Source organism: Trichormus variabilis 0441 (assembly GCF_009856605.1).
Classification (GTDB): Bacteria; Cyanobacteriota; Cyanobacteriia; order Cyanobacteriales; family Nostocaceae; genus Trichormus; species Trichormus variabilis.
The window spans coordinates 2,819,043-2,934,385 of the sequence record NZ_CP047242.1; the positions used below are offsets into that span (position 1 = coordinate 2,819,043).

Annotated in this window: 94 protein-coding genes (2 of these 94 cut by a window edge); 47 read left to right on the forward strand and 47 right to left on the reverse strand. The window is 41.8% G+C overall.

Features of this window, described 5'->3' with window-relative positions; translation table 11 throughout:
- On the reverse strand, positions 1 to 143 hold the 5' portion of the coding sequence (locus GSQ19_RS11465) for a photosystem I assembly protein Ycf4 (RefSeq protein ID WP_011318084.1). Its footprint begins 454 nt before the window's first position; 143 of the gene's 597 nt are visible here — the first part of the coding sequence; it begins with the start codon at positions 141 to 143; its stop codon lies beyond the left edge, outside the window.
- 496 nt (positions 144 to 639) lie between these two features.
- Here GSQ19_RS11465 and psbD point away from each other — a divergent pair, with 496 nt between their 5' ends.
- Both psbD and psbC read left to right on the forward strand, forming a co-directional pair.
- Entirely contained in the window at positions 640 to 1,695 is a 1,056-nt protein-coding gene (gene psbD, locus GSQ19_RS11470) for a photosystem II D2 protein (photosystem q(a) protein) (RefSeq protein ID WP_011318085.1), read from the forward strand.
- Positions 1,679 to 3,058, forward strand: coding sequence for a photosystem II reaction center protein CP43 (psbC, locus tag GSQ19_RS11475; RefSeq protein WP_011318086.1), 1,380 nt, complete (start codon positions 1,679 to 1,681; stop codon positions 3,056 to 3,058). The genes psbD and psbC overlap by 17 nt, the downstream gene beginning before the upstream one ends.
- Before the next feature lie 478 nt (positions 3,059 to 3,536).
- Here the strand turns inward: psbC and GSQ19_RS11480 are convergent, their stop codons facing one another.
- Complete coding sequence (locus GSQ19_RS11480; protein WP_011318087.1) at positions 3,537 to 4,106, reverse strand: DUF2808 domain-containing protein; 570 nt, start codon at positions 4,104 to 4,106, stop codon at positions 3,537 to 3,539.
- Between the two features lie 209 nt (positions 4,107 to 4,315).
- Between GSQ19_RS11480 and GSQ19_RS11485 the strand changes: the two genes are divergently transcribed.
- Entirely contained in the window at positions 4,316 to 4,807 is a 492-nt protein-coding gene (locus GSQ19_RS11485) for a hypothetical protein (RefSeq protein ID WP_011318088.1), read from the forward strand.
- A gap of 290 nt (positions 4,808 to 5,097) precedes the next feature.
- Here the strand turns inward: GSQ19_RS11485 and GSQ19_RS11490 are convergent, their stop codons facing one another.
- The 7 genes from GSQ19_RS11490 to GSQ19_RS11520 form a co-directional block, all read right to left on the reverse strand.
- Positions 5,098 to 6,624: a peptidoglycan-binding domain-containing protein gene (locus tag GSQ19_RS11490; protein WP_011318089.1), complete on the reverse strand. Its 1,527-nt coding sequence runs from the start codon at positions 6,622 to 6,624 to the stop codon at positions 5,098 to 5,100.
- A 628-nt stretch (positions 6,625 to 7,252) separates the two neighbouring features.
- Complete coding sequence (locus tag GSQ19_RS11495) at positions 7,253 to 7,732, reverse strand: SH3 domain-containing protein (RefSeq protein WP_011318090.1); 480 nt, start codon at positions 7,730 to 7,732, stop codon at positions 7,253 to 7,255.
- A 125-nt stretch (positions 7,733 to 7,857) separates the two neighbouring features.
- A complete protein-coding gene (locus GSQ19_RS11500) occupies positions 7,858 to 9,369 on the reverse strand; it encodes an AAA family ATPase (RefSeq protein ID WP_011318091.1) in 1,512 nt (503 codons plus the stop codon).
- 183 nt (positions 9,370 to 9,552) lie between these two features.
- Positions 9,553 to 10,209, reverse strand: coding sequence for a Nif11-like leader peptide family natural product precursor (locus GSQ19_RS11505; protein ID WP_011318092.1), 657 nt, complete (start codon positions 10,207 to 10,209; stop codon positions 9,553 to 9,555).
- A gap of 407 nt (positions 10,210 to 10,616) precedes the next feature.
- The gene (locus GSQ19_RS11510; RefSeq protein WP_011318093.1) at positions 10,617 to 12,080 is read right to left on the reverse strand and encodes a DUF1802 family protein; all 1,464 of its coding nucleotides are present in this window, start codon (positions 12,078 to 12,080) and stop codon (positions 10,617 to 10,619) included.
- Between the two features lie 2 nt (positions 12,081 to 12,082).
- On the reverse strand, positions 12,083 to 14,056 hold the full coding sequence (locus tag GSQ19_RS11515; RefSeq protein WP_011318094.1) for an HAD family hydrolase: 1,974 nt from the start codon (positions 14,054 to 14,056) through the stop codon (positions 12,083 to 12,085).
- Positions 14,057 to 14,105: 49 nt separating this feature from the next.
- The gene (locus GSQ19_RS11520) at positions 14,106 to 14,771 is read right to left on the reverse strand and encodes a hypothetical protein (RefSeq protein ID WP_011318095.1); all 666 of its coding nucleotides are present in this window, start codon (positions 14,769 to 14,771) and stop codon (positions 14,106 to 14,108) included.
- 422 nt (positions 14,772 to 15,193) lie between these two features.
- Between GSQ19_RS11520 and GSQ19_RS11525 the strand changes: the two genes are divergently transcribed.
- Positions 15,194 to 15,451, forward strand: a complete 258-nt coding sequence (locus tag GSQ19_RS11525) for a hypothetical protein (RefSeq protein ID WP_011318096.1) — start codon at positions 15,194 to 15,196, stop codon at positions 15,449 to 15,451.
- A 42-nt stretch (positions 15,452 to 15,493) separates the two neighbouring features.
- Here GSQ19_RS11525 and GSQ19_RS11530 read toward each other — a convergent pair whose 3' ends face one another.
- On the reverse strand, positions 15,494 to 16,135 hold the full coding sequence (locus tag GSQ19_RS11530) for a pentapeptide repeat-containing protein (protein WP_011318097.1): 642 nt from the start codon (positions 16,133 to 16,135) through the stop codon (positions 15,494 to 15,496).
- Positions 16,132 to 17,526 (reverse strand): DICT sensory domain-containing protein, encoded by a 1,395-nt coding sequence (locus GSQ19_RS11535; RefSeq protein ID WP_011318098.1) that lies wholly within the window; start codon positions 17,524 to 17,526, stop codon positions 16,132 to 16,134. Before GSQ19_RS11535 ends, GSQ19_RS11530 begins: the two co-directional genes overlap by 4 nt.
- Positions 17,527 to 17,706: 180 nt before the next feature.
- Here GSQ19_RS11535 and GSQ19_RS11540 point away from each other — a divergent pair, with 180 nt between their 5' ends.
- The gene (locus GSQ19_RS11540) at positions 17,707 to 18,930 is read left to right on the forward strand and encodes a PrsW family intramembrane metalloprotease (RefSeq protein ID WP_011318099.1); all 1,224 of its coding nucleotides are present in this window, start codon (positions 17,707 to 17,709) and stop codon (positions 18,928 to 18,930) included.
- Positions 18,931 to 19,069: 139 nt separating this feature from the next.
- On the opposite strand, the gene GSQ19_RS11545 is transcribed toward GSQ19_RS11540, so the two are convergent.
- Complete coding sequence (locus GSQ19_RS11545) at positions 19,070 to 19,471, reverse strand: ribosomal maturation YjgA family protein (protein ID WP_011318100.1); 402 nt, start codon at positions 19,469 to 19,471, stop codon at positions 19,070 to 19,072.
- Positions 19,472 to 19,771: 300 nt separating this feature from the next.
- Positions 19,772 to 21,361 carry a photosystem II high light acclimation radical SAM protein gene (locus GSQ19_RS11550; RefSeq protein WP_011318101.1) on the reverse strand — a complete coding sequence of 530 codons (1,590 nt, stop codon included), beginning with the start codon at positions 21,359 to 21,361 and terminating at the stop codon, positions 19,772 to 19,774.
- A 519-nt stretch (positions 21,362 to 21,880) separates the two neighbouring features.
- Between GSQ19_RS11550 and GSQ19_RS11555 the strand changes: the two genes are divergently transcribed.
- The 4 genes from GSQ19_RS11555 to GSQ19_RS11570 all read left to right on the forward strand — a co-directional run bounded on the left by GSQ19_RS11555 (position 21,881) and on the right by GSQ19_RS11570 (position 24,407).
- On the forward strand, positions 21,881 to 22,255 hold the full coding sequence (locus GSQ19_RS11555) for a DUF1830 domain-containing protein (RefSeq protein WP_041456039.1): 375 nt from the start codon (positions 21,881 to 21,883) through the stop codon (positions 22,253 to 22,255).
- A 219-nt stretch (positions 22,256 to 22,474) separates the two neighbouring features.
- Complete coding sequence (locus GSQ19_RS11560; protein WP_011318103.1) at positions 22,475 to 22,936, forward strand: DUF4079 domain-containing protein; 462 nt, start codon at positions 22,475 to 22,477, stop codon at positions 22,934 to 22,936.
- A gap of 83 nt (positions 22,937 to 23,019) precedes the next feature.
- Positions 23,020 to 23,574, forward strand: a complete 555-nt coding sequence (locus tag GSQ19_RS11565) for a hypothetical protein (protein WP_011318104.1) — start codon at positions 23,020 to 23,022, stop codon at positions 23,572 to 23,574.
- 77 nt (positions 23,575 to 23,651) lie between these two features.
- Positions 23,652 to 24,407 carry an ABC transporter ATP-binding protein gene (locus GSQ19_RS11570; RefSeq protein WP_011318105.1) on the forward strand — a complete coding sequence of 252 codons (756 nt, stop codon included), beginning with the start codon at positions 23,652 to 23,654 and terminating at the stop codon, positions 24,405 to 24,407.
- 80 nt (positions 24,408 to 24,487) lie between these two features.
- Here the strand turns inward: GSQ19_RS11570 and GSQ19_RS11575 are convergent, their stop codons facing one another.
- On the reverse strand, positions 24,488 to 25,258 hold the full coding sequence (locus GSQ19_RS11575) for a response regulator transcription factor (protein WP_010998450.1): 771 nt from the start codon (positions 25,256 to 25,258) through the stop codon (positions 24,488 to 24,490).
- Positions 25,259 to 25,794: 536 nt separating this feature from the next.
- Here GSQ19_RS11575 and GSQ19_RS11580 point away from each other — a divergent pair.
- Positions 25,795 to 26,037: a DUF6761 family protein gene (locus GSQ19_RS11580; protein ID WP_010998451.1), complete on the forward strand. Its 243-nt coding sequence runs from the start codon at positions 25,795 to 25,797 to the stop codon at positions 26,035 to 26,037.
- A gap of 563 nt (positions 26,038 to 26,600) precedes the next feature.
- Here the strand turns inward: GSQ19_RS11580 and GSQ19_RS11585 are convergent.
- Positions 26,601 to 27,038 carry a COG3650 family protein gene (locus GSQ19_RS11585; protein ID WP_011318106.1) on the reverse strand — a complete coding sequence of 146 codons (438 nt, stop codon included), beginning with the start codon at positions 27,036 to 27,038 and terminating at the stop codon, positions 26,601 to 26,603.
- Positions 27,039 to 27,291: 253 nt separating this feature from the next.
- Here GSQ19_RS11585 and GSQ19_RS11590 point away from each other — a divergent pair, with 253 nt between their 5' ends.
- Complete coding sequence (locus tag GSQ19_RS11590; protein ID WP_011318107.1) at positions 27,292 to 28,665, forward strand: LLM class flavin-dependent oxidoreductase; 1,374 nt, start codon at positions 27,292 to 27,294, stop codon at positions 28,663 to 28,665.
- A 101-nt stretch (positions 28,666 to 28,766) separates the two neighbouring features.
- Here the strand turns inward: GSQ19_RS11590 and mraY are convergent, their stop codons facing one another.
- Positions 28,767 to 29,870, reverse strand: a complete 1,104-nt coding sequence (gene mraY, locus GSQ19_RS11595) for a phospho-N-acetylmuramoyl-pentapeptide-transferase (RefSeq protein ID WP_011318108.1) — start codon at positions 29,868 to 29,870, stop codon at positions 28,767 to 28,769.
- A 78-nt stretch (positions 29,871 to 29,948) separates the two neighbouring features.
- Entirely contained in the window at positions 29,949 to 30,185 is a 237-nt protein-coding gene (locus GSQ19_RS11600; RefSeq protein ID WP_010998455.1) for a DUF3134 domain-containing protein, read from the reverse strand.
- Positions 30,186 to 30,428: 243 nt separating this feature from the next.
- Between GSQ19_RS11600 and GSQ19_RS11605 the strand changes: the two genes are divergently transcribed.
- The 5 genes from GSQ19_RS11605 (at position 30,429) to mdh (ending at position 34,082) form a co-directional block, all read left to right on the forward strand.
- Positions 30,429 to 31,013 (forward strand): PAP/fibrillin family protein, encoded by a 585-nt coding sequence (locus tag GSQ19_RS11605; protein ID WP_011318109.1) that lies wholly within the window; start codon positions 30,429 to 30,431, stop codon positions 31,011 to 31,013.
- A gap of 308 nt (positions 31,014 to 31,321) precedes the next feature.
- Positions 31,322 to 31,537, forward strand: coding sequence for a photosystem I reaction center subunit IV (locus GSQ19_RS11610; RefSeq protein WP_011318110.1), 216 nt, complete (start codon positions 31,322 to 31,324; stop codon positions 31,535 to 31,537).
- Positions 31,538 to 31,774: 237 nt separating this feature from the next.
- On the forward strand, positions 31,775 to 32,608 hold the full coding sequence (locus GSQ19_RS11615) for a DNA-formamidopyrimidine glycosylase (protein WP_011318111.1): 834 nt from the start codon (positions 31,775 to 31,777) through the stop codon (positions 32,606 to 32,608).
- Positions 32,609 to 32,737: 129 nt separating this feature from the next.
- Positions 32,738 to 32,950 (forward strand): NAD(P)H-quinone oxidoreductase subunit O, encoded by a 213-nt coding sequence (ndhO, locus tag GSQ19_RS11620; RefSeq protein WP_011318112.1) that lies wholly within the window; start codon positions 32,738 to 32,740, stop codon positions 32,948 to 32,950.
- Positions 32,951 to 33,107: 157 nt separating this feature from the next.
- Positions 33,108 to 34,082: a malate dehydrogenase gene (gene mdh / locus GSQ19_RS11625; protein ID WP_011318113.1), complete on the forward strand. Its 975-nt coding sequence runs from the start codon at positions 33,108 to 33,110 to the stop codon at positions 34,080 to 34,082.
- Positions 34,083 to 34,184: 102 nt separating this feature from the next.
- On the opposite strand, the gene GSQ19_RS11630 is transcribed toward mdh, so the two are convergent.
- Together GSQ19_RS11630 and clpS are read right to left on the reverse strand one after the other, a co-directional pair.
- Positions 34,185 to 35,015, reverse strand: coding sequence for a CPBP family intramembrane glutamic endopeptidase (locus GSQ19_RS11630; protein WP_011318114.1), 831 nt, complete (start codon positions 35,013 to 35,015; stop codon positions 34,185 to 34,187).
- 119 nt (positions 35,016 to 35,134) lie between these two features.
- On the reverse strand, positions 35,135 to 35,416 hold the full coding sequence (gene clpS, locus GSQ19_RS11635) for an ATP-dependent Clp protease adapter ClpS (protein ID WP_011318115.1): 282 nt from the start codon (positions 35,414 to 35,416) through the stop codon (positions 35,135 to 35,137).
- Between the two features lie 266 nt (positions 35,417 to 35,682).
- On the opposite strand from clpS, the gene GSQ19_RS11640 reads away from it, so the two are divergent.
- The gene (locus GSQ19_RS11640) at positions 35,683 to 36,045 is read left to right on the forward strand and encodes a hypothetical protein (RefSeq protein ID WP_185478737.1); all 363 of its coding nucleotides are present in this window, start codon (positions 35,683 to 35,685) and stop codon (positions 36,043 to 36,045) included.
- A gap of 29 nt (positions 36,046 to 36,074) precedes the next feature.
- Here the strand turns inward: GSQ19_RS11640 and GSQ19_RS11645 are convergent, their stop codons facing one another.
- Together GSQ19_RS11645 and GSQ19_RS11650 are read right to left on the reverse strand one after the other, a co-directional pair.
- Entirely contained in the window at positions 36,075 to 37,247 is a 1,173-nt protein-coding gene (locus GSQ19_RS11645; RefSeq protein ID WP_011318117.1) for a pyridoxal phosphate-dependent aminotransferase, read from the reverse strand.
- Positions 37,248 to 37,464: 217 nt separating this feature from the next.
- A complete protein-coding gene (locus tag GSQ19_RS11650; RefSeq protein ID WP_011318118.1) occupies positions 37,465 to 37,671 on the reverse strand; it encodes a hypothetical protein in 207 nt (68 codons plus the stop codon).
- A gap of 473 nt (positions 37,672 to 38,144) precedes the next feature.
- Here GSQ19_RS11650 and GSQ19_RS11655 point away from each other — a divergent pair, with 473 nt between their 5' ends.
- From GSQ19_RS11655 to GSQ19_RS11670, 4 genes are all read left to right on the forward strand, one after another.
- Positions 38,145 to 38,483 carry an STAS domain-containing protein gene (locus GSQ19_RS11655; RefSeq protein ID WP_011318119.1) on the forward strand — a complete coding sequence of 113 codons (339 nt, stop codon included), beginning with the start codon at positions 38,145 to 38,147 and terminating at the stop codon, positions 38,481 to 38,483.
- A 150-nt stretch (positions 38,484 to 38,633) separates the two neighbouring features.
- Complete coding sequence (locus GSQ19_RS11660; RefSeq protein WP_011318120.1) at positions 38,634 to 41,273, forward strand: TIGR03960 family B12-binding radical SAM protein; 2,640 nt, start codon at positions 38,634 to 38,636, stop codon at positions 41,271 to 41,273.
- 556 nt (positions 41,274 to 41,829) lie between these two features.
- Positions 41,830 to 43,893 (forward strand): ribonuclease E, encoded by a 2,064-nt coding sequence (gene rne / locus GSQ19_RS11665; RefSeq protein WP_011318121.1) that lies wholly within the window; start codon positions 41,830 to 41,832, stop codon positions 43,891 to 43,893.
- A 270-nt stretch (positions 43,894 to 44,163) separates the two neighbouring features.
- The gene (locus tag GSQ19_RS11670; RefSeq protein ID WP_011318122.1) at positions 44,164 to 44,841 is read left to right on the forward strand and encodes a ribonuclease HII; all 678 of its coding nucleotides are present in this window, start codon (positions 44,164 to 44,166) and stop codon (positions 44,839 to 44,841) included.
- Between the two features lie 78 nt (positions 44,842 to 44,919).
- On the opposite strand, the gene GSQ19_RS11675 is transcribed toward GSQ19_RS11670, so the two are convergent.
- Positions 44,920 to 45,507 carry a DUF1997 domain-containing protein gene (locus GSQ19_RS11675; RefSeq protein WP_011318123.1) on the reverse strand — a complete coding sequence of 196 codons (588 nt, stop codon included), beginning with the start codon at positions 45,505 to 45,507 and terminating at the stop codon, positions 44,920 to 44,922.
- Between the two features lie 438 nt (positions 45,508 to 45,945).
- Here GSQ19_RS11675 and pheA point away from each other — a divergent pair, with 438 nt between their 5' ends.
- Complete coding sequence (pheA, locus tag GSQ19_RS11680; RefSeq protein ID WP_041456041.1) at positions 45,946 to 46,818, forward strand: prephenate dehydratase; 873 nt, start codon at positions 45,946 to 45,948, stop codon at positions 46,816 to 46,818.
- Positions 46,819 to 46,858: 40 nt separating this feature from the next.
- Here the strand turns inward: pheA and GSQ19_RS11685 are convergent, their stop codons facing one another.
- The 9 genes from GSQ19_RS11685 to GSQ19_RS11725 all read right to left on the reverse strand — a co-directional run bounded on the left by GSQ19_RS11685 (position 46,859) and on the right by GSQ19_RS11725 (position 56,639).
- Positions 46,859 to 47,509 carry an LON peptidase substrate-binding domain-containing protein gene (locus tag GSQ19_RS11685; protein WP_010998473.1) on the reverse strand — a complete coding sequence of 217 codons (651 nt, stop codon included), beginning with the start codon at positions 47,507 to 47,509 and terminating at the stop codon, positions 46,859 to 46,861.
- Positions 47,510 to 47,710: 201 nt separating this feature from the next.
- A complete protein-coding gene (rpsJ, locus tag GSQ19_RS11690; protein WP_010998474.1) occupies positions 47,711 to 48,028 on the reverse strand; it encodes a 30S ribosomal protein S10 in 318 nt (105 codons plus the stop codon).
- A gap of 202 nt (positions 48,029 to 48,230) precedes the next feature.
- Complete coding sequence (tuf, locus tag GSQ19_RS11695; RefSeq protein WP_011318125.1) at positions 48,231 to 49,460, reverse strand: elongation factor Tu; 1,230 nt, start codon at positions 49,458 to 49,460, stop codon at positions 48,231 to 48,233.
- A 22-nt stretch (positions 49,461 to 49,482) separates the two neighbouring features.
- Positions 49,483 to 51,561: an elongation factor G gene (gene fusA / locus GSQ19_RS11700; RefSeq protein WP_011318126.1), complete on the reverse strand. Its 2,079-nt coding sequence runs from the start codon at positions 51,559 to 51,561 to the stop codon at positions 49,483 to 49,485.
- Positions 51,562 to 51,701: 140 nt separating this feature from the next.
- Entirely contained in the window at positions 51,702 to 52,172 is a 471-nt protein-coding gene (gene rpsG / locus GSQ19_RS11705) for a 30S ribosomal protein S7 (RefSeq protein ID WP_010998477.1), read from the reverse strand.
- Positions 52,173 to 52,659: 487 nt separating this feature from the next.
- Positions 52,660 to 53,043 (reverse strand): 30S ribosomal protein S12, encoded by a 384-nt coding sequence (rpsL, locus tag GSQ19_RS11710; RefSeq protein ID WP_006196398.1) that lies wholly within the window; start codon positions 53,041 to 53,043, stop codon positions 52,660 to 52,662.
- Between the two features lie 97 nt (positions 53,044 to 53,140).
- Positions 53,141 to 53,479, reverse strand: a complete 339-nt coding sequence (locus tag GSQ19_RS11715) for a HesB/IscA family protein (RefSeq protein WP_011318127.1) — start codon at positions 53,477 to 53,479, stop codon at positions 53,141 to 53,143.
- A 476-nt stretch (positions 53,480 to 53,955) separates the two neighbouring features.
- Positions 53,956 to 54,378: a phosphomannose isomerase type II C-terminal cupin domain gene (locus tag GSQ19_RS11720; protein WP_011318128.1), complete on the reverse strand. Its 423-nt coding sequence runs from the start codon at positions 54,376 to 54,378 to the stop codon at positions 53,956 to 53,958.
- Between the two features lie 278 nt (positions 54,379 to 54,656).
- The gene (locus GSQ19_RS11725) at positions 54,657 to 56,639 is read right to left on the reverse strand and encodes a phosphodiester glycosidase family protein (protein WP_011318129.1); all 1,983 of its coding nucleotides are present in this window, start codon (positions 56,637 to 56,639) and stop codon (positions 54,657 to 54,659) included.
- A gap of 755 nt (positions 56,640 to 57,394) precedes the next feature.
- On the opposite strand from GSQ19_RS11725, the gene GSQ19_RS11730 reads away from it, so the two are divergent.
- Positions 57,395 to 62,083: a glutamate synthase-related protein gene (locus GSQ19_RS11730; protein WP_011318130.1), complete on the forward strand. Its 4,689-nt coding sequence runs from the start codon at positions 57,395 to 57,397 to the stop codon at positions 62,081 to 62,083.
- 415 nt (positions 62,084 to 62,498) lie between these two features.
- Here GSQ19_RS11730 and GSQ19_RS11735 read toward each other — a convergent pair whose 3' ends face one another.
- On the reverse strand, positions 62,499 to 63,416 hold the full coding sequence (locus tag GSQ19_RS11735; RefSeq protein ID WP_011318131.1) for a polysaccharide deacetylase family protein: 918 nt from the start codon (positions 63,414 to 63,416) through the stop codon (positions 62,499 to 62,501).
- Between the two features lie 1,274 nt (positions 63,417 to 64,690).
- Between GSQ19_RS11735 and GSQ19_RS11740 the strand changes: the two genes are divergently transcribed.
- Both GSQ19_RS11740 and GSQ19_RS11745 read left to right on the forward strand, forming a co-directional pair.
- Positions 64,691 to 67,126, forward strand: a complete 2,436-nt coding sequence (locus GSQ19_RS11740) for a hypothetical protein (protein ID WP_011318132.1) — start codon at positions 64,691 to 64,693, stop codon at positions 67,124 to 67,126.
- A 22-nt stretch (positions 67,127 to 67,148) separates the two neighbouring features.
- Positions 67,149 to 68,696, forward strand: a complete 1,548-nt coding sequence (locus GSQ19_RS11745; protein ID WP_011318133.1) for an ArnT family glycosyltransferase — start codon at positions 67,149 to 67,151, stop codon at positions 68,694 to 68,696.
- 60 nt (positions 68,697 to 68,756) lie between these two features.
- Here the strand turns inward: GSQ19_RS11745 and GSQ19_RS11750 are convergent, their stop codons facing one another.
- A complete protein-coding gene (locus tag GSQ19_RS11750) occupies positions 68,757 to 69,944 on the reverse strand; it encodes a membrane protein (protein WP_041456044.1) in 1,188 nt (395 codons plus the stop codon).
- 209 nt (positions 69,945 to 70,153) lie between these two features.
- On the reverse strand, positions 70,154 to 71,458 hold the full coding sequence (locus GSQ19_RS11755; RefSeq protein ID WP_011318135.1) for a mannosyltransferase family protein: 1,305 nt from the start codon (positions 71,456 to 71,458) through the stop codon (positions 70,154 to 70,156).
- 532 nt (positions 71,459 to 71,990) lie between these two features.
- Between GSQ19_RS11755 and dxr the strand changes: the two genes are divergently transcribed.
- Both dxr and GSQ19_RS11765 read left to right on the forward strand, forming a co-directional pair.
- On the forward strand, positions 71,991 to 73,187 hold the full coding sequence (gene dxr, locus GSQ19_RS11760; RefSeq protein ID WP_011318136.1) for a 1-deoxy-D-xylulose-5-phosphate reductoisomerase: 1,197 nt from the start codon (positions 71,991 to 71,993) through the stop codon (positions 73,185 to 73,187).
- A gap of 478 nt (positions 73,188 to 73,665) precedes the next feature.
- Positions 73,666 to 73,863 (forward strand): hypothetical protein, encoded by a 198-nt coding sequence (locus GSQ19_RS11765; RefSeq protein WP_011318137.1) that lies wholly within the window; start codon positions 73,666 to 73,668, stop codon positions 73,861 to 73,863.
- A 49-nt stretch (positions 73,864 to 73,912) separates the two neighbouring features.
- Here the strand turns inward: GSQ19_RS11765 and GSQ19_RS11770 are convergent, their stop codons facing one another.
- The gene (locus tag GSQ19_RS11770) at positions 73,913 to 74,173 is read right to left on the reverse strand and encodes a MoaD/ThiS family protein (RefSeq protein ID WP_011318138.1); all 261 of its coding nucleotides are present in this window, start codon (positions 74,171 to 74,173) and stop codon (positions 73,913 to 73,915) included.
- A gap of 180 nt (positions 74,174 to 74,353) precedes the next feature.
- Here GSQ19_RS11770 and GSQ19_RS11775 point away from each other — a divergent pair, with 180 nt between their 5' ends.
- A complete protein-coding gene (locus tag GSQ19_RS11775) occupies positions 74,354 to 75,685 on the forward strand; it encodes an aromatic ring-hydroxylating dioxygenase subunit alpha (protein ID WP_011318139.1) in 1,332 nt (443 codons plus the stop codon).
- Between the two features lie 164 nt (positions 75,686 to 75,849).
- On the opposite strand, the gene GSQ19_RS11780 is transcribed toward GSQ19_RS11775, so the two are convergent.
- The 3 genes from GSQ19_RS11780 to GSQ19_RS11790 form a co-directional block, all read right to left on the reverse strand.
- On the reverse strand, positions 75,850 to 76,473 hold the full coding sequence (locus tag GSQ19_RS11780; protein WP_011318140.1) for a J domain-containing protein: 624 nt from the start codon (positions 76,471 to 76,473) through the stop codon (positions 75,850 to 75,852).
- A 229-nt stretch (positions 76,474 to 76,702) separates the two neighbouring features.
- Positions 76,703 to 77,296 carry an ATP-dependent Clp protease proteolytic subunit gene (locus tag GSQ19_RS11785; RefSeq protein WP_011318141.1) on the reverse strand — a complete coding sequence of 198 codons (594 nt, stop codon included), beginning with the start codon at positions 77,294 to 77,296 and terminating at the stop codon, positions 76,703 to 76,705.
- 78 nt (positions 77,297 to 77,374) lie between these two features.
- On the reverse strand, positions 77,375 to 78,037 hold the full coding sequence (locus tag GSQ19_RS11790) for an ATP-dependent Clp protease proteolytic subunit (protein WP_011318142.1): 663 nt from the start codon (positions 78,035 to 78,037) through the stop codon (positions 77,375 to 77,377).
- Positions 78,038 to 78,286: 249 nt separating this feature from the next.
- Between GSQ19_RS11790 and GSQ19_RS11795 the strand changes: the two genes are divergently transcribed.
- The 5 genes from GSQ19_RS11795 (at position 78,287) to GSQ19_RS11815 (ending at position 81,786) form a co-directional block, all read left to right on the forward strand.
- Complete coding sequence (locus GSQ19_RS11795) at positions 78,287 to 79,543, forward strand: vWA domain-containing protein (protein WP_011318143.1); 1,257 nt, start codon at positions 78,287 to 78,289, stop codon at positions 79,541 to 79,543.
- Positions 79,540 to 80,823, forward strand: coding sequence for a vWA domain-containing protein (locus GSQ19_RS11800; protein ID WP_011318144.1), 1,284 nt, complete (start codon positions 79,540 to 79,542; stop codon positions 80,821 to 80,823). Before GSQ19_RS11795 ends, GSQ19_RS11800 begins: the two co-directional genes overlap by 4 nt.
- A gap of 4 nt (positions 80,824 to 80,827) precedes the next feature.
- Positions 80,828 to 81,214 carry an SMU1112c/YaeR family gloxylase I-like metalloprotein gene (gene gloA2, locus GSQ19_RS11805; RefSeq protein ID WP_011318145.1) on the forward strand — a complete coding sequence of 129 codons (387 nt, stop codon included), beginning with the start codon at positions 80,828 to 80,830 and terminating at the stop codon, positions 81,212 to 81,214.
- Positions 81,215 to 81,293: 79 nt separating this feature from the next.
- A complete protein-coding gene (locus GSQ19_RS11810; protein ID WP_041456652.1) occupies positions 81,294 to 81,524 on the forward strand; it encodes a hypothetical protein in 231 nt (76 codons plus the stop codon).
- Positions 81,505 to 81,786 (forward strand): type II toxin-antitoxin system RelE/ParE family toxin, encoded by a 282-nt coding sequence (locus GSQ19_RS11815; RefSeq protein ID WP_011318147.1) that lies wholly within the window; start codon positions 81,505 to 81,507, stop codon positions 81,784 to 81,786. The genes GSQ19_RS11810 and GSQ19_RS11815 overlap by 20 nt, the downstream gene beginning before the upstream one ends.
- A 4-nt stretch (positions 81,787 to 81,790) precedes the next feature.
- Here the strand turns inward: GSQ19_RS11815 and GSQ19_RS11820 are convergent, their stop codons facing one another.
- The 7 genes from GSQ19_RS11820 to GSQ19_RS11850 form a co-directional block, all read right to left on the reverse strand.
- On the reverse strand, positions 81,791 to 82,375 hold the full coding sequence (locus tag GSQ19_RS11820) for a nucleotide exchange factor GrpE (RefSeq protein WP_011318148.1): 585 nt from the start codon (positions 82,373 to 82,375) through the stop codon (positions 81,791 to 81,793).
- Entirely contained in the window at positions 82,368 to 82,982 is a 615-nt protein-coding gene (locus GSQ19_RS11825) for a molecular chaperone DnaJ (RefSeq protein ID WP_011318149.1), read from the reverse strand. Before GSQ19_RS11825 ends, GSQ19_RS11820 begins: the two co-directional genes overlap by 8 nt.
- 13 nt (positions 82,983 to 82,995) lie before the next feature.
- On the reverse strand, positions 82,996 to 85,725 hold the full coding sequence (locus GSQ19_RS11830) for a tetratricopeptide repeat protein (RefSeq protein WP_011318150.1): 2,730 nt from the start codon (positions 85,723 to 85,725) through the stop codon (positions 82,996 to 82,998).
- Entirely contained in the window at positions 85,725 to 86,171 is a 447-nt protein-coding gene (locus GSQ19_RS11835) for a LysM peptidoglycan-binding domain-containing protein (RefSeq protein ID WP_011318151.1), read from the reverse strand. Before GSQ19_RS11835 ends, GSQ19_RS11830 begins: the two co-directional genes overlap by 1 nt.
- Positions 86,168 to 88,381, reverse strand: a complete 2,214-nt coding sequence (locus GSQ19_RS11840; RefSeq protein WP_011318152.1) for an Hsp70 family protein — start codon at positions 88,379 to 88,381, stop codon at positions 86,168 to 86,170. Before GSQ19_RS11840 ends, GSQ19_RS11835 begins: the two co-directional genes overlap by 4 nt.
- A gap of 196 nt (positions 88,382 to 88,577) precedes the next feature.
- Entirely contained in the window at positions 88,578 to 89,000 is a 423-nt protein-coding gene (locus tag GSQ19_RS11845) for a DoxX family protein (protein ID WP_011318153.1), read from the reverse strand.
- Positions 89,001 to 89,216: 216 nt separating this feature from the next.
- Entirely contained in the window at positions 89,217 to 89,708 is a 492-nt protein-coding gene (locus GSQ19_RS11850) for a DUF1499 domain-containing protein (protein ID WP_011318154.1), read from the reverse strand.
- A gap of 138 nt (positions 89,709 to 89,846) precedes the next feature.
- Between GSQ19_RS11850 and GSQ19_RS11855 the strand changes: the two genes are divergently transcribed.
- The 4 genes from GSQ19_RS11855 (at position 89,847) to GSQ19_RS11870 (ending at position 93,139) form a co-directional block, all read left to right on the forward strand.
- Positions 89,847 to 90,407, forward strand: coding sequence for an RDD family protein (locus GSQ19_RS11855; protein ID WP_011318155.1), 561 nt, complete (start codon positions 89,847 to 89,849; stop codon positions 90,405 to 90,407).
- Between the two features lie 44 nt (positions 90,408 to 90,451).
- Complete coding sequence (gene rpmG, locus GSQ19_RS11860; RefSeq protein ID WP_010998585.1) at positions 90,452 to 90,646, forward strand: 50S ribosomal protein L33; 195 nt, start codon at positions 90,452 to 90,454, stop codon at positions 90,644 to 90,646.
- Between the two features lie 2 nt (positions 90,647 to 90,648).
- Positions 90,649 to 90,864, forward strand: a complete 216-nt coding sequence (rpsR, locus tag GSQ19_RS11865) for a 30S ribosomal protein S18 (RefSeq protein ID WP_010998584.1) — start codon at positions 90,649 to 90,651, stop codon at positions 90,862 to 90,864.
- Positions 90,865 to 91,078: 214 nt separating this feature from the next.
- Entirely contained in the window at positions 91,079 to 93,139 is a 2,061-nt protein-coding gene (locus GSQ19_RS11870) for a ribonuclease catalytic domain-containing protein (protein WP_011318156.1), read from the forward strand.
- A gap of 1,605 nt (positions 93,140 to 94,744) precedes the next feature.
- Here the strand turns inward: GSQ19_RS11870 and cas12k are convergent.
- Positions 94,745 to 96,652, reverse strand: coding sequence for a type V CRISPR-associated protein Cas12k (cas12k, locus tag GSQ19_RS11875; protein WP_011318157.1), 1,908 nt, complete (start codon positions 96,650 to 96,652; stop codon positions 94,745 to 94,747).
- A gap of 162 nt (positions 96,653 to 96,814) precedes the next feature.
- Here cas12k and GSQ19_RS29710 point away from each other — a divergent pair, with 162 nt between their 5' ends.
- The 7 genes from GSQ19_RS29710 (at position 96,815) to drmC (ending at position 111,833) form a co-directional block, all read left to right on the forward strand.
- Positions 96,815 to 96,976 carry a hypothetical protein gene (locus GSQ19_RS29710; RefSeq protein ID WP_015115426.1) on the forward strand — a complete coding sequence of 54 codons (162 nt, stop codon included), beginning with the start codon at positions 96,815 to 96,817 and terminating at the stop codon, positions 96,974 to 96,976.
- Positions 96,977 to 97,546: 570 nt separating this feature from the next.
- Positions 97,547 to 100,795, forward strand: a complete 3,249-nt coding sequence (gene drmD / locus GSQ19_RS11880; protein ID WP_011318159.1) for a DISARM system SNF2-like helicase DrmD — start codon at positions 97,547 to 97,549, stop codon at positions 100,793 to 100,795.
- Between the two features lie 13 nt (positions 100,796 to 100,808).
- Positions 100,809 to 104,774, forward strand: coding sequence for an Eco57I restriction-modification methylase domain-containing protein (locus GSQ19_RS11885; protein WP_011318160.1), 3,966 nt, complete (start codon positions 100,809 to 100,811; stop codon positions 104,772 to 104,774).
- Positions 104,775 to 105,110: 336 nt separating this feature from the next.
- Entirely contained in the window at positions 105,111 to 105,515 is a 405-nt protein-coding gene (tnpA, locus tag GSQ19_RS11890) for an IS200/IS605 family transposase (RefSeq protein ID WP_011318161.1), read from the forward strand.
- 175 nt (positions 105,516 to 105,690) lie between these two features.
- Complete coding sequence (gene drmA, locus GSQ19_RS11895; RefSeq protein ID WP_011318162.1) at positions 105,691 to 109,170, forward strand: DISARM system helicase DrmA; 3,480 nt, start codon at positions 105,691 to 105,693, stop codon at positions 109,168 to 109,170.
- Positions 109,167 to 111,029, forward strand: coding sequence for a DUF1998 domain-containing protein (gene drmB, locus GSQ19_RS11900; protein WP_011318163.1), 1,863 nt, complete (start codon positions 109,167 to 109,169; stop codon positions 111,027 to 111,029). Before drmA ends, drmB begins: the two co-directional genes overlap by 4 nt.
- A 6-nt stretch (positions 111,030 to 111,035) precedes the next feature.
- Positions 111,036 to 111,833 carry a DISARM system phospholipase D-like protein DrmC gene (gene drmC, locus GSQ19_RS11905; protein WP_153228429.1) on the forward strand — a complete coding sequence of 266 codons (798 nt, stop codon included), beginning with the start codon at positions 111,036 to 111,038 and terminating at the stop codon, positions 111,831 to 111,833.
- A 43-nt stretch (positions 111,834 to 111,876) separates the two neighbouring features.
- Here the strand turns inward: drmC and GSQ19_RS11910 are convergent, their stop codons facing one another.
- A complete protein-coding gene (locus GSQ19_RS11910) occupies positions 111,877 to 112,137 on the reverse strand; it encodes a helix-turn-helix domain-containing protein (protein WP_011318165.1) in 261 nt (86 codons plus the stop codon).
- Between the two features lie 136 nt (positions 112,138 to 112,273).
- Between GSQ19_RS11910 and GSQ19_RS11915 the strand changes: the two genes are divergently transcribed.
- The 3 genes from GSQ19_RS11915 to GSQ19_RS11925 form a co-directional block, all read left to right on the forward strand.
- Complete coding sequence (locus tag GSQ19_RS11915; RefSeq protein ID WP_011318166.1) at positions 112,274 to 112,660, forward strand: hypothetical protein; 387 nt, start codon at positions 112,274 to 112,276, stop codon at positions 112,658 to 112,660.
- 416 nt (positions 112,661 to 113,076) lie between these two features.
- Positions 113,077 to 114,246: a P-loop NTPase family protein gene (locus GSQ19_RS11920; protein WP_011318167.1), complete on the forward strand. Its 1,170-nt coding sequence runs from the start codon at positions 113,077 to 113,079 to the stop codon at positions 114,244 to 114,246.
- A gap of 17 nt (positions 114,247 to 114,263) precedes the next feature.
- Positions 114,264 to 115,343: the 5' portion of a WD40 repeat domain-containing protein gene (locus tag GSQ19_RS11925; RefSeq protein ID WP_011318168.1), read on the forward strand. 435 nt of this gene lie beyond the right edge of the window; 1,080 of the gene's 1,515 nt are visible here — the first part of the coding sequence; the start codon lies at positions 114,264 to 114,266; its stop codon lies beyond the right edge, outside the window.

Consider the following 115,343-nt stretch of genomic DNA (forward strand, 5'->3'; position numbering starts at 1 on the left):
CCCGATGCTCCCAACGTCACAATACTTGCCCACCAGTAGTTACTGAACCGACGAGAACCGAGAACTTTTTGATGGAGGACGCTGGAAGCGGAACTGTCACCGTTAGGTGAATCACCTTTGTTAATTGTTGTTGATGCCGTCATGGAAATATCTTGGCCTGTGAGTTCTTCCCTTTTAAGAGTCTGCCACCTGAACAGGATGTCTTGCAAGCTCAAGAATTAGTTAGTTAAGGGTTAAAAGTTAAAGGTTAACTGTCAGCCGTCACTCATCCAATGTCAAGATTTCTGAGAAAAGTTGTGTCAGATTGTAAAATTTCTGATATTCATAGTATTTAATAGGTTCGTGTTTCATGGTTGATTCACATTAGATGGATTAAGCAAAAGCCGGACTAATATGGTAAGTTAAGAATCATTAAGTTACCACAAGCTAGGTGACTAGCTGATGGTGCGTGTAAAGACATATCTCTGAGAAAAGCCAATTTAACTAATTGGTCGGCTCTCAGGAACTCAGAAGTTTTAAGACAACTGAGAATGTCAAAAAAAACGTTATTTCCTCGCGGTAGTTGCCAGAAGTTGGGAAAACCAACGAAAGCACTGCTTAAAGACGTTGCAATTTTTAGTAAAAGAGGATTTTAGTTAAATGACCATCGCAGTAGGAAGGGCCCCCAGTAGAGGGTGGTTTGACGTACTAGACGACTGGTTAAAGCGCGATCGCTTCGTATTCGTAGGTTGGTCAGGGATATTATTATTTCCTTGCGCCTTCCTAGCACTAGGCGGTTGGCTAACCGGTACAACATTTGTCACATCGTGGTACACCCACGGACTAGCATCATCCTACCTGGAAGGAGCAAACTTCCTGACAGTAGCAGTATCAAGCCCAGCAGACAGCATGGGACACTCCCTGTTGTTGTTGTGGGGACCAGAAGCCCAAGGGGACTTTACCCGTTGGTGTCAGCTAGGGGGGTTATGGCCATTCGTAGCCCTACACGGAGCCTTCGGTTTGATCGGATTCATGCTACGTCAATTTGAAATTGCGCGCCTAGTAGGAATCAGACCCTACAACGCACTAGCATTTTCAGCACCCATAGCGGTATTCGTCAGCGTATTCCTGATGTACCCATTGGGACAATCATCTTGGTTCTTTGCACCAAGCTTTGGAGTAGCAGCAATCTTCAGATTCTTGTTATTCCTCCAAGGGTTCCACAACTGGACACTAAACCCCTTCCACATGATGGGAGTAGCAGGTGTACTAGGTGGAGCGCTACTGTGTGCCATCCACGGTGCAACAGTAGAAAACACCCTATTTGAAGACGGCGAAGGCGCAAACACCTTCCGCGCCTTCAACCCCACCCAATCAGAAGAAACCTATTCAATGGTGACAGCGAACCGATTCTGGTCACAGATATTCGGGATTGCTTTCTCCAACAAACGCTGGTTGCACTTCTTCATGTTGTTCGTACCCGTCACTGGGTTGTGGATGAGTGCGGTAGGCATCGTTGGTTTAGCATTGAACCTGCGGGCTTATGACTTCGTTTCCCAAGAATTACGGGCAGCAGAAGACCCAGAATTTGAAACCTTCTATACCAAGAACATTTTGCTGAACGAGGGTATCCGCGCTTGGATGGCTCCTCAAGATCAGCCTCACGAAAAATTTGTATTCCCCGAAGAGGTACTACCACGTGGTAACGCTCTCTAATACCTTAGGCGGCGGACGCGACCAAGAATCATCCGGTTTTGCTTGGTGGTCTGGTAATGCGCGCCTAATCAACTTATCCGGTAAACTGCTGGGCGCTCACGTTGCTCATGCTGGCTTGATTGTGTTCTGGGCCGGAGCGATGACCTTATTTGAAGTCGCTCACTTCATTCCAGAAAAACCGATGTACGAGCAGGGTTTAATCCTGTTACCTCACGTCGCTACCCTTGGTTGGGGCGTTGGCGTTGGTGGTGAAGTTATCGATACTTTCCCCTACTTTGTTGTTGGTGTACTCCACCTGATTTCTTCTGCCGTATTAGGCTTTGGTGGTATTTACCACGCCGTCCGTGGTCCAGAAACCTTAGAAGAGTACTCCTCTTTCTTTGGTTATGACTGGAAAGATAAGAACAAGATGACCAATATCATCGGCTTCCACCTGATCATCCTGGGATGTGGTGCGTTGCTGTTGGTATTGAAAGCAATGTTCTTTGGTGGTGTCTATGACACCTGGGCCCCTGGTGGTGGTGATGTACGTGTAATTACTAATCCCACACTGAACCCAGCTGTAATCTTCGGTTATTTGCTTAAATCTCCCTTCGGTGGCGAAGGTTGGATTGTTAGCGTTAATAACATGGAAGATGTCATTGGCGGACACATCTGGATCGCTTTAATTTGTATTTCTGGTGGTATTTGGCACATCTTCACCAAGCCTTTTGGTTGGGCGCGTCGTGCGTTTATCTGGTCTGGTGAAGCATATCTTTCCTACAGCTTGGGCGCTTTGTCCTTAATGGGCTTTATCGCTTCCTGTATGGTTTGGTACAACAACACTGTTTACCCCAGCGAATTCTTCGGCCCAACTGGCCCTGAAGCTTCTCAAGCTCAAGCTTTAACCTTCTTGGTTCGTGACCAACGCTTAGGTGCTAACGTTGGTTCTGCCCAAGGCCCTACAGGTTTGGGTAAATACTTGATGCGCTCTCCTTCTGGTGAAATCATCTTCGGTGGTGAAACCATGCGCTTCTGGGACTTCCAAGGCCCTTGGTTAGAGCCTCTACGTGGCCCTAACGGTCTTGACCTAGATAAAATCAAGAATGATATTCAGCCTTGGCAAGCACGTCGCGCTGCTGAATACATGACCCACGCTCCTCTAGGTTCCTTGAACTCTGTGGGTGGTGTGGCTACAGAAATTAACTCTTTCAACTACGTATCCCCTCGTGCGTGGTTGGCTACTTCTCACTTTGTGTTAGGCTTCTTCTTCTTAATTGGTCACTTGTGGCACGCTGGACGCGCTCGCGCTGCTGCTGGCGGTTTCGAGAAGGGTATTGACCGTGAGAATGAACCAGCAATGTCTATGGGCGACCTCGACTAAGTTGCAAATTTTATTTCATCACTGACAATCAAACGCTTTTTAAGCTCTTGTGTAATAACAAGAGCTTTTTTTTAATTCCTTACACCCTTATACCCCAATACGGTTCAGTTAACGTTGTCAGCTTATCGATTTCAGAAGAACCAAGACTTGGGGGATTCTCCCCCAAACCCCCGATTGGGGGACGGTTGCGTCCCCCAAGCCCCCTCCAAAAAATAGATCTGTTTTATGTGTAGCAGTTAATTTATTTTCTTAATTGAACCGTATTACCTTATACTCCTATACCCTTACACCCAGTCTCAACAAACAATCTACGGTAATAATACCAATTTGAAAAATGAATGCGACAGATATATAGCCCCAAAGGCTTTTCCTGTCTTGATTCTTAATTTTGAATTTTGCGGAAAGTTGCGGTGCGGGGGTTCCCCCAGTTGAGAAAACTTTCCAAGACGAATTTTGAATTTTGAATTGGTATAACTATTTACCAGAAAGGGAAATGTCCGCTAATGTCATTGTAAAAATGCAATCTACCAAAACCAAGGAATTGGCTGTGAGTTTTTTCTCCTGGTGGAAAAGCTGTAACGCCAAATAGATATACTCCTGAGACAGTTGGATTTTGCCAAGGTTTCAAGGCAATTGTGATCGTTTGACCTGGAGAGACTGGCGGGTCAAATATGATGGATACTGTTCTGGTGTGACGATTATCCGTCGCATCTTTTAATCCAATTCTTTTACCTTGACGGGAGTGTGTACCTTCAAAAGCAAAACTGTTTTTCAGGTCGAAATGAATGTCATCTACTCCCTGATGCTGGTTAATTGCGACTTGTTGTAAGGGTTCGCTAGCGTTTTCTGGTAAGTTGACGGTGAAATAATATGTTGCGCCCCAGAAATTGACCTGGCTGTATGTGGTTACAGCTTCTACAAGGCGTGGTGGTTGAACAAAATAGACTGTACCATCTTGCAACTGAATTGCTTGACTCGGTGGGATGGTAGATCCATTGAGTATTGCTAAACTGGCGATCGCTGTACCCAATAATACTTTAAAGCCCATAACTCAGCTTGTTTGACCAATTAGATAGTAATTATACTTGCTCAATCGCTAAATAATTAGCCCATAAACTTAATATTTATTATTGATAAATTACTAAGATAACTATTATTACTTAAAAATACAAATGATTTGTAAAAGATAATTGATATCTATTGTCAGAGTTACTATGAAAGTTAGAAACTAAACATACAAACCCAGCAATTATTCTTATGAATGCTATTTCTAAAGTTGAATTCAAGCATCCGAGTTGGCAAACTGCTACCTTGTTTGCTCTCGGCTTCTGGCTGAGTGCTAGTCTAGTTTTGGATTGGGTAATTATGCCTAGTCTTTACCTTTCAGGGATGATGTTGCAAGAGGGTTTTACTACAGCAGGGTATGCAATTTTTTGGATTTTTAATCGCTTAGAATTGTTATCTGCGGCTGTAGTATTGACTGGCATACTGGTTTGGAGTAAAACTCACACACAAGGGAAAGTGAATATGACAGTTATCGCCGTTATGCTGTTGGCGATCGCTCTCCTCAATACTTATTTTTTTACTCCGCAAATGTCGGCTATTGGAGTTAATCTCAATCTATTTGCCACAGAATCTGCTATTCCAGCAACGATGAATTTACTCCACGGTGGTTACTTTATACTAGAGGTGGTGAAATTATTAGTAGGTGGCGTACTTTTTAATTGGTGCTGGCAACAGCAAAGTTAGATAGTCGTCCCTAAAAAATAGATGAACTCCAGGCAACAAGTCCTGAAGCCGAATGAGATTAAACTCGTGAATGTTGATCAGCTATTACGCTTTTAAATTAGGGAAGACCAAAAAATAAATTATTCCAAATTGACGGTTAGTAGGGTGCGTCAGTATGAATAATTTCTTGGTACAGCTAGGTTTTTTCGCACTGACGCACCCTACATTTTGGACATTTTTTTATCTGGAAGTCCCCTTACATAGTCATATAATTTATTGAAGGCTGACGGTTAACTGTCAGCCTTCAATTGTTAAAAATACTGTACTCTTGCGTCTAAACCATTAGAACGCAACATCCTAGACATTTGTTCTGCGGAAGAGCGATCGCTATAGGTTCCAGCATTGACAAAAGTTCCTAAATTGGATTTAGATGTGTAAGCACTAGGTACGTAACGGCGCACTTGGTTGAGAGTCCCGCCATTACTAATCGGCACTATGACCACATAGCGATTATTACCAGAATTATAAGAAATCTCTGCGATGGGTGAACCATTGATGTTGAGGGCTTGCCAAGTTTGCGAATCTACGTTGCCAGTGGGGTTCAGTTGATAATATTGCTGGAATGAGGCTACAGATGCTCTGGTGTATTCATCAAAATAACCATCGAGACTGCCAGTAAAAAAACCTAGCTGTGTCAAACGCTGTTGGACTGCTCTCACATTGTTGCCGCGATCGCCTACAGTGAGTAAATTTCTATTAGGCTGGTTGGCATATCTGTCTTCCCAGACTCGGCTGACTGCTTGTAGGATCTGCACATCAGCAATACCATCGGCTGTGAGTCGATAATCGCGCTGAAATCGGACAATTGCATCCCTTGTCATTACACCAATAGAGCCAGTGGGATTGCCATTAAAATAACCCAAATCCCGTAGACGTTGCTGCAAATCTCTCACCTGTGGAGTAGATAAACCCGGTCTATTGGGAACTTGAGCAACACCACCTAAAGCATTCCACGTTTGTTGATTGACAACTCCGGTAATAGGTAAACCTGCATTGCGTTGAAAGGCCATGACCGCATCTCTAGTGATACTGCGAAAATTGCCTGTAGGATTAGGGCTGAAATAACCCAATTGACGTAAACGCTGTTGCAGTCTAGTGACAGCTTGACCAGTACTACCTTCCGAAAGTACTGGAGATTTAACACCTAAGCTACCAGTTGCTGCATTTCTGATAGCTTGTGCAGTTTGACTACCAACAATACCATCAGCACCTATGCGATTGGCACGTTGAAACCTGATAACTGCTTGCTGAGTTTCTGAGCCAAAATAGCCAGTGTTGGGGCCGTTAAAGTAACGCAACCGCCGCAAATTCTGTTGTAATTGGGAAACGGCTACTCCTCTGCTACCTAGCCGCAAGTCACTACTGTTTATAGCTCCAGGAGTTGCACTACGACACGCTCTTTGTAAAGCCCTTTGTGTCCCACCACCCACAACACCATCAGCCGCGAGTCTATTAGCGCGTTGAAAACCAATCACACCACTACGGGTGATGCTAGCAAATCTGCCATTCACGGGGCCATTGAAAAAGCCTAATTTTTTTAAACATCTTTGGATTTCGGCAACTTCTGAACCAGTACTGCCTACTTTTTGTAACGCTAAAGCTTCTCCAGCCAGACTCAAGATGCTTATACTCAGGGCTACAGATAACAGCCTAATTGCTGCACTACTAGAAAACTTTGGCCATTGCCAAAATTTTAGATTAACTTTTATGGGAATAAATTCTATATCTTCCGATGCCTCATAAATAGAGGCAAGATGGGAATAACTGATGGTGTCCATAGATGTCCTGCTTTTTCGTGGTAGAAGGATTCCCTGACAAAGGTTCTTGTCTAGATTAAAATCACAACAATCGGCTCATTTTCCGGTGGTTCAGCAAAGTTACTTAATAATGTGTGAACTTAAGGCACAATTATTGGTTTGAATCTATATAGATTTACTATGTTTGCACTTAATTTTATATAGAAAATATACCACGTTATCAGTGTTATTGGTACATTATGGTATTTCATCAGTGTCGCTATCGTGCTGAGAATGTAGCTTTAATAACTGTAGATGGGCTTGCGAGAGACGTTGCATGCAACGTCTCTACAGCACAGAATAAAGTGCATCTATGGCTACGCCAGGCAAGCTACATCAAGAAACTGTATAAGTCCTAAATTTATCTTTATTAAAGTGATAAATTATGTAAGTTTTGAAACGTAGAGTAACGCTAAGTTAAGCGCAGATTAGCTCTGATTTTGAATGAAAAAATTAAGTTTGCGTTAAAGTAGTTTTCTTATGCTCAATTATCAGGTTTTAAGATGCCTACATCCAAACTTAGCCCCAAGCCACAGCTGAAAACGGGGTTTAGATCATCCCCGTCTTGTGGTATGAGGTGCTGTAGGCACAATGTTTTAAATCTTGACTATTATTCATCCACTCGTTCAATATTCCCAACTTTTGTCCAACCCTCTATTTTGGTGCTTTCAACGCGAACCTTTTTCCAAAGTTTATCTGGGTTTTCTTCTAAGACAATAATTTTTTCGTCGAAACCAGCGCCTCCCACTCGTTCAGCCTCTTGAGTTGGTTCAGCCCTCAAGCTTACCCCTTGAGGCCATGTAATACGCCCTTTATAAGCACCTTTTGGCAATGGCTTTTCTGTTTCTGTGGGGGATGGACTGGGAGTAGGAGTCGTTTCGATTTTAGCTTGAGGTGTGGAGACAGGTTCTATCTTATTCTTTTTGCTATCCGGGTCTTTGAGTGCAGGAGTATCATTAGCATACATAGGCTTGGTTGGCGGTATGGCGGTTCTATTCATGAAATAGAGTCCAACCGCAACGCCGCTACCTAATAAAACTGCGATCGCTAATAATATTCCCAGTATGAACTTAAGCAAGGCGGAAAACATAATTTAAAACCTCATTACCAATAGTCAATAGTCAATGGTCATTAGTCATTAGTCAATAGTCAACAGTTTGAGACTTGAGACTATTGACTTTGCACAAATTAATTATGGCAACTTACACTGAAGTGTTAGCGTAGCTTGCCAAAGCTGTCACTCAAGGGGCTTTGTTTTGAAGCTAGACGCGCTCTCCCTGCTGCTGCCCATTCTTGTAGTTCCTGAATCTGCTCTACAGCCGTTCTAGCCAGGGGTATGATTTGACTAGCCGCCTCCAAAACATCGTCGGTAGTGAAATCTCGATTTTGACTAAAGCCGATGTGCATTGCTTCTATCAAAGTTTGCTCGATTTCTGCCCCTGAAAAATCTGGTGTTTCGTATGCTAAACGCTCAATGTCATAATTTTTCAAATTGTGGGGGCGCAGTCGGGATAAATGAACATTAAAAATGGCTTTTCTTTCTTCTTGACTGGGTAAACCAACAAAGAAAATTTCGTCAAATCGCCCTTTCCGCAACATTTCTGGTGGTAAAGCTTGGATGTTGTTGGCGGTAGCAACAACGAACACTGGGGAGGTTTTTTCAGCTAGCCAAGTAATAAATGTGCCGAAGACGCGGCTAGTGGTTCCCGCATCACCTTTACTACCCAATCCAGAAAAAGCTTTATCAATTTCATCAATCCACAGAACACAGGGTGCAAGGGCTTCTGCTACCTGAATCATTTGCCGGGTGCGGGATTCTGATTCACCCACCAAACCGCCAAATAATCGTCCGACATCTAGGCGTAGTAGGGGTAAGTGCCAATGATGAGCGATCGCTTTTGCCGTTAAGGATTTACCAGTACCTTGAATGCCTACTAATAATAAACCCCGTGGGTGGGGTAATCCATATTGGCGGGCGCGCTCGCTAAAGGAACCGCCACGACGTAATAACCAATCTTTGAGGTTATCTAGTCCCCCTATATCAGAAATCTGCTCAGTGGCGGGGTAAAAGTCGAGGATTTGGGTTTGGCGGATAGTTTGGCGCTTTTCCTCCAAAACTAAATCTACGTCTTCTGGTTGCAATTCGCCATGAGTAGCGATCGCTTTCGCCAAAACCCGCCGAATTCTTTCCATCGATAGCCCTTGGCAAGAACGCACTAAATCATCGGTAACTTTCCCAGAGAGGGAATTACCAGTAGCTTGCAGTAAACGTTCAATCTCTACTTTAATTTCTGGGGCGTTAGGTAAGGGGAACTCGACAACCGTTAAAATTTCAGTTAAATCGTCAGGAATAGCGATGCGTGGCGATAATAAGACAATATTTTTCGGTTGCGACTTCAGCAGTCTCGCCAGATTGCGGAGTTTGCGAGCGATCGCCACATCATCCAAAAATCGATGATAATCTCGCAAAATAATGACTGCTGGCGCTGATGCTGGTAATTTCTCTAAAAATTCTAAAGCTTGCAGGGGATTGCGCCGCCCAAATCCCACATCATTGGGGTTACCTTGATAACCATCGACAAAATCCCAAGTGTATACTGGGCGATTACCTTGATTGGCTGCTTCTTCACGGATAGCAGTTTCTACCCGTTCTTCTTCATAGGTAGGTATGTAAATTAACGGATAACGCGCTCTCAGTAGCAGCTTAAACTCTTCACGGAAGTTCATATCTAGGGTTTATGGTTAGTTGCTCTTGAAGGCAATGTACAACTTTCTTTAACCAAAATCCCATTTGATCATGCGATCTAGTGTTGAGTGGGGGATTGGGGACTGGGGATTGGGGAATAGGAAGAGTTAGGGGAATAGAGATCAGGCGGAAAAGAATAGTGACAACTGAATAATGACAACTGACTAATGACTAATGACTAATTGCTGCTTAAAGTAGCTCTTGGGTAAAAAACAGCGATCTGGTAAGAAAGGATTATCAATATATTGAGATAAGAAAGTTCCTGGTTGGACTCGATGACAGAATGGTGGCACAATTCCCCATTCTTCTGCTAACCAAATCCAGTATCCAATTTCGATTTTGCCGTAGCTGGATACAGTTAAAATTTCCCCAACGCTATTGTTGATAGATACTAACTCAGGGGATGACTTAACTTCGGTTAACAACCAAGCTAATTCATCTACAGAAAAGTAATAGCCATAATCAGCAGCCACTTTAGTAAACTGTTGTGGATTTTTCGCTGATAGTAATTGATCTTTGAGTAGCGGTGTTGTTTGCGCTAAATCAAATAAATTCCAAATCTGCTTCCTAGTAATGAGGAACCAAGCAATTTCTTCTGCTTTTAAGCAATATCCATTATCTACTACTAAGTTAATAAACCCTTCTAAGGTATCAACTTCTCCTAGTTGACTTTTTAAGAATAAGTTTTGCTCCACAAAAGCAAAAAAATCAATAACTTTCTGCCAGGTTAATTTATTCGGATTATTATAAAGATTTATTTCATTCTTCCAAAAATTATACCGTTCTTCTTTTAAGAAGAAATTCCATATCTGGTAGTACATAATTTGTAGCTCCTTTCCTTGAATATTTGTAAAAGTATTAATAAATATCAGTGTAGTAACTATAAACCTGTATGTTCGACAGTATTCATGAAACTTCTTTTGTGAATACCAGCACACAGGGTACAAGTATATTTTCCTGTAAAAACTATAGCTGACAGAAAAAAATTACTGAGACAAAGTTCTCAGCGATCGCTAATTTTATATTTTTAAAAATAGTGATAATTTCTAAATATATCGAAATGTTTATATAAATTATTTAATATTTGCTTAAATACAACTCGCTTGGTAAATTGTGGAGGTGATAGAGGCGATCGCTCATTTTTCACTATGATTTGTCTGTAAATGCGAAGCATCTCTGTAGTTAATTTTTAACCACAGAGATGCAAAAGTAAAATAAATATGCGGTGTTATTTTGAGTTTATTGGTAAATCGCGGAGGTAGTAAAAGCGATCGCTCCTCCAATCACTACCTTTAACTCGTCCTAAGTAGCCTGTTAAGGGCGATGAAAGCTCTATCAAAATTTCGTGCAGTTCTTTAGATTCTAATGCTTGAGGATAATCAGATGTCATGTAGGCAGCATGAAGTGCTTCGACTCCAGCACGTTCATATTTAGTACGTTCAAGGTAATTTCTTAGTACTTGGATAATGTGCGATCGCAATTTAATCTGTTGTTCAACTTTATCAATATATTCGCCAATCTTATAGTCAATCTGTCCAGGTTCTAGGTATTTTTTTATTTCAATTAAGTTGATAGCACCAGGATATTTTGCTGAAAATTCAACTAGCTTTTGTAAAGTCATAGCATTGATAATACTTACTTTCCATTCTTGTGCTGCTTTGAGAGTATCTGCTGATGGATTACCTGGGCCAATTACTAATTTAGTTGAAAGTAGGAATTTATCTGAGCCTAAGTGCATACCACCTAGCTTAATAAGCTCCTGTACGGTATGACTGGGAATCAGTCTACCCGCCTTACATTCACAAAGCAGAGGGTAAGGTTGTGAACAGAATAAATCTAAGCCTCCAGCACCGCCTTTATAAGCATCTTCAACCTTAAATCCTAAAAATTCTAGACTTTGACGTGTAATATTTTCAAAGTCTGTACCAGCTTGGTAATTGCTTTTTTTCTCGTCTAGCTCTATGCTGCGATCGCCTAATTTAGCAATGTCATTTATCCAAGCTAAATCTGTATTTATTGATTGAATCTGCTTAGTGTTTTTCCAACCTAAAAATATTTGAATATCATCATCTAATTTTTTAGCTACTGGGTTACTGATTGCAAGCAAGGCTAGAATACTCTGTAATTCTTCTAATTCTTCATGCTGTAAGGGTTCTAGTTTTTCTAGTTGTTGTCTGCGTTGTGCGAAGATGCGATCGCTTAACACTGGATTATCTTCAGTCACAGTCAGGGATCTTGGCAACGGTACAAAGTGATGGCTTTGATTTTGTATATCAATTTCCTGTGGCTCTGGTAGTAAGTATACGCGTAGGTAAGCCAAAAAAATATAAGGTCTTTGTGCAAGAGTTTGTTGTAATGCTTGTGTAGTCCAGATTGTTAATTTAGACAAATCCTCAATAGATTCACGAGCATTCAGCATTTGGCAAACTTCACATTTCGCCCAAGCTTTAATTAAAGCTGTTTCAGTACCTAAATTTGCACTAACCGTTTGAGCAATATTTAAGAAATTTGGACGGTAGTATTTTTCATTAGGTAATAAGTTAATCGAAATATTAGCTGGATAAATACCAAAAATCTGCCCCGGATTAATGAATTTCCGAGGCATAGCTGCAATAATTCGCCCTTGTATTAGTGCTTCAGTGTCAGGAGCAGGTAAACATAGAGCATTGTATATAAAAACTGATTTGCTCATCCTTAATTAAATAACTCAATCAATGCGTCTGAATCATCTGTATTATCATTAATTGACGGATTTAAAAAACTGTTTATTAGTTCTTCTCCCTCAATAGCTTCTTCATCAATTTGACAAGAAGGCTCACTCAAAATTTCTAGTAACAAAGGATGTATACGAGTTATTTTCTGGGAAAATTGGATAACTTGTTCTTCGGTAAGTTGATAGTTACTGCACTTTTGATAGACATAATAAAGCTCAATAAGTGGTTTTATTTCTTCTGGTTTCAAATCTAACCATTCGCCACCCAATTTTGACACAAGGTCTTCTAATAAATTATATGCTTTTGATGCCTTATTAATCTTATTGGATTTAGAACGCAGTAAACAACCACGATTAATATCAAATTTTTGATAATCAGTTAGCCGATTTAATGTAGATAGTATTGATTTACTAGGTTGGCTGATAGCTACTCCAATCTTGATATTTTTTTCATTTTCTGTAGCGACAATTTTGAAATTAATGTAGCCATTGTTGGCTGATTTTTGAGCTAATTCCTCAATTGCTTGTATGATAAATCCGTTCAATCTTTCACCCGTAGAAGTCTCACCTTCTAATATTTCACCTTTGAGGGTTTCAAAGCTAAAGCGCAAAGCATCAGCAATCAAGGAATTATTATCTAAATAATTTCCAATATCTGCCTCACTTTCTCTTTTTAAAGCCAATTCAAAACGTTCTAATGGGTCTATTGGTAAAATTTCACCCTTAACCTTAAAGTTTTCTGCACACCATCTTAATGCTTCTCTAATAGTTGGTCTTCCTTTACCAAATTCTTGCAGTTGATTAACTTCAAATGGGTAGAGTAAATCCGGTGGAGTTAAATTTCTTGCATTGTAAAAGTCTTTGAGCCAAATAGTTACTAATTCAATCAGAGAATTACTATCAATATATCGTAAATCTATTGGTTTTGTACCTGTATATTTTGAAACTCTATTTGGCGTACCACCCGGTATGCTGTTTATACTATTAGTCCAGGTTTCAGGAAGCATGACTGTGATAATAACAACACCTCGACCGAGTTCATAATTTTCGAGAGTATCATGCAGAATTTTAACTAAATTAGCAATTACGATTTCCGTGGTTAAGCCATCCTCGTTACAGTTTATTTTGACATCTATTTCGTCAAAACAAATAACTACTGGGTTGTAGTAACTGACTAAATTTAAAATTTGCTGAATATTTTTGAGAGCTTCAGCTTCTTTGTCTTGATTAGTTTTGCTAGGGTTTGGTAATCCCAGAGCATCCGCATCAGAGTTGGCTAACTCATCACCAGACAACCATTTGATTGCAAATGGTGATTTAGTTTCTGAAAGAGTCCACAAAATAGCTCTGAGAATATAAGGATCTGCATTTGGCTTTGTTGTCAGAACTGGTTTGATGAGCGCGTTCATCAAATTTTTGTTATTCGCTGAAAAACTTGCATCTACTTTGTCAAATCTGTTCACAAGTTCTTGAGAAGAAAGGTTTGCACCATTGGGATTAATAGCTTTGAAACCTTCATTTGCGATCGCTGCTGCTACTTCTTGCCACTGAGTTACTCCTTGACTTCCAGTTTTGCTGAGACTATCTGCCAAAGTTTGCTGAAATTGGTATTTAACTAAATTTAAATCTGTATAGTTATTGACACCTGAATATATGAACAACGCACCACCATCAAGTTCCAGCCTATGACGAATACGGCTGAGAAGGTGTGTTTTTCCAACTCCTTTTGCCGCAGTTATGGCAATTGATGTTACTTTATCTTGACTAGATTGACTGGTACGCACCAAATCAATTGCTTGAAAAATAGTATCAGAAGCATGGGCATTTAAGGTAGTTACGTCAAATCTCTTTTGCCAGACATCTGATTCTGTGTTGATGCCAGCATTGGTAAATGGGTTATGGCTTTGAATAGCGGCGTTGACGGCTTCTATTGGAGAAACAGAAATATTAGTCATGGTGATTTTGTAAAGTGTGAGGAACTACAAGACTTTTGCAACTATCTGATTAACTCAATCGTTTGGCGTAAGAGCGTAATTCTGCCCCAGGGATAGTGATTGAATCTTCACGTTTATCAGGAGTGAAGTCTGGTATTTCTCCAGCAATCAACTGAAAAATGTCATTAGCCTGTACTTCCAGCAGCCACTCATGAAAATTTTCACGACTTACGCGATCGCCAATTTCTCTCCTAATGCGATAAATTGGTACTAAATCATTCAAGTTATAGTTTTGGTTTAACTTGTCGTAGACTTCCAACACCACTGACTTAAACTCTTCATAAGAAGCGATCGCATTCTTTCCATTAACTGGTACAGATGTGTTAACTACCGCAACATCAATCTGACTAATCCACTTCACCAACGCATTCGCCGCCCAAGTACCAACAATAGTCCCCTCAAACTTAAACTCGCCACTCCGCAAACTCTCACCCAACACTTCTAAACCCTTTGGCGATGTTAGAGTGTATCCTTGCTTAGAGATGGCGATCGCTCCTTGTTCCTGTAATTCTTCAAATACACCCTGATAATCTGCCGCTTTCTTACCCTTCGATAAAATTCGTTTGTTGAGTTGTCCTTTCTTTACTTCCTGCTGCATTCCCCCCAAATCCCACAAAGCAAGCAGAAGACGAGTTTTAGTTTTGGCAAGCTGTAAACTATCTTTACCCGAACCCATGTGATGTAGCCTGTTTAACTGGTGATTATTACATCATTATAGTTTGCTTTTTCTTACACACTTGGCTTAAGTACCATTGAAAAATCTCTTGATTTTTTACGAAAAATAGCTGTTTTGTTCAATAAAACAAATATTTTTATTAACCCTATGTAATTTTTTATATATTTGATGACACAAATTTTCTGATATTTTACCTAAGCATAAAAGCCACAGGATATCTTATTAGAAATTAAGGTTTCAATGCGATAAGTTTTGCCGATCGCTCCTAATTTCTCCCTACATGATTTTCCGAGCGTACTAACCACAAGCCTATTTCTTTGGAGCGATCGCAATGTCTCTCAAAAGTAGGACGGAATACATGACAAATCAGATCACCATATACAACAGTTGTCCTCAGACAGAATTTCCCCAGGAGATAGATTATGGTGGGTGATTTTTTCCGTAAAGCCAAAGATTTTATGGGCGGTTCCAGAGACGAAGATCGTGGTTATCGGGAACGTTGGGAAGAGAGCGATCGCCCCTCCCGTAATGACCGTTATGAAGATGAAGAGGATGAAGAGGAGTATTCTGGCGATGTCCGCCGCTCCCGCGATGACCGTTATGAAGACGAAGAAGATGAAGGGGAGTATTCTAGCCGTTCTCGCAGAGACCGCTATGACGACGAAGACGAGGACGAATAATATCAAGTGTGAGAATGGGTAATACTAACAACCAATCACCAATTACCCATTACCAATTTCTAATATTGTCCCTACCAAACAAGCTTTATCTATATTCACACCTTGTAAATTCACCCCTGCCAACTCTGCACAGAGTAAGTTAGCCCCAGTCAAGTTCGCTCCCGCCAGATTCGCCCCCCGCAGGTCGGCTTCTTCGAGATTCGCTTCACTCAATAACGCCCCTTGTAAATCAGCACGGCTTAAGTCTGCGCCTTTCAGGTTCGCACCAGTTAGGTTAACCCCTCGCAAATCAGCACCCCGTAAATCAACGCCCTGTAAATTGACGTTCATTAAATTAGCGCCACTCAAAAAAGCCCCAGCCAAGGCTACACCACTGAGTCTAGCTCCCATCAGGTTCGCACCACGCAAATTACTACCCCGCAAGTCTGCCCCTGTTAAATCTGCCTGCATCAAATTGGCTCCCATCAAATTTGCCCGCAAGTCAGTTTCTTGAAGGGTTGCACCCATCAAATTTGCCCCCTCTAAATGCCCACCTTCGAGTTTAGAACGAGTAAAGTTAGTACCAACAAGGTGAGCGCCAGCTAAATTGATGCGGCTTAAGTCCAGTTGGGACAGTTCTTCATCTTCTAAATTAGCCCCTGGCAGTTGCTTGAGTTGTCCTAGTTTAATAGCGTCAATATTCATTGCGGGTAACTACTCATCTCCTCACTAGTCTTGTTTTGGCTATCCCATCGGGAATCAAGTAGCCACATACCTGTGCTGACTTTTGGTGTCATTAGGGGTAGGTCGAGTCCTTGTTGCAAACCCATGACTAATAAAAACAGGGCATCTATTAGTTTAGGGTCAAAGCGGTTTGCTTGCTGTCGGCATTCTTCCAGGGCTTGTACAAATATCTCTTGCCGATTTTCACTAGCTGTTCTTTTTTGGTTAACTTGCCACTGAAAGTCTGCAACTAAAGCCAAAATTCTCGACTCTAGAGGAATTTCGTCACCAGCTAAACCCGCAGGTTCCCCCGTCCCATCCCACCACTCAGTTTGATGAGTAATAATTTGAGCTACTGCCCGTAATCTTGACATTTTGCGTAATGCTTGCGCTCCTGGGACTAAAGAGCAAGTTAATGGACAACTGGGGGCTGATTCTTGGTGGTGTGTGGAAGTTCCAGGTGTAAAAATACTCTCTGCTTTTTGCAGTGGATCTATTCGGTGCAATAATCCTGCTAGTTTTAATCTTTTAATCTGCCATGCAGGTAAATCTAAAAGCTGTGCCAAAGTTTCTGCTAAGGTTGCCACTTCGGCGGCGGCTTGTGGATTGGTGATATCAGCCAAATCCATCAACTGTGCCATCCGCAAAAATGCCTGGATTTCGTTGGAAACCAAGTTGCTATCTAAGGCTTGCTGACGAACGGCAGCAGGAATAGATAATTGCTCTTGTCCTGTTTGCAGGTAATCTACAACACGGGAAACGACTATACTCAAGTCTTCTGAAGTGCTGACATAGTTCTCAATTCCTTGAGCATGAATGAGGAGTTTTGCTGCTAATTCTGGGTTGTATTTTTGAATATGGGCGATCGCTAACTCTGCCGTTTCTTTTACTAATTCTGGCTCAAAAGTCCACAAGCCATAAAATTTACGCTCTACATCAGAAGCCGGTCTGCCACCTACTCCATAATCAGCATCAGATAATTCTTGACAAAGTACCATTGCTGTGTACTTAGGCGACAAAATAATCAAATGCCATTCTTGAGCTACTGGGTCGGATGGATCTAAAGGGACTAAATTGACATTTGGCAGTTGGCTAGTGGGATGTTCAGCAAAGCCTGCATCTGGCGCTGCCATGATAGCAATTTGGCGACTGCACTGAGCGATGTCTGCATATCTTTCAGCTTCTTGCAAATACCACTTACCCCGTTGGAAGGCAGTAATTACTAAAGGTGAATTATCATCCGCCAATATATGGTCTTCTAAAGCATGACAAAGCGCAACCAGGGTATTTTTGTAATACACCCCGAATCGGACTGGTCTGGTGCTGTGGCGATGGGACGCTTCTAGCTGTTGTAGAATTGAACCTTCTAACATGGGGTTTGATTATATGAATCGCCGAGGCGCTAAGGAAAACAGGATTTAATCCAGAGGTGATAAATTTATGCTTCTGAATCTTTAGTTTACTGTGCTTTGTGTGTCAGTTGTCAGATCCCCGACCTCTGGAAAAAGCCGGGAATCTAGCAAACCCGTGAAAGGAGTAAAGGAGAATAACTTTTGACTAATGATTATTTGCAATTTGCCAAACAAGGCGATATGAATGCGATCGCCTCATTGATGAGCTTATATTTTCAACCGCAAGGCATCACTGTCAAAGCTAGTATCAAAAATAGTTGTTTACAGTTGATGTTGGAGTCTGAACAGGTTCCAGATAAACCATCATCTGTAGCTTTTATTCGTCAGGAATTATCTACGTGGCAACCTGCATTAATTACTAATGTGCGAATTTATGGTTTGAGGACTGATCAATCTTTTCCAGATTGGGAAGAAACTTTTTCACTGATCAGACAACAGTCTGAAACTGCAACATTTTTAGCAGCACTACGGACATTTAAATTTGCTTCTGTAGTTCCTTACCAAGATGTCTTTAGTGCCGAACTATATAGTAATAATACGGTCAAACTCCTATTATTTTTCGGACTATTCCCTCTAGGCATTGGTTTAATTGCTAACTCCAGTAATTTGGAACAGACTGCTTGGTTACTCGGTATTTATTACGCCAGTATTTGGGGAGTAGTTTTATACAATTTAATCAAGCCTGCTTGGTTTTCTTGGCGGGAAACACTGAAATGTATTGTGTTTACTGCCATTGTGGGCATACCTTTACTGCTGCTAATTCAACAATTTCCCCTATTTCAGTTACTTTACGCCGCTACAGAGTCGAACTTAGGACTAATCCCTCAATTGATTGGGTTTATTTTCGGTGTAGGAGTCTTAGAGGAAATTTGCAAAGCCTTGCCAGTATATCTATTCTTGCTGCGTCCTAGAAAACTCAATGAACCATTGACAGGGGCATTTTATGGGGCTATGTCAGGATTAGGATTTGCGATCGCTGAAGGTGGTTCCTACTCTTTACTCTACGCCTTTAACTTAGTCAGAGGACAATCAGGCTTTGGTACTTATATCTTGGTAAACACCATTCGCTTTGTCTCCTTACCCCTGTTCCATGCCATCTTAGCTGGAATAGTCGGTTATTTTTTGGGACTAGCAGCAATTAACCGTTCTCGACAGCTACCAATTATGTTTATTGGCGTAGCTTTGGCTGCTGTATTACACGGTTCATACAACACATTTAGCGATGGCATCCTTGGTCTTGTTATCATCAGCTTTACAATTTTATTGTTCGTCGCTTATTTGCGTCGCAGCCAACAAATGGTAACAGAAATGCAGCAGGCAGAATTGGAGAGATTGACATTACCGCAAGATAAATCTGAAAACTAATTCTGCGTTAGCATTACCGTTGCTACTAAATGCAATTTTGCAACAAATACTGAACTCTTTATATAGGAGAAATATACTGTTTTGTACCCCAACAAGATAGTCTAATTACAGTTTAAATCAAATAAATAAAACAAATATACTATTTTAGCTTCGCGTCTCGGACTATGAGCCGTAGCCACAGCCATCCTAAGCCACTACCAATAAAATAATAGGGAAAATCTGCCCAAGTGAAGGCAGTGCCAAGTAACATTCTTCCCCACCAAAATGAACGTACCCAATTTAGAAATGGTGGGTTCCACAATTGCATGACTTCCAACAGGCAAGTAATTACCAATACCCATAAAGGAATTTGCCAAACTGCCCGACGAGTGGGAATAAATAGAAAAGCAAACAAACACCAAAATATCTCATAAAAAATTCCTCCTACCTCTTGATTCAACCACCAAACAGAATTGCGATAGTGGCTGTATAAAAGTCCAGTAGGAAGAACAATAGCCAGGGAAACAATGGTTCGCCAGCGAATGTTCGTAAATAGCGGCATTATTTAAGGTTTTCTATCAATTATTTCGCTTCCAAGGAAGAGATTCATTGATTTTAACCGTGACACTACAAGCTGTCCACAACCATTAGTGGGGTTCAAAACCCCCGATTGTCTTTAATTTGAATTCCCCATACCCCTTCCCGCAGGGAAAGGGTTGATACCTGAATACTTCTATGGGAATCCGATTTGATTATGGAAATGCTCTAAGTATCTGTAGGGTGGGCAATGCCCACCATATGATGATTGTGGTGGGCATTGCCCACCCTACTTATATTTCAAAAATCAAATACTAGTCCTATATCAAACCCCCACTAATTGTTTATCCTTTGTCTCAATTGGTGCGGAAAGTGCTGCTTCCAAATCCGCACACCCTAATCTTTCCTCAAGGATGTTCATGACTTCTCGCCCGAAATCATTGGGGTTTTGTCGCCAAGCTTGCAAGCAGACTTCGCCAAAGAATGAACCAAGAGGTTCTGGGTTCCACAAGAGTTTTTTGGCTGTCCAAGGCATCAAACTCATGGGATTGTACCCTGGTTTGAGGACACCTTCTTTAAAAGCATATTCTTCTAAATGGGTATGGGGTTGCAAGCCAATAAAGAAAATAGCTGGTTCGACTTTATCAGCACCGAAGATTTTTTCCAATTCGCGGTGGTAGGCGATGGTTTGACGGATGGTTTCGGGACGTTCGTCAATCACATTAAAGGAATAATTGACAGAAACCATATCATTAAACCCAGCAGCTTTTAAGTCACGGCAGTTTTGCAAGACAGTCCGCAAGTTATAACCCATCCGCATTTTTCGCACGAGTTCTTGAGAACCACTGGTAATTCCAATTTCAAAATAGTTCATCCCAGTTTTTGCCATCAAATCACACAATTCTGGTGTGAGGTTGTCGGCTCTGATGTATGCTGCCCAGTGGATATCTGTCATGCCAGAATCAATAATTTTCTGTAACAGTTCCACAGCATCATCAATGAATTTTCGTGCAGGAATGAATTGGGCATCAGTAAACCAGAAGTTGCGAATGCCGCGATTATACAATTGCCGTATTTCTGCCACGACTTCATCAGCTGGGTTAATACGTACCTGTTTACCTTCCACTACGGTGTACACACAGTAACAACAGTTGTGAGGACAGCCACGTTTGGTTTGGACACCGATGTAAAAGTCTTGTTCTTGCAGGTAATAGTTAAACTCTGGCCATATAGCTTCGATATAGTCGTAGTTACAGGCGCTCTTTTCCAGTGGGGTGGGTTGTTCGTGAATTAGACGCTGGCGTGGTTTCGCTTCTCCCACCACATAACAGCGTTCATCCCGAAACTCTTTGCCACTTAAGAATTTTTCGAGTAAAGTTTCGCCTTCGCCCACAGAAATAATTGTGCCGTTGGGTAGGCTTTTACCTAGTTGTTCGTAAAATACGCTGACAGCACCACCACCCACAACCGCACGAGCATCAGCATGATATTTGGCGGCACGCTTTAAGCCACGTTTAATTAATCCCAGGTTACGCCACAACTCTACATAGTAGGCAATGAAGATGCGTAAGCCACCTAAAGCCCCACGTAATTTAATCAGGGGATTTTTAGCGTAGTAAAATTCAAAAGCGTTTTGCAAAGGGTTGCCACCACGTCCACCCACTGGGGCATAAATTTGAATATCTCGCCAAGAAAATACCAATAGGGTGGGTTGGAATTCGTCGATACAACGATCCAAGGCAGAGGCGTAATCTAAGGGTGGAACTGTTCCCAAATCAAAAATCCGTTGTTCGATGTTGGGAAACATTTTGTGGACATGATCGCTCAAGTAAACAACCCCAATAGGAAAGATGGGGTTACAAGGAAGGCGAACGTAGAGAATTCGATTTTCCATCATCGGTGTTTTAACTTCCATCTTGCCGTCTTTTGAGGAGAGTTGAAAAAATAGTCAATGTGCCAAGTGTGTTTTAGTCTGACGTGTATATTACAAGCCTGCTTGACATTTAAGCAGATTCTTGATAAGCAGATTTTCCTGGCATGGAAATAATATAGATTGGCTTTATGAAGAAAAATTTCATATATCTTTACCATAACACTGAGTTCATTCCTTAAGCGATGATCCCTATAGTTAAGCCATAAGAAGGTTGAAACCGAAAATTTTCTGTTAGAGGCTTCATTGCAGAACTGGAATAACGGTGAGTCAATGGCATTGATTATGAATTCAATCAGGCAGAAATTGAGAAAAAATATTTATTACTGTATAATTTCATGGGCAATAATTTCTTTTATATAAATTCCATAACTTGAACATATCTTTAGATATAAATAGCGTAGAAAATTTCAGTTGGTAGTCGGAGTTACAACATATTGGGATCAGCCAGTGTTAACTTTGCAGGTGTAATGTAAAATTGTGGCGACAAGCTCCTCAGCAGTTATGGCTCAAATATTAGATCCTCTACCACCTGAGCAATCAGGAAAAGTTCTCTGCTGCTACGTTAATGCCACGAGCAAAATCCAGGTCGCTCGCATCACCAATGTTCCCAACTGGTACTTTGAAAGGGTGGTTTTTCCTGGACAACGCCTCGTGTTTGAAGCTCCCATCGAAGGGCAAATGGAGATTCATACAGGTATGATGGCAAGTGCAATTTTGTCTGATACCATTCCGTGCGATCGCCTGATTATGAGCGAACCTAGCAGCAATGAATTTAATACAGATTCCGTAGGGACAGACCCTATTAGTACAAAATCCGTAGTGCAGACAAATAATACAAAACCTTTAACAGTTGCTGGTCTAGCATCCGTTGAATAAGAAAATAATTTTAGTCAAATATTAAAAGCTGCTGAATTCAGCAGCTTTTTTGTTTGGTTAATTGTTAATTGTCAGTTGTCAGTTGTCAGTTGTCAGTTGTCAATTGTCAGTTGTTTTACTCTACTCCCTTGCTTCCCCTGCTTCACCTGCTCCCCCTGCCCCCTACTCCCTTGCCCCCTGCCCCTTAAAAGTCCCACTCCCATCTACAATAAATATTTTATGCACCTACCTTCATTTATTTGGCTGTGGAAAATAGCCGCGTGGTCGATGGGATTATCGCTATTGGCTTATGTGCTGCTAGCAACCACAGGGTTTTGGATGTGGCGGATAAGAAATTCGCTCACAGTTCCCAGTTTTATGGTGTTTGCTGGGGGTCGTTCACAATGGGTAACGCTGCACTTGATTATGGGTGTCAGCATGGTCAGTTTAGTGTTGTTACTGCTGGCGATCGGAATTATCGGCACTTTGGGACACTTTGGCTTCTTGGGTCACTCATCGCACTTGTGGGCTGGATTAATTGTAGTGGGATTAGTTTTACTATCCGCCTTGAGTGCGACACAGATTAGGTTCGGGAAAGCTTGGGCTAGGCCGTTACACATAACTGTAAATACTATTTTGTTTGTAGGTTTCGCTTGGGTATCACTTACTGGTTGGAGTGTAGTACAGAAGTATTTACCTTGAACATATTCAGCGACCAGCTACCATCCCCTACTCTCACTATCCCGGTTAGACTAAATTTAAAAGCCTATAAGCCTAATTGAGCCGTGACAGCAAATTTAGTCGATAATTCAACTACTGTTTTCCGCCTATCTCCCCTAATTCGGATTACCTTACTCAGTCTATACATAGCCCTCACAGTCCCGTTACCTTTCTTAGCAGAGGCGACAAACGCACCTACACCACCGACTTTGTTATGGGTGGGAATTAGCATTGGTTTTGTTGGCTTGTATGCGGTGTTGACTGAACGAGTAGTTGTAGATGACCAAGGAATACAGGTAACATATCCAGTCTGGGTTCCCCAATTCTTCCGTAAAGGTTGGTCTTTACCTTGGAAAGAAGTAAAACAGATTAAACCCCGTTCCACAGGTCAAGGAGGGCTGGTTTATTATTTTCTCAGTCAAGATGGAAAAGCTTATTTACTACCCATGCGCGTAGCCGGATTTGCCCGTCTGGTGAACATTGTCCAAAGCAAAACAGGTATAGACACCACAGATGTTCGCCCTTTAGCACAACCGTGGATGTATTTAATTTTATTAGGATTTACACTATTACTACTTTTAATCGATGCTTGGGCGATCGCCACAGCTATAGCCATCTAAGATGAGGAACTGGGGATTAGGGACTAGGTAAAAAACTTCTCCCCTACACCCCCACACCCTACACCCTTAAATTCCCAATGACAGCCCAATTACGGCTAGAACAAGTTAATCTGTTTGCCAAGCTAAAAACCCAACTCCAGGGCTACCCAATATTGCAGGATATCTCTTTTGAGATTAACTCCGGCGATCGCCTAGCAATTATTGGTCCCTCCGGTGCTGGTAAAACTTCTCTACTACGTCTCATTAACCGACTTAGTGAACCCAATAGCGGCAAAATTTTTCTAGAAAATCAAGAATATCAGCAAATTCCTATTATCCAGTTACGCCAGATAGTGACCCTGGTATTACAAGAGCCAAAGTTACTGGGGATGACAGTCCAGCAAGCCTTAGCTTATCCTTTAGTTTTGCGCGGTTTGCCCAAAGAGACCATTCAACAGCGAGTCAGTCATTGGGCAGAACAGCTGCAAATCCCTAGTGATTGGTTAGGACGCACTGAGGTACAACTTTCGACTGGACAGAGACAGCTCGTAGCGATCGCTCGTGCTTTAGTCATTCAACCGAAAATCCTCCTCTTAGACGAGCCAACCTCTCATCTAGATATTGGCATAGCCTCCGATGTCATCCCAGTCTTAACCCAGCTAACTCAAACTCATCACACAACAATTGTGATGGTAAACAGCCAGCTAGACTTCACTCAGATGTTTTGTAATCGGCTTTTGTATTTACAGCAAGGACGTTTATTGGTAGATCAAACAGCTTCTAACATCGACTGGACTGACTTACAAAAGAGGTTGATGCACGCCGAAAACCAAGCCGATGAAGAATGGAACTAAGTTAATAATCAATAGTCATTAGTCAATGGTCATTAGTTATTCTTCTTTGCTTCCCCTGCTCCTCTAATTCCCTACCTCCTCTACACCCTCTGCCCACTTAGTGTTGAGCGTTGGTTGCTAAATCTTTCTTTTGTTAACTTTGCTTGTGTTTGTGGAGGATTAGCATTCAAAATTTCCATGTTAAATCTGTATCCAACATTGCGGATAGTCTGAATGAGGCTAGGTTGGCGGGGATCAAGTTCTACTTTTTTACGTAACGATAGAACATGAGTGTCAATGGTACGCGGATTGTCGATAGCGTCAGGCCACGCACGACGTAGCAACTCTGATCGGCTCAAAGGTACTCCACCAGCTTGCGCCAAAACGTACAACAAACTAAATTCCTGTGGAGTCAGGTCGATAAACTCCCCTTGGAATCGTACACGGCGCTGGACTAAATCGATTTGCAAAGTACCATAATCCAAATAAGCAGGAGCAGTAGGTGTACGCTTGCGGCGGATTAATGCCTCTACCCTAGCCAAAAACTCCTGCATCCCAAATGGTTTGCTCAAGTAATCATCAGCTCCCGCTTTCAACCCGGCAACAATATCAGCCTCATTAGTCCGAGCAGATAACATGAGAATTAGCGGCTGTTGCTGACGATGCAGCCAACGGCAAAATTCAATACCGTCACCATCTGGCAAATCAGCATCCAGAATGACCAGAGTTGGCTGATGGCTCAAAAAGGCTTCCCTTGCTTGATATATGCTGGCGGCTTGATGCACACGGTACTCCAACTGTTGCAAGTGCCAACCCAGCAACGACCTCAGATGGGGATTCCCCTCAACGATTTCAATACAAACCGAACCCACGGCGGCAAGACCCCTTAGCGTCGATGAATTTCAAAGTAACAAGCCCATGCCCAAGGTTTTGTAGTCTTTGTTACTCTAGCCACAATTACCTTTACGTTTTTTTATAGCCTATGTTGGCAAAATGTTGAGTTTATGCCTTGTCCAGAGCGCAGTTGATAATATTATTAAATTTTTGTTATAGTTATTAAAAGTTCTTTTAGCTAAATGACTTACATTTAGAACCTAACAATGTACCTCAAGATCATCAGCAAAAGAATACGCAGCGTTAATTTTTGGCTAAATTTGCTTGTAATTTAGTTAATTAGCACATTTTCCTTCTGCTCAAACTGTTCCCTGCACCTAAAAGTATAAAAATAGCCTAACGACTTAACGTGATTGTAAGTTTTCTGGAATAAAATCTAACTGTATTGTAGCTGCTGGAGTAACTATCAAAAGTGACAAAAAGGAATTGCATCTGAAATTGAAGCAGAAATTACCCTTCACATTTCAGCCTGAATCATTTACAATTCTCATTCCAAAGAGATAAATCAGCAGTTATGCTCCAAGACACACAAACCATCCGCTATTACCAACGAATTACCGACGCCTTCGTCGATTTGTGGAATCGCGGTTATCGCACGGATGAAATGCGGATGTATTTGGACGGTTATCTAGCCGCACTGCGACACAGTAACGTCATTGAGCCTTATCTGATTCATCGTTTAGAGGAGGAAGCTAGTCGCTACTTGTACGATGTGTCAAACTTTGTGAAAACACAGCCACAACCAGATTATTACTAACCCTTACCAAAGAGCCAATAATAGCGCCTGTAGCTCAACGCACGCAGACGATCTTAGCATATTATCTGTAATGGTCAAGAGCCACAATGACGGTAATTTGGGGAAATACTCTACTCATGGATATCCGCCTCTCAGTTATTGAGGGATTTCCTATCATCATAATTGGGACACAGGGAGTTGAAATTTTGGATTTTTAATTGAGTATTTAGAATTGCAAATCCAAAATTACAGGGGCATAGGGCGTAGGAAATGGGAAATTGGCTAACTTTCCAGAATGTCTGCTCCAATACCTTTGGTAAAATATCTTTGGGCTATTCCTATGCCCCGTACCCAACTTTATATGAAAGAGTATTATGCGTAAATCCTACTTTTTCTAATTTCTAGAAGATTGTCGAAATTCAGAATATAGAAACCAAATTTCAGAAGTCATGGGAATTTTAAAAACATTCAAGTTTACTATTTGATAAGTTACTTTTCACTAAGTAGCAGTAATGTTTACTCTTAAGTAAAACATAATTCTGATTTGGGATTCTAAAAACTAATCTAGTTTAAATTCACTTGATTTATTTAGCTCTAGCACAACCTTCCAAAACCGTATTACCTGCAATATATACTGCTGAGTAAGGGTACTTGATATCAGACATACCATCACTACAAAAACCTTTTCTGATTACCAGGGTACTTGTGCTGTTGCGCCCTCGCAAACGATAAACTCTGACTAAATCTGCTGGTCTTCCTGATGCTGTGGAAGGGGCAATATAAGGAAAATTTTGACTGGATTCAGGGGTAGAGTAGATTATTCCTTTTCTGCTAATTGTTACACCCCAAAATGGTTCTGTACCACTAGCAATTAATTCTTCACCACTAACTCGATTAGTTGCTTGAGAAACTAAGAAATTTTTATTAACGTATTCTTTTTTGCTGTTGGCACTACTAGGATTACTCAACATTAAGATAGTAGTCACTCCAGCTAAGAATGTAGACAAAATTTGTGTTTTCATGGCTTGCTAATTAAATTTAGTAGTTAGCTAGTTTCGTGTTTTTTCAACTACAACATTAATAATATGTTTTCCGTCTAAATATTGAGGATTTTGAGAGCGGCGGGATACGCCTATTACCGTAATAGTTTTGTAAATATACCTAAATCAATTTCATACATAAACTTGACTAAATCGGTCAACATACCGGAAAATAACACTATCTCAAATAGTTAGACATACTAACAGTTCGATTGGCGAGGAATAATACAAGAGAATGAGTAAGAAGAAACAACTAAGACTGGGTGCTTTCTTGCCAAGCTCTGGACATCATGTAGCATCATGGCGACACCCTGATGCACAGGCGGATGGGGGCTTGAACTTTCAGCATTATCGCCGGATTGCCCAGACGGCGGAACGTGGCAAATTTGACATGATATTCCTAGCTGATGGTGTAGCTGTACGCGACAGAGGTCAAGGAGCCGATGTTTTGAGCCGTAATGGCAAACTCGTACATTTTGAACCTCTTACCCTACTGTCGGCTTTATCTGTCGTCACCGAACGCATTGGTTTGACAGCAACAGTATCAACGACGTATAACGAACCTTTTCACCTAGCCCGTAAATTTGCGTCCCTCGACTATCTCAGTGGTGGGCGTGCAGGCTGGAACCTTGTGACATCTGCGACAGAAGCCGAAGCGCTGAACTTCAACCGCGAAAAGCACATGGAACATACCCAGCGCTATGAACGGGCGCGTGAGTTTGTTGATGTTGTCACCAAACTCTGGGATAGCTGGGAGGATGACGCATTCCTCAGAGATAAAGAATCAGGAATTTATTTTGATGCTGATAAGCTGCACATTCCTAACCACAAAGGGGAACATTTTTCAGTACGTGGGCCGTTGAATGTCGCTCGTCCCATCCAAGGGTATCCGGTGATTATTCAAGCTGGCTCATCAGAAGATGGTAAAAATCTGGCAGCCCAAACGGCAGAGGTAATTTTCACTGCCCAACAGACTCTAGAGGAAGCCCAGGCGTTCTATGCTGATGTGAAAGGGAGATTGGCACAATATGGACGCTCTCCTGAGCATCTGAAGATTATGCCAGGAATTTTCCCAGTGATTGGTAAGACTGAACAAGAAGCCAAAGATAAATTCGACCAAATTCAAGAGTTAATTGATCCTGTTGTTGGGTTAAATCTATTGGGAGGGATGATTGGTGGATTTGATTTATCTGGCTACCCTCTAGATGGGCCTCTGCCAGATTTACCAGAAACCAATGGTGGTAAGAGCCGTCAGAAACTACTAACTGACCTTGCCAGAAGAGAAAATTTAACCATCCGCCAACTGTATTTGTGGATTGCAGGGGCCCGTGGTCATCGTCAAATATTAGGTACACCCGCACAAATTGCTGACCAGTTGGAAGATTGGTTTGTAAATGACGGGGCTGATGGATTTAATATTATGCCCCCTTGGTTGCCAGAAGGATTGGATGATTTTGTAGAATATGTCATCCCAGAATTGCAACGCCGGGGTTTATTCCGCACTGAATATGAAGGTAATACTTTACGTGAAAATCTAGGATTACCTCGCCCAGTCAACCAGTTTAGTAAAATAGCTGTTTCTCCTGAACTGGCGGGGGTTGGGCTTTAAGGAGCAGAGGAAGGGATTGTTTCGCTCCCCACTCATAAAAAAACAACCCTCTTCATTTAGAGAAGGTTGTTTTTTTGTTTGCAATTAATTGGGCGGGAGATTCAGAATGGCGCGATCGCCAAACAGATAACAGCTAAGATGGTAGCTATCACGTAAAATGAGCTAACTACCTGTAATTCTGACCAGCCTGATAGTTCTAAATGGTGGTGCAGAGGAGCCATTTTCAAGAGGCGCTTGCCTTTGCCGTCAGGGCCTTTAGTGGCTTTGTAGTAGCTTACCTGTGCCATTACAGAAAGGGTTTCAACGAAGAAGATACCACTGAGGATAAACAAGGCTACCAAACTGTTAGTTAGTAAGGCTACAGCCGCTAAAGCACCCCCCAGTGCTAGGGAACCTGTATCACCCATAAATACCCTAGCTGGGTTGCGGTTGTGAGCTAAGAAACCTAAGCAACTACCACTTAAAGCTGCACAGAAAACCATTAATGCGGGGGATGTTGGGGCAACTATAGCACCTAATGCGAGTAAGGCGATCGCTACAGTTCCTCCAGCCAAGCCATCAATACCATCAGTTAAATTAGTTGCATTACTCTCTGCCACTAGGACAAAGCCAGCCAAAGGCCAGAATAAAAATCCCAAAGGTAGGGCAAAGCTTACCCAGGGTAAAGCAATACTCGTAATATTAGCGGGTTGATTAAACATTAACCATAAACAAAAGGCTGCTGCAAAACAGATTTGCAAAGCCAATTTCATCCGTGGGGATATACCCTTATTAGACTTGCGGCGCAGAATTTGCCAATCGTCAATCCAACCAATTAGCCCATAGCTAAGGGTGAGAGCCGAGACAGCAAGTACTTCTGTGGCAAAGTTAGACAGTACACAAGCACCTACCACGGCAACAGGAATGAAAAATATCCCCCCCATTGTGGGTGTGCCGGCTTTTTTCAAATGGGCTTGAGGACCATCTTCACGGATGATTTGCCCAGTTTTCAGTGCTTGCAGTAGAGGTACGACAAAGTAACCTGCAATAGCTGAAGCAATAGTACATAGCAACAAGGGCAAGGTAAGCGATGTACCTTGCCAGGGATTTCTGTTTGCTATCCAATCCAAAGTTAAAGCTGCTATGCCTAGCCCGGCGGCTAAGGAAGAAGCTAGACCAATACCAGAAATATTTAATCCTTGATTAGGCGATAATTTAGCGTCCACAAAAGTTTCCCTTCACTCCACACTTCAATAAAAATGAATTATAGGGACTATACATAACAGAGTCCCAGTCTCAAAAGACTAATCTTCGTCTATGGTGATATCGTCATCATCATCATCAAGGTAATCGATGCCGTCTTCTCCACCCAGGAACTCTGATATTTCTTCTTCTTCATCGGAAAAATCTGGTTCATGAACGTCGCGGGAAATCAGACGACCGTTGGCTTGCAACCAATCTAATAGGGAAGATTCTTGCTTTAGAGGGATGACAGCCGCACGCTGGTTACGAGGTTCTTCACGTAAAGGAGAATTCAACATATCGATATCTAATGAGCAAAAAGACTTATGTAACTAGACATTAAGCAGTCTATCACTTGAGACGGGATAATTTAGTTATTTCTTCAACTATTGGATTGATAAATCCGCAAGCTGACAGAAATAATTTATTTGATAAAGATAAACTAATTGGGAATAGATTTTTAGTTATTTTCCACCTCCATACATAGGACATTAATATCGATTTAATGTGAGTTTAATAGTGATGCTTGTTAAAGGAATGTGATGTTGAAAAAAACAGCTTTATTAGATGCGATCGCCGGGACTAATCGCGGTTTATTGGCTAGTGAACAGCAGAAACGGGCTATCTTAGCAGCGATCGCTACATTAGAAGACCTCAATCCTACACCGCGTCCAGTAGAAAATGCCAATCTGCTAGACGGCAATTGGCGACTACTATACACCACCAGTAAAGCTCTTTTAAACTTAGATCGCGTACCTGTATATAAACTTGGACAAATTTATCAGTGTATTCGGGTAGAAACTACCAGCGTTTACAACATAGCAGAGATTTATGGCTTACCTTATCTCGAAGGATTAGTTAGCGTAGCTGCCAAATTTGAGCCAGTTTCAGAACGGCGTGTTCAAGTGAAATTCCAACGTTCCATCGTTGGTTTACAACGATTAATCGGGTACACTTCCCCAGAAGACTTTATCCAACGAATTGAAGCTGGTAAAAAGTTCACTGCCCTAGACATACTTATAAAAAGTGATACACAGCAGGGATGGTTAGATATCACCTACATAGATCACAACTTACGCATTGGCAGGGGTAACGAGGGTAGCGTGTTTGTTTTAAGTAAAACATAAGTTTTTTCTTAAAAATGTGTTTGCGAACGAAGTTACGCGATCATTTAACCTTTGTCAAGGAGGGTCTGACCCCCGTCTTAAGGCTGAGATTGGCAAGGAAACAGTGACTAAAGGAGGAGATTGACACTAGAGGCAAAGAATCGAGAAAAACCTATGACTGTTGACTATGAGCAACTGATAACTGACAGCCGACAAATAACCAATCAGACAAATAACTTAACAAAGCCTCTAGTGATGGCATTCAAGATGTAGAGTGAAATCAAATAGCCCTATATATTGGCAATTGATAACTAAAAGGGAAGATACTCATGGTTCAACGTGGTTCTAAAGTACGTATTCTCCGCCCAGAATCCTACTGGTTCCAAGATGTCGGAACTGTAGCTTCTGTTGACCAAAGTGGCATCAAATACCCAGTAATTGTCCGCTTTGATAAGGTAAACTACTCTGGCATCAACACCAACAACTTTGCGGTAGATGAATTAATAGAGGTGGAAGCACCTAAAGCCAAGCCTGCTAAAAAATAAGCAGCCAAGCCTCAAAGGGATTATTTAATGGGATGATGGGAGAAGGGTAAAATTATAGATACGAAGTATGAAATTATAATTTTTCATTCTTCACATCAGCCTACTCTACCGTATACCAACCGCCATGCGGATATTTACGGATTCTCCTGAGTAGTGCAACAAAGATTTAGAGTGTCTATATTCTTTCTCGTTTTTGATTTCCAAAAAGTATTCCCATAGCTTGCTCAATCAGCTTAAATGCCTGAATTGCCTGAAGTTGAAACAGTACGGCGGGGTTTAAACCAACTAACCCTAAACCGAAAAATTACGGGTGGAGATGTGTTGCTTCATCGCACCATCGCTCACCCTTTTTCTGTTGGTGATTTTTTGAATGGAATTACCGGTGATTCCATTAGTGCTTGGCATCGTCGCGGTAAATATCTCCTCGCTTCCACTACTTCCGCCGCTTGGCTAGGTGTGCATCTGAGGATGACTGGTCAATTACTGTGGTTAAACCAAGATGAGCCTTTACATAAGCACACGCGGGTAAGAATATTTTTCGAGGATCAACAGGAATTACGCTTTGTTGACCAACGAACTTTCGGTCAAATGTGGTGGGTTTCATCGGGAATGGCTGTAGAAAGCGTGATTACTGGTTTAGCTAAACTTGCCGTAGATCCCTTTTCACCTGAATTTACTGTTGAGTACCTTGCTAATAAGCTGCATAATCGTCGCCGTCCCATAAAAACAGCACTATTAGACCAGTCGGTTGTTGCAGGATTAGGTAACATCTATGCTGACGAAGCATTGTTTAAAAGTGGTGTGTTACCAGAAACTCTATGTACAGAAGTGCAGTTAAAGCAAATTGAGCTTTTGAGGACGGCAATTATTCAAGTTTTGGAAACCAGTATTGAGGCTGGTGGTACAACTTTTAGTAATTTTCTCAACGTTAAAGGGGTCAACGGTAATTATGGTGGTGTCGCCTGGGTGTATAACCGTGCAGGGGAACCATGTAAAGTTTGTGGTGATGTAATTCAGCGCATCAAGCTAGGTGGAAGATCCAGCCATTTTTGTCGCCAGTGTCAAGTTTAGGGGTGTAGAGAAAAAATAATTGTTTCCATTGAAAGTATTGATACCTGTCGCACCCCAGGTAAATTGAACTTTTGTACTCGGCTGCAAGCTAAAATCCTCTATGAGCCGATAAAAAAATAGAGGGGATTTATGCCAGTTAAAAAAGGAGAAATGGTTCGCGCTATCCGCGAGAAACTAGAAAATAGTGTAGAAGCGACAGCCAGCGATACTCGCTTTCCAGCTTACTTGTTTGAAACTAAGGGTGAAGTCGTAGATATCAAAGGTGATTACGCACTGGTAATGTTTGGACAAGTACCAACGCCTAATATCTGGTTACGTTTAGATCAAATTGAATCGTTTTAACGCGGGGAGTAGGGGAAGAGACTTTAGCTAACTAATGTCGAGTTTCCTTGCTTCCAGCCAATTCACTCCATGACAAATTACAATTTGCGAATTACAAGTTACAAATTCATCTAAGTTGTTAAGGTGGGTGGTGTAAGGATGCAATTCTACTCGAACTATGTCTTCTTCTCCAGACTCCCCCCCAATTTTGCATCGTCTACCTCGTGTCGCCATTATTGGTGCTGGTAGGGTTGGTAGCACTTTAGCTCAACGTATTGCTGAAAAAAATCTAGCAGATGTGGTGCTATTAGATATTGTTGAGGGTATGCCTCAAGGATTGGCACTAGATTTATTAGAAGCTAGGGGTATTGAACTGCATAATCGTCAGATTATCGGCACAAATAATTATGCTGATACCTCTGGTTCACAAATTGTCGTTATAACAGCCGGATTTCCCCGCAAGCCAGGGATGAGTCGGGATGACTTGTTGAGAACTAACGCCAAAATTGTTGTGGAAGCAGCAAAGCAAGCGATCGCCTACTCTCCCTGTGCTATTTTTATCGTAGTCACTAATCCTCTGGATGTAATGACCTATTTAGCTTGGGAAGCTACAGGTTTACCCCGTAACCGCATCATGGGTATGGCTGGGGTGTTAGACTCGGCAAGATTTGAAACTTTTATAGCCTTGGAATTAGGAGTATTACCTGCGGATGTCAAAGCGATGGTATTGGGTAGTCATGGGGATTTGATGGTTCCCCTGTCTCGTCATGCCACAGTTAATGGTATCCCGATTACAGAATTGTTAGATGCAGCCACAATAGAAAGGTTGGTGGAGAGAACCCGTAATGGTGGTGCGGAAATTGTGGAACTTATGCAGACTGGTGGCGCATTTTTTGCACCTGCATCAGCTACAAGTTTGATGGTGGAATCGATTTTATTGAATCAGTCGCGCCTGTTACCTGTGTCTGTATATCTGCAAGGCGAATATGGTTTAAAAGATGTAGTGATTGGTGTTCCTTGTCGCCTGGGATTAAATGGAATTGAGAGTGTAATCGAATTAAATCTCAGTGATAGTGAAAGAGAAGCTTTACAAACTTCGGCTCAATCGGTGCAGAAAAATATTGAGCGATGGCATTCTACCCAGCATAGCTGATATCAATAAATTTTGAGTGTCACTTGATGAACTAAAAATATCTTACCTGAGATGTATATTTTAAAGATATTGGTATGTTATTGGTTTCAGGAAAAGTAACTATTAATGAAGTATTTTCTGGCTTTGCTTTCGCATCCACAATGCTAGTACACCCATAAACACAACTCCCATGATTCCTTGTAGGGGATTGTTATTCACTCCAGTTACCCAGTCAGGAACTTGACCTGAATATTGAATTAATCCTCCTACATTGATAATGTAGTATCCCCAGACTAAACCACCATGTAACCCAATTGGTAAACCCAAACGTCCCCTACGCCAGCGTTTACCCCATACCTGCGTTAGCCCCAACAAGACCAAAGCTGGAAATTGCGGTAGTGTATGAATAATGACTTCTAGTGGTTTAATAAAATGTAGTGATGCAAATGTAACTGCATCTATCCACAATGCCGAAGGTGGACTGTAATCTCGTTGCAACTCATCCAGCAACCATCCACGAAATAACAATTCTTCAGCAAATCCCACACCCAAACCGACGAAAAAGCCTTCTAAAACTATCTTGAGTAATAAAATTGTTGGTTGCTGCCATTTTAGCCAGCCCAAAAAACCTTCAATGGTGAATAAAATCAGAATGTTAATCAACCCCATTCCCAAGCCACAAAGCATTTCTACACCATTACGCCGCGTGAATTCTAAACCATAGTGCTGAAGTATTTGCGGTTGCTGATAGACATTAATACCCCACAATCTCAGCAAAAAAATGAACTCTGCATACAACAACACCATTGTCAAGATACTTGCTAAATTAGTATCACGCACTAATAAGTAAATTGGTGCGGCCAAAGGTAACCATAAGAATAATAAAGCGAGAATAAAATAGCCCAGCCTAATTGGGGCTGGACGCTGGGCTAAAAAAGCAAGTCTGTTTTTCATATAGGGTTCACCAGTCAGCACTCCAGATTATGACTGATGACATCATCATTGGTAATCCATACTTCGCAGTTGGCAATATTCGTTGTAAGAGCGAGACCTTGCTATTGAAGATTTACCGATTATTCATCGGGTTCGATGGTACTGCTAAGACCGTGATCTTTGAGGGTTTCGCAGTAAAATTCTGCGTGTTCTTGAGCGCAGGTAATAACTAAGGCAAGCCCATTAGTGTGGGCTTCCATCATAATACTCACAGCTTGAGGCTGGGTTAGGCTCGGCACGGTGGTGATTAGTACTTGCACCACATACTCCATAGAGTTGTAGTCATCGTTATGGAGCAAAACGCGATACCGAGGCGCGAGCTTGCGGGATGTGGAACGCTTCTCAATGGTTTCGACTGACACAGCTTTTGCTCTTGCCTTTTGGAGTTACTACAATACAGTTTCTGTACAGCGATCGCTTAACGGTCATTTACTCATTTTATAGCATTTTCACGAGAATTTTATGTCATGGAAGACTTTCTTGCCAATAGTTTGTCTCGGCAAAACAGTATTACTGGACATACTGCAATAGTTTTACAGCATATTTTCATCATAATATTCTACTTTCACTTTTAAAATAAAAGGAGAAGAAACCTGCAAATTTATCCTTGCCATTGCCCTAAATGATTATGGACATAAGTCTCAACTTTCAACCAGGACAAATTGTGTCTTTAGAGCATGGCGAGAGGAATCTGTATGCAGAAGTGATTCAAGTTGTAGTTGCCCGCCAGTTATGCTGGGTTCGTCCCCTACTGCTAGTAACTTATACTCCCGAACTACCAATAATAATTGATTTACGAGATGGATCTGACTTACTTTGGCCTATCAAACTATTTAGACACGCCCTAGATACAGAAGTTATTACCCTCCTGAGTCAAGTGTTACTCAAAGAGCCAAAATTAGAACCAGACTTAGTAGCCAAGCAGCAACTCCATCAATTCATTCAACAACTTTGGCAAGCGTATCAGGAGGAAGTAAGGAATGGAGAATAGAGAGCCGAGGGAAAACTAACGACCATTGACTAAGAATATCGAATTCCCGCATCCTGCATCCGTTGAATAGCTTCATGCAAACGTTCCTCACAGATGGTGAGGGCAATTCTAAAATAACCTTCACCTGACACGCCATAGCCAACCCCTGGGGGAACGACGATACCACATTTATCGAGCAGCAAAGTAGTAAATTCAGTAGAGGTGTATCCAGGCGGTACAGGAACCCAAACATAAAGAGTAGCTTTTGGTGGTTCGATAGGCCATCCTAAAGATTGCAATCCCTTAACAATAATGTCACGACGATTTTGGTAAACTGACATCACAGCTTGTAGTTCTACTTCATCGGTGTTGTAAGCTGCGATCGCAGCTTTTTGAATTGCTTTAAATACTCCAGAGTCAACATTCGTTTTTACCTGACTCAAGCCCTGAATAGCATAGGCATTACCAACCGCAAATCCAATCCTCCAGCCTGTCATATTGTATGACTTCGATAGACTGTGAAACTCAATGGCAATGTCCTTCGCACCTGGAATTTGCAGGACACTTGGTGGTTTGTAGCCATCATACGCCATTTCTGAATAAGCATGATCATGGCACAACAAAATACTGTGCTGCTGACAAAAAGCTACTAATTCCTCAAAAAACTCTAGTGTTGCTAAAGCCCCAGTAGGGTTGTTAGGATAATTAACCCACAACATTTTCGCTTTACGGGCAACTTCCTCAGGGATTAAATCTAAATCGGGTAAAAATTTATTTTCCGCTTTCAGAGGCATGGTGAAAGGTTCGCCCCCAGCAAAAATCGTGGAAGTTCTATACACGGGATAACCAGGATCTGGTATTAATGTGTAATCTCCTGCTTCCACAAAAGCTAAAAAAGTATTATGTATAGCCTCTTTGGAACCAATAGAAGAAACAACTTCCGTGTTGGGATTTAAATCCACTACCCCAAATCGACGTTCCATCCACTTTACGGCTGCTTCTCTAAACTCTTGTGTGCCTTCGTAAGGTGGATAGTTATGGTTAGAAGCTTCATCAATTGCCTCACGCATCGCCTGGAGAATATGAGCAGGAGTTGGCTTATCAGGATCACCGACTCCTATATTAATGATGTCAACTCCTTGGGCAATCAGTGCTTCCCGTTTACGGTTAATTTCAGCAAACAAATAAGGAGGAATTTTTTCTAAACGTTTAGCAAACTGCATGGCAACTTGTAACTAATGCAAAAGTGGATGCTCTTTAGCACAGTTTACGCCACACGAGGTAACTAAATCACGGTAACCCGTTGCTTATTAGCTCTTACACTTTGACTGTGATGGCGACTTTTGTTGTTACCAACTATGTAAATTTTTCTAGCTTAGTGTTACTAATTATTGCAGAATTAATTTTTCTTAGAGAAAAATACTAAGGTGATGAGCAGATTCAATGTCCTAACCCTAGACTAGGAACTAACTGAACACGACCAGCATCCATCTCTGCCATCAATAATTCTAGGGCTTCGTAGTCAACGTCCGAGATGTGACCCATTGCAGTCAACTCAAAATTAATCTCGTTTTCTATTTCTGGAGTTAACTTTTTAATATCCAGTGCTTTTTCTACCAACTGCCGAATTGCATATCTAGTTTTCATAGGTGTATGAACCCACTTTCAGTGATACTAAATTATCCAAGATAGAGTTAAGTATAAAATGTGATCCAGTCATGGCTATTTAAGTGATTTAGATCACAATTAAACTCAGTAGATATTTCCTGATTTAACTCACGATTTGAAATGAAAATTTACAACGATTTCACCATTTAAATCGCTACTCAAAATATGGCTCAATCAGTAGTGTTTACGAATAAGTCAGGCTTCGTAGCACAATTTTTAGTGATTGCTTTGGTTGGGTATCCCTACCACTGTTGATTTTTTTAGAACCTCAAGGAAAAAAAAGTATATATGAACACATTTCCCTAGTAAGTTATGACAATCTTTAAACAGACCCGCAACAAACATAAAGATTCAGCAAAGAGACTTAGGACGTATGGTCGATGCCAAGGCAAAAAGTTTATGTTCAAATAAATTCAAGCTCCACAATTCAGTAACTCTAATTAGGATTTAATATGCAAGCAGTACTGAAGTGTCCGAAAATTCAGGTAATCCGTCCTTATGGCTGTCTGAATGCGACTAATGCTTTGGAATTTGAACAAGACTTAACCAAAACGCTGGCAAAGGAGGATATCTCAAGCTTGTGGGTGGATTTAGCAGATGTAGAATCCTTAGACAGCTCTGGACTGATGGCTTTAGTATCTGCACTGAAAATAGCTCAAAACCTGGGTAAGGGTTTTCAGCTTTACTCTGTTTCCCCAGCAACCAGGATTATTTTTGAGTTAACCCAACTCAACGAAATTTTTGAAATCTTTGAACACGAAGCAGAGTTGGTAGTCGGTCAATTATATTAAAACAGTCCATAAATATTAACAAATAAACTGGTTGAGCAGCGCTTAGTGTAAAGGAGTTCTAAGTTGCTACCCCAAAACCTGTTGAAAGAGCTAATCAATGCTAATGTTGGAGGTGAGTAGCTGTAATCAAAGTAGCTCGAAGTTAGCACAGTGGCTGTCGCATTTGAAAGTTTAATCACACCGGATATCTTAAAACCAGCCCGTTACTTGGGTAACGAACGTCTGGCAGTACACAAACCTTGGAATACCGCCGTCATACGCTGGGTGTTAACCTACCCGGAAGTCTATGAGGTCGGAGCATCCAACTTAGGGCATATCATTCTGTATAACATCTTGAATGCCCAACCAAGACAATTATGCGATCGCGCTTACCTCCCAGGGACAGACTTAGCAGCAAAACTCAGGGCTACAAATACACCCTTATTTGCTGTCGAGTCCAAGCGATCGCTAAGTGAATTTGATATTTTAGGTTTTAGTCTTAGTTATGAATTAGGAGCCACCAACATTTTGGAAATGTTGGACTTAGCAGGGATTCCTCTCACTTGGCAAGAACGCTCACAAAGCAATTACCCCCTGATTTTTGCTGGTGGACAAACAGCAACATCAAACCCGGAACCATACGCCGACTTCTTCGACTTTTTCGCATTAGGAGATGGGGAAGAACTCCTAAGCGAAATTGGTTTGGTATTAGAAGAAGGTAAAAAAGCAGGATTGAGTCGAGATAATCTCCTCCTCGATTTGGCGCAAATACCAGGCGTGTACGTGCCGCAATTTTACCAGATGACGGACATGGGGTCAGTTCAGCCTCTACGTCCAGATGTACCAAAACGAATTTTGCGGCGGGTGGCTACTCCCATACCCGCTTATTCTATTGGGCTAGTACCATACGTAGAAACTGTACATGATCGCTTGACAATAGAGATTCGCCGTGGATGCACTCGTGGCTGTCGCTTTTGTCAACCGGGAATGCTCACCCGACCAGCTAGGGATGTAGAACCAGAAAAAGTAGTGGACGCAATAGAGCAGGGGATGCGGGCAACTGGTTATAATGAATTTTCTTTGTTGTCCCTGAGTTGTTCCGATTATTTGTCCCTACCAGCCGTAGGGATGGAAATTAAAAATCGGTTAAGAAATGAAAATATTTCCTTGTCTCTCCCCAGTCAACGAGTAGATAGATTTGATGAAAACATTGCCAACATCCTGGGCGGTACACGGCAAGGCGGACTGACCTTTGCCCCAGAAGCCGGAACCCAAAGAATGCGGGATATCATCAATAAGGGTTTAACCAACGAAGAATTACTAAGAGGTGTAAAAACAGCCTGGGAACAAGGCTGGGATAAAATCAAGTTGTATTTTATGATTGGCTTACCGGGAGAAACAGATGCGGATGTTTTCGGGATTGCAGAAACGGTAAGTTGGCTACAGCGAGAATGTAGGGAAAGAGGCAGAAGACCCCTCAACTTCAACATTACAATTTCTAATTTCACACCCAAACCCCATACACCATTTCAGTGGCACTCTGTGGCGACTGCGGAATTTAAACGCAAGCAAGGCCTGTTGCGGCAAGCATTCCGCCAGCTACGAGGAGTAAAAGTCAACTTCACCGATGTCCGCATCTCAGCAATGGAGGACTTTATCGGTAGAGGCGATCGCTCCTTAGGTAAAGTAGTCCGTAGGGCTTGGGAATTAGGTGCAGGCATGGATTCCTGGTATGAGGGTCTAGATAAAGCTTTTGCAGCCTGGGAAAGTGCGATCGCTCAAGCTGGTCTAGATTGGAAATACCGCCTAGTAGAAAATGGTGAGTGGAATCTGTTTTATGCAGACGCTTTGGAAGGTGAAGAAATAAAGGAAGAAGAGGGAAAATCAAATCTCACTCAGCACTCCCTAGACTCTCCCCTCCCCTGGGATCATATAGATACAGGAATCGACAAAAAGTGGTTGCAAGAGGACTTAAAACGCGCTCTAGAAGCTGCCATTGTTCCAGACTGCTCATTTGAAGGTTGTTCTCACTGTGGTGTTTGCGGCACTGACTTTGGCCACAACATCGTCATCGAGCCGCCGCCAATTCCCGAATTTGCTGGTGAGTTTGTTCCCAATACCACCAAGTCCCAACGACTACGAGTTTGGTTCGGTAAACAAGGTGACATGGCTTTAGTCAGCCATTTGGATCTAATGCGTCTATTAGATCGAGTAGTCAGAAGAGGCAGTCTACCAGTTACTTATACTGGAGGATTTCATCCCAATCCCCGGATTGTTGCAGCTAGTGCTTTAGCCTTGGGAGCTACTAGCAGTGGTGAAATTGTGGATTTTGAATTAACTCAATTAATTGAAGCAGATGCTTTTGTGCAGAAACTAGTTGATGAACTGCCACCAGATATACCAATCTATCGTGTGGAACAGATAGATTTAAAATCCCCAGCCGCTAACCAAGTATTAGATAGGGCAGAATATGTAATTACGGTGGCAGCCTCAAGGAAGGTAAATGCTACACAATGGCAAAACTGGATCGATATGATTTTGGCAAAAGACGAAATCCTGTCCGAACAGACAACCAAATCTGGGAAAAGCCATTTAGTAAATCTGCGCTCACGTTTGTTTGAGTTGGAATTAGTTAAAACCCACGAAAGCGAAACTGAACCTACAGCCGTTTTGCGTTATGTAGGTAGCTGTCGCCCCGATGGTGTACTGTTGCGTCCCGAACAAACCCTATCTATGCTAGAAGTAGTAGCGGGTAAAGAAGAATTTCATCTTCTGCACATCCATCGCAATCAGCTAATTTTAGCGGTATAATCTCTGAAGGGTAACTTGCTAGTAGTTACTCTATTGTGGTACATCGTGGGAATTGATTTTTAGCAAGGTTGCGTTAGAATGGGGTGAAGAGAAATTTTCTGGCGCTGCATAGAAGAAGCTAGTTCACTATTACCCTGATCATCAGGGAGCGAAATTAAAGGTATTAGAGTGCAAATTCTAGGATTTTATCCCAGAGAAACTAAGGCAGATTAAAGAACACTCTCTTTATGGCTATCGTGTGAACTAGTGATTAACAGCAAGCTCCGTCAGCTTCTCTACCACCATGCTTTTAAAACAACTGCTGAATGCCTAATCCCTAGATGGTGAAGGTATCACATCAGAAATCAACCACGGACGGTTGATTTATTTGCTTAGACAATATGCAGCCGTTCTGGAATAATCAGGCGTATCGACGCAATTCCCCAGTCAATAGCTTTTTATTTTGAAGCTCAACTTCACAATTTTTATTACCAGCAGTGTCTTTGGAGGCTGGCAGGGGCGAGAGGGATAACAAACCTCCAAGCCTGTTGACGCTGCCGATTTTTGAGGAAATTGAATGCCAAAACAAATTATTATCGCGGAGCAGCATCAAATCGCTGCTGTATTTTCGGAAGACCAAATACAAGAACTCGTTGTAGCCACAGGCCATCATCAAATCGGTGATATCTACTTAGGTGTAGTAGAAAATGTATTACCAGGTATTGATGCAGCTTTTGTCAACATCGGAGATCCAGAACGTAATGGTTTTATTCATGTAACGGATTTAGGCCCTTTACGACTCAAGCGAACAGCAGCAGCAATTACGGAATTATTAGCACCACAACAAAAAGTTTTGGTGCAGGTAATGAAAGAGCCAACGGGAACAAAAGGCCCAAGGCTCACAGGTAATATCACTTTACCCGGACGTTATGTGGTACTGATGCCCTATGGTAGGGGTGTAAATTTATCGAGGCGGATTAAGAGTGAAAGTGAACGTAACCGTTTACGAGCATTAGCAATTTTAATTAAACCTGCTGGCATGGGTTTGCTGGTGCGTACAGAAGCAGAAGGCAAGCCAGAAGAAGCAATCATCGAAGATTTGGAAGTACTGCAAAAGCAATGGGAAGCCATTCAACAAGAGGCACAGTCAACTCGTGCGCCAGCACTCCTGAATCGGGACGATGATTTTATCCAGCGCGTATTACGTGATATGTATGGTGCGGATGTAAATCGGATTGTCGTCGATTCCAGTACTGGTTTGAAGCGAGTCAAACAGTATTTGCAGAACTGGAGTGGCGGTCAGACACCACAAGGATTGTTGATTGACCATCACCGCGATCGCTCCCCCATTTTAGAATATTTCCGGATCAATGCCGCAATTAGAGAAGCGCTCAAACCAAGAGTAGACCTACCTTCTGGCGGTTATATCATTATTGAGCCAACAGAAGCATTAACTGTCATAGATGTCAACTCAGGTTCCTTCACGCGATCGGCCACAGCCAGAGAAACTGTTTTGTGGACCAACTGTGAAGCCGCAACAGAAATTGCTCGTCAGCTACGTCTGCGGAATATCGCTGGGGTAATCGTCGTTGATTTTATTGACATGGAATCACGCCGTGACCAGTTACAAGTTCTCGAACACTTTAATAAAGCCCTCCGCGCAGATAAAGCTCGTCCCCAAATTGCCCAACTTACAGAGCTAGGTTTAGTAGAACTGACTCGCAAACGGCAAGGGCAAAATATTTATGAATTGTTTGGTGACACTTGCCCAGCCTGCGGTGGTTTAGGACATACAGTCCGCTTACCCGGAGAAACGGAGAACCGCTTACCTACTCCAGCAGCAGAAATTCCAGAACGTTTTGTATCTCTGCCTACACGAGAGCCTCGTTTACCAACTGCACGCATCAGCGAACCACGAGAAACCTACGATGGATTTGGTGAAGCGTTTGAAAACGACTCTGACTTGGGTGCTTTAAATTTAATTAATCATCCTAGCTATCAAGAACTGAACGATAACAATAAACGTCGCGCCCGTACCCGTCGCAGTCGGATTGGCATCAATGGTACAAATGGCAAAGATGAACAAAGAATTACTGCCAACCCACTAGCTTTTATCAATGAGTCAGATTTAGACCTTGATGGAGATGTTGAATTAAGCGCTCCACCAGAGTTACCCACACCCAACCTGGGAAAATCTGGCTGGATTGAAAGAGCAGAACGGACTAAGGTTATTAAAACAGAGCCAGTTAAGCCAGTGGTGGAACCACCGGAGATTAAGACTGTAGAAATGACTCCAGAAGAACAAGATATTTTTGCTCTTATGGGGATTTCTCCGCTAATTAAATTAGAGCAGGAGGTGAAAAATCCTAAATCCGTCATTATTAACATTGTTCAACCGGGACAAACACCAACTATACCGACTGAAATAACTCCGGAGCCGGTGGCTAAGACAACACCAAGCGTTGAAGTGAGTACACCAAAAGTAAAGCTGGAATCTAAGTCTGTGTCGGTAACGGCAACTGAACCAATAAAGTTGACAGAAACGACGGAAGAATCTGAAGTGAATGCCGCTAGCACTGCTAACCGTCGCCGTCGTCGTCGTTCTTCCGCTTCCGACTCAGATACGGGAGAGGATAGTTAAGACCAATTCTGCAAAGCAGAGCCACAGATTTAAACTAGAATTCCAGACATTTTTTAGCTGCATATTAGCGCGTCTATCCATAGTGCATTAATAAACTACAGAGGTACAGAGCAGACGGAGATCATGAAAGATATTCATGCACTAGATGACAGTAGACGCGCTACTATTCTTTGAGTTCTCTAAGGGAGTACTCCTAGTGTGTTTTTGAGTTTGTTTTTGCGGGAAGACACAAGCCTAACCGTTAGATATTTTGCATTGGTGTAAGCTTTGATGATGCTAAAGAAGGCGCAAACTACTGATAATCTAAAGTTGCCAATATCCCTAAATGCAACTGGTTGGCTGGAGTCCTCCCCTGATTGGTCGAATATTTCAGGCCTGGTGGCAGGAGTAGATGAAGTAGGTCGGGGCGCTCTCTTTGGGCCTGTAGTGGCAGCATCTGTTATACTACCAGCTAGCTCTTTTCCTCAGCTGATGACAGCTGAGATTAAAGATAGCAAGAAACTATCTCATTCTCGCAGAGTTCAGCTAGCGCAGCAAATTTCTACGCTAGCTATAGACTGGAGAATTGGTTATGCAACAACGGCTGAAATTGACCGAATTAATATTTTGCAGGCAACACTGTTAGCCATGAGACGGTCTGTAAAAAAGCTGAAATTACAGCCCATACTCTGTTTGGTGGATGGGAATCAACCAGTACAGGACTTGCCAATTTTACAACAAACTATTGTTAAGGGAGATGAGCGATCGCTCAATATTGCCGCGGCCAGCATCATGGCTAAAGTTTGGCGTGACGATTTGATACAGCGTCTATCAACCAAATATCCGATGTATGATTTAAAGAGTAACAAGGGATATGGTAGCAAAAAGCATTTGTTAGCTCTGGAAAAACACGGAGCTTCACCCTTACATCGTCAGTCGTTCCGCCCTTGTCAAATATCACTTGACTAGTTAATTAGTAATTAAACCGTTCTTTCCTTCCAACAGAGGAGGAGTAGCAGTTGTTTTCTGCTACAGACAACTGACACACTACTCTATATTGAAAATTGGCAATTGAGGATCATTATTAGCTAAAGCTTGTTCTTGGGTTTGGGAAATGACCCATTGACGATAGTCCACTAATAGTTGATGCAACAATCTTTGCTTTACGGTTAATAAGACACTTTTGAGCAAACCATTACCAGTAGTCTCTAAAATTGACTTGGGTGTTAGAGAGAAAGGAGGTGGTAAATCCACCTGCACTTGTAAATCAGCCCTACCTTCTAGGCGAGTAGCAGTATTTAATTGATATGGCGACAAATACCCTCTTAGATTGAGAGAGAAACGCTGGTTAATGTACTCAAAACCAAGAATTTCGCAACCTACTGATCGCAGGTAAATTGTTCCGTTCGATTCTGCCCAAACTCTCATGTCTACAGTAGGTTGAATACTCAAGGACATGAAATTTAAAGGGCGCATTTTCAGCCGAAACACTTCCTCAGAAAGTTGCTGAATACGCCTTTGATCTACCAAAGCATTAACTAGACGTTGGGGCTGACGCAAGTAGTGCTGAATAGGAATAGGCTGCTGTGGTACAGCAATTTCTACCGATTGTGAGGCAGTGAACTTGGTAGCCATGAGTTGCGGGAAGTAATTGTTTTAATATTTCTACTATTAATTAGTTTATGACTCAATAGATTTTATTATAGAAAAAAGTGTTCAATTAAAGTAGCTGATAAGCTAAATTATATTTAGGTATAATTCTTTTCTATGGTTAGAATGCCTAAATGAAAAGAATTCATCGCTCGTAAGTATATAAATTATAACTCATATTATTCTCAATAAAGATACAGTTGACCTAGATATTCCAGAATTTAATCCACAGTTTTGATATTCATTAATTTGGAAGAAAATACACTCTCACCTATTTATTTAGATATGGTAGGGCGAAGATACAGCCCTACAACTTAGACAATGGCTTAATTATTGGTTCATAGTTAGTTGCTGACAGTAATATTCTATTTGTACTTATGATAAAGTCTATACACCAAACATATAACTATGGGCAAAAACATAATGACATTATCTGTTGCTCATTTAGGGCCACCTGGTACTTATGCAGAACAAGCTACTATTTTTTATGTAAAATGGCTGAGTCACAGTAGTGGACTAGAAGCTAGTTTACGTCCTTATTCCAGCATTGCTCAGTCGCTCCAAGCTCTAGCTCAAGGAGAAACTCAATTAGCTGTTGTGCCTGTAGAAAATTCTATTGAAGGCAGTGTCACCATGACAATGGATACAATGTGGCAGCTAGATAGTTTGCAAATTCAGTCAGCTTTAATCTTGCCCATTGCTCATGCTTTAATTTCTTGTGCCGATAGTTTAGATGGGATAAAAACGGTTTATTCTCATCCCCAAGCTCTAGCCCAGTGTCAAGGTTGGCTAAGAGCGTTTCTTCCTAATGTGCAACTGATTCCTAGTAATTCAACAACTGAGGCGCTGGAAAAACTAGAGTATGATTTGTCAATAGGGGCGATCGCTTCCAGTAGAGCTGCTGAACTTTATAATTTACCCATACTAGCAAGTCGTATTAATGACTATGCAGAAAACTGTACTCGCTTTTGGGTAATCAGTCAGGCAGAATCTGATATTACCCATCAATTGCCTTTACAAAAACTCACTCACACTTCTATTGCTTTTAGCGTACCTGCCAACGTGCCTGGTGCATTGCTCAAAACACTGCAAGTTTTTGCCCACTTGGATATTAACTTGAGTCGAATTGAGTCTCGTCCAACAAAGCGATCGCTGGGCGAGTATTTATTTTTTATTGATTTAGAAGCTGATGTCAATACACCACAGATGAAATCTGCTTTGCTTGAATTAACTACTTACACAGAAGTCTTAAAAATTTTTGGTAGTTACAGTGTACTTTCAGCTAACGATCAATAGTAATTATTACTGCGTTATTGCTCAAGTTAACGATATCAAGTTAGAGCTTTGGGTTAAATGTATCTTTCAAAACAGAACGAGCTGCCAAATGATTGCGAGTGGTAGTTAAAATTTCTGCTTCTCGTTCTAGGCGAGCAGCAGTATCTTGCATTTCCAGTAATGATTGCTGCTCTCCCGCTACTCCATATAAGTTGCTGGCCACCCAGTAAGATAATTCTGTGGGTAAATCTGGCAATTCTTCAGGAATCTCTATATTTTGTTCTGTAATTTTAGCTGAAAGACGAACAACATCACGCAGCAGTTGCTCTACATCCGTTGCCAAAGGGCGCAAATCCTTTGCTGGTGGATGGTCTTCTAACCATTCCACTAAACCGACACGGTAGGGTTTTTCCCGTACGTATTCTAAGACACGGAATCTTTGTTGTCCCAGAGTCAACATTTTCATGCGGTCATCTGGTAGACGTTGATAGTGAATAATTTCTGCACAGCAGCCTACGTTCGCAATTGTGCCTTTTACTGGGTCAACCATCAAGACCCCGAACCTGCGATCGCTTTCCAAAATCGTGTTCATCATGATTCGGTAGCGGAATTCAAATATATGCAGGGGCAATGGTCTGGTAGGAAACAGAACTACTTCGGGTAACGGGAACAGAGGTAGTTCGCGGACGGCAATTCTAGAAGAAGATGTCATTTTTACCTGAGTATAAATTTAATCTTTAAAATTTCTCTTTCTCTGCTTTTCCCGTATTTTCCTTACATTCTATCATTTGTTTTCTGGCTAAATAAAATGCCCTGAAAAAATTATTTCAGGGCAGCATAAATATTTTTACTAACGTCAGTTGTTAGCGGCTACTAGTCATTGGCGAAAAAATAACTATTGATTACTGACTAATTAAAGCTTTACTTCAATATCTACACCAGATGGTAAATCCAGCTTCATCAGCGCATCGATGGTTTTAGATGAAGGCTGGTAAATGTCGATAATCCGGCGGTGAGTACGGGTTTCAAAATGTTCGCGGGAATCCTTATCTACGTGGGGCGATCGCAGCACGCAGTATATCTTCCGTTTTGTGGGTAAGGGAATTGGGCCTATGGCTGTAGCGTTAGTACGGTTAGCTGTGTCAACGATCTTCTCGCAAGATGTATCTAATAAACGACGGTCAAAAGCTTGTAAACGGATTCTAATCTTCTGCTGCTGTAGAGTTGCCATCTTAAATTTTCCAGGTTCTGATGAATTGAGGGGTTAGGGATTGGGGATTGGAGATTGGGGACTGGGACACTTAGGCAAAAATCACTGTTTGTCCTTCTTGTCTTTTCCTAAATATCTAGTCCCCAGTACCTTATTTAAGTTCAGATAAAAGAGCAGAGATGCCGCAAGCTTCTCTGCTCTTAGTTATTAGGGTGAAAAAGTGCTACTTGACGATTTTGGAGACGACACCAGCACCGATGGTGCGGCCACCTTCACGAATAGCGAAGCGCATCCCTTGCTCAATCGCAATCGGGTTGATTAATTCAACAGTGACTTTGATGCGATCTCCTGGCATCACCATTTCTACTGCTTCACCTTCATCGGAAGTAAAGGCTTTAATTGTACCAGTTACATCAGTTGTCCGCACATAGAATTGAGGACGGTAGCCAGCGAAGAAAGGAGTTTTACGACCACCTTCTTTTTCGGTGAGAACGTAAACTTCGCCTTCAAATTGGGTGTGAGGAGTGATGGAACCAGGCTTGGCTAAAACCATACCCCGTTCAATATCAGTTTTTTGAATACCACGTAACAGTACACCGGCGTTGTCTCCAGCCATACCTTCATCGAGACTCTTCTTGAACATCTCGATCCCGGTAACAGTTGTGTTGCGTGTATCTCTAATACCTACTAGTTCTACAACATCACCAACTTTCACCTTACCACGCTCAATCCGACCGGTAGCAACTGTACCACGACCGGTAATAGAGAACACGTCTTCTACCGCCATCAGGAATGGTTTATCTATATCCCGCTCTGGATCAGGAATATAAGAATCTACAGCATCCATCAATTCGTAGATTTTATCTACCCAAGGATTTTCTCCACGTTGGGTCTTAGGATTCTTGGTCATAACGTCGAGAGCTTGCAAACCTGAACCTCTAACGATGGGAATATCATCACCATCGAATTCGTATTCGGTCAACAGTTCTCTTAATTCCAGTTCTACTAGTTCTAGTAGTTCAGCGTCTTCCATCATATCTTCTTTATTTAAGAAGACTACTAGCTTAGGAACGCCTACCTGTTTTGCTAGTAGGATGTGTTCACGGGTTTGAGGCATAGGGCCGTCGGTAGCAGCAACTACGAGAATTGCTCCATCCATCTGAGCCGCACCTGTGATCATATTCTTCACATAGTCAGCGTGACCAGGACAGTCTACGTGAGCATAGTGACGATTAGCGGTCTCATATTCAACGTGGGCTGTGTTAATGGTGATACCCCGCGCCTTTTCTTCTGGTGCGTTGTCGATTTGATCGTAGCCTTTAGCGACCGCTTGACCAAGGGCTGCCAAGGTCATGGTGATTGCTGCCGTTAAGGTTGTTTTACCGTGGTCAACGTGGCCAATCGTACCAATATTTACGTGGGGTTTCGTTCTTTCAAACTTTGCGCGTGCCATGAATACTCGTTTCCTTTTTTAATTAAGCGTTCCCTTTGCTTTTTGCAATGATAGTTTCAGCTACGCTGCGAGGCACCTCTTCGTAGTGACTGAACTCCATCGTAAAGATACCCCGACCTTGGGTTTTCGAGCGGATATCAGTGGCGTAGCCGAACATAGTCGCCAGTGGAACTTTTGATGCCACTTTAGCGAGTCCCTGTTCAGTGCTTTGGCTTTCTATCTGCCCCCGACGGGAGATGAGGTCGCCAATGACGTTCCCAATGTAGTCTTCAGGAACTTCCACTTCGACTTTCATCATAGGCTCTAATAGTACTGGTGAGGCTTTAAGCACAGCTTCTTTCAGCGCCATTGATCCAGCAATTTTGAAAGCCATTTCCGAAGAGTCCACATCGTGGTAGGAGCCATGAACTAGCGTTGCTTTCACGTCAATGAGTGGATATCCAGCTAAAATACCAGATTCACAGCTTTCTTTCATACCTTGCTCGGCAGGGCCTATGTACTCTTTAGGTACTACACCACCGACAATTTTAGAGACGAATTCAAAGCCAGTACCTGGTTCTCCAGGTTCCAAATTGATCACAACGTGACCATATTGACCTTTACCACCACTTTGACGGATGAACTTACCTTCCACGTTAGTAACTGATTTACGAATCGTTTCGCGGTAAGCTACTTGTGGCGCACCAACGTTGGCTTCCACTTTGAATTCACGTAACATCCTGTCTACGAGAATTTCTAGGTGGAGTTCTCCCATCCCTGCAATTACAGTTTGGTTCGTTTCTGGGTCAACGTTGACACGGAAAGTTGGATCTTCTTCTGAGAGAGATTGCAGAGCCTTGGATAGCTTATCCATGTCGTTCTTGGTTTTGGGTTCAACCGCTACCGAGATCACTGGCTCTGGAATAAATAGGGATTCCAGAATTACTGGTGAGCCTTCATCAGTGATAGTATCACCAGTCAAGGTGTCTTTTAATCCTAGAGCAGCCCCTAAATCACCTGCACGTAGTTCTTCTACGTCTTGCCGGTCATCTGCTTTCATGAGAACTAAACGGGAAATCCGTTCTTTTTTGTTCTTAGTAGCATTTAGAACATAGCTACCTTTTTTCAGAACGCCTGAATAAACGCGAACAAAGGTAAGGCGACCGTATGGGTCAGCCATAATCTTGAAGGCTAAAGCTGCTAAGGGTTCGTTGTCGTCAGCCCGACGCTCAACAGTATCACCATTAGCGAGTGTGCCTTGAATGGGTGGTACTTCTGTTGGTGCGGGTAGGTAATCTACCACTGCATCCAGCATTAACTGTACACCTTTATTTTTGAAGGCTGAACCACAAAGTACGGGTACGATTGTGCCTGCAATTGTACCTTGACGCAGGGCAGAGCGAATTTCTTCCTCTGTCAGTGCTTCGCCATCGAAGTACTTAGTCATCAGAGCATCATCGGTTTCTGCGACTGCTTCCACCAACTTGGTGTAGTACTCTTCGACTTGATTTTGTAAGTCTGCTGGGATATCAGTTTCCTGAATATCTGTACCTTGGTCGTTGTTGTAAATGTAGGCACGCTTCCGCACCAAGTCTACGATGCCCTTGAAGTCGTTTTCGCTACCGATAGGTAATTGAATGGCAATAGCATTTGCCCGCAGGCGATCGCGCATTTGCTCATGAACTCTGTAGAAGTTCGCTCCTGTACGATCCATCTTGTTGATGAAGGCAATCCGAGGTACTTTGTAACGGTCTGCTTGCCGCCACACAGTTTCTGATTGGGGTTGTACACCACCCACGGAACAAAATACCGCAATCACACCATCTAACACCCGCATGGAGCGCTCAACTTCAATTGTGAAGTCTACGTGACCTGGAGTATCGATAATGTTAATTTGATAATCTTTCCAACTGGTACTGATTGCCGCAGCAGTGATGGTAATTCCCCGCTCCCGCTCTTGATCCATCCAGTCGGTTACAGCAGTTCCTTCGTGAACCTCACCGATTTTATGAATTATTCCAGAGTAAAATAATATTCTCTCTGTTGTCGTGGTTTTGCCCGCATCTATATGCGCCGCAATACCGATATTGCGTACTTTCTCTAGCGGGTTTGTACGTGCCACAATAACCTCCTATAGTTTTTGCCTCATGATATCTTGTATATTACTCTTTGTTAAGATTCTATACTTTTAGGGAAAACCGACTTGTGTTCGGTAATTCCGCGATATACCGCTTTTTGATGCACGATATACCGCTTTTGTACTTAGTAACGATAGTGTGCAAATGCTTTGTTTGCTTCCGCCATCCGGTGTGTTTCTTCCCGTTTGCGAATCGCATTCCCGCTTTCATTGGCAGCATCTAGTAGCTCATTAGCCAATCTGCTGGCCATTGTCCGTCCGGGTCTACTTCTAGAAAATTGTACCAGCCAACGTAGTGCTAGGGTAGTACCACGTTCTGTACGCACTTCCATCGGTACTTGGTAGGTTGCACCACCGACACGGCGGGCTTTTACTTCTACTAAAGGTGTTGCGTTCCGCACTGCTCTTTCAAAAACTTCTAAGGCATTGTTACCAGTGCGTTCTTCAATTGTTTTCAAAGCATCATAAACGATGCGCGCAGCTAGTGATTTCTTTCCATGACGCATAATTCGCCGGATGATCATACTCACCAGGCGACTGTTATATACAGAGTCAGGCGGGACTGGCCGCCTTTGAATAACACCACGACGAGACATACTTTACCTTTAATTCGGATTTGGCAACGAAATTATATGCTATCAGACAGCGTATTCTCTGAGTGCTAGCGCAACTCATAATTCCGCATTTTGGCTCTAAGGTTGCAGCAAACCCAATTTAAGAGACTTGCTGACTTGAAAAAGCTCCGAGGGCTGAGTGGTGCGTAAACACTAGTCTCTAACCTGTTGTTCTGGCCTTTTTCATCCATCCTGATTTACTCAGTTCATGATGGCTAATTCGATTTAGTAGACAAACAAACAGCATTATCAATACCGAAATATTTATAATTAAATGCTGTTTTTTTATCATGCCTACACTTGCTCGCTGAGTGCAGGTTGGCGGTAGAAGCTTGAGCAAATTTTCAGAAACAGATTATTTATTCTGTGAATCAATTACTGTTTCAGAACAAGCATTGATTCTTTTGCCTGAATTTAGGGGCTTTTGGGGAAGCGACTAATCGTAATCAAACACGATTAATCGCCTGATTTATTTTTTCGCTTCTTTCGGGCGCTTGGTTCCATATTTGGAACGGCCTTGTTTGCGGTCTTTAACTCCGGCTGTATCCAAGGTTCCCCGGATGATGTGGTATCTTACACCTGGTAAGTCCTTCACCCGACCGCCACGAATCATTACTACTGAGTGTTCTTGTAAGTTGTGACCAATCCCTGGGATGTAAGCAGTAACTTCAAATCCCGATGTAAGTCTGACCCGTGCTACTTTCCGTAGAGCCGAGTTAGGCTTTTTAGGTGTAGTTGTGTATACTCTGGTGCAAACACCCCGACGTTGAGGGCATTGCTTCAGAGCAGGGGACTTAGTTTTCTGACGCGCTTTTTCGCGTTCAGTGCGTATTAATTGCTGTATTGTTGGCATGAGTCACAGCGCGTGAAGCTGCTTATAGGTCTAAGTTTTAACAAATCCTGATTATATCTTTTTTTGTGGTTTTATGTCAAACTTCCATATTATTTCGTTAAACACTAGATGGTGTAGCGGTAGAGAAAGAATTTCCACAGCCACAGGTAACGATTGCTTGGGGGTTTTGGAAGCGGAATGCACCACCCATCAGATCCTCTGAATAATCTATGGCTAGACCATTGATGTAATTATAGCTGGCATGATCGATGACTACTTGGGTATTATTAATGTCGAAGATGCGATCGCCTTCTTTTATTTTTTCATCGAAAGACATCTCGTAAAACCAATCAGAACAGCCACCTGGTTTAACGGTGAGCCTAAATAGGGACATGGAATGCTGCTTTGCTTTTAAGCGATTGATTTCACTGGCTGCGGCTTGGCTCAAATGAATCATAACTAGTTTGGGCAAGTGAAGACACCATCTTTTAGTATTACAGATGGGTTGCCAAAAGAATTTAGTTGTCAGCGAAAAGACAGGAAAGCAGGGGAAAATCCCACAGATGATATCTTTAAGATTAGGACTTACGCACCGAGGTTTTTTGTTGAGACAGGGTGTAAGGGTGTAGGGGTTTAGGGGGTTTCAAGCATTTATTTTGAATTTTGTTGGCGTAGCCTACTCTTCTACTTCTCCTGTCGAAGACGCTAACGCGAACGAGAACGCTATGCGAAACCGTAAGGTATTTTGAATTTTGAATTGATTCATACCCCTGTACCCTTCTCCAAACCCTTGAGTTTTCGTTTTTATGGGTAAGGCCTAAAGATTGATTTTCTGTGCTTCTGTGTCTTGATGGTGGAAATGCTTTTAAACACAGAGGCACAGAGGAAAGTTAGTATTTAAGTTACTAGAGGAAGATAGTTTGCCAAGAATCTTTAATTCGATGTTCGAGAGTAATCATCTTGGTAGCGAATAATATCATCTTCACCTAAATATTCGCCGTTTTGTACTTCAATGAGTACTAAGGGAATTACGCCAGGATTCTCTAGACGGTGAGCAGTACATTGGGGTACGTAGGTAGACTGATTATTACTTAATAGAATTTCCTTTTCACCACAGACTACTCTGGCTGTACCGGAGACAACAATCCAATGTTCACTACGGTGATGGTGCATTTGTAAGCTGAGGCGATGTCCAGGTTTCACCTCAATCCGTTTGATTTTATATCCACGCCCTTCTTCCAGTACTGTAAAAGAACCCCAAGGACGCAACTCTGTTGCAGCAACACTACGGCTAGTAATGGTAGTAGGTAGGGGTAAAGTGTGAGTTTTTGTTGTGGTTTCTTGAGTTTGAGCCATAGTTACCTCATTTGCAGACAAAACAAACTATCATTACTTCTGAAATAATCGATGGAAAATTTAGGGGAATTTTACAACCCTGAAATCAGGAGTTTTGCAGCACCTTGCTAAACATAGCAAAGTGAATCTGGGTAGGGTACAAAATGTTAATTGAAACTCTAGGTTTATACCAATTCTTCATCAAGTAGAACGTCTGCTTATTCTCAGCTTTAAATTGGGAAAGTGCAGATTAGGGTAAATTATGTGAAGTTTCAACTATCTACTATCTATCTGTACCGCTATTTTGGTTGAAGAAAAATCCCGATGCCGTTGTGGACACGGGCGGCGGTGTTAGGATAGCGGTCTAGGAGTTGCCCACTTAGGTAAAGGCTAGTTGAGCTACCACCATCTAGGTTGAGGGCGTTGACACAGCCTAACAGTTTCATCAGTTGGGCGTGTTCTGCTAGGGTTGGGCCGGGGCCACCTGCGCGGTTATGGACTGCGGCAATTAATAAGGTATTGTTTGGGGTAGTGCAGATGCCACTACGAACAGCCCTTTCAGCAATAAAGGCGTTACTGAATTGTTCGCTTTTGGCATCGAGGACGACTTGACTATTTTGGAGAAGTAGGGGACCGGCTCCGATGATATGGGGATAACGGTTAAACTCAGCAGGTGTAGTGGCACTGGTAATCTGCACATCAGTACCAATGGGGAGTTGTGAAACTAGTGTAGTGGTATTGCCACGTAATGTAAGTAAGTAGCCATTGTTAGGGATAGGAAAGTTGGTTTGACCTGCTTTATTCCCTGGAAACTGATTGGTGATTTTGTTGTTTTGAACTATGACAATCCGTTCATTGTCAGTTAAGGGAGTATACATCTTACCCCAGGCTGGTGTATAACGAGCGATACCGTTTTGGACATAGCCACTGTTCAGGGCTAAGATTGGCACTCGCAAATTACTAGATGTCACTAAAGTCTCTTGTAAGCTGAGACGACCAAAATAAAATTGACCGGCATCGTTCCAGGCGATCGCACCTCTGTTTAAGATAGGACTGGATAACCACTGATTATTCTGACGAATTGCCCCCAAAGGATAGCGGTTATTGCGGTTGAAATATCCTCCGTTAATTGCGCCTACTGCGAGGTAGCGTTGGGCTGTTTGCAATATGGGGGCTGTACCTACTAAAGTATCGGGGTTAGTGATAATGGGTTTTAAGCTTAATCCGACAGTCCTGGGGTTGACTTCCAAGAGGACGACAGGGAAACGATTTGTACCTAAATTAATAAACTGTTGTCGCCAACGCAGTCCGGTTGCCCAGGTAATATCTCGTGGTTGTAAGGGGTCGGGACGCAAATCAATAATCAGGCGATCGGGGTTATTAATAGTGCTAACCTGAGGAGACAAAGCTAAGGGAACACTTAGCTGAATCACCGTCTGATTATTCACTACCTCTACTTTGGTGATTAATGGTTCCGGTGTCGGTAATTGTTTAAGTAAATTGGGTGCAGATGCCGGTGGCGGTGCTATTGGTTGCGGTGTATAGCGTTGAATTAAACCAGTATCAGCGATGCCATCAAGGACGATTGTCCACTCTCTATGGGTTGATGCGGGGGGTTTGGCATCTGGTGTATTGGGGTCAACTGGAGGTTTGATGGGTTGCCCTTGTCTGACTTGCCAAGGTGTGGGACGGGTTAGGTCTACAACGATGCGAGTTGTGGGCAAAGATGGCACAATTGGGGTTCCTGGTCGCTGACTGGAGCGAATATCTCTCACTTGCCCTGGAGAAGTGGCGATCGCTAACGTGTTACCTTGGGACTGAATCTGCCATCCTGCTGTTCGGGCAAGATTGGTAATATCTAGATAGCGATAGCCTCCCTGAAGCCTAGTGGTTAAAACTATTGGTTGGGTTGTTGATGAAAACCACACTACTGGCTGTCTGGCTGGGTCATTACTGTTTAATAAGTCCACCCCCATCAATTGTCTAAGAGCGCCATCACTAATTAGTGTTGTTATTTGATTTGCTGCTCCTGGTTGCTGTAACCAAGCTCCTGGTAAGTTACGACCATTAAGGATAATTTGGCTACCGGCCGATAATCTGAGTGATGCAGGCGATGTTGGCAGAACCTGTGATGGCTGCTGGGCATTAGTGGTATAGGTAGCAGACAAGCAAAGTAATATTGCCGTTATGGGGGATACAAGAGTCCGAAAGTATCCGTATTTTAATGGTTTGGTAACAATATTGTGATTTGTTCGTCGGCAATAATTTGTCATTTTGTCCATAATTTACATAGTTACTTTTGCAACCTATCACCCAACGACCTAGTTAGCTAATTGTGCGGAAATCTTGAAACATAAAGAGCTAATTTAGTAGTAAATGTGATATGATATATATTGGCTTCTTATCTCTTAAAGATGACAAGCTAAGATTTTGCAGCAAAAACCACTGTAACTGAATGCTTTAACTAGCACTAGTTATAACAAAACTAGAAATAGTAGTTTTGGTTATTATATTTGGATAAGATATTAGATCCTGATACATTGTTCCTGCTGTTGCCACTTGAGTGAAGGTTAGACAGTAGGGGCTGTAGTGGCAACAGTGAAAATCTCACAACAATGAAAATATTTTAGTAATTGTCAAAGGGGTATATATTGTACTACGCTGATTTTGCTGCTAAATCAGGATTATTTCTAGCCAAAGAACAGTGAAGTTGATATGCGATGGGCTATGCCCCACCTTAGGTGATAGCTAGCACTCAGAAATACGCTTTGCTGGAAAAATTAAAACAAAGAAATTGAGAAAATATCAAGCTAGACGATATTAAGTAGAGGACTGTCAAGGCACAGAAATTTTGTCTTCCATAGAATAAACACATAAAACATAACGTCAAAATTTTAACGGGGGTAGTAAAAAGCCGGAGTTAAAATTTTTTTTCTCTAAATTTCAGTGATTTTATGTATTCATAGGACACGAAATTTAGAAATTTTTCTCACAAACAGTGGCGCAATTCGTGACTCAACGATCTCAGGAACAGGCTATGAATGATAACTCGACGCATCAAAACCAACAAATCACGGCGAATAATGATTCAGGGGATACCTACCAGGGGCAAAGGTGGTTAGTAGAAGAACGAGATGCCTGTGGTGTAGGTTTTATCGCTCATCGTCAAAATCATGGCAGTCACGAAATTGTGGCTAAAGCGTTAGCGGCTTTGACCTGTTTAGAACATCGGGGTGGTTGTAGCGCCGACCAAGATTCTGGTGATGGTGCAGGTATATTAACCGCTATTCCTTGGGAGTTGTTACAGCAAGATTATCCCCAAGGACAGATAGACTTTTTGTCAAGCAAGAATATTGCTGTGGGTATGATTTTTTTGCCACAAGATGCAGAAATTGCCCAAAAAGCCAAAGCGATTTTTGAACAAATTGCCACTGAAGAAAAATTTACTGTATTGGGCTGGCGAGTAGTTCCGGTACAACCTGATTTGCTGGGGATACAGGCAAAAGAAAATCAACCCCGAATTGAGCAAGTTATTTTAAGCGCCGATAACAGTGGTGATGCCCTAGAAAGACAACTTTTTATCACCCGTAAGCGTTTATTCAAAGCCGTAAAAAGTATCTCGGAAGAATTTTACATTTGTTCTTTGTCCAGTCGCACCATTGTTTATAAGGGGATGGTGCGATCGGCGGTTTTAGGAGCATTCTATCTAGACCTGCAAAACCCAGCTTATAAGAGCGCCTTTGCTGTTTATCACCGACGCTTTAGTACGAATACTATGCCCAAGTGGCCATTAGCGCAACCGATGCGGCTATTGGGTCATAACGGGGAAATTAACACCCTATTGGGAAATATTAACTGGATGATGGCGAGAGAAGCTAACTTGAGTCATCCCATTTGGGGCGATCGCTTTGATGAACTCAGGCCATCAGTTCTCATGGGAAACAGTGACTCGGCAACTCTCGATAACGTCCTCGAATTATTGGTGCATTCTGGACGTAGCCCCTTGGAAGCCTTGATGATTATGGTGCCAGAGGCTTACCAAAATCAACCATCCTTGCGTAACTATCCAGAAATCGTTGATTTTTACGAATATTACAGTGGTTTACAAGAAGCATGGGACGGGCCTGCACTGTTGGTATTTGGGGATGGTAAAACAGTAGGGGCAACATTAGACCGGAATGGTTTAAGACCTGCTCGTTATCTCATTACCAAAGATGACTATATAGTAGTGGCTTCGGAAGCTGGGGTAGTAGACTTCCCAGAAGCAGACATTATTGAGAAAGGTAGACTAGGCCCTGGTCAAATGATTGCCGTGGATCTAGTTAACCATGAAGTCCTGAAGAATTGGGAAATTAAGCAGCGCATTGCCAAACAGCAGCCTTATGGAGAATGGCTGCAAAAGTACCGTCAAGAACTCAAGCAGCTTACCAGTCAAGTGAATGGCAATGGTAACGGTAATGGTAATGGTCACCGGGTAGCAGATAACGGTCATGTCAGCACCACGAAGGTTGACAAAGAAACCTTACTGCGTCAGCAATTAGCCTTTGGTTACACCACCGAAGATGTAGAAATGGTCATTCAACCAATGGCCGCCACTGGTTCAGAACCGACTTTCTGTATGGGCGATGATATCCCCTTGGCAGTGCTGACAGACAAACCCCACTTGCTTTATGACTATTTCAAACAGCGTTTTGCCCAAGTAACCAACCCAGCAATTGATCCATTACGGGAAAAGCTGGTGATGTCTTTGAAAGTGGAACTGGGGGAACGGGGTAACTTATTGGAACCCAAACCAGAATATGCTAGAAGACTGAAGCTAGAATCGCCAGTTTTAACAGAGTCAGAATTGGCAGCCATTAAGCTATCGGGATTTGCTACAGCTGAATTGTCTACCTTGTTTGCGATCGCCAATGGGCCAGATGGTCTCAAAGCAGCAGTCCTAGCCTTGCAACAACAAGCGGCGGAATCAGTCCGGGCCGGTGCGAAAATTCTCGTTTTAAGTGATCGCGCAGGCGCAGGTATCAGCACAGAATATAGTTACATTCCGCCCCTATTAGCTGTGGGTGCAGTGCATCACTACCTAATTCGGGAAGGATTGCGAACGAAGACATCTTTGATTGTTGATACGGCTCAATGCTGGAGTACACACCATTTTGCTTGTTTAATTGGCTATGGTGCAGGTGCTATTTGTCCTTACATGACTTTGGATACTGTGCGGAATTGGTGGTCAGACCCCGCAACCCAACAGTTCATGGAACGGGGTAAGATTACCAGCCTCTCATTAGAACAGGCGATCGCCAACTATCGCAAAGCTGTAGAGTCGGGTTTGTTGAAGATCCTCTCGAAAATGGGAATTTCGCTGCTGTCCAGCTATCAAGCAGCGCAGATTTTTGAAGCCATCGGCATTGGTGGCGATTTGTTAGCTTTGGGATTCCAAGGTACAGCTTCTCGCATCGGTGGTTTGAGTGTCAGCGAGTTAGCCCAAGAGGTGCTTTCCATCCACAGCAAAGCTTTCCCAGAACTAGCAACCCACAAATTAGAAAACTTAGGGTTTGTCAACTACCGCCCCACCGGCGAGTATCACATGAACAATCCCAAACTAGCAAAAGCGCTGCATGAAGCGGTAGATGGGAAGAAATACGACCACTACGAAGTTTACAAGCAGTACTTGCAAGGTAGACCAATTACAGCTTTGCGAGACTTGCTAGATTTCCACAGCGATCGCGCGCCTATTTCTCTAGAAGAAGTAGAATCAGTCAGCGATATCGTCAAGCGCTTCTGTACTGGGGGGATGTCCTTGGGTGCATTGTCACGGGAAGCCCATGAAGTATTGGCGATCGCCATGAACCGGATTGGTGGTAAATCCAATTCTGGGGAAGGTGGAGAAGACCCGGTACGTTACAAAGTATTGGATGATGTGGACGCGTCGGGACACTCGCCAACTCTCCCCCATTTGCGAGGTTTGCGGAACGGAGACACAGCCTCTAGCGCCATCAAGCAAGTCGCATCAGGACGCTTTGGTGTTACACCAGAGTATTTAGCCAGCGCCAAACAAATCGAAATCAAAATTGCCCAAGGTGCAAAACCAGGAGAAGGTGGACAGCTACCGGGACCGAAGGTGAGTCCTTACATTGCCATGTTACGGCGGTCTAAGCCCGGTGTAACCTTGATTTCACCACCACCGCACCATGATATTTATTCCATTGAAGACTTAGCACAGTTGATTTTTGACCTACACCAAATCAACCCCAAAGCCCAAGTATCGGTGAAATTAGTAGCGGAGATTGGTATTGGGACAATCGCGGCTGGTGTGGCGAAAGCCAACGCGGATATCATCCAAATTTCTGGCCATGATGGTGGTACAGGTGCATCACCACTATCATCCATTAAGCACGCCGGTTCACCTTGGGAACTAGGTTTGAGTGAAGTGCATCGGGTATTGATGGAAAATAGTCTGCGCGATCGCGTAGTCTTACGTGTAGATGGTGGTCTTAAGAGTGGTTGGGACGTATTGATTGGTGCGTTGATGGGTGCAGAGGAATTCGGCTTCGGTTCCATCGCCATGATTGCAGAAGGCTGTATTATGGCGAGAATCTGCCACACCAATAACTGTCCTGTGGGCGTTGCTTCCCAAAAAGAAGAATTACGCAAACGCTTTACAGGTATCCCCGAACACGTCGTTAATTTCTTCTACTTCGTTGCAGAAGAAGTGCGTCATCTGTTAGCTAGACTTGGCTATCGTTCTTTGTCGGAAATCATCGGCCGGGCTGATATCTTGACAACACGTAAGGATGCACGACTCACCAAGACCCAAGCTATTAACCTCAACTGCTTACTCCAACTACCAGACACCAGAGAAAATCGGAGTTGGTTGGCACATGAAGAAGTCCACAGCAATGGCCCCGTTGTGGATGACCAATTGCTGGCTGACTCAGATATTCAAGCAGCCATTCGCAACCAGTCTAGCGTTACCAAGACCTTACCTATAGTCAATACTGACAGAACATTGGGGGCAAGACTAGCTGGGGCGATCGCTTCTCAATACGGTGATAGTGGTTTTGAGGGACAAATTAACCTTAATTTCACAGGTAGCGTCGGTCAAAGCTTTGGTGCTTTCAACCTCCCTGGAATCATTCTCACCCTAGAGGGAGAAGCCAACGACTACGTAGGTAAAGGAATGCACGGTGGTGAAATTATTATCAAGCCACCAGCTGAAGCTACTTATGATCCCGCACAAAATGTCATTGTGGGTAATACCTGTCTCTACGGTGCTACTGGTGGGGTGTTATTTGCCAATGGTTTAGGTGGAGAACGCTTTGCTGTCCGCAACTCTAAAGGTGTAGCCGTGATTGAGGGGACTGGCGATCACTGTTGTGAGTATATGACAGGTGGCACAATTGTCGTCCTTGGTAAAGTAGGACGCAACGTAGCTGCGGGGATGACTGGTGGGTTAGCTTACTTCTTAGATGAAGATGGTTCATTCCCTGAATTAGTCAACCGAGAAATTGTGAAAATTCAACGGGTGCTAACCACAGCTGGCGAGAAACAACTGCAAGACTTAATTAAAGCTCATGTAGAACGCACAGGTTCGCCAAAAGGTCAGATAATCTTGGACAATTGGCAGGAATATTTGCCTAAGTTCTGGCAATTAGTGCCACCTTCAGAGGCTGAAAGTCCAGAAGCTAACCCCCAATCTGTAGTAGAGAAATATCTGAGTTCTGTCTAGTCATTGGTTATTAGCAGGACTTACGCACCCGGATTTTCTGTTGAGACCGGGTGTAAGGGTATCTTAATGAAGATGTGCTTTACTCTGGACTGTAGAGACGTTGCATGCAAAGTCTCTACATCATTTATTGGGTGGAACTTCATAGAGAATTGGTATAAGGGTATAAAGCTGTAGGGGTTTCAAACATTTATTTTAAATTTTGTTGGCGTAGCCTTGCCGTAGGCTATTTTGTAGCTTTAGCCTCCCGTAGAGTATTTTGAATTGATTCATACCCCTATACCATTGTCCAAACCCTTGATGTTTCGTTTTCACGCGTAAGTCCTAATTGGTTATGACTAATATGCCAATGATTAGGAATAGCTAAATATTTATTTAAACAAAAGACGCGAGATATCGCGTCTTTTTTCATGACGAATTACTTTTGATTGGCAATAAGTTTTTCATCTTTGTCTTGCATTTCTAAAAGTTCGGGAACAGTTACAAAACTGTAACCTTGCTTGCGAAATCTAGCAATAATCTCTGGTAGAGCTTGTATAGTTTGAGTCCGATTACCACCGCCGTCGTGCATAAGTACAATTCCTCCAGGTTTTGCTAACCTAAACACATTATTAATTAACTTTGGTACACTGGGGCGTGAGTAGTCCATTGAGTCGGATGACCATATGATCACCGCATATTTATTATTTTTAGCATAGGAGACTAGTCCATTATTCATCATGCCTCCCGGTGGACGAAATAAGTCTGTTTTCACACCTGTTGTTTGATATATAAGGTTGGTTGTATTATTAACTTCATAAGCTGCTACTTGTGGATTCATGAAATGGTACCAATGGTGCCAAGTATGGTTACCAATTGCGTGTCCTTCAGCAGCCACTCTTCTTAATAAATCTGGGTAATTTTTTACGTTTTGTCCAACGACAAAAAATGTTGCTTTAATATTATTTTGTTTAAGAATATCTAATACTTGTGTTGTACTTTCAGGCCAAGGGCCGTCATCAAAAGTAAGTGCAATGACTTTCTGTCCGTGGGTGAGTTTTGCTGTTTTGATAGTTGCACCTTGAAAACGAGTCGGAACAGCATAAGACAAACCCTTAGTTTTTGCTTCTTGCTGCCAACTAGTCAGCATCATCGATTTGAATTTCTCAATTCGCTGCTGAGTTCCTGCTTTAGCGGGTGTACTAGTTATGTTGATATTGTTTATGTTGACTCTGCTTTGTGCATCTGATGCGTTTGGTTTGAGCAACATCATCACACCAACACTCAAACTAGCACTGAGAGCTAACAATGCAAATAATATTCCTTGTGGCCAAAGAAAAGACTTATTGTTTTCCACTTCATAGCTCCTTCGGGGGTAGAATCATTTGTGACAATGAAGACTGTAACGTTTTGTACATCTCTGTATCAATATTTAGATACTGAGCCAATTTCTATTAATCCTGAAATTTTTAATACAAATTAAAAGAAATTTAAAAATATACCAGCTATAGCTAAATTAGCTTAGATTCATCAGCTAAAACAGGAAATATGATAGACTGACAGTCTATGTAATAACTCCTATTATTTAATATCAAAATAAACTTATGCTCACGGTGTAGAGTGTATGTTTATGCTTTTGCATCAGAGTTATGAAATACATGAATTAGATCATAGCTTCTAGATGCTGTACATAAACGCTTAAGCTAAGATAGGAAAAGTCATTAAATTATCAGTTATTGTCAAATAGACAAACTACTGTTATTCGATGTAGATATGCCATTCACCTAAAAAATTCTGTATAAGTTTGCTTGTTGATAAGAAATATTCTACTGCTAACTACCATTTTTACCTTTTAAAGAAAAAATTAAATTTTGAGTTCACTGAATGCCTCTTAACTTTGTTATCCAACAGATAGACGACACTTGCTCAAACATAGTTTCGCATTACCAAGAAGTTTAGATTAGTTAATCTATATACTCTTTGAAATATTTATGCAAAATTAATGATAAGATACCGAATTCAATGTATAAAAATACTTTAGTTGTTCAATATATGGGATCGGTAAAAATCACATTAGCTTGATATTTGCTATTTTAAGTCTCTAGGGAATTAATATTACTATCCTATTAATATAAAAATTAGATATATGTTGTTACAGTATATTTACTGAAATTGTCTCAAGTTCTCAATATTTAACCACTGCAAAAGAGCCTATATTGACAAGGGGAATCATGGGTTACACGGGAAAAACGGTGTTTAATGTTAAAAAATTACATAAAAGTCTGATTTTAGGGTCTGTGGATCAGTATTGAACTGCGATCGCCCATAGTATTTTTAATTTTATTATGAATTTTAATTAACATAGATGATTGGTTGTCGAATCTTTATACTTGGCTTTTGTTATTTGTGACAGGACTGGATTAGCTGCGTCATGGCTATTGTAGGGTGTAATCTGACCAGCTTAAAATCTTTTTTTAATTGGCCGACACATATATAGTAAGATTTGTGACGTTGAATGAATAAGAAGCGATCGCTAGCCTTTTCTGTAACTTAGGATACTTATTATTCATTGCCACTGAATTGGCAAAGCTGACTAATAATAGTTAGTTGTACTAATATTTTGCCGTAAATATGAATTACTCAGATTCTAAAATCAAAAGAGACTATATCATCCTATTGATAATTTTTATCATCACATTATTTATAGACAGAATTTGGTTTTTCATAGATGAATCTATTCCCGCTTATGATCAAAGCGCACATCTGACAACAGTATTACACCATTACCGAATTTTTCAAGACTTCAATATTTTTTCTGGTGATTGGTGGTTATCTCTGTGGCAAATAACTCCTAGTTATCGCGCTCCTTTTGTATATATTTGTACTGTGCCATTCTTATTTTTATTTGGTAGGGGATATGACCAAGCAAGTTTAGTAAACCTTTTATATACAGCTATTATCATTTTTTCAGTTTATCACTTAGGCATTTATTTATTTAAAAATCGCAAAACTGCCATAACAGCCAGTATATTTTGCCTACTATTTCCTGTCTTGGGAATTATACGAACAGACTATTTATTAGACTATGGTTTAACAGCAATCATTGTTTTAACATTCACTATATTAACTATTTGGAAAGACAGAAAAACAGGCTTTTTAACATGGTTATTAACCTTAGGTTTAGGCATAGGGTTAGGTTTGATTATGTTAGCAAAGCCAACAGGTTTTATTTTTATTTTTATTCCTGGGATACTAACATTAATTAACTTTATTAGAAAAGGTAGTTATCTGAAGTTAATCCAAACAGGTTTATCTTTGATAGTAGCTTGGCTAGTTTGTGGTTATTGGTACGGTTTAAATTGGTTGACTATTATTACATCTGCGTTAAATGCTAATAGAGTAGGTCAACGAGAAGGTGATCCTCCTGCTACTACTATTGCCGGATGGTTAGTTTATCCACAAATGATCCCAGACAGTGTTGGCTTCCCGATATTATTTGTAAGTATAGGGACTTTACTAGTTTATTTGTGGCAAAATAAATTTAATTTTCATGCAATTAAAAATAGGTGGCATCATTCAAGTTTAAATTGGTTAATGATTTTTTTGGTAAGTAGCTATGTAATTTGTTCTCTTGGTACTAATAAGGATAGTAGGTTTATTCTGCCTTGTTTTCCGATAATCAGTTTAATTCTGTCTTATTGTTGTAATTTGATTGATAATAAATCATTTAATAGACTCAGAATAGCAACTATTGGATTGAGTTTCATCATTCTACTCAATAGTTTATTTCCTATACCTATGATGCAAGGATGGGGGATTAAGCATTTTCCTAATGATGAGGCAAAAAAATATCCACTTTCCCAACTAATAGACAAAATTAACCAAATAAATCCATATTTAAGGTCGGCTTTAGGGGTAATTCCAGTTTCAACACCTCAAGTCAATCAGTTTACTTTAGACTATTTTGGCACATTAGCTGATTTTCGAGTATATAGCAGAAAATTGACCACGAAATTATCTCAAGTTGAGCAAGATTTAGAGTATTTTTCTTGGTATGTTACTAGAGAAAATGAACCTGACGAACCTGGAGAAAGGGGAGAAACTAAAAGAAAATTGAAATCTTTAGTGGAATCTTCTAAAGATTTAAAATTACAGGATGAGTGGCAATTGCCCCAAGATGATGAATTACGATTGTATCACCGCATAAATCCTGCTGTAGTCGTTGACAAGTTAAATGACGGTGATTCTCAGGTTATTTTAAAACAAGTTATAACTGCTAACAATTTTGTAGCAGATAAGAATAACTCAGTTACTTATAAAATAATAGGTTCTTGGGATGAATTACAAAATGGTTTATTACTATTAAAATGGCAAAACGAAGAAGCATCATTTTATCATGATCACGCGATCGCTCTAGGTAACTTATATTGTGGTCTACAATGCCATCCTCAAGGAGTTTTTCAGGTAACAGAAAATCTCGCCGCATTTATTCCCAAAACCATTCCTTTAGGAAAATATCAACTGTCAGCATTCTATTTAGATAGAAGAAATGGTAAAGTTACACCTTTGAACATTGCTAATATTACCGTAAATGTGTCCGATACGGGGATAGTAGAAAAGGCACCAGCTTTAGATTTAGTTTCTAGAATGTCCCAATTAGGATTAGAACTACAACAGGGTAAATTAGATAATGTATTTGAGCAAATATCTAATTTCAATCAATATGATCCTACTCAAGATTACTTAAACCAAATTCAATTTGCAGCCAGTTATCATCTGCAAAATGAGCCGAATAATTTAAACTGGCGTTATACTTTGGTGCTGTCACAACTTTTACAAAGGCAAGTTCCAGATTTAATCGAGAATTTAACCCAGTTAACTCAATATGATAAACAAAATCCCTATGTGTGGCTGTATCTAGCCTTTGTTTATTTGTATGACTTTCAACCCAGACAAGCTGAGGAAAAATTAGCGATCGCAGAACAACTGCAACCAGACATACCAGAATTAAAAACATTAAAAACTGTAACAAATATTATGAAATTCTTGCCATTAGTTCACTTTTAAAAAATTAGCTAAAAGTTTTAATATGCGCCCAATCACACAAAAAAAATTACTATTAGTTTTGTTGGTTGCTGCTTTGGCTTTGTGGCTCACATTTTTAGGTAACTTACCTTTAAGAGATTGGGATGAGGGTACCATAGCACAGGTTGCTCGTGACATTTGGCAGGCTCCAGTTGGTTCTATGCGTTGGCTTTATCCCACCTTGGCGGGGGAGGCCTATCATAATAAGCCCCCTCTCATGCACTTATTAATTGCCTGGGCTTACTCGATTGGTGGTATCAATGAATGGACAACACGTTTTCCTGGCGCATTTATCACTGCGCTGGGAGTACCTTTGTTGTACTTGTTAGGGCGATCGCTTTTTAACCGCAGTCTACCAGCCTTGTTTGCGGCATTAGTGTATTTAACTATGTTGCCTGTGGTACGTCACGGAAGACTAGCAATGTTAGATGGTACACTCATCACCTTTTTTTTATTCGTTTTGTTTTGTCTACTAAAAGCCCGCCAAAATCAAAAATATGCTTTAGGTGTGGGTATCGGTTTAGGGCTAATTGCTCTAACTAAAGGGATGATGGTTTTGCTATTAGGTGGAATTGCAGGTTTGTTTCTTTTAGCAGATAGACAATTAACTTTATTAACCAGCCCTTATTTATGGACAGGGCTGTTTTTAGGAAGCGCGCCAGCGATCGCCTGGTATCTTGCTCAATGGCAACATTACGGAGGTAGTTTTTTACAAATAAACTTGCAATCACAAACTTTTAACCGAGTTTTCCAACCTGTAGAAGGACATAGCGGCCCACCTTGGTACTATGTATTGGAAATACTCAAATATGGTTTTCCGTGGCTATTGTTCTTGCCAGGAGGACTTTATTTAGCTGCAAAAAAGCGTGACACTTCCTGGGGGTGTTTAATTCTTGTCGGGACAATTGTTTATTTGGCAAGTATTTCCGTGATGAGAACGAAACTACCTTGGTATGTTATGCCAATATATCCATTTTTAGCTCTGGCCATTGGTGCTAAATTAGCTGATGTTTGGCAGTACCATCATGTTAAATCAACAACTTTGGTAGTATTCTTTGTCATACTGGCGATCGCAGGTTTAGGTGGTTGTGTCTACTTTGCGACCACTGAAACCCAGCCTGTTCTAATTGCTATGAGTCTTGTGTTAGCCGTGAGTATGGCTACGGTAGCATGGCTGGTTAATCAAGGCGATCGCAACTTTATTCCAGTTTTGTTTACAGGAATGTATTTAGTTTTAATTATGTTTGTGAGTTCCCAGTCATGGATTTGGGAGTTAAACGAAGCATTTCCAGTTAAACCAGTCGCCGCATTAATCCGCCAACACGTTTTACCAGGCACCAAGATTTATACTTCTTTCGCCTATAATCGCCCTAGTCTAGACTTTTACTGTGATTGTCAAGTTCTGACTGAGCCATCAATTTCACAGCAAATGGCAAAAAGAAATGATTATTTGCTTTTAGATAATACAACTTTAGAAAAGATAAACTTATCTGGAAACGAAATTCTAGGAACGGTGGAAAACTTTACTTTGATTGCTCCATCCAAAAATTAATTTAGGTAAAAATCTAATTATCGCTTTAATTTAGATTAAAGTGCAAAATTCGTTAATTCACTACCGCAATGCAGTATTTAATTTGGGAAAAATCAAATCAGACTTGCGGATCACAAACCAAAGTACATAACCCAAAACAATAGAGAAAAACTTGATATGTATAGGAGTTCCCAAGTAACTGAAAAGTGATGATAACTGTACTGCTATTGCTACCCAACGGTATTGTGGCAAATAAAAAGCTAAAATAATAGAACAAATATCAGCCGGATAAAAATATCGCTGGTGCATTTTTGGCAGTATATAAGGCATTAATAAAACTGATATTGTTGCTAAATGTATCAATCTTTCTTGCGTAATTTCTAATTTACTTTTATTTACAACATAAGCTAATAAAATTACTGCAAATATAGTTGATATTAAGCCTATGGGAACAACTATATTATATAAATCATTAGGAATCCATTGATAAAGATTAGGGACAGCTTTAGCTAATTGTTTGTATTTATTAGCTTGATTAAAATATACCAATAATAGTTCCGACATCGGTCTTCCAGCAAACCAAGCGGGCAATATTGCTAATAAATATACTAAAGGAATGATTGGTATATAGTACCAACGTATTCTTTGCTTAAGCAACATTATTAATAGTAAGGGAGAAAGAAACATTGCTTGTAGTTTAAAGGAAAGTCCAATCCCAAAACTCACCAATGCCGGAATTTCTTTCTTTATACATAAAAAATAAATACAGGCAATTAATCCTGTTGTATATATGCCGTCACACTGTCCCCAAATGGCGCTGTTATAGATAGCTACAGGACTTAATATAACTGTTATAAAAGCAAAAATTGGTTGTCTACCTTGTGGATATTTAAGTTTAACAATTTTGTAAGTGAAGAAAGCACAAACAAAATCAACAGCCATAGCGAAAAGCTTAATTGAAAATATTTTGGGCAATCCTGAAAGTAGAGTGGCTGCAAATACAAGCCAGTAGAGGTAGGGAGGTGTATAGTCAGCAAAACCATGTTTTAAGGCACTAAACCCACCATTAGTGGCTATAAAATCATACCAAGGGGCTAGAAAAGAAGTATAGTCAGAGGATTTATTAGGAACACAAATTAACCGAATGAGGACAGCGCAGATAATAGCAATAGTTAAATAATTGGGAACTTGGTGAGGAAATATTTTTAATAACGTTTTAGATTTATATTTAATTAGTTTAAATAATCTCTTATCTGAAGTATTTGTCATAACTGGCATATGGGACGGTGTGTCTAGAAATTGTGGTTATTATATATGACTGAGGGAAGCTGGCGGAACACCACTCTATCTGCAAGGAACGCCAGTTGCACATATCTTGCTTCTCTGGAAGAGTACCTGGAAGCATATCGAAAACATAGGCTGCGTAAACGCGTGCAACAGGGAAGAAGTTATTTAGCACATACAAAACACTAATTTTTCTACCCTACCCACTGTTCTTGAGCAAATCCCACAGCTAACCTAGCGAGTAGTGTGATAAATAAACCTAGAACAAAATATCCTTGACGAGGATAGCGAGATAACAGCACACCGATCGCTATACTCAAAGGTACGATGCCATAAGCTAGGCGGCTTAAGGATATTGTTCCCCCAGAAGCAAGCAGCAGTCCGATACCGCAAAAGCCATACATAACAGTTACAGTAGTTAGGTTTTTACGGAAACGCCACAACGCACAACTACCACCAAAGACCATGAATACATTCAGTAAGCGATTAATTAAATCTTCTGGTGCTAGTAGTAACAAAAACAACAATAAAATGTAACAACCATAAATGATCTTGACGGAGTGTAAATACTGCCGGAAGAAGTATAAACAATATCCTCCGCCAACAATCAGAATAAACAACAAAGGATGCCAAGGATCATTAATCCAACCAGATGTAGGCTGAACCCAACCAAACTGCCAGTTTTGCGGCCCTACGACAATTTTCATCAGCATACCTAACCATCCTTGCCAATCAAAGCCTAGAGATGGTCGCCAGCCTCGTTGTGCAGCGATAAAGGCGAGAGGATTGTGGAAGCGGAAGGCACAATATAAACTAAAGACCATGACTCCTGTTGCGGTGGCTAAACCTGCGATATAAGCAATTGGTGGTCTGCGTTCTTTCCAAGCAGCGATCGCCAATGCGGGAATCATAGCCATTCCTGTGGGACGTGTTGCTGTCGCCAAGGCACCCCAGAAGCTTGTCCAGCCATACTGCTTTTGATCAAAAGCCCGTAAAGCGGCTGTACTTAAAAACAAATATAGTCCCTCTGTATAAATTACCCCTGTAAACATCGCTGATGGATAACAAGAAACCACGGATGTAGCCCATCTAGCGATACTGATTCCATAAGAATTTTTCAGCCAGAAGTACAAAATATAAAGTGCTGCCAAAAATGTCACATTGTTGATTAAAAGACCAGCTACTTCAAAAGACAAACCCAAATTCATTAATACCCGGATACAGAAGGGAAACAAGGGAAAGAATGCTAGATTGTGCTGCTTACCGTCATCGACAAATTCATATCCAGTAGTGGCGATCGCCCTATAATGCACCCCATCCCAAGCATCAAAAATTCCCCAACCTAAGCTAGATAGACTTTCTGGTGCTGAAGGTAAATTCGGCGCAACCAACAACATCGTTATCCAAATCAGGACGCGGCTAAGAAACCAGAGGATTGCAGGAAAGAGAAAATCAGTTTTCCATAAAAATTTTTTGATGAATATTCGCTTTTCAAACATAGAGTTGAGTCTTTCCCAAAAATCCCTTACGCATTTTTTTCTTATAGAAATAAACAACAGAAAATTGGACAAAATTCAGTATAACTATGATTGGCTTTCATGCCATCACCAAATAACGGTCATTCAATGATTTTCGGAAAAATTTTAAATATTTAAAACTAAATCTTTAACGCCATGTGCCACTTTCTCTCAGACCTAACCCCCAACCCCTTGCCTACAAGGAAAGGGGAGTAATAATTAAAGCCTCTACGCCACTTGCTACAACGCAGGGAACCCGTGCAACGCAGTAGCTCCCCCTTGTAGGAGATAGGTACTCTACGAGAAGCGCTCCGCGCTATGGAGAGAGGTTTTAAAAATAAGTTGCACATCACGTTATTTAGTATTTAAAGACACATAATCTCTCAAATGTCCCATGAGTTTTGTTTCCAGTCTCTCATCCCTAGCTTTCAATCCCCTAATTATGGCGATCGCTCTATATTAATGAGTCCTCAGCAATTTATAGTGGGAGTTGTCGGTAAATCCTTAAGCAATTGTGAAAAGTATTACTCTTGTTGGTTCCACTGGCTCAATTGGTACTCAGACTCTAGATATCGTGAGTCAGTACCCAGATCAGTTTCGGATTGTGGGGTTGGCGGCGGGAAGCAATGTAGAAATGTTGGCAGAACAGATTCGCCAGTTCCGTCCCCAAATAGCAGCGATTTCTGCCGCCGAAAAATTACCAGCACTGCAAGCAGCTATTAAAGACCTTGATCCCCAACCTATTTTACTAGGGGGCGAAGCCGGAGTGATCGAAGTTGCTCGTTACGGTGATGCCGAAACAGTGGTGACAGGTATTGTCGGTTGTGCTGGTTTACTGCCAACAATCGCCGCCATTGAAGCTGGTAAAGACATTGCCTTAGCAAACAAAGAAACTCTCATCGCCGGCGGGCCTGTAGTCTTACCCTTAGTAGAAAAACACGGCGTTAAATTATTGCCAGCCGATTCCGAACATTCTGCCATCTTCCAATGCCTCCAAGGTGTACCAAAAGGCGGCTTAAGGAAGATTTTACTCACGGCTTCCGGTGGTGCTTTTCGGGATTGGGATGTGGAAAGATTAGCAGAAGTAACAGTGGCCGATGCCCTAAAACATCCTAACTGGTCAATGGGGCGAAAAATTACTGTAGACTCAGCCACCCTGATGAACAAAGGTTTAGAAGTAATTGAGGCTCATTTTCTGTTTGGGTTAGATTATCAAGATATCGAAATTGTCATCCATCCCCAAAGTATTATTCATTCACTAATTGAGCTGCAAGATACCTCAGTTTTAGCCCAACTCGGCTGGCCGGATATGCGCTTACCTTTGCTATATGCTTTGTCTTGGCCGGAACGCATCTACACTGACTGGGAACCCTTAAATTTAGTCAAAGCTGGCAATCTCACCTTCCGTGAACCAGACCATCAAAAGTATCCTTGTATGCAGTTAGCTTATGCGGCTGGTAGGGCGGGTGGTTCCATGCCGGCAGTGTTAAATGCTGCTAATGAACAGGTTGTAGCATTATTCCTAGATGAGAAAATCAAATTTTTAGATATTCCCCGGTGTATCGAATTAGTGTGCGATCGCCATCAAAATGATAACTGTGCAAATCCTTCTTTAGATGATATTTTGGCAGCAGATCAATGGGCAAGACAAGAAGTTTTAACAGCTACTAAAAATTTAGCAAGCCAACCTCAGATAATTTCCGTCAACTAAGCGCTGAAATTGCAAATACTTAGTATCTTGGTGTCTTACGTAAGAAAAATCTCAAACCACATAAGGCATCAAGATACAGAGGTTTTTAGCCCCTATTAATTCTTTAAAAATAAAAATCTCTTTAGTGAATCAGGACTTACACAACTGACCCAATAGTAGGGTGCGTCAGATGTAGAAAATCCTTTAATGTGTAAGAAATTATTGGGGCTGACGCACCCTACAGTTAGTTTGATTATGACACTTGCGTAAGTCCTATGAATTTGTCTAAAAATTCATGTTAAATTCCGGAATCAAGCAATTCCTCTATGTATAGTCATTTTGCAATAGTTACCCAAAGATTCAGGTATTACTAGACATAATATGATGTTAAAAACATTACACCTCCGACAAAAATTATAGGTAGTTATTTCCCGGAAAATATAGACTTACTAATCAAGTCCCTTGAAAATTAGAGATAAATCTTGAGGAATTTATATTTATGATTCCTACGCTTATTTTAGCTTGGATTGTATTTGTTATAGTTTGGAAGGTATTAAAAGCAACTCTTACCAATGCCTTAACTATTGCAGCCATTCTCATCTTGTTAAACATTGGTTTTGGCATCACACCGCAGGATATTTGGCATCAAATCATGCAGTTTGCACAAACTTTATCACAAGTACAGGGTGGGAAATAGGGGCGAATTGAGGCGCTAGGGATGAGGGAATTTGGACAACTATCTGAGCCTAACCACCGCTTACAGGGGGAATTAACACTACTTCATCCCCGTTTTTTAAAACTGTATCGGGTTCGACAAATATTAAATTAATCCCAAAGCGCGTGATATCTCGCCATTGAGCCAGTTCTGGGCGTTCTGCTATGAGGCGATCGCACACTGCGCTAACGGGTGTACCATTGGGAAATTCCCACACCAGTTCTGGTATTCCATAAGCTTCTTGGTAAACAGCAAATAACTTGATGGTGATAGTGATTGCAGAATTGGACATAATATTTTGTCCCCGATCTTACTGTGCAAGGATTTTGGCAAAGATTTAGATGAGAGGATTAATAGTCACCAATTTAGGTAATGATAGAAATTGGCAGTTTGATACAGCAAGTTGATTGCTGACTTTGAATTTATCTGATTTTACATACACTTAATAAAATTTATTCAATTTTAAGGTAAAATGCAACCTGAATTCAATTTTTTTCAGCACTGGTATCCTGTCTCACCCATAGAAGACTTAGACCCCAAACGGCCAACCCCTGTTACTCTTTTAGGAATTCGTTTAGTTATCTGGAAACCAAAATCATCAGATAGTTTTCGGATATTTATAGATCAATGTCCTCACCGTCTCGCACCCTTAAGTGAAGGGCGTATTGACGATAAAACCGGTAACTTAATGTGCAGTTATCACGGCTGGCAATTTGATACTGAGGGTGTTTGTACCCGCATTCCTCAAGCTGAGAATCCAGAAATAGTTACTAAAAACCAAAAGGATTTTTGTGTTAATTCCTTACCAGTACGCCAAGAGAATGATTTACTCTGGGTTTGGCCTGATGTGAACTCTCAGGAATTAGCCCATCAAACACCATTACCTCTGTCACCGCAAGTAGACGCTAGCAAAGGTTTTGTGTGGACTTCTTTCGTGCGCGATTTAGAATACGACTGGCAAACTCTAGTAGAAAATGTCGCAGATCCTAGTCATGTTCCTTTCGCCCATCATGGAGTGCAGGGTAATCGAGAACAAGGCAGGGCTAGACCTATTAGTATTATGCAATCAACGCCAGGTTTGATTGAGGCTGTCGCAGATGGACTAGTCACAGCCAAGATTACTTTTGAACCGCCTTGTCGTTTAGAGTACGCCATTAGCGTTGGTAATGATGGAAAACAGTTAGGACTTGTCACTTATTGCCTTCCTGTATCTCCTGGCAAATCAAGAATTGTCGCTCAGTTTCCTCGCAATTTTGCTAAAACACTTCATCGTCTTACACCCAGATGGTGGGATCACATCAAAACACGTAATTTAGTACTTGATGGGGATATGATTTTGCTCAATCAGCAAGAGCATTTGATCCAACAAAGACAATTATCAGCCAGTTGGAAAACAGCTTACAAGATGCCAACAAGCGCCGATCGCCTGGTAATTGAATTTCGCAAGTGGTTTGATAAATACTGTGACGGGGGATTACCCTGGAAAGAAGTGGGAATCCCCATTCCTGAAGCTGCCGCAATCAACGACAATCGGGATGTCTTGTTAGACAGATACAAACAACACACCCGGCATTGCAGTAGCTGTCGTAATACCCTGAAGAATATCGAGCGACTACAACTGATATTACTAGGCTATTTCGCCCTTGTTATTTCTGGGGTTGCCGTTCTACCAGACTCCTTAAGAGTCCGGCTAGGTTTACCCTTAATAATTACAGCAATCTTAGGATTGGGACTTTACTCCTGGCTAAAATTTTGGCTGGTGCCGAAATTTTACTTTGTAGATTATGTCCACGCCGAAAAATAAGGGAACAACAAAAAATAAATTATCCAAAATTCATGGTTTAGTAGGGTGCGTCAGTGCCAAAGAACCTAACTATACTCAGAAATTATTCATACTGACGCACCCTACATTTTGGATATTTTTTTTATCTGGAAGTCACAAAGAAACGCTTGACTAATGACTATTGACTAAAATATCTGTTCCAACTTTTGGAAATCGCGTTGCACCTCTTCCCACAATGCCTTGTTATGGGGGTCAGTTTTTAAAGCTTTTTTGAGATAGACTCTGGCTTTGAGGAGTTGATTTTCGTTAATGAGGGCGCGTCCCCAGATTTGATAGGCGATCGCCTGCCATTGGCGTACTTCTGGATCTTTTGGTAAACGGGCGGCTAAAGCTTCTGCTAAGGCGATCGCTTGGGGAAACCTTCTTTCCCGCAAAAACCGTTGCAGTTGTTCGTAAGTCTTCCACTTTAACCGTTGTTCAATTTCTATAATGTTCGGTGGTTTTGATGGAGCTGACTTTTCATCTGTGACGGTAGCCGTAGGCGCTTTCTCTGAGTGAGTTGCTTTGATATTTTCACTACTAGACGCAGGTGATTGCTTTGACTTTGGGGCTGTGTCCTCTGGAGGTACTACCGTCAACAGAAATCTGTAAGCCTCAGTCAAGGCAATAAACTTATCTTGAGCTTTTTTATCACTAGGGTTGATATCAGGATGATATTGCTGCGCCAGCCGTCGGTAAGAGGCTTTAATATCAGCAAATGAAGCTCCCGACCTTAAACCCAATAAACGGTAGCAATCTCCGAGATCCATTTTGATCTACTTAATTCTGTAATATTCAGCCATCAGCGATGAGCTTTTTGCTGAAAGTTTTAATAATAAACAATAATCTTATAATTTATAGTTCACATTTGACAGTTTTTCTAGGGATTGGGGACTGGGGATTGGGGATTGGGGGTTGGGGACTGGGCGAAAATTCTGGGGTAAGTTCTCCCCGTTCTTCCCCTGCTTCCCCTGCTTCCCCTGCCCCCTGCCCCCATTTCTAGATGCGTTCTTCAATCACACGGTCAATTAAGCCGTATTCCTTTGCCTCTTGGGCTGACATGAAGAAGTCCCGATCCATGTCTTTTTCAATTTTGGCTAGGGGTTGATTGGTGTTGTTGGCATAAATTTGATTGAGCTGGTGGCGAATTCGGAGAATTTCTCTAGCTTCGATTTCGATGTCGGTTGCTTGTCCACGAGTTCCGCCAGAGGGTTGGTGAATCATGATCCGTGAGTGGGGTAATGCTAGGCGCTTACCTTTGGTACCAGCAGCTAACAAGAAGGAACCCATCGAAGCAGCTAAACCTACACAAATGGTTACCACATCTGATTTGATGTGCTGCATTGTGTCGTAAATTGCCAAGCCGGATGTTACCATCCCACCGGGGGAATTGATATACAAGTAAATATCTTTACCTGGGTCTTCCGAATCCAGGTACAACATAACGGCGATGATTTGGTTAGCAATTTCATCATCAACGTCCCGTCCCAGGAAAATAATCCGTTCCCGGTATAGGCGATCGTAGATGCTAATCCAATCTGTAAATTGACCGCCTGGCATCCGGTAAGGAACTTTAGGAACTCCTATAGGCATTTTTTTGACTCCGTTGGTAATTAGTGATTAGTCATTAGTTAATTCACTATTGACTATTGACTATTGACTATTGACTGTTTAAAGAACACTTGCCGGTAGTGGTGGATTTGCAAGTTCTTCTTTTTCAAAAACTCTGTCAATCAAACCGTAATCCTTGGCTTGATAAGGAGTCATGTATAGGAGACGATCCATATCTTTGGTGATTTTTTCTGGTGCCTGTCCGGTGGTGCGGGCGAAAATATCAACCATTGAACCTTTGTTTACCAAGACTTCCCTGGCTCGAATTTGAATATCCGTTGCTTGACCTTGGGCGTAGCTCTTGGGTTGATGCAGGATAATTGAGGCGTTGGGTAAACTAGCGCGACAACCTTTTGTCCCAGCACTCAGTAACATTGCTGCCATCCCCATCGCCGAACCGATACAAATGGTGTGAATTGGAGGCTTGATGTATTTCATGGTGTCGTAGATGGCGAAGGCTTCAGTTTCAAAGCCGATAGGTTCGCCACTATAACCGGAAGTGCCAGTGGAGTTTATATAGATTTTAATTGGTTTGTCGGGGTCGTCAGACTGTAAATACAATAGTTGAGCGACTATCAATTCCGTAACAGCAGGAACCAGTGGCATCCCCAGATAGACAATTCGTTCCTTGAGTAAAAGGGAGGGTAAATCTGGTGGCGGTGTCCTGTAGGAGTTGTCACCGTAGTAAGGGGCTTGAACAGCCTTGATGGGGGAAATGTCCATAGCAACTGATCGCCTGATATTGTGCCGTTAACTGTAATACATCCTAGCGCGATGCTAGCTCTCTTCAAGTGCGGTTTTCTCGCTAATCGGAGGTAACAGAGCATCTGCCAACAGGTGGCTCCTAAGATATTCTGAATATATTATCTGAAATATATTAATGGATTGACTTTAATAAAGTTTTCCGTAGCGCTGGTGTAGCGTTTTGGAGTTATTCATGAATGTATATATACTAACCAGGAATTAAGGGTTATGAAAGTTAATTTGCAGCCTGTCCTCAATGATGCCAATTTGGATGCACAACAGCCAAGCAGCCAGCGTCAGTTGGCAATTTCCATCTCAGCTGGTGCTGAACCTCAAGACCGCACGGTACCGCTTAATTTATGTCTAATTCTTGACCATAGCGGCTCGATGAATGGGCGACCGCTAGAAATAGTCAAACAAGCGGCAATTCGTTTAGTTGACCGTCTGAAGACGGGCGATCGCCTGAGTGTGGTAGCTTTTGATCACCGTGCTAAGGTCTTAGTCCCTAATCAAGTCATCGACAACCCGGAACAAATCAAAAAACAAATCAATCGGCTGGCGGCGGATGGTGGGACAGCCATTGATGAGGGTTTGCGTTTGGGAATTGAGGAATTAGCCAAGGGGAAAAAAGAAACGATTTCTCAAGCTTTTTTGTTAACCGATGGGGAAAATGAACACGGTGATAACAATCGCTGCTTAAAATTCGCTCAATTAGCGGCTGGTTATAACTTGACTTTGAATACTCTGGGATTTGGCGACAACTGGAACCAAGATGTTTTAGAAAAAATTGCGGATGCAGGCTTGGGAAGCTTGTCTTATATCCAGAAAGCCGAACAAGCGGTAGATGAGTTTGGTCGTCTGTTTAGTCGGATACAAACGGTGGGTTTGACAAATGCTTATTTGCTATTGTCTCTTGCGCCTAATGTCCGCCTGGCAGAACTGAAACCCATTGCCCAAGTTGCCCCAGACACAATTGAGTTACCCCTGCAACAAGAAACAGATGGCCGTTTTGCTGTTCGCTTGGGTGATTTGATGAAGGATGTAGAAAGGGTGATTTTGACTAATATTTATCTGGGTCAGTTGCCAGAGGGTAAACAACCCATTGCCAATGTGCAGATCCGTTATGATAACCCAGCACAAGACCAAACCGGGTTATTCACTCCCAATATCCCCGTTTATGCCAATGTTGTTAGGGCGTACCAACCAGCTATTAATCCCCAGGTGCAACAGTCGATTTTAGCTTTGGCTAAGTATCGACAAACCCAGCTAGCAGAAGCCAAATTGCAACAAGGCGATCGCGTGGGTGCGGCTACTATGTTGCAAACTGCTGCCAAAACTGCCCTGCAAATGGGTGATACAGGCGCGGCGACAGTTTTACAAACCTCTGCAACTCAATTACAGGCTGGGCAAGATTTATCAGAAAGCGATCGCAAGAAAACCCGGATTGTCTCCAAAACCGTCTTGCAAGATACCCCTCCCAAATGAAAGTTCAATTGCTAAGAGCGTTAAGTGATACTAATATTGATGCCACTCAATTGAGCAGCCAGCGTCAATTGGCAATTTCCATTTCTGCTGTCGCCGAGCAGTTTGAGCAAAATTTACCACTCAATTTATGCTTGATTTTGGATCAAAGTGGTTCCATGCACGGTAAACCGTTGAAAATGGTAATTGCGGCTGTTGAGAGATTATTAGATAGGTTACAGCCAGGCGATCGGATTTCAGTTGTGGCGTTTTCTGGGTCTGCGACAGTCATTATCCCCAACCAAATAGTCGAAGACCCCGAAAGTATCAAAACCCAAATTAGAAAGAAGCTACAGGCTAGCGGCGGTACAGTTATTGCTGAGGGTTTGCAACAGGGAATTACAGAACTGATGAAGGGGACAAGAGGGGCTGTTTCCCAAGCATTTCTCCTTACCGATGGTCATGGTGAAGATAGTCTCAAAATTTGGAAGTGGGAAATCGGCCCAGATGATAGCAGGCGTTGTCAGGAATTTGCCAAGAAGGCGGCAAAAATCAACCTCACTATCAATACTTTGGGCTTTGGTAATAATTGGAATCAGGATTTATTAGAAACAATTGCTGATGCTGGTGGTGGGACTCTAGCTCACATTGAGCGTCCAGAACAAGCTGTCCATCACTTTAATCGCCTGTTTGCGAGGGTGCAATCGGTGGGTTTAACTAATGCTTACCTCATACTGTCTCTTGCGCCCCAAGTCCGGCTAGCAGAACTGCGGCCTATTGCCCAAGTTGCCCCTGATATTATTGAGTTACCTGTAGAACCAGAAGCAGATGGGAGTTTTATTATTCGTTTGGGAGATTTGATGAAAGATGAGAACCGGGTGGTTTTAGCGAATCTTTACCTGGGAAAGCTACCGGAAGGACAGCAGGTAATTGGTAATGTACAAGTCCGCTATGATAATCCGAGTTTGAATGAAGAGGGGTTGCTTTCACAAATTTGGCCGATATATGCAAATGTGATGCAGGCCTATCAAGCGGATTTCGACCCCCATGTACATAAATCTATTTTGACATTGGCTAAGTATCGCCAAACTCAATTAGCAGAGACAAAATTGCGTCAAGGCGATCGCTCTGGCGCAGCGACAATGTTACAAACAGCAGCCAAAACAGCTTTACAAATCGGCGATAATAACGCAGCCACGGTTTTACAAACTTCTGCTACCCGCCTGCAAGCTGGGGAAAAACTTTCAAATGCAGATTTAAAGAAGACTAGAATCGTGTCGAAGACAGTTTTACAAAGTTTTTAATTATATGAAAACCATTGGTATTCATCATGTAGCGATTATTTGCTCAGATTATGAGCGATCGAAAAAATTTTATGTGGAAGTTCTAGGATTCGGAATTATTCAAGAAACTTTTCGTGCTGCGCGGAATTCCTATAAATTAGATTTACGAATTAACGAAAATACCCAAATTGAATTATTTTCTTTTCCGAATCCTCCCCAAAGACCAAGTACTCCAGAAGCTTGTGGTCTAAGACATTTATCCTTTGCTGTTGAAAGTATAGAAGAGACTGTTGCTTATTTACAATCTCATGATGTAGAGGTAGAAAATATCAGAGTTGATGAGATTACCGGTAAGAAATTTACTTTCTTTAAAGACCCGGATAATTTGCCTTTAGAAATTTATGAACATTAATAGAGGTTACATATCCGGTTTGGATTTTGAGATTAAAATAGAGTTAGGAAAGGTAGAATTTACTAGACTAGGAAGTTCTATGATGACTTTACAAGAAATTATTAATTCTATTGAAAATTTGCCCACAGAAGAGCAAGAGTATTTATTTGAGTTTCTCCGCCAGCAACGAATTGATAATCGACGGGTTGAAATTTTGGCTAATACTCAGGAAGTAATCCAGGCATTGAAAGATGGGACAGCAAAGAGAGGAAGTGTTGATGATTTGATCGCTGATTTACTAGGAGACGATGATGGAAGTTGTCTGGAGTAGTGGATTTAAGCGCTCTTTTAAGAAAATTATCAAGAAAAACCCACAATTAAAGGATCAGATTGTTAAGGTATTAAGACTTTTAGCAGAAGACCCATTTACACCTTCTTTAAAGTCTCATAAGTTAACAGGAGATTTAGCTGGTTTGTGGTCTTGTTCTGTTACTTATAATTGTAGAATTGTATTCACTTTTTCTGAGGATGAAACTTTATTAGAAATGCTTATTTTACTGATTGATATTGGTAGCCATGATGAAGTATATTAAATTATTAACTCTGTTCTGATTTTGAGGTAATGATTTCTGTGGGACGTAAAACTTTTTCACCGATGAGGAAACCTTGACGGACTATTTTAGTAATTGTTTGGTCTTCTACATCATTTCTAATTTCCCGGTCTACCACTCGGCAGAAATTAAAATCGGGTTGGTCACTTTGTAATTCTATAGGTAAAACTTGGCGTTTGCTGAGGACGCTGAGAAATTTACGATGGACTGCGCCTACGGATTTGGGTAAGCGTTGGCAAAATTCTGGGCTGGGGTCTGGGTTATTTTCTAGGTAGTTGAGTAAGGCTTCGAGTGCGTCGGTAACTTCTAAAAGTTCTAAGAATAAATCTTCAGTATTGGCTGTGGTTTGAGTTTGTTGTTCTCGTAGGGACTGCTGGAGTAAGGTATTTTGCTTTTGTAAGCTGCTAAATTCTTGGATTAACCAGTCCCGTTGTGCTTGAGTCAGCAGATAGCGGTTTTCGATAAATGTCGCTACATCTGGGGAAGATGCGGGGATTTCTGGCTTTGTACCCAGAAAAGTGGATTTTAGCCAATTGGTGACTTGGAAATAAATTGAGGGTGAATCAGACACGGGACATCTCTTTTGATAAATAAGGTAGAGTTTTATTTGCCCAAGTACAAACTTGGGGATGGGGATGATTGACTAACATCTGGCAGAGTGCCACGGCTCTTTGTAATTGTCCACCGAGCTGATAAGCTTTGATGAGCCACATCTGGGCTTGGATATAAGCTTGAGTATGACGGTCTTGACAGATGTGGCAGTAGTCTTCTAAGTATTTTATGGCTTTCGGGTAACGTTTCTCTTGGCAAGCTGTGACACCCTCGCTTAAGAGTTCTGCTAGGGGTATGGTTAAGGGTTCTCGTTCTCGGTTTTCTTCTTGGGTTGCTTGAGCGATCGCCTTTTCCAATCCATCAAATTCTGGCAATATAACTAAAGTGGGGGCAGACTCTGCTAAGGCTGATAAGTCACTATATTTAAAACGTTTGATAGGAGGCAATATAGGACGTAAATAGTCGGCGATGATGCGTTCTTCTGGCTTCATCAAGCTTTTTTGCGCTTTTGCAATCACATCTACAGGATATTGCTTGCGCTTCATCGCTACTGCTACAGCTTTGGTAATCTCAGCTTTTGATGCTGCTTGAGATACACCCAAGATATCGTAAGGATTCTGTTCCATATCTCACCTTTGTTCAACGAATATTCAGTCGGCGGTAGATTTCTTGATAATCTGGGTCATGGGGACAGAGTTGATAAACCCAACGACCTAATTGATGGACTAAATGGGTAGATAATGTTTCACTTTTCATTCCTCTAATCAAGGTCATCATCAAATAATCGCCGACATAGGAATGAATAGCGTCATATTCTGAATACTTGGCACGGCGGACGGCTTCTTCATAGCGATCGCGTTTAATGAGATGATGGATTTCATGGAGTTCTTGGCTAATCAGATAGATTTCTTGGATATTTGGCTCATCAGGACTAAGTTCATAAGCCCAACGACCTAAATCATAAATCTCTTCAAAGCCCAATTTTCCGCTTTTAAATCCATCAACTAAAATATCTACACAAATTTCAGTGACTATATTTTTAACCTTCAGATATTGATTCTGTTTTGCAAATTTAACGGCTCCTTCTAGATTATTTTTATTTAAAAATTCCTCAATGACTTCTACTGCCAATGCCACTTCAATTCGCTGAATTAAATCTATTACAATAGGGTTGTCAGCATCAATTAGTTTAATTCTCTCTAGTTCTTTAAGAGCTTTTTGCTTAGATATTTGTTTACTAGCAAGTTGCTCTCGGATTCTTTCTGCTTTGTATTCACCTAAATAAGCTCTAGCCTTAGTGCTATTTAAAATATCGTACCAAAATTGAGCAAAAACTAAATGTTCGTGGTCTTCAGAGATATTTTGACGCTGTAAGCTGCAAAGTCTATCTAGTTCTATTTGCCATTCTTGATTAGCCAGAATTTCTGACTTTGCTTGGTTGAGTGGATGAATTGCCTCACGCCATTTCTGTTGCTGTAGGTGATAGCATCCTTCATGGTAAGCAACAAAGTTATGAGCAAATATTTCTAAATCAGAAGTTGCTAGATTTATAGGTTTAAGTTTAATTGCTCTTTGGCTATCTCCCGCCACACAAGCTGCTACTGCTAATCCCCAATTTGTGTATAAGCAATGTAGGATTTTTTGGTGAGGCTCTATTGAGTTAAAATTATTGCTTGGATCGAATTTAAGATAATGGTTGTAACAACCGGGAGTTAAAAATATATCGTTCATTTTTATGCCTTTGATTGGAGGTTGATCCATTAAATCCAAAGCTAATGTTTCCAATCGCCAGCAATCACGAAACTTTAGATAATCTTCAATATTTTTGTCTTTTATAGTATCGATAAATGTTTCTATTCTGTTTTTGACTTGATTAAATACTAATTGAAAATCAACAGATTGTGTTCCTAGCCAAGGCACATCTTGAAGATTTATATCTTTATGCAGATTTGCTAAAGCTGTGGATAAAGAAATAATTAAATTTATGATTTGATTTGAATCCTGTTGAGCGTGATAATAATTTGCCACTGCCCAATTATGTAAGGTAATAATATTAGGTTCGGCAATCCAATAATTTTCAGCTTGTTGGCTAATCAATTGCCAGTTAGCTCTTTGCCAAACTGCCGCTTCAAGACGTGGCTGGATATGTTCTTGGAGATTTTCTTCTACTAACTGATGAAAACCAAATTTTTGGGTAAATTCTCTACTGGCTATTTTTGCTTGTTCTAGATTTTCGGCTTTAACTAATTCTTCAATATTTTGTAGAGAAAACAGGCGTTGTCTTTGGCTGAGAATTTTGAGTATTTCTCGTTGTTCACTGATTTGTGCGCCCGATAATCCTTGCCATTCTCGATAAGCTATTTGTAAATTTTCCTGTTGTGCATACACAAATCCCCTTAGATATGCAGCTTGTTCTCCCGGTAAATCTTCCAAGTAAGATAGCGCTGTTTCCCATGCTTGAGTTTTAATTGTGACTAAGCCTAACCTGATACGGCAGTTAGTGTTTTCTGGTAATAGAGATTCAGCATTTGTATATAAAGAAATCGCTGTTGGGAAATCACCAATTTTTTCTGCGGCTAAACCTCGGCGAAATAGTTCTCTACCTTGAACGAGTGATTTAAGTTTGTGTAGTAACTCATGGCCGTCGGTGCGGGGAAATTTTGCTAAAGCAGATTCTAAAAGTACGATCGCTCCCCGTAACTTTCCTTCCGTCTCTCCCTGTCGCACTCTTTGTAAACTAGCGTCGTAAGCTTCTTCTTGTGGAACTTGCTGTGTAGCGGTAGCAATGGCTTGAGTTAGTAGCTGGGTGGAGTAAAGTTCTTCAGCTTGCTGGTAAGTGGCGATCGCATTTTTAAAAAACAGATTTTCTACCAGAGATTGGGCTTGCTTTACCAATTCTTGGAACTGTTGGCGTTTCTGTAGTTCTTGTTGACATTGTTGAATGGCTTGCAATATCCTCTCGTCGTGGATAATTTTGCTACAACGCTGATAAATGGTGATGATATTTGTCAGGTTTGTTGTTTCCCAAGGATCGCCAGTATCTTGTTTGAGTAGAGTTTTAGCGCTAGCAAGTTGTTTGTCAACTGTCCCTACTTGTTTGCGCCATTCTTGTAATTGCTGAGTTAGTTGATTGACCAACTTACCTAAGAGGATTTGGCAAATCAACCGTTCCCAAAACCCCGGTTTTCTTGACCAACAACTCAGGGCTTTTTCGGCTATGGTGACAGCCTCCCGTAGGTGTTTTGTTTGAGCTAGTTGTGCTGCTTTTTGGCTAGCTTCTCTCGTTTGTGGTGCTTGCAACCAAGCATCAACAATTCCTATCCCCAAATGATTTTTAGTTAATCTATTCAAGCTTTCCAGCAGGTTCATCAAATACCCTCCTGGCACTTAGGAATTTTCAACACCTGTCCCACTTCTAGATAATTTTCTCTACCTATGAGTTGGGGGTTGGCTTGTACTATTGCTGGCAAAGAAACTCCCTGACCACACAATTTTTGCGCGATCGTACTGAGATTATCTCCTGGTTGAACTGTGTAGGTGGTTGGTTCTGGGGGTTTTTGGGGTGTAACAGGGCTGGGTTGAGTAATAACTACTGTATTTAACTGCGGTCGAGAAAATATCAAATTCGTCGCCACTCCCACACCTATGGCAATAATTAGCAGCAACAGGGCAATTCTTAATGGCCAAGGCGATTGAGTCGGGACTTGCGGTAACGCTTGCAGCATCCGAATTACACGCAAATCGGCATCACAATTGGGGCAAGTATCGCCTGTAATATCTTGGTAACTGCACACAGGACAATTAACTTGCATCATCGGCTGATTCCTGTAGCAATCATATTGCTAGGTAATTCCTGATTGAGCCAAAGTTTGACATCTGGCTGTAGTTCTTGCCACAAGCGATCGCTTTCTTGTGGATTGCCACTTTCCATCGCTTCCAGTAGACGATAGAGTTTATCCGACATAGCGCTGGCTTTGGTGGGTGCAACTTGCCTTGCTTGGCGGATAGCTAACAAACTAGCTTGAATGACTTGGACTTCATTTGGTAGATGATCCAGTTCCCGTCTAGCATCTTCGCTGTAAGATTCCATTCTCGATAGATCATGGGCATTAATTGACCCCTGCAAATCTTGACTCAGCTTTTGTAATCTTTCCTTTTGTGGTGGGGGAATGAGAAAACCGCAGATTTGAACGATGCGATCGCATTCATTCATCAGAGACTCCGCGTCTAAAGCTTCCTTAGACATGGAAACTTGGAATTTCTGCAAGCTTACTTGAGCGTCTTCACGTTTATCGATGCGTTCTTCCTCAGTTTTGGGGTCGATGATACTGTTAGCTAATTTGACTACTGGAACTGCTAGCTTCAATGCTTCTTCTACGCCAAGTTGAGTTAAATCTTGATTATTGAGTTCAGCGATCGCTACTTCTAATTCTCTATAAATTTTCTCATCCGAGCGACCCCGCGAAAATGTACAGCTGACTCTTTCCGCCGGGTCATTTTTCAGGGTGGCTGTCATTTTCAAAGCGCTATTTTTCTCGTCTAACTCCAAATTAACTAAAATTTCCGTTCCTTTGGGATAAACCTCGTTTAAACCCAACCACATATCCCCGATACTTTCTTTTTTATCGACCCCATCCAATTCTTCCCTCACCTGGTCAGGGCTAAAAAACTGGAAGTGAATTAACCGTTGTCCATCAGCCACAGTTTTGAAGGTGTGGGATGTAATTACAGGCAGAATATCATTGCGGTTAATCACTTTATAGCGATCGTCTAGTAACTTGATGTAGTAATCACGGGACACGGTGGTGACTTTATCCGTTTGCCCAGCAGCCACAATCGCCGCACCTTCCGCCACCGCATACATCGGACGGGGATGCAAAACCACCTTATTATTACCAAAAGCTTCCTTAACTTTGCGTTGTACTAAAGGAATTTGGGAAGACCCCCCCACCAACAGCACTATATCCACCATTTCCAAGTGATATTCTGCATCTTGTAAGGCAAGGCGGCAAATCTGCACTGAACGATCAACCAAGTCTCCAATCATCGCCTCAAATTGCTGGCGAGTAATTTCTACTTCAATGGGGATGGCAATACCTAATTCATCAAGTAGTTGAGTTGCTGGGCTAATCCTGGCTACTTGGGCGCTACTTAATTCAACCTTGGCACGTTCTACTGCCATTTTCAAGTCGGCGTTAAATCTTAGCCTTTGGTAGTGAGGCATTTTGGCAATTAAGCCATCAATATCGGTAATTCTCTCTTCCTGGGCGACTTGGGTTTTCACAAAGCTCATCATCTGAGAATCAATGTCATCCCCACCTAACCATAAATCTCCCGCTTTCCCCTGTTCAATAAATGAAGTACCGGCTGCGGTAATCAGGGAAGCATCAAATGTACCGCCACCAAAGTCGTAAACTAAAATCGTCTTCACATCTTCGCTATCTGGCGAAAAACCGTAGGATATGGCAGCAGCCGTCGGTTCTGGTAGTAATTCTAACGGCGTCAGTCCCGCTTTGAGGGCGGCGGTACGGGTGGCGTGGCGTTGCTGGTCGTTGAAATAGGCAGGGATAGTAATCACCGCTTGGTCAATTACTTCATCTATTTTGCCAATTCCTTGACGATAAGCTTGGGCATTAGATACGACTTTTTTCAGAATCTCAGCCGAGATATCCTCTGGACTGTATTCCTTACCTCCTAGCCAAACCGCAATGCTGTTATCGGTTCCGTAGCTAGGTTCACTAATTTTGTAGCCAACCTCTGACTTTTGTTTCTTGACTGCTTGGTCACTAAAACCCCTACCTATTAACCGTTTAATGGAAACAATCACATTTTCAGGGTCAGCCCGTAACTGATTGTAAGCCTGATTTCCTACCAATAATTTATCCTGGTCATAGGCAACAAGCGATCGCGTCAATTTTCTATCTGGTGGTGTGTTGTCGTTAGCTGTCACCACTTCTACTTCCGCTAACTTAAACGCACCAACAGAATTAGTTGTTCCCAAATCAATCCCGATTGCCTTACCCATGCTGACCCAAGACTTTTTGTATAAATTGTTGAGAAAAACTAAGCTTATACGCGAGTAAAACCCCTATTTATTAAGAGTTTTCATTGATTACTTAGACTTTGCTCAACCAATGTTATACAAAACACTTGAAAACCAACCTCAGCAAAACTACTGTCAAAAGTCCAGGTTAGCAAAAGTTTATATGCAGTGATAAGTGCTAACTCATCGTTTTTGAATTCCCCTCCGGGGTTGACCTGTGAGTATACAAGTATGCCCAGGCAATTAACACAGCCTGAAATGGTAATCTTGCCAAATAGAGTAATTGATTATGCGGAATGCCATCAATGGGAATGTTATGTAGCGTCATATAAATATTGGCAGGAAACACAGCAATAAATAAGGAGATCAATCCCCATGCTGCGGCGACGCTGACAAATGGAATCATTAAGCCGATACCACCGAGAATTTCAAAAAACCCGCTAACGTAGACTGATGTAAATGGCGGAAATGGTGGTGGTACAATCCGAGCATACTGCTCTGGTCTCAAAAAATGCGTGATGCCGACGATGATGATAGCTACCGCTAAAATACCACGGAATAATTCTTGGCGATGATATCCTTGGTCAATTACAGAAGACATATACAGATAGAAAGTTTACTGACAACATGGTAAATATTGTTTTCCTGCCGTACTTCTATCTGAAGTTAGCTGTTCCTCTATCTAGGGACTTCCAAATGTAATATCCAAATGTAGGGTGCGTCAGTGCGATGTAATCTAAACTATACTCAGAAATTATTCATACTGACGCACCCCACCAAACCAGCAATTGCGGATAATTTATGGTTTGATTTTCCCTTAAATATTCAAATCCTGTAAAGCTAGACGAATTTGCTCCATACGCCTACGATTAACACCAAGATCCGAATCTCCGATACGAGATGCCGATCGCAGATGAATTACTGACTCATTTGTAGGTAAGTAAAATTCTACATCATCAACAAATTTAAAAATACGGCTCTTAGAAAGGGCATGGATATAGTTATCAGTCTGTTCTACAACCTCCGTACGCGGTACAACTGTCAACACCTTGAGTAAAGTTTCTCGTGCTTTGTCGCGGTCTACATGATAGGGAATTGGTTCAATGGCGTGTTTAGGATCAGCATTTTGACTGACAACACAATTTGGGGAACTTGGACAAGCACTTAAATGACCGCTATCAACCCCCAACCCAGAATGAGAAGCCCAAGTAGGTGCAGGAAATATGACCATACTTGTCAAGAATAATACTGCCGAAACCATACCCCATAGGAGTTGGCGAAAAGCGAAAGGTTTTAGTAGACGTAACATGATCAATATACTCCTCAAAGTTTAATACCCATTCGAGTATAAATGTTGGAAACCCTTACACCGGTCTCAACAGACAACCTGTTTGTGTAAGTCCTAAAATATATAAGCAACAAGAATTACTCCCCACCCCCCATTTTTATGACTATCGAACGCATCCCCAAAAAACATTACCCTAAGGCTGATATTTGGCGAAGAGGTTTCGCTTTGGGTGTCGATTTTCTTGGTGTTTGGTTAGTTAGTTCCTTCTTGGGTAATAGTGGTGGTATCGGTATTCAAGTTGTGCAAATTTTAGTTTTTGTGATTGGTTGGTTAATTTTGCGGGTGTTGGTTGTCTTTAACAACCAAGGACAAAGTTTAGGGCGTTGGGCGTTTGATTTAAAGGTGCTGGAAGTGGAAAACGGGGAAGTTGTCCCCAGGATTCCTGAATTGCTGGCACTGTTCAAGAGAGAAGTTATAATTGGCTTTGGTGTTCTTTTGCTGTCCATTGCCTTGGGCAACATTAGACTCAACCCTACTGCCATATTGCTAGTGATTCCTCTGGCAATTGACTGTGGTGCGGCTTTCTCTGATACCCAGATGCGGCAGGCTTGGCATGACCGTTATGCTGGAACTTTCATAGTTTCGTCGAGTCGGGGCTATTCTCTTGATTTAAAAATTAAGCGAATAGTTGGAACTTTACGACGAAATGTGAGACGATAGTCATTTGTGTTAATTCTCTTCAGGCTTTAGCGTTTGATAAGATTATGGCTAAAAGTAAAGGTGCGCGCATTATAGTCACACTAGAGTGTACTGAATGCCGGACAAATCCAGACAAGCGATCGCCAGGTGTTTCCCGGTATACCTCAACCAAGAACCGTCGTAACACCACCAATCGTCTAGAACTGAAAAAGTTCTGTACCCACTGTAATAAACATACCGTTCACAAGGAAATCAAGTAAAGATGAGCTATTACCGTCGTCGCCTGTCTCCAATTAAGCCTGGAGAACCGATTGATTACAAAGACGTTGATTTGTTGCGTAAATTTATCACTGAGCGTGGTAAAATACTACCCCGAAGAATTACTGGGCTAACCGCTAAACAACAGCGAGAATTGACATTAGCAATTAAACGTTCCCGTCTTGTGGCTTTGTTGCCATTTATCAATGCGGAAGGCTAATTCTAGTCAGTGGCGAGAATTTTAGATTTTGGATAAACGGAAGTGGCTACATAAACAGTGTTATGTAGCTTTAAATCGTCTGAGTCCATAATCTAAAATCTCAATTAGTGTAGGATATTGTTCTACAGTTAAAATCACCGGATTTTGGATTTAGTAGTCATTATTGAACTCCAAAATCTAAAATCTATTTGTTAACCAATTAATTGCGAGAGTTGTGGAGAAGGGGACGCTAGTTGAATTTAGGGTTCAAGGCGATCGCCGTTTGGGCGTGGTAGACCGCCCAGATGGAAAAACCCGTTGGTTTGTGGTAGATGAACGTGGTCAATCCCACAGCCTCGCGCCTAGACAAATTACATATACAGTTAACGGCAACACTTATAAGCCATCAGATATTGACAGGTTTTTGGAGGAAGTCAAGCCTTATCTCGACCCCTCCAGCTTAGAAGTGGCCTGGGAATTACTAGTAGAAGATGGAGAAACAGTCACGCCATCCCAAATGGCTAATTTACTGTTTTCAGAATCCAACTCAGCTCCCAGTTATGCTGCTCATTGCCTGTTATCAGATGACAAGTTATATTTTAAACAAAAAGGTGATGCTTACGAACCGAGAACGGCGGCTCAAGTAGCAGAGCGCAAACACCAGATAGAAGTAGAAGCCCTCAAAGCTAGGGGACAGCAGGAATTTTTGACGCGTGTAGAGCAAGCACTCCAAGGGGAAGCAGTAGAGTGGCAGCGTCATGACCGCCAACGCCTAGAAGGATTGGAAAAGTATGGAACACTTTTGGCTGACATTGTAAAGGTGGGGCTAAACTATGATTCTCTGGCGCGTGCCTATCCTCCCCCAGCCCTAGTTTTAGAAACAATGAATATGCTGGGGCGGCCCGCGACCCCCCAAGGCGCTTTTCAATTACTGGTAGATTTGGGGTGGTGGAGTGCCACGGAAAACTTGTTCCTGCGTCGTTCGTCAATTCCAGTTCAGTTTCCTAGCAAGGTATTAGAAGTGGCGCAACAGCGTTTGGATTTCCCGCCGACAGACTTAGACACAAATCGCCTCGATTTGACTCACCTGAAGGTCTACACAGTTGACGATGAAAGCACCACTGAAATAGATGATGGATTGAGTTGGGAAAAACTCCCCGATAGCCGGGAAAGATTGTGGGTGCATATCGCCGACCCTACCCGCTACTTAGCACCAGAAGATGATTTAGACCTAGAAGCCAGGAAGCGAGGTAGCACAGTTTATTTACCCACGGGAATGATCCCCATGTTCCCCGAAATATTGGCAACTGGCCCCATGAGTTTGGTACAGGGAAGAGTTTGCTGTGCTTTGAGTTTTGGGGTTGTCTTAGATGAGACAGGGGCAGTAGAAGACTTTACTATTCATCCTAGTTTAATTAAGCCTACCTATCGCCTCACCTACGAAGATGTAGATGAAATGTTGGAATTAGGCGTACAAGCAGAACCAGAAATTGCGGCGATCGCTACTTGGGCAACTAAGCGCAAATCTTGGCGGTATAATCAAGGCGCGATCAGCATCAATATGCCGGAGGCGATGATTAAAGTCAAAAATGACGATATCAGTATCGACATTTTAGATGATTCCCGTTCCCGGCAGTTAGTAGCAGAAATGATGATTCTAGCCGGGGAAGTGGCAGCACGTTACGGTCAAGTACACAACATACCCTTGCCCTTTCGTGGTCAACCACAACCGGAATTACCCCCAGAAGACGAATTACTCAGACTGCCAGCCGGATTTGTCCGTGCTTGTGCCATGCGGCGTTGTATGCCCAAGAGTGAAATGAGTATTACTCCTGTGCGTCACGCTGGTTTAGGTTTGGATACCTACACCCAAGCTACATCTCCGATTCGCCGCTACAGTGACTTACTCACGCACTTTCAACTCAAAGCCCACCTGCGGGGTGAAGTTCCTCCCTTTACCGCCGAAGAACTCAAGGAAGTGATGATGACCGTCACCAGCACCACCCAAGAGCTGACAATGGTAGAACGTCAGACGAATAGATACTGGGCGTTGGAATATTTGCGCCGCCATCCAGAAGAGATTTGGCAAGTAACAGTCCTCATGTGGTTACGGGAGGATAGTAACTTAGCACTAATATTGTTAGAAGATTTGGGTTTACAATTACCGATGGTATTCAAGCGATCGGTGAGACTCGGTGAACAGGTATTAGTAAAAGTTAGTATCTCCGATCCGCAAAAGGATGTAATTCAGTTCCAAGAAATAATTTATCAAGAAGCCCAAACAGCAGCGAATTAGAGCAAATTAGCGATTTTCACCTTGGCTATTCTTGAGTAGTTCTTGATCAACCATATTAGTAGGATGAGTCAGACGACTTAAATTCTGTCAATCAACGAATTTTTGATATCTGACGCGCCCTACGCCTGAAATGGGCAACACATCGTTGGGTGAAGAAGACGCGATTCATCGCGTCTCTACAAACAAATGGTTTATTTGTGCCATTCTTTTTTCAAATTGGCATTACCAAATTTTTAACTTTTTGTACACACCAATTCGATAGATGAACTATTATTAATAAAGGAATAAATTAGAGATATATGGTAAACACCTGGTAAATATAGAGGCTGAAATGTTATTCAAGCCTCTATTTTATATTTAAAATATCTATTTTTGATCAAAAGTCTTTTCCTGAAAAGTCAAAATCACTTATCATTTTTTGCTTTTTGGCAACACATACTAAAGGAAGATGATAAGGACAACAATCCAGTTTAAATTAATTTAGTACGTTGTTAAGCACAGCAATTATCGAGGTTTGGTGTTGAACCAAGCCTTTTTTGTATGTAAATATGCCAGTTCATACCAGGTTTGAAAGAATTTGCATACAGTCTAAAGACAGATGAACTAAAGTGCTAGAGGGTTTAAATTAAGCTTGGTGTAGTAAATGCTTGGTATACATAAAGGCTTGGCCCGACCAAGCCTTTTTTGTTGGTTATATGTAGAGCGACATATTATTTGTCTGTAGCGACAAAATATTTGTCATAAATATCATAGCGACAAATTATTTGTCATCGTCTTTTCCTCTATGCAGTTACATAGTAGCACTCCACTGGGCTAAGTATTATTTTTGGTTACATTAGCTCTCGAAGTTATATCTGTAATTTTTTTGAGGTCTAAACCTAAAATAACAAGCATTTACTACTTTCAACCCACCTAATAACTGTAACTTTTTCAACCCACCCCTAGCCGGGATGGTCGTTGAAACCTATCACTACCATCTGTACCTTTGGATGAGAGTAGTCTTTCAACCCGCCCCTAGCCGGGATGGTCGTTGAAACTCCAACTTATCTAGAATGGATGCAGCCTTTCAAAATCTTTCAACCCGCCCCTAGCCGGGATGGTCGTTGAAACTGTTCCCGTCTAGGCCCTTGTTATACAAGCTTTTCAGATGTCTAATTGACACGTCCCTGAAAAAGCTGCTTGTGCCGAAAATCAAAAAAATAAATCAATTGACAAGATGATTCCTTGATTTAATACAGGACAAGGGTTTTCAGAGTTTGGCAAGTCCCCAGGGATTTTGACCCCGCTTCGATTCGCCAAAAAAATATTTGGGAGGGTTCCCCCGACGAAGGGGGTGATTCAGTAGCCACCACTGTGGTAATCCACACCGTTATAAATAACAGTTACAGCTAAAAGCTTTACTCCTTATTGCTGGGAGCGCACCTATCCCATCTATAGAATTCTACAGATGGCAGCATCAGAAGCGGGCAGCTACCAGGGTCAGAAAGCATGACAGTCTTCTAACTACCAAACTAACCCAGATTTATCACAGTACATTGGCTCAAAAGAGCATGAACTGCGGCGCTGTTATACAAATATTATATTTTCAAGGTTCAGATTAGTGAATTAAATTAAAGCGGCTTGGCGTTCTTGATATGCGAAGACGGCTAAATCTCGCGCTTTTTCTTGTGGACTACCTCTGATTGGCTGTGTACCAATTTCAGTAAAAATTCCGGCTTTTGCAGCTTGGGATTTAATACTCTCAATTAATCGGCCGTAACTCCAGCGATGAACACTCATGCGGTATTCTTTGGCGTATTTTTGTTGAACTTCCTTGTAACCTGGGCATTTCTTCTCTGCTCTGGATTGGATTTCACTACTGATTTGCTCACGCATATCGCGGAGTTTTGGAATAACTATACTGCCTGCTTGATAGGTTTTAGCGATCGCCACAATCTCATCAGCCAATAATCTATCCACATATTGTCCTAACTCTGATTCACCAAAGGAGTTTGGCGCATTCTGTTTTTGAGCCTTGTGACGTTCATGAGATAGGCGTTGCTGTTGTTGTCGCTGGCGATTGAGAAGGTTATAGTTTTTGCCAAGCAGTTGTTTGACGCTGCGATAAGCTAAAACTTCATTTTTAACAACATCCACTACAGCTAGTGTTACTGGCTTTTCTAGACCAAAACTAACACCAACTAGGATTGAGGGTCGCCCTTGATAATTAGGCTGGCTGGGACGGGGGAAAGGATTATTAATCCGGTCTAGAGTGGATTGCTGACGAGTGATAAAAGCTTGCTGTTTATCGTTGAGTTCATCTTTCTGTTTTGCTTTAGTTAAAGTTTCGGTAATTTTTGTAATTTTCTCATTCACTACCTGTTGAGTTCCTTCAGCAGTCCACATCCGAGTATCCAAAGTACAGTAAAGATGTAGTTGATTTATTTTCCAGGGTTCACCTTTTTGTTTTCCTGGCAACCAAGCAAGCCTTCCTGAACGCAGAGTAAACAAGCTGCTTGAGTATTGGTTTTTACTATTGCGTTTAATTTCTTGATCCTCTAGGAAGCGTTTAAAGTAGTGCAAATGACGCTTATCACAGTAAACTTCAAAAGTCATTTTTCCCAAGCCGTTGAACCGAACAAAGAGACGATCTTTGTCATTTTGCAGCCATGTCATATCTTCGTTGGATTCGTAAGCCACAGGAAATGGTACATCAGCAGTTTTTCTTAAAAGTGCTGCTTGCCAAGCTTTTGCCTCTTTTTCATTTTGAGGTACATTGACGGTAGCAATTTCTAAAGTTTCTAGCCACTCTTCCCCTGTCAAATCCCTACCTTTAGGTATGCGACTTTGGAGTTGGTCTTTTAATCGCTCGATTTCTATTTCTTTTGTGCGTCTATTTCTATTAAATTCTTCTGGGTCTTCGTCGCGTTCGCTGATTTGACAGTTATTTTTGAGCAGATATGCGATCGCACAACGAGTAAGAGTCTCTTGTGTTTGTTCGTGAGTGTTTAAAAGAATTTGAAAAAGTGAAGATTTCTGTAACTTTGCAGATTTTTTAGCTTTTTTGCTCTTTCTAGGGTTTTTATTCTGGTCGGACTGGGGGGTAAATTGGGTAAGAATTTCGTTGGCTTTAGTACGAATTACGTTTAAGTTACATTGACTTTCTTGTTCAAGTTGTAGATCACTTTTGAGTATTGTCAGCCAACGTTCTTTGCCTTCTATTTGCCGCTTTCTTCGTTTTTGCAAAGCGAACCAGGATTTATATACATAATCTACTAGAGCGATCGCTGAGGTGTAAAAGCGTCCAGGTTGATCAGCAAAACGCTCTTGAGTTTTGAAGGAGTTAACAAGTGTTTTGAGTAATTCAGTAGGTATTCTGCCTTTATCTAGCCAGGTTTCAAACTCTGGGTGCTTTCCTACCTGTGCCAATAATTCATTTATAAGTGGTGTATTTTTTTCTGCCATCAGTTCCCACAGTTGGCGGAGGATGTCTTCTTCAGCAACCAAGCGACATTGAATTGTAATAACGCTCATGGTGTCCTCAGCTTTGTGGTTTCAGTAAAACTGACAGGGTTGTTAATTGTTTTTTTGCTTACTATATTATAGCGCAATGACGTAATAGCGCAATGACGCAAATGTTTTTTTGCTGAGAGGCTGTGCAAAAATGAAAGCCGCAAGCTTTGGCTTCAAATTAGGATGGCAGAAGAAACTAGAGAAGTTCGGGGTAGACTCCCTAAAGACTTAAAAATCGCCTTTGAAATTGCCTGTGCGCGTCTGGAATTGACGCAGACTGCGGCTTTGGAGGAGGCTATCAAGGAATGGTTGAAAAAACATGAATCTACGTCTAGTGACAAATAGATTGAGTTATGAGCAATAGGATTTGTTTGTGGATTAACTAATTCTTCGTAATGGCGGTTATATTCTGGAAGCGTTTTGGTTCTGGTAATTCCTATCAAAATCCTCAATAGACGGTGCAATGCGATCGCCATTTCTTATCAAATCTGACTACCACAATCACATATAAGTCTGACTAACTGAGTTTGAATTTATAGTAACACTCGGTATTAATACTAATGCTTTTAAAAGGATGTGTTGCTACATTTTGAACATACAAATTGGTATGCTTGCTCACGCTTATGGCCATAATTATGTATGGCTTTGATGGGCAAAATATATCGATACTTTTATTAAATAGACTCAAATGGTTTAAAGAATGTAAATTAATTATGCTCTTAAATTAAGTATTAAAAAATACATTAGTTTTTGGCTAAGTAAATTTACAAGTATTTTAAATCCTAACTTTTTATACTCAATTAAAATCTACGGATTTGCAACTGTAAGCGATCGCTTCACAGGTGATTTTTCATGCAAAAAATAGCTTCTCTGAGGTTGGTGTAGGGGTTTCAGCAGGGCAAAGGATTGTAGCGGATGAGTGTTGTTACTGGGCAAATTGTGCGGGTGCGATCGCGGCAGTATCTTGTAGAAGATGTAGTGGCTAAACCTTTGGTGAAGGAAGACACTTTAGTTTGCCTTTCGTGTTTAGAAGATGATGCGTTAGGTGAACAGTTAGAAGTTCTTTGGGAAAGAGAAGTTGATGCCAAAGTCATAGGTAAAACTTCGTGGGAGTCCATAGCAAACCGAGGTTTTGACAATCCCCGTCTATTTTCGGCTTATCTCCATACTCTGCGCTGGAATTGTGTTACCTCAACTGACCCAAAACTGTTTCAAGCACCATACCGTGCAGGTATTGAAGTCAAAGCTTACCAGCTTGAACCGCTACGTAAAGCTTTATTAATGCCTAGAGTTGCTTTGTTTATTGCTGACGATGTTGGTTTAGGGAAAACCATAGAAGCAGGTCTGATTTTAAGAGAAATGTTGATGCGGCAAAAAGTTCGCCGTGTTTTGATTTCCTGTCCGCCGTCGGTTGTACGGCAATGGCAAGAAGAAATGGAAAGCCGCTTCGGGCTAACTTTTGTAATTTTTGACCGTGAGTTTGTAGCTAGTCGTCGTCAAGAACGCGGTTATGGAATTAACCCTTGGACAACTCACAGCCGCTTCATTATTTCTCATGCTTTGTTACGTGATGAAACCTATGCTGCTCCTTTGCGTGATTGGTTGGGAGATTTTACAGGCGCATCAATGCTGATTCTTGATGAAGCACACAACGCAGCCCCAGCTAGTGGTGCGAAGTATGCTGTAGATTCTCAGTTAACACGTACTGTCCGCGATATAGCACCACGGTTTGAACATAAGCTGTTTCTTTCTGCTACGCCTCATAATGGTCATTCCAATAGTTTTGCAGCTTTATTAGAAATCCTCGACCCGCAACGGTTTTGTCGAGGTGTCCCTGTGCGAGATAGCAAACTTTTAGATACAGTGATGGTGCGGCGATTAAAACAAGATTTACGGGAGATTGGCGAAGAGTTTCCCGAACGACGGGTTATTCCTATCGTCATCGATAACCTTCCAGAAGATGCGCCGGAGTTGAAACTGTCGCGGTTGCTGCAAGAATACCGCAGTCTAAGGGAAGAACGGCTCAAGGAAGCATCGAAGTCAACTCAAAATGCGGCGATGCTGGTAATAACTTCGCTGCAAAAGCGTCTGCTATCTTCCATTGAAGCTTTTGCACGCACTTTAAAAGTTCATCGGGCGGCAATTGAAAAGCAATCTGTTAACCGTTCTGCAAACGCCATAGAAAATTTACCGTTGCTATTAGAACCCCCTGGTGCTGACGATGAACGGGCTGAACTAGCAGAAGAAGAAGTACAAGCAGAAGAAGATACTCAGGTAATGGTGGCTACTGGGCAGGCTGCAAGCTTTGGGTTAAGCAGCCGGGAATTGGAAATTTTAGAAGAGATGACCGATGTAGCCAACCAAGCTAGATATCAAGCAGACCCACGAGTTGAAAAATTAGTGGCATGGATTAAACAAAATCTCTGTCCTGATTTGGGTAAACCTAATGCTGCTTGGTTAGAGAAGCGAGTCATTATATTTACTGAATATACAGATACAAAACGCTACTTACAGCAAAAACTTCAGGAAGCCATTGCAGGTTCAGATAAAGAACGCGATAGCGAAGCGCTACGGCGAAACGCCGAACGCATTGATGTATTTCATGGTGGTATTGGCGAAGAACGCCGGGAAGCTATCAAAAATGCCTTCAATGCTGACCCATTGCGTCACCCCCTCCGCATTCTCATAGCCACGGATGCAGCAAGGGAAGGGGTAAACCTGCAAAACAATTGTGCTGACCTATTCCATTTTGATGTGCCTTGGAACCCGTCGAGGATGGAACAGCGCAACGGGCGTATTGACAGAAAATTACAGCGATCGCCTATTGTTCACTGCTACTACTTTGTTTTAGCGCAACGGACAGAGGACAAAGTATTGAAAGTGCTGGTGAAGAAGACCGAAACAATTCAAAAAGAATTGGGGACGCTTTCGCCAGTGGTGCAGAAAAATTTATCGCGTCTGCTGGAAGGTGGTATTCGCCACAATCAGCTAACTAATATTACTGCTTCCATAGAACAAGCTGATTTACCTAATTTACAGATAGTAAATGAGGAATTGGAAGAAAATCGACTGCGGAGAGAAGAATTAACCAAGCAATTATCCCAGTTGCAAGAGATGTTGAAAACATCGCGGGATTGGTTGGGACTGAGTGATGAACACTTCCGCAATGCTATTTCCGCTTCTTTAGAAATTCTCGGCGCGACTCCTCTGACTCCAGTCAATAGCAATGAAGCTTGTCAAGATTCGGCTACTGCACGCTGGACGCTTCCACCCCTTGACCAACGCGCAGACCCGACATGGGCGAATACTCTTGATACCTTAAGACCGCCACGCAAGAAAGGACAAAAGCCTTGGGAATGGCGACGGGAAGCAGCGATTCGTCCGGTAGTATTTCGTGACCCTGGTTCATTGGATGGGGATGTAGTTCACCTGCATTTAGAACATCGGGTGGTACAGCGTCTTTTAGGGCGATTTTTAGCCCAAGGGTTTTTACATGATGAGTTAACCCGCGCTTGCGTTTGCCTAACTGATGACCCAATTCCGAAAGTTCTCGCCTTGGGACGGTTATCTGTTTACGGACAGGGTGCGTCGCGGCTGCATGACGAAGTAATTGCGATCGCGGCGGAATGGTCAGACCCAGCCGCGAGGGGACGCAAGAAACTACAACCGTTAAACGAAGGGGAGAAAGACAACGTACTGGCTTTATTGGAAGATTCTTTAGCTTCTCCTCGTTTGCAAAAAGCATCCCAGACTGTTAAGGAACTGCTAAAGCAGAATGCTACTCAAGATATTGCTGATTTGATTCCCCATTTAGAACGTCGTGCCAATATTTTGGCGCAAAGGGCTGAGAAAAAGTTAACCGAACGGGGCAAAAAAGAAGCTGTAGAGATGAAAAAAATTCTCGAACAGCAGCAGCAGCGTATTAGCCAACGTAAGCAGGAAATTGAAAATACCAAAGCTATCCAGCTATCAATTCCATTTGCAGAGTTCCCTGTCGAGGAAAAACGGCAGTTAGAAGCAGACCGTCGCCACTGGGAGAAGCGATTGAAAGACCTGGCTGAAGAAATTATTTCTGAACCTGCCCGAATTGAGGCTTCCTACGAAGTTAGGGCGGTGCGAGTTGAACCTGTGGGGTTGATTTATTTATGGCCAGTTTCGGGTTGAGGGGGTGAGGAGTATGGTTAAGGATAGAGAAATTCAAGCGCATAAGGAATGGTTGGGCTTCCTTCAGCCAGTGGGGTTGGTAGTGTCGCCAACGGCGTTAAATAATGCCCAAATGTCGGTAAATCGCAACGTTGTTGAGTTACAGCAACGGTTAAGCGAAATAGTAAGCCGAAATTCCTTTGATGACAGCAGCAACTACACCTGCGTAATTTCTGACTTTCCCACCTTCACAGTTGAAATTCTCGGTTGGCAACCGACAGATTTAGTCGAGAGTCCAGAGGATTTAACGGTATCGCTACCAGAATACGGTGAAATTTTACAACCAACATATACCGTACCTGACCCAGATAAAGGTGGCTGGTTGATGCTGGTACAGGTCATTTCCACTGGTACTGACTTTGATAGAGTCAGCGAGAATATCAAATCTACAGGATGGCACGCCAACCCTCAAGGGAAATTTGAGCGACTGTTGCGGGAGAAGGAAATTCCTGTAGGTATTTTGTGTAATGGTACAGAATTACGTTTGGTATATGCCCCACGCGGCGAATCTTCTGGACACCTAACCTTTCCAGTACAGGCGATGTGCGAAGTATCGGGACGGTTAATTTTGGGTGCAATGCAGATGTTGTTGGAAGAACAGCGAGTGTTCAATGCACCAACTGACCGCCGTTTAGTAGCATTACTGCAAAATAGCCGCAAGTACCAAAACGAAGTTTCTACCAAGTTATCAGAACAGGTACTTGATGCACTGTGGGAATTACTGCGTGGTTTTCAAGCTGCGAATGACCATGCTAAAGGACTCTTGCTTGATGACATTGCCCAAAACGACCCCCAACATATCTACGGTGGATTAATTACAGTTTTGCTGCGGTTGGTGTTTCTGCTGTATGCGGAAGATGAGGGATTGATGCCGCAGGGTTCGATTTACACGCGCAACTATTCTGTAACTGGACTTTATGAGAGATTGCGCGAGGATGCGGGTAACTATCCTGACACAATGGAACAGCGTTATGGTGCTTGGGCTTGGTTACTCAGTCTTTTTCGCTTAGTTTACGATGGTGGCTGTCATGCTGACTTATATTTGCCAGCACGTCACGGACAGCTTTTTGACCCAGATGAGTACGCATTTTTAGAAGGTCGTTCTCGTCATACTACTTATAAAGAATGGGATTTAATTGAACCGCCACGTGTTTCTGATAGCGTAGTTCATGAGGTATTGCGAGCATTACTCGTTCTTGATGGTGAGCGTTTGTCATACCGTTCTCTAGATGTGGAACAAATTGGTTCCGTATACGAAGCGGCAACCGGATACGAGGTTAAAAAAGCTACTTCTCAATCTATTGGCTTATGGAGTAAACCAAAAAGTGCTAAAGCCTCCATTACTGTAGTCGTTAGCGTTGATGAGGTTTTAAAAACCAAAGCCAATGACAGGGCGAAGTATTTAAAAGAAGTGGCAGGTTGTGAAATTTCTGGAAAATCACTGACAGATTTAAAGCAAGCAACAACCGCCGAGGATTTAATTGCAGCTTTAGGACGGAAAATATCTCCACAAACCCCAACTTTATTACCTGTGGGTTCGCTTTATTTGCAACCAGGGGAAGAACGGCGGCGCAGTGGAACTCATTATACGCCCCGTGCGTTGACAGAACCGATAGTTAAAGAAACTCTCAGACCTGTTCTGGAAGCCTTGGGTGAACGTCCCACACCAGAGCAAATTTTGGCTTTGAAGGTATGCGATTTAGCTGTTGGTTCGGGCGCGTTCTTGGTAGAAGCTTGTCGTCAGTTAGCGGAAAAATTGGTGGAAGCTTGGAATCAACATGGCATGATTTCAGAAGTTCCATCAGATGAAGAACCCTTACTGTATGGGCGGCGTTTGGTGGCGCAGCGCTGTTTGTATGGGGTGGATAAAAACCCGTTTGCGGTGAATTTAGCAAAGTTATCTTTGTGGTTGGTAACTTTAGCGAAAAAGCATCCTTTTACATTTTTAGACCATGCGTTGAAATGTGGTGATTCATTGGTAGGTTTAACCCGCGACCAACTTGTTAAATTTAACTGGGAAAAAGATACTACTTATGATGATAAAGAATTGCTTTTATTTAATGAGCAACTAAATAAGGTTAAGTTTAACCGTGATGAAATTCAAAGTTTAGACGATGAGAATTACGATGCGAAGCGTGATTTTTATGAAGCAACAGAGGAATTATTACATGATGCTCGTCTCAAAGGTGATTTAGTGATTGCTTCTTTCTTTGCGGCGGAGAAAGATAAAGCAAGGAAAGAGGAGAGAGACGGATTATTTCAGAAGTATTTTAAATGGCGGCGAAATCCAGATGAGAGTGCAGAGGTTTTAAGTATTAGTAAAAAACTGCGGCAAGCAGATAAACCTGTGAAACCGTTTAATTGGGAAACTGAATTTCCAGAGGTATTTGATAGAGAAAATCCGGGGTTCGATGCAATTGTTGGAAATCCACCATTTTTAGGTGGGAAACGGATTAGCACAGTATTAGGAGATGGTTATAGAGATTGGTTGCCTATAGTAAATCCAGAAGCAAATAGTAATAGTGATTTAGTTGCTCACTTTTTTAGAAGAGCGTTTACTCTCTTGAGAAATAATGGATGTTTTGGTCTTATCGCAACAAATACCATTGCTCAAGGAGACACCCGCGATACAGGTCTGAAATACATATGTAATCATGACGGTACGATATACAACGCTCAAAAGCGGCTAAAGTGGGCAGGGGATGCAGCAGTGGTAGTAAGTGTGGTAAATATCCAAAAGGGAATTTACGTGGGAAAAAAGATTTTAAACGGCATAGAAGTCCCTCTTATCTCAGCATTTCTGTTTCATACAGGCGGAAACGAAGCACCCCAAACCTTGATTGCCAATGCAAATAAGAGTTTTATTGGTTCCGACCTACAAGGTATGGGATTTACATTTGATGATACAAAAAGTGATACTACATCCATTGCTGAAATGCACCGCTTAACTACAAAAAATCCTAAAAATGCAGAAGTAATTTTTCCTTATATTGGAGGTTCTGAGATAAATACTAGACCTACTCATGACTATCATCGCTATGTCATCAACTTCGGTGATATGGATGAAGAAAAAGCATGGGAATGGGAAGAGTTAATGAAAATATTAGAAGAAAAAGTTAGACCAGAGCGTTTAAGAAAAGCAAAAGAATTAGCACAGTATCCTTGGTGGAGGTTTTGGAGAACTCGGCAAAAACTGTATGATGCAATCACATCTCTCGAACGTGTATTAGTTTGCTCTAGAGTTAACCCTAACTGCTCTTTTACATTTTTACCTCCAAATTTAGTTTATGCAGAGTCACTGGTAATTTTTGCCTTATCTAAATATTCTGCTTTTGGGATATTACAAAGTTCTACTCATGAATTATGGGCTAGATTTTTTAGCAGTACAGCAATGGATTTGTTGCGTTATTCTTGTTCCGACTGTTTTGAAACCTTCCCCTTCCCCCAAAACTGGGAAACCAACTCTACCCTAGAAACCATAGGCAAAGAATACTACGAATACCGCGCTGCCTTAATGGTTCGCAACAACCAAGGACTCACCGACACCTACAACCGCTTCCACGACCCCGACGAATACGACCCCGAAATCCTCAAACTCCGCGAACTCCACACCGCAATGGATAAAGCCGTCCTCAACGCTTACGGCTGGTCAGATATCCCCACCGACTGCGATTTTATCCTCGACTACGAAGAGGAAGAAGACACAGAAAACAGCAGTGGACGACAAAAGAAAAAACCCTGGCGTTATCGTTGGCGCGAAGAAATCCACGATGAAGTTTTAGCACGCTTACTTGATTTAAACCAAAAACGCGCCGAAGCAGAAATTTTAGGCGGTAAAGGTGCAGATAAAGGGAAGGGTAAAGGAGGGAAAAATAAATCTAATCAAAGAAAGTCTAAAAAGGTGATTGAAAATGCACCAGCAATACCAGGAATTATTTGACAATTTTGATGTTTTACCTATTTTTTGCACGCCAGTCACCCAGACCATTAACCAGACCGTTAGCCGCCAGCGCACCAACCCGCCAGGGAATGTAATTCCCTGTCTAATAGCGAAAGTCCTCTATAAGAGGACTGAGAAAATTAAGAACACTTGGCTGGGTTTTCTGATTTTAAACGAGTCGGATTTATCCGACTTCAGCTATCAGACAGGGGTTTTGAACCCCTGGCTGAGTAGGTGGTAAATCTGATGAATCAAACAAATCCGGTATAAATACATTTATGCTTTTTCTTTAAATATGGGAAATCTAATAAATGTAGGTGCTAATTAGCAAAAAATATGTCCTTATGGCGGCTTTACTATCACATTGTTTGGGCAACAAAACAACGCCTACCTCTGATTATGCCCAGCAAAGAATCTGAGCTTCATAATTATATTATTGGTAAATCAGATGCACTAAATTGTATTGTTCATGGGATAGGTGGTATGGAAGACCATATTCATTTAGTTGTGTCTATTCCTCCAACACTAGCAATTGCAGATTTTATTAAAAAAATTAAAGGCAGTAGTTCTTATTATTTCAATCATAATATTGCTGCTAGTTCGGATAAATTTTCTTGGCAGGAAGGCTATGGGGTTTTCTCTTTAGGTAGCAAGCAACTTGAGCAGGCTGTTAATTATGTTAAAAATCAAAAAATCCATCATTCACAAGGAACAACAAATTCTCATTTGGAAAATATTTAAATTGATTGATATCCAGATAGCCAGATAGTCAGGGATTGAAAATCCCTGTCTGATAGCTAAAGTCCTCTTCCAGAGGACTGGTTAATTTAAGTAATCGTCTTTAGACGATTTGAGCTATTAGACGGGGGTTTTAACCTCCGCAATTAAATTAAGTTATGCAAAAGCAAAATATTAAATGATAAATAAAACAATATCTCTAACCTCAGCCGAAGTGCGATCGCGTCTCATCGAAGCCTTACAACTCGACCTTATAGGCCCCACCCCTGATGATATTGACCACGCAGAAGAAATTCTCGACCAAGCACCATCAAAATGGTATCTTACGGGTTTTCTTGTTCCGCATGGCGCACCCATCGAACAGCGTGGAGATGATACTGGTGATGATGATTTAGACGTAATACAAGGCGGTAGCGCGGGAGAAGATGAAGCTGTCCCAGACAAACCATTCGCCAAGAAAGCTTTTTTCCCTTCATCGATGGGTTTAAGTTTTCTGGTTGCTGAAAACGCCAGTCAACTTAATCTCACAGTGCAATGGGGTGATTACTTCCCAATAAAAGATAATACTGCTGCACAATCTCAAGATGATTCTGGTGCGGAAGAAATTTTCTCACCCCTGGAACTAGAAACTACTAACCCCCAAGAGGAAGCAAATAACAATTTATCGGGATGCTGGAAGCGGATTCCACGCCAAACCCAAATCACTGTTCCTTTAAAATTACCGCTTCATCAAAGCCAATCTACAAAAACTATTCCTATAGCTGATAGCAACGGTTTACAAATCGTCGTCTCCATCCGTCCTGTAACATCCAAAGAACTTGTCCCGGCTGGAACTCGTTCTGTTTCTGTATTTCTAGTCAATAATCGCCTCTCTACCTCAGATAAACAGCTCGATATTAGCTATATTTTTCAAACCAGTTTAATCATCCATACCCCAGAACCATTAGTAGCCCGTCCCAACTTACGCGGACGAGATAATCATGATTGGGATGAAAACGTCGCAGATTTACAATACCGCGATGATTACGAATATGCAGTAGGTCATAACGTTAGTGCGATCGCACTTACCAATCCCGATGGTAGCTGTCAGGAAATACGTACAGCATGGATACCAACGGCTGATGTGGAAAAGGTGATAGCCGCCCAAGTAAAAGACGTGGAATTGGGAATGGAAGCCTTAGCCAACGCACCCACACCAGCAGCATTGCAAAATATGCTGAGTCCAATGGTAGATGCTTACACTGATTGGATTAAGGAACAACACACCAAATGTCCCACCGAACCCAAGCGCTTAAATGTCGCCCTAGATTTACTCCACCGTGCGGAAATTGCTAACAAGCGCATCAACGCAGGTATCCAAGCCTTAAATGACCCACAAATATTTGAGGCTTTCTGCATCGCTAATCGCGCCATTGCTACAGCCATTCGCCAACGTACTACTCACGGTAAAACTACCACGCCGGAAACAGTAGCACCACCAAAATGGCGACCCTTCCAGTTAGCATTTTTACTGATGAACTTGGTAGGGATAGCTTACCCCGAAAATGGCGATCGTGAATTAGTCGATTTGCTATTCTTCCCCACAGGTGGCGGTAAAACCGAAGCCTACTTAGGACTCGCAGCCTTTACCCTGGTCTTGCGGCGACTGCGTTATCCTGGTGTCAAATCGGCTGGGTTAAGCGTCCTCATGCGCTATACCCTGCGGCTTTTGACCCTCGACCAACTCGGAAGGGCGGCAGCGATGATTTGCGCCTTAGAATTGGAACGTCAAAAAAACCCGCAGAAGTTGGGAACTTGGCCGTTTGAAATTGGGCTATGGGTAGGACAAACCGCAACACCCAACCGCATGGGTAAAAAAGGAGATAACGACGAAAACAGTGCTAGAGAACGTACTCGTGCTTTTCAAAATAACGATCGCAATCCCTCACCTATTCCCTTAGAAAATTGTCCTTGGTGTGGGACAAAATTTAATCGCAACTCATTCCAATTACAGCCAAATCCCGACCAACCAACCAATTTACAAGTATTTTGTGCTAACCGTCGCTGTAATTTCCGTGGTGACAATCCTTTACCAATAGTCACCGTAGACGAGCCACTATACGGCCGTCTACCTTGTTTTATTATCTCTACAGTAGATAAATTCGCTACCCTGCCTTGGGTGGGAGAAACTGGTGCATTATTTGGACGAGTAGACCGCTACGACAATGATGGTTTTTACGGCCCCACTAAACTAAATCGCGGTAAACCCCTTGGCGGCTATTTACCACCACCAGACCTAATTATCCAAGACGAATTACATTTAATTTCCGGCCCCTTGGGAACAATGGTAGGTCTATATGAAACAGCCATTGATGCTTTGTGTAGTCAAGAAATAGACGGTAAAACAATTCGTCCGAAAATAGTTGCTTCCACTGCGACAGTCCGCCGCGCCAGCAAACAAATTCAAGCTTTATTCGGTCGCAGCGAAGTTGATATATTTCCACCACCAGGGCCAGACAGACGCGATTCATTCTTTGCTAAAACCGTCCCCGCCACAGTCAAAAACGCCCGTACTTATGTAGGAATTGCTGCTCAAGGACGCAGTTTAAAGGTAGTTTTATTGCGTAGCTATTTAGCATTGTTAGGCGCAGCCCAAAAGCACTGGCTAGAACAAGGGGGTAAGAAGAACTCTGATAACCCAGCCGACCCTTATATGACGCTGTTAGGTTACTTTAACTCCCTACGTGAACTAGGTGGTAGTCGGCGCATTGTAGAAGATGAAGTCAAATCTCGTCTATTACGTTACAGCCAGCATCAGCGAGTTGACGAAACTTCAGGGTTATTTGCTGACCGGAAAATTGATGATGAACCAGAAGAACTAACCTCCCGTGTCAGCACTAGCGACGTTGCAGATACTAAACGGCGAATGGAATTAACCTTTGATCAAGAGGACAAGGTTGATGTAGTTTTAGCAACTAATATGATTTCCGTAGGTTTGGATATTACCCGCTTGGGTTTAATGGTAGTTCTCGGTCAACCCAAGACAGCCGCCGAATATATCCAAGCTACCAGCCGTGTAGGACGGGATGAGGAACGGCCGGGTTTAGTAGTGACCTTGTTGAACATTCATCGTCCACGCGATCGCTCTCATTATGAACGCTTTTTTGCTTGGCATTCAACATTTTACCGAGCAGTAGAAGCTACCAGCGTAACGCCCTTTTCTCCCCGCGCTATTGACCGAGGTATTGCCGCCATCACCGTTGCTTTGGCACGGCTAGGACATCCAGGAATGACAGCACCAACTCGCGCTTTCGATATTACCCAACATCGCCAAGAACTAGAGTTTGTTGTGGAAACCATTGCACAAAGGGCAGAAATGCACGATAAGGAACTGGATGCAAATGAAGCCGAAGCACTACGCCATAAAGTGAAAAATCAAGTCATAGATTTACTCGATGATTGGACAAGTATCGCCAATGGAAAAATTAGCCTGCAATATCAACGGGAAGTAGGCGAAGCACCACCACTAATATTTGACCCCCTCGACCCCGAATTAAGGAATCAACCACAAAAAGCACAAAGGTTTAAAGCACAGCGAAGTTTGCGTGATGTCGAACCAACAGTCAATCTCTGGGTAATTAATCCTTACGGACATGAGGTAGAGGAGAAAGGAAAATGAGCAAATCTAATAAAAAAATTCCCCCAGCCGGACAAGTGCGCCAAAGTCAAATCCTTTCTACCTTTGGGCCTGGGGCGATGGTAGACTTACCCGAACATTCCGTGTTAATTGCTGGTTTAAATCACTGGCGTGGCGACAGAAGGCGTATCTTTGAAGACCGATTAGCAACTAGAGTTGCTGAAATTTTAGAAGTCAACAATATTAAGCTGTATGCGCCGCCAGTTGACGAACAAGATCCCAAAGCCCCCCGCACAGGGATTAATGCTTTCATGTTCCCTACTTGGTTTTTAGCCCAAGTCAAGGAAACTTGGTACGACACCAAAACCAAAAAAACATTCCGCACTCGCCCTCTGTTACCGTGGGGTAATTTGGTAAGTGGTAAATATCTGAGTGCTGAGAAAAAGTCTATACCAGTTGTACCCGTCCGCTTTGTGCAAGCCTGCGTTAAAGGTCATATTAGCGATATTGACTGGTATCGTTTTGCCCATAATGACGCTGAAAATAAGTGTCGAGGTCAGCTATGGTTAGACGAAGGTGGTTCAGGTAACGACTTCGCTGAGATTTATGTGCGTTGCGAAGCCTGTAAAAAACGCCGTCCCCTTGCTGATGCAACAGTTCGCAACGGTAAAGTCTTAGGCCCATGTCAGGGACATCGCCCTTGGCTTGGTTCTTTTGCCCAAGAACCTTACTGTATTCGGGAATCAACAGGTCTACCAGAGTACAACCGCTTATTAGTTAGGTCTGCCAGTAACGCCTATTTTTCGCAAATTCTCAGCGTTATTTCCCTTCCTGACCTAGATGCAGGTTTACGAGATGCAGTGAATTTAGTTTACGAAGATTTTCTGCAATATGCGGAAAGCGTCAGCGATGTGAAAAAGGAGCGCAAAAAACAAAAGGTAACTGTAGCTTTAGAACAATTTAGTGATGAAGCCGTCTGGGAAGAAGTACAACGGCGACAAAGTGGGCAAGGAAAACCACATAAAAGCATTAAGCAAGTGGAAATAGAGACATTGCTTTCTAGCTCCCTTGACGTTGGGGAAGATGTCCCAGACAAAGATTTTTATGGTAGGTCGCGTAGTTTGGACAACTTACAGCCTGCGTTTGCCTCCTGCATTGAACGAATTGTTTTAGTACATCGTTTACGTGAAGTAATTGCCCAGGTGGGTTTTACTCGCTTTGAAGCGGAAATGCCAGATATCGATGGCGAACTTGATATCAGCGTCAGGCGTGCTTTGCTGGATATTGAAACTACTTGGGTTCCTGCAATTGAGAATAAAGGTGAGGGTGTATTTATTGCTTTCCGTCAGGAAGCGATTGAAGATTGGTTAAAACGAGAAGCCGTTAAAAAACGGGGAAGAGAATTATCAAGAGGATTTGATATTTGGTGTGCGCGTAAAGGTATCGACCAGGAAAAAGAAAAAGTTAAGTTTCCTGGCTTGCCGTATATTATGCTGCATTCTCTATCACATTTATTGATTGTGGCTGTATCGTTAGAATGCGGCTATGCGGCTAGTTCCATCCGCGAACGCATCTATGCTGGTGAATCTGGTTATGGCATTCTTTTATACACTGGTTCATCTGGTTCAGAAGGGACTTTAGGCGGACTGGTAGAAGTTGGCAAACGCATTGAATACCATTTGGAAGTAGCACTAGAGCAAGGAAGATTATGCTCCAATGACCCAGTATGCGCCCAACATCGCCCAGATAACGAGCAAGAGGAGCGTTTTCTGCACGGTTCGGCTTGTCACGGATGCTTACTAATTGCAGAAACATCCTGCGAACGCCGCAATGAATTTCTTGACCGCGCCTTGGTTGTCTCTACAGTTGAAGGTTTAGGAGCAGAGTTTTTCCCAGAATAAAAACCAATGGCTTTTTTGCAGTTGAGCCGTCCAACTTTACTAAAACTAGCAACAGCACTAGAAAACGGCAGGCTATCCCCGCCTTTTCTAGTATCGACTATTGCTAACTACGTACCCGCAAGCTTAAGCCAAACCTTAGTTGATGAACTTAATCGTCTTACTGGTGAAGGTGTAAAGTGTAGCCATATTGCTTATACCCTCCGCTTATTGGCAGCAGAACGAAGCACATCTCAACAAATACGCGATCGCATTGAGTTAGTATGGACTGGCCCAGAGGTGACTGCTTCTCAAAGCCGTGATACTAGCGTTGTTGTCCGCGAACTGTTTAGCAACGCGAAAAAAACTGTTCTCATCTCCAGCTTTGCCATTGATAAAGGCGAGAAAGCAAAAAAATTATTCCAGGTACTTGCAGAACTTATGGATGCTAACCCAGAACTATATGTGCAAATGTTTCTTAACATCCAACGTCCACATCATAGTGAAGTATCAGAGTCAGTATTATTGAGGGAATTTGCACACACCTTTCGCCGTGATATCTGGGTAGGGGAGAGATTACCAGAAGTCTATTATGATGTGCGATCGCTGGCGGTTGATATTAAACAAAAATCATCTCTCCATGCCAAGTGCATTGTTGTAGATGAGGAATTTGTGCTGATCACATCAGCTAACTTTACAGAAGCCGCCCACGAACGCAATATTGAAGCAGGCGTGTTGCTCACTGACTCAGCAACAGCCCAAGCATTGCGATCTCAGTTTGACACTTTGGTGTCTCACAAAATCCTGCGTCCTATTCCTGGGATTTGATTGTTTATGCGATCGCCTACAATGAAACATAAGCCCATCGCATTTAAACTATATCAGCCTGAGAAACAACATTCCCTTCCCCTTCATCTGGCAGATATTCCAATAGTTCCCCAGGTTGACAATTCAACGCTTTGCAAATGCCATTCAATCGTTCTGGGGCTAATCTTGGCATCTCATCAACCTTACGCAATCTATAAATTGAGTTTTCAGTTATACCAAGTATCATAGCTAAATCCTTATTTTTAACCCGCTTTCGCGCCATCACTTCATTTAATTTCCAGCGAATCACTTGATTCTCAGACATAGACTACATCACTAGTTTAGTCGCTGCTAGATGTAGATTTATCTACTCGTCAGTATTCTGTTTAACAAGTAGATATATAACATTCTAAGTTTTATTAATCTACACTTGACGTAAGTCTACGTGTCGCGTAGATTAAATGGTAGACAAAAACAAATGCGATCGCCCTCCGGGAAGAGACTGCGATCGCATTTTGTACAACCCCATTGATGAGGTTATTCACATGATTACACAAGAGCCATTTGATGACCAAACTTTGACGCAATCAGAGTTGGAAGGATATGTTGACCAGCTAACTGACCCAACACCACCAGAAATAGAAATTGACTCTGTAATGGATGTTTTTGGAGAACTTTATCGGGTTTGGAACGGTTGGCAACTACTAGGCACTTTTTATCAAAATTTAGAGGGTAAATGGGTAGCGCAACCTTGTAATAGCGACGAAAGACCTTGTTATGAAACAGCTTTGCAAGCGCAGTTGCTCATCATAGCTGTTAATGGCTTGCTGGTTGCAGATGTAGCATAGACCCTTTTTTCCATCGCCTGGAGACGTGGTTCATACCCGTCTCTTTTTTATTTATGAGTGGCAGTGCGATCGCATCTCTAACCCTCTTTTATCACTTTCGGCAGAGAATAATCTGGGATGCTTACAGAATCAGACTTTTACCAAAAATCTTGATTTCAGCCATCCTGTTAGAAAATAAACGCTCAAATGCTCGCTCTATATACAGTTGAAAAATTGGCTTTTATTTTTCTTTTCCCAGAGTGACAAAAGCGCCTGAGGAAAGCGATCACATTCCCGATGGATGTAAAGAAACATTTCTGTTTCTTAGAAGAGGGCTAATCTAGCAAGCCTTTTACGTTAGGGTAAGCAGTGCCACAGTTGACATACTTTTTGATGTCATTTGGGAATACTAAGTAGAAATCAAGTTGTATCTTCCCATGAGTGACAATTTAAACACTTACACGGTTATCATGCTTGGCCCACGCGGTTCTGGTAAAACCGTCTATCTGGCAAGTATGTATAAAAAGCTATCTACCCAAGGTAAGCAAGGTTTTTTCTTGGAAGTTGATAGTTCAGAAAAGCGTAAGCGTCTTCATAACATATACACCCAAATTGCCATTGATGAAAAATGGCCAAAAGGAACAACTTACGATGAGGTGTCAGAATGGACTTTCACCTGTCGTGTTCAGACAGAAAATTTACCAATTTATTCAGCTTGTCAATTTAAATATCTTGATTATGCAGGTGGCAGACTTACAGACGAAATGGAAGATGAGGATACTTCTTTTGAAAGTAAACTGCAAAATGCTGATGCTTTATTAGGACTGTTAGATGGTCAAAGACTAAAGGCATTAATGCGTAATGAAAAACTAGGGTTATTTTGGGTAGTCAATGAACTACCTAATATGTTGAACATAATGCAAGGAAGTCAAAAACCCATTCATTTTGTTGTTAGTAAGTGGGATAGTCTCATCAATGAATATAGCTTGGAGCAACTACGAGAGCGTTTGCTAGAAATTGAGGAATTTAGAAACTTAATTCAAGCACGTAATGAAGCCCGTTTACCAGTTCGACTTATACCGATTAGTTCAGTTGGCATGGGCTTTGCAGAACTTCAGCCAGATGGAAGTATGGCTAAAACAGGCAGCTTACCTAATCCATTTTTAGTAGAAATGCCTCTAGCCTGTATTTTGCCTGACATGATTAAAATTACCTTAGAGGAATTAATAAAGAAAAAGCAAGAAGAAATAAGCCAACCAATTCAAGTAAAACCTAATTTGAGTTTTTGGGAAAGGTTAGGACAGGTTGTTGGAGGCGTAGGGAAAGTTGGTATTGGCATATTAAAACAAATATTGCCGATAAAATACAGGTTCGCTGAAGATATTTTGGAGAACTTAATTGATTTTCTTGATGATTGGGAGAAGCCGGCCCAACAGAAGCTAGAAGCAGCGGCAAAAAGAACAGAAGAACTCCGTCGTAAACAAGCTGAATCCTTGAGAAAAGTTACTGATGAAGAAACGGCACTTAAGCACGTTGTTAATTGCTTTATTTCGCTTACGGATGAACTTGAATCTAAATTTCCTGCATCTAATCTAAAACAATTCTAGACAACCAAAGATTTTCTATGACAGATATTCAGGCTTGGGCTTTTCTAGTTGGGTGTAATCAATACCTTGACTATAGAACCATAGTTGCTCCCAGCTTTATGTGTGAATCAAAAACGTCAAGCCTACTAGCTAAAGCAGCAGGGGGAGACTTAACAGAAATTGGAAGGGCGTACTACCGTGAAATTCATAATTCTAAAGTGGGTGATTTAACTTTAGTGTTCCGTGTCATTGAAGCAACATCGGAGAATACAGGAATTGAAGGACAGGGAGTGTTGAAAGATTCATTTGGGAGAGAAATTGATTTAATAGAAGGTATTGTTTTTAAAGGATTATTGGAAGATGTTGTAGTTGAGGAAGAAGAACTGGAAGTAATTCACGAAAAGCTTATATACTGTTATCGTGAGTTTTGGGACTGCATGAGTCCTCAGCGTGCTGTTTCATTAACAGATTTAACGAGACCAACAGTAAACAATGTAGAAGATGAGTTGAAAAATCTTAAACTCATTCGACTTAAACCTTACATTGAAAAAAAAGAACAATCTTCTATAGGCGACAAATTTGCTGCTAGAAAAAATACAAAATGGGTAAGTTTATCTACGGAAGAATTCCCTGATGAAATAAATTCGCTAGCAGTTTCTAAAGACGGAAGCTATGTAGCTATTCGGTATGCAAGAACAATTCTGGTTAGAAATTGGAATAACAAACAGACAAATATCATAAAATCAGAAAGGGTACTATTTGGATTCGATAATACTCCTATAGCAATTAGCAATAATAATCAACTAATAGCAACTGCAATGGTTGAGGGCATAGATCAAAATGTTGTTAAAGTATGGAATGTGAAAACTGGAGAAGAAAGGATAATTGGGGAACATTTGTTTAATGGATTGCATAGAGTTAAAGCGGTAGATTTTACTCCAGATAGCAATATTGTTGCAAGTGCAGGAGGAGATAAAAATATTAAGCTATGGGATGTTATATCAGAAAGATTAGAGTTAGGAACCCTGATTGGACATGAAAGTGAAATTAGATGTATCGCAATTAGTCCAGATGGCAAAACTCTTGCTAGTGGCGATGGGCATGGATGTATTAAACTG

Bases quoted from the DNA above. Each gene is read 5' to 3' on its own strand.
- GSQ19_RS11740 (WP_011318132.1), top strand. From the start codon at position 64,691: ATGAATTACTCAGATTCTAAAATCAAAAGAGACTATATCATCCTATTG.
- GSQ19_RS11825 (WP_011318149.1), bottom strand. From the start codon at position 82,982: ATGGAACAGAATCCTTACGATATCTTGGGTGTATCTCAAGCAGCATCA.
- GSQ19_RS11840 (WP_011318152.1), bottom strand. From the start codon at position 88,381: ATGGGTAAGGCAATCGGGATTGATTTGGGAACAACTAATTCTGTTGGT.
- GSQ19_RS11630 (WP_011318114.1), bottom strand. From the start codon at position 35,015: ATGAAAAACAGACTTGCTTTTTTAGCCCAGCGTCCAGCCCCAATTAGG.
- GSQ19_RS11555 (WP_041456039.1), top strand. From the start codon at position 21,881: ATGGCTCAAATATTAGATCCTCTACCACCTGAGCAATCAGGAAAAGTT.
- rpsJ (WP_010998474.1), bottom strand. From the start codon at position 48,028: ATGGCAACTCTACAGCAGCAGAAGATTAGAATCCGTTTACAAGCTTTT.
- GSQ19_RS11495 (WP_011318090.1), bottom strand. From the start codon at position 7,732: ATGTTTTCCGCCTTGCTTAAGTTCATACTGGGAATATTATTAGCGATC.
- GSQ19_RS11560 (WP_011318103.1), top strand. From the start codon at position 22,475: ATGCACCTACCTTCATTTATTTGGCTGTGGAAAATAGCCGCGTGGTCG.
- ndhO (WP_011318112.1), top strand. From the start codon at position 32,738: ATGCCAGTTAAAAAAGGAGAAATGGTTCGCGCTATCCGCGAGAAACTA.
- rpsR (WP_010998584.1), top strand. From the start codon at position 90,649: ATGAGCTATTACCGTCGTCGCCTGTCTCCAATTAAGCCTGGAGAACCG.
- GSQ19_RS11645 (WP_011318117.1), bottom strand. From the start codon at position 37,247: ATGCAGTTTGCTAAACGTTTAGAAAAAATTCCTCCTTATTTGTTTGCT.
- GSQ19_RS11725 (WP_011318129.1), bottom strand. From the start codon at position 56,639: ATGGACAAAATGACAAATTATTGCCGACGAACAAATCACAATATTGTT.
- drmA (WP_011318162.1), top strand. From the start codon at position 105,691: ATGATAAATAAAACAATATCTCTAACCTCAGCCGAAGTGCGATCGCGT.
- pheA (WP_041456041.1), top strand. From the start codon at position 45,946: ATGACATTATCTGTTGCTCATTTAGGGCCACCTGGTACTTATGCAGAA.
- GSQ19_RS11845 (WP_011318153.1), bottom strand. From the start codon at position 89,000: ATGTCTTCTGTAATTGACCAAGGATATCATCGCCAAGAATTATTCCGT.
- GSQ19_RS11850 (WP_011318154.1), bottom strand. From the start codon at position 89,708: ATGTTACGTCTACTAAAACCTTTCGCTTTTCGCCAACTCCTATGGGGT.
- rpsL (WP_006196398.1), bottom strand. From the start codon at position 53,043: ATGCCAACAATACAGCAATTAATACGCACTGAACGCGAAAAAGCGCGT.
- GSQ19_RS11545 (WP_011318100.1), bottom strand. From the start codon at position 19,471: ATGCCGCTATTTACGAACATTCGCTGGCGAACCATTGTTTCCCTGGCT.
- GSQ19_RS11640 (WP_185478737.1), top strand. From the start codon at position 35,683: ATGGACATAAGTCTCAACTTTCAACCAGGACAAATTGTGTCTTTAGAG.
- GSQ19_RS11535 (WP_011318098.1), bottom strand. From the start codon at position 17,526: ATGTTAGAAGGTTCAATTCTACAACAGCTAGAAGCGTCCCATCGCCAC.
- GSQ19_RS11520 (WP_011318095.1), bottom strand. From the start codon at position 14,771: ATGGGTTCGGGTAAAGATAGTTTACAGCTTGCCAAAACTAAAACTCGT.
- GSQ19_RS11765 (WP_011318137.1), top strand. From the start codon at position 73,666: ATGATTCCTACGCTTATTTTAGCTTGGATTGTATTTGTTATAGTTTGG.
- GSQ19_RS11650 (WP_011318118.1), bottom strand. From the start codon at position 37,671: ATGAAAACTAGATATGCAATTCGGCAGTTGGTAGAAAAAGCACTGGAT.
- GSQ19_RS11610 (WP_011318110.1), top strand. From the start codon at position 31,322: ATGGTTCAACGTGGTTCTAAAGTACGTATTCTCCGCCCAGAATCCTAC.
- GSQ19_RS11835 (WP_011318151.1), bottom strand. From the start codon at position 86,171: ATGATGCAAGTTAATTGTCCTGTGTGCAGTTACCAAGATATTACAGGC.
- GSQ19_RS11800 (WP_011318144.1), top strand. From the start codon at position 79,540: ATGAAAGTTCAATTGCTAAGAGCGTTAAGTGATACTAATATTGATGCC.
- drmD (WP_011318159.1), top strand. From the start codon at position 97,547: ATGAGTGTTGTTACTGGGCAAATTGTGCGGGTGCGATCGCGGCAGTAT.
- tnpA (WP_011318161.1), top strand. From the start codon at position 105,111: ATGTCCTTATGGCGGCTTTACTATCACATTGTTTGGGCAACAAAACAA.
- gloA2 (WP_011318145.1), top strand. From the start codon at position 80,828: ATGAAAACCATTGGTATTCATCATGTAGCGATTATTTGCTCAGATTAT.
- GSQ19_RS11485 (WP_011318088.1), top strand. From the start codon at position 4,316: ATGAATGCTATTTCTAAAGTTGAATTCAAGCATCCGAGTTGGCAAACT.
- GSQ19_RS29710 (WP_015115426.1), top strand. From the start codon at position 96,815: ATGGCAGAAGAAACTAGAGAAGTTCGGGGTAGACTCCCTAAAGACTTA.
- cas12k (WP_011318157.1), bottom strand. From the start codon at position 96,652: ATGAGCGTTATTACAATTCAATGTCGCTTGGTTGCTGAAGAAGACATC.
- GSQ19_RS11550 (WP_011318101.1), bottom strand. From the start codon at position 21,361: ATGGAAGTTAAAACACCGATGATGGAAAATCGAATTCTCTACGTTCGC.
- GSQ19_RS11590 (WP_011318107.1), top strand. From the start codon at position 27,292: ATGAGTAAGAAGAAACAACTAAGACTGGGTGCTTTCTTGCCAAGCTCT.
- GSQ19_RS11655 (WP_011318119.1), top strand. From the start codon at position 38,145: ATGCAAGCAGTACTGAAGTGTCCGAAAATTCAGGTAATCCGTCCTTAT.
- GSQ19_RS11815 (WP_011318147.1), top strand. From the start codon at position 81,505: ATGGAAGTTGTCTGGAGTAGTGGATTTAAGCGCTCTTTTAAGAAAATT.
- rne (WP_011318121.1), top strand. From the start codon at position 41,830: ATGCCAAAACAAATTATTATCGCGGAGCAGCATCAAATCGCTGCTGTA.
- GSQ19_RS11785 (WP_011318141.1), bottom strand. From the start codon at position 77,296: ATGCCTATAGGAGTTCCTAAAGTTCCTTACCGGATGCCAGGCGGTCAA.
- GSQ19_RS11755 (WP_011318135.1), bottom strand. From the start codon at position 71,458: ATGTTTGAAAAGCGAATATTCATCAAAAAATTTTTATGGAAAACTGAT.
- GSQ19_RS11915 (WP_011318166.1), top strand. From the start codon at position 112,274: ATGGTAGACAAAAACAAATGCGATCGCCCTCCGGGAAGAGACTGCGAT.
- GSQ19_RS11530 (WP_011318097.1), bottom strand. From the start codon at position 16,135: ATGAATATTGACGCTATTAAACTAGGACAACTCAAGCAACTGCCAGGG.
- GSQ19_RS11730 (WP_011318130.1), top strand. From the start codon at position 57,395: ATGAATGATAACTCGACGCATCAAAACCAACAAATCACGGCGAATAAT.
- GSQ19_RS11600 (WP_010998455.1), bottom strand. From the start codon at position 30,185: ATGTTGAATTCTCCTTTACGTGAAGAACCTCGTAACCAGCGTGCGGCT.
- GSQ19_RS11775 (WP_011318139.1), top strand. From the start codon at position 74,354: ATGCAACCTGAATTCAATTTTTTTCAGCACTGGTATCCTGTCTCACCC.
- GSQ19_RS11505 (WP_011318092.1), bottom strand. From the start codon at position 10,209: ATGTACTACCAGATATGGAATTTCTTCTTAAAAGAAGAACGGTATAAT.
- GSQ19_RS11720 (WP_011318128.1), bottom strand. From the start codon at position 54,378: ATGGCTCAAACTCAAGAAACCACAACAAAAACTCACACTTTACCCCTA.
- GSQ19_RS11910 (WP_011318165.1), bottom strand. From the start codon at position 112,137: ATGTCTGAGAATCAAGTGATTCGCTGGAAATTAAATGAAGTGATGGCG.
- GSQ19_RS11920 (WP_011318167.1), top strand. From the start codon at position 113,077: ATGAGTGACAATTTAAACACTTACACGGTTATCATGCTTGGCCCACGC.
- GSQ19_RS11685 (WP_010998473.1), bottom strand. From the start codon at position 47,509: ATGACATCTTCTTCTAGAATTGCCGTCCGCGAACTACCTCTGTTCCCG.
- GSQ19_RS11570 (WP_011318105.1), top strand. From the start codon at position 23,652: ATGACAGCCCAATTACGGCTAGAACAAGTTAATCTGTTTGCCAAGCTA.
- rpmG (WP_010998585.1), top strand. From the start codon at position 90,452: ATGGCTAAAAGTAAAGGTGCGCGCATTATAGTCACACTAGAGTGTACT.
- GSQ19_RS11605 (WP_011318109.1), top strand. From the start codon at position 30,429: ATGTTGAAAAAAACAGCTTTATTAGATGCGATCGCCGGGACTAATCGC.
- GSQ19_RS11615 (WP_011318111.1), top strand. From the start codon at position 31,775: ATGCCTGAATTGCCTGAAGTTGAAACAGTACGGCGGGGTTTAAACCAA.
- GSQ19_RS11500 (WP_011318091.1), bottom strand. From the start codon at position 9,369: ATGAACTTCCGTGAAGAGTTTAAGCTGCTACTGAGAGCGCGTTATCCG.
- GSQ19_RS11745 (WP_011318133.1), top strand. From the start codon at position 67,149: ATGCGCCCAATCACACAAAAAAAATTACTATTAGTTTTGTTGGTTGCT.
- GSQ19_RS11510 (WP_011318093.1), bottom strand. From the start codon at position 12,080: ATGAGCAAATCAGTTTTTATATACAATGCTCTATGTTTACCTGCTCCT.
- GSQ19_RS11490 (WP_011318089.1), bottom strand. From the start codon at position 6,624: ATGGACACCATCAGTTATTCCCATCTTGCCTCTATTTATGAGGCATCG.
- GSQ19_RS11675 (WP_011318123.1), bottom strand. From the start codon at position 45,507: ATGGCTACCAAGTTCACTGCCTCACAATCGGTAGAAATTGCTGTACCA.
- drmB (WP_011318163.1), top strand. From the start codon at position 109,167: ATGAGCAAATCTAATAAAAAAATTCCCCCAGCCGGACAAGTGCGCCAA.
- drmC (WP_153228429.1), top strand. From the start codon at position 111,036: ATGGCTTTTTTGCAGTTGAGCCGTCCAACTTTACTAAAACTAGCAACA.
- GSQ19_RS11810 (WP_041456652.1), top strand. From the start codon at position 81,294: ATGATGACTTTACAAGAAATTATTAATTCTATTGAAAATTTGCCCACA.
- GSQ19_RS11515 (WP_011318094.1), bottom strand. From the start codon at position 14,056: ATGACTAATATTTCTGTTTCTCCAATAGAAGCCGTCAACGCCGCTATT.
- GSQ19_RS11830 (WP_011318150.1), bottom strand. From the start codon at position 85,725: ATGAACCTGCTGGAAAGCTTGAATAGATTAACTAAAAATCATTTGGGG.
- GSQ19_RS11770 (WP_011318138.1), bottom strand. From the start codon at position 74,173: ATGTCCAATTCTGCAATCACTATCACCATCAAGTTATTTGCTGTTTAC.
- rpsG (WP_010998477.1), bottom strand. From the start codon at position 52,172: ATGTCTCGTCGTGGTGTTATTCAAAGGCGGCCAGTCCCGCCTGACTCT.
- psbD (WP_011318085.1), top strand. From the start codon at position 640: ATGACCATCGCAGTAGGAAGGGCCCCCAGTAGAGGGTGGTTTGACGTA.
- GSQ19_RS11480 (WP_011318087.1), bottom strand. From the start codon at position 4,106: ATGGGCTTTAAAGTATTATTGGGTACAGCGATCGCCAGTTTAGCAATA.
- GSQ19_RS11780 (WP_011318140.1), bottom strand. From the start codon at position 76,473: ATGGATCTCGGAGATTGCTACCGTTTATTGGGTTTAAGGTCGGGAGCT.
- GSQ19_RS11855 (WP_011318155.1), top strand. From the start codon at position 89,847: ATGACTATCGAACGCATCCCCAAAAAACATTACCCTAAGGCTGATATT.
- GSQ19_RS11790 (WP_011318142.1), bottom strand. From the start codon at position 78,037: ATGGACATTTCCCCCATCAAGGCTGTTCAAGCCCCTTACTACGGTGAC.
- GSQ19_RS11795 (WP_011318143.1), top strand. From the start codon at position 78,287: ATGAAAGTTAATTTGCAGCCTGTCCTCAATGATGCCAATTTGGATGCA.
- GSQ19_RS11885 (WP_011318160.1), top strand. From the start codon at position 100,809: ATGGTTAAGGATAGAGAAATTCAAGCGCATAAGGAATGGTTGGGCTTC.
- GSQ19_RS11670 (WP_011318122.1), top strand. From the start codon at position 44,164: ATGATGCTAAAGAAGGCGCAAACTACTGATAATCTAAAGTTGCCAATA.
- tuf (WP_011318125.1), bottom strand. From the start codon at position 49,460: ATGGCACGCGCAAAGTTTGAAAGAACGAAACCCCACGTAAATATTGGT.
- GSQ19_RS11580 (WP_010998451.1), top strand. From the start codon at position 25,795: ATGCTCCAAGACACACAAACCATCCGCTATTACCAACGAATTACCGAC.
- mdh (WP_011318113.1), top strand. From the start codon at position 33,108: ATGTCTTCTTCTCCAGACTCCCCCCCAATTTTGCATCGTCTACCTCGT.
- GSQ19_RS11715 (WP_011318127.1), bottom strand. From the start codon at position 53,479: ATGATTCATTTGAGCCAAGCCGCAGCCAGTGAAATCAATCGCTTAAAA.
- GSQ19_RS11525 (WP_011318096.1), top strand. From the start codon at position 15,194: ATGGTGGGTGATTTTTTCCGTAAAGCCAAAGATTTTATGGGCGGTTCC.
- GSQ19_RS11750 (WP_041456044.1), bottom strand. From the start codon at position 69,944: ATGACAAATACTTCAGATAAGAGATTATTTAAACTAATTAAATATAAA.
- GSQ19_RS11585 (WP_011318106.1), bottom strand. From the start codon at position 27,038: ATGAAAACACAAATTTTGTCTACATTCTTAGCTGGAGTGACTACTATC.